Annotated in this window: 108 protein-coding genes (2 of these 108 cut by a window edge); 34 read left to right on the top strand and 74 right to left on the bottom strand. The window is 51.5% G+C overall.

The genetic code is table 11. The annotated features are described in order from the left end of the window. A protein-coding gene (locus tag JYB63_RS09965; protein ID WP_205657701.1) for a CoA transferase crosses the window boundary here: on the bottom strand, positions 1-1,695 show its 5' portion. It extends 837 nt beyond the left edge of the window; 1,695 of the gene's 2,532 nt are visible here — the first part of the coding sequence; it begins with the start codon at positions 1,693-1,695; the stop codon falls past the left edge of the window. Between the two features lie 198 nt (positions 1,696-1,893). On the opposite strand from JYB63_RS09965, the gene JYB63_RS09960 reads away from it, so the two are divergent. Next, a complete protein-coding gene (locus tag JYB63_RS09960; RefSeq protein WP_205657700.1) occupies positions 1,894-2,739 on the top strand; it encodes a LysR family transcriptional regulator in 846 nt (281 codons plus the stop codon). Here JYB63_RS09960 and JYB63_RS09955 read toward each other — a convergent pair whose 3' ends face one another. Continuing rightward, positions 2,740-3,225, bottom strand: a complete 486-nt coding sequence (locus JYB63_RS09955; RefSeq protein WP_205657699.1) for a TlpA family protein disulfide reductase — start codon at positions 3,223-3,225, stop codon at positions 2,740-2,742. A 180-nt stretch (positions 3,226-3,405) separates the two neighbouring features. Between JYB63_RS09955 and nadE the strand changes: the two genes are divergently transcribed. After that, entirely contained in the window at positions 3,406-4,236 is an 831-nt protein-coding gene (gene nadE, locus JYB63_RS09950) for an NAD(+) synthase (RefSeq protein ID WP_205657698.1), read from the top strand. Between the two features lie 64 nt (positions 4,237-4,300). On the opposite strand, the gene thiO is transcribed toward nadE, so the two are convergent. The 14 genes from thiO to JYB63_RS09880 all read right to left on the bottom strand — a co-directional run bounded on the left by thiO (position 4,301) and on the right by JYB63_RS09880 (position 21,251). Beyond that, positions 4,301-5,398: a glycine oxidase ThiO gene (gene thiO, locus JYB63_RS09945; RefSeq protein WP_205657697.1), complete on the bottom strand. Its 1,098-nt coding sequence runs from the start codon at positions 5,396-5,398 to the stop codon at positions 4,301-4,303. Between the two features lie 225 nt (positions 5,399-5,623). After that, complete coding sequence (locus tag JYB63_RS09940; RefSeq protein WP_205657696.1) at positions 5,624-6,061, bottom strand: type IV pilin protein; 438 nt, start codon at positions 6,059-6,061, stop codon at positions 5,624-5,626. Positions 6,062-6,081: 20 nt separating this feature from the next. Beyond that, positions 6,082-9,915: a pilus assembly protein gene (locus JYB63_RS09935; RefSeq protein WP_205657695.1), complete on the bottom strand. Its 3,834-nt coding sequence runs from the start codon at positions 9,913-9,915 to the stop codon at positions 6,082-6,084. 61 nt (positions 9,916-9,976) lie between these two features. Continuing rightward, positions 9,977-10,537 carry a pilus assembly PilX family protein gene (locus JYB63_RS09930; RefSeq protein ID WP_243431926.1) on the bottom strand — a complete coding sequence of 187 codons (561 nt, stop codon included), beginning with the start codon at positions 10,535-10,537 and terminating at the stop codon, positions 9,977-9,979. A gap of 5 nt (positions 10,538-10,542) precedes the next feature. Continuing rightward, positions 10,543-11,547: a PilW family protein gene (locus JYB63_RS09925; protein WP_272873559.1), complete on the bottom strand. Its 1,005-nt coding sequence runs from the start codon at positions 11,545-11,547 to the stop codon at positions 10,543-10,545. Then, positions 11,547-12,074 carry a type IV pilus modification protein PilV gene (pilV, locus tag JYB63_RS09920; RefSeq protein ID WP_205657693.1) on the bottom strand — a complete coding sequence of 176 codons (528 nt, stop codon included), beginning with the start codon at positions 12,072-12,074 and terminating at the stop codon, positions 11,547-11,549. Before pilV (JYB63_RS09920) ends, JYB63_RS09925 begins: the two co-directional genes overlap by 1 nt. Positions 12,075-12,093: 19 nt before the next feature. Next, positions 12,094-12,654 carry a GspH/FimT family pseudopilin gene (locus JYB63_RS09915; RefSeq protein WP_205657692.1) on the bottom strand — a complete coding sequence of 187 codons (561 nt, stop codon included), beginning with the start codon at positions 12,652-12,654 and terminating at the stop codon, positions 12,094-12,096. Positions 12,655-13,024: 370 nt separating this feature from the next. Then, a complete protein-coding gene (locus tag JYB63_RS09910) occupies positions 13,025-13,420 on the bottom strand; it encodes a type IV pilin protein (RefSeq protein ID WP_207758339.1) in 396 nt (131 codons plus the stop codon). Beyond that, positions 13,417-17,976 carry a pilus assembly protein gene (locus tag JYB63_RS09905; protein WP_205657691.1) on the bottom strand — a complete coding sequence of 1,520 codons (4,560 nt, stop codon included), beginning with the start codon at positions 17,974-17,976 and terminating at the stop codon, positions 13,417-13,419. Before JYB63_RS09905 ends, JYB63_RS09910 begins: the two co-directional genes overlap by 4 nt. 33 nt (positions 17,977-18,009) lie before the next feature. Then, positions 18,010-18,450: a pilus assembly PilX family protein gene (locus JYB63_RS09900; protein WP_205657690.1), complete on the bottom strand. Its 441-nt coding sequence runs from the start codon at positions 18,448-18,450 to the stop codon at positions 18,010-18,012. Continuing rightward, complete coding sequence (locus tag JYB63_RS09895; protein ID WP_272873558.1) at positions 18,447-19,424, bottom strand: PilW family protein; 978 nt, start codon at positions 19,422-19,424, stop codon at positions 18,447-18,449. Before JYB63_RS09895 ends, JYB63_RS09900 begins: the two co-directional genes overlap by 4 nt. Before the next feature lie 3 nt (positions 19,425-19,427). Continuing rightward, a complete protein-coding gene (gene pilV, locus JYB63_RS09890; RefSeq protein ID WP_243431924.1) occupies positions 19,428-19,859 on the bottom strand; it encodes a type IV pilus modification protein PilV in 432 nt (143 codons plus the stop codon). Next, positions 19,859-20,377 carry a GspH/FimT family pseudopilin gene (locus JYB63_RS09885; protein WP_205657688.1) on the bottom strand — a complete coding sequence of 173 codons (519 nt, stop codon included), beginning with the start codon at positions 20,375-20,377 and terminating at the stop codon, positions 19,859-19,861. The genes pilV (JYB63_RS09890) and JYB63_RS09885 overlap by 1 nt, the downstream gene beginning before the upstream one ends. 376 nt (positions 20,378-20,753) lie before the next feature. After that, on the bottom strand, positions 20,754-21,251 hold the full coding sequence (locus tag JYB63_RS09880; RefSeq protein WP_205657687.1) for a GspH/FimT family pseudopilin: 498 nt from the start codon (positions 21,249-21,251) through the stop codon (positions 20,754-20,756). Between the two features lie 253 nt (positions 21,252-21,504). Here JYB63_RS09880 and JYB63_RS09875 point away from each other — a divergent pair, with 253 nt between their 5' ends. The 4 genes from JYB63_RS09875 to JYB63_RS09860 are packed head-to-tail and all read left to right on the top strand — an operon-like array spanning position 21,505 to position 23,796. After that, on the top strand, positions 21,505-21,960 hold the full coding sequence (locus JYB63_RS09875) for a prepilin-type N-terminal cleavage/methylation domain-containing protein (protein ID WP_205657686.1): 456 nt from the start codon (positions 21,505-21,507) through the stop codon (positions 21,958-21,960). A gap of 1 nt (position 21,961) precedes the next feature. Then, positions 21,962-22,855, top strand: coding sequence for a PilW family protein (locus JYB63_RS09870; RefSeq protein ID WP_205657755.1), 894 nt, complete (start codon positions 21,962-21,964; stop codon positions 22,853-22,855). A 5-nt stretch (positions 22,856-22,860) separates the two neighbouring features. Next, positions 22,861-23,298 (top strand): type IV pilin protein, encoded by a 438-nt coding sequence (locus JYB63_RS09865; RefSeq protein WP_205657754.1) that lies wholly within the window; start codon positions 22,861-22,863, stop codon positions 23,296-23,298. Next, positions 23,299-23,796 (top strand): hypothetical protein, encoded by a 498-nt coding sequence (locus JYB63_RS09860; RefSeq protein WP_205657685.1) that lies wholly within the window; start codon positions 23,299-23,301, stop codon positions 23,794-23,796. Between the two features lie 11 nt (positions 23,797-23,807). Here the strand turns inward: JYB63_RS09860 and JYB63_RS09855 are convergent, their stop codons facing one another. From JYB63_RS09855 to murJ, 5 genes are all read right to left on the bottom strand, one after another. Continuing rightward, positions 23,808-24,248, bottom strand: a complete 441-nt coding sequence (locus tag JYB63_RS09855; RefSeq protein ID WP_205657684.1) for an FKBP-type peptidyl-prolyl cis-trans isomerase — start codon at positions 24,246-24,248, stop codon at positions 23,808-23,810. Positions 24,249-24,292: 44 nt separating this feature from the next. After that, positions 24,293-24,775: a signal peptidase II gene (gene lspA / locus JYB63_RS09850; RefSeq protein ID WP_205657683.1), complete on the bottom strand. Its 483-nt coding sequence runs from the start codon at positions 24,773-24,775 to the stop codon at positions 24,293-24,295. A gap of 27 nt (positions 24,776-24,802) precedes the next feature. After that, positions 24,803-27,619, bottom strand: coding sequence for an isoleucine--tRNA ligase (gene ileS / locus JYB63_RS09845; RefSeq protein ID WP_205657682.1), 2,817 nt, complete (start codon positions 27,617-27,619; stop codon positions 24,803-24,805). A 76-nt stretch (positions 27,620-27,695) separates the two neighbouring features. Next, positions 27,696-28,628, bottom strand: a complete 933-nt coding sequence (gene ribF, locus JYB63_RS09840) for a bifunctional riboflavin kinase/FAD synthetase (protein WP_205657681.1) — start codon at positions 28,626-28,628, stop codon at positions 27,696-27,698. A 101-nt stretch (positions 28,629-28,729) separates the two neighbouring features. Next, a complete protein-coding gene (murJ, locus tag JYB63_RS09835; protein ID WP_205657753.1) occupies positions 28,730-30,223 on the bottom strand; it encodes a murein biosynthesis integral membrane protein MurJ in 1,494 nt (497 codons plus the stop codon). 275 nt (positions 30,224-30,498) lie between these two features. On the opposite strand from murJ, the gene rpsT reads away from it, so the two are divergent. Next, positions 30,499-30,765, top strand: coding sequence for a 30S ribosomal protein S20 (gene rpsT, locus JYB63_RS09830; protein ID WP_205657680.1), 267 nt, complete (start codon positions 30,499-30,501; stop codon positions 30,763-30,765). A 73-nt stretch (positions 30,766-30,838) separates the two neighbouring features. Here rpsT and proB read toward each other — a convergent pair whose 3' ends face one another. From proB to rplU, 4 genes are all read right to left on the bottom strand, one after another. Then, complete coding sequence (gene proB / locus JYB63_RS09825; RefSeq protein WP_205657679.1) at positions 30,839-31,966, bottom strand: glutamate 5-kinase; 1,128 nt, start codon at positions 31,964-31,966, stop codon at positions 30,839-30,841. Next, positions 31,967-33,169 (bottom strand): Obg family GTPase CgtA, encoded by a 1,203-nt coding sequence (gene cgtA, locus JYB63_RS09820; RefSeq protein WP_205657678.1) that lies wholly within the window; start codon positions 33,167-33,169, stop codon positions 31,967-31,969. Positions 33,170-33,376: 207 nt separating this feature from the next. After that, complete coding sequence (gene rpmA / locus JYB63_RS09815) at positions 33,377-33,634, bottom strand: 50S ribosomal protein L27 (RefSeq protein WP_205657677.1); 258 nt, start codon at positions 33,632-33,634, stop codon at positions 33,377-33,379. Positions 33,635-33,657: 23 nt separating this feature from the next. After that, entirely contained in the window at positions 33,658-33,969 is a 312-nt protein-coding gene (gene rplU / locus JYB63_RS09810; protein WP_205657676.1) for a 50S ribosomal protein L21, read from the bottom strand. 228 nt (positions 33,970-34,197) lie between these two features. On the opposite strand from rplU, the gene ispB reads away from it, so the two are divergent. The 3 genes from ispB to fabB all read left to right on the top strand — a co-directional run bounded on the left by ispB (position 34,198) and on the right by fabB (position 37,186). Next, on the top strand, positions 34,198-35,166 hold the full coding sequence (ispB, locus tag JYB63_RS09805; RefSeq protein WP_205657675.1) for an octaprenyl diphosphate synthase: 969 nt from the start codon (positions 34,198-34,200) through the stop codon (positions 35,164-35,166). Between the two features lie 200 nt (positions 35,167-35,366). Continuing rightward, complete coding sequence (fabA, locus tag JYB63_RS09800; RefSeq protein WP_205657674.1) at positions 35,367-35,882, top strand: 3-hydroxyacyl-[acyl-carrier-protein] dehydratase FabA; 516 nt, start codon at positions 35,367-35,369, stop codon at positions 35,880-35,882. 86 nt (positions 35,883-35,968) lie between these two features. Beyond that, on the top strand, positions 35,969-37,186 hold the full coding sequence (gene fabB, locus JYB63_RS09795; protein ID WP_205657673.1) for a beta-ketoacyl-ACP synthase I: 1,218 nt from the start codon (positions 35,969-35,971) through the stop codon (positions 37,184-37,186). Positions 37,187-37,251: 65 nt separating this feature from the next. Here the strand turns inward: fabB and pspF are convergent, their stop codons facing one another. Beyond that, complete coding sequence (gene pspF, locus JYB63_RS09790) at positions 37,252-38,298, bottom strand: phage shock protein operon transcriptional activator (RefSeq protein WP_205657672.1); 1,047 nt, start codon at positions 38,296-38,298, stop codon at positions 37,252-37,254. A 198-nt stretch (positions 38,299-38,496) separates the two neighbouring features. Here pspF and pspA point away from each other — a divergent pair, with 198 nt between their 5' ends. The 3 genes from pspA to pspC are packed head-to-tail and all read left to right on the top strand — an operon-like array spanning position 38,497 to position 39,840. Then, a complete protein-coding gene (gene pspA, locus JYB63_RS09785; protein ID WP_205657671.1) occupies positions 38,497-39,171 on the top strand; it encodes a phage shock protein PspA in 675 nt (224 codons plus the stop codon). 11 nt (positions 39,172-39,182) lie between these two features. Next, positions 39,183-39,419 (top strand): envelope stress response membrane protein PspB, encoded by a 237-nt coding sequence (gene pspB, locus JYB63_RS09780; RefSeq protein ID WP_205657670.1) that lies wholly within the window; start codon positions 39,183-39,185, stop codon positions 39,417-39,419. 13 nt (positions 39,420-39,432) lie between these two features. Then, entirely contained in the window at positions 39,433-39,840 is a 408-nt protein-coding gene (gene pspC / locus JYB63_RS09775) for an envelope stress response membrane protein PspC (protein WP_205657669.1), read from the top strand. Between the two features lie 50 nt (positions 39,841-39,890). Here pspC and JYB63_RS09770 read toward each other — a convergent pair whose 3' ends face one another. From JYB63_RS09770 to JYB63_RS09755, 4 genes are all read right to left on the bottom strand, one after another. Then, entirely contained in the window at positions 39,891-40,652 is a 762-nt protein-coding gene (locus tag JYB63_RS09770) for a lysophospholipid acyltransferase family protein (RefSeq protein WP_315982247.1), read from the bottom strand. 23 nt (positions 40,653-40,675) lie between these two features. Continuing rightward, on the bottom strand, positions 40,676-41,155 hold the full coding sequence (gene moaC, locus JYB63_RS09765; protein ID WP_205657668.1) for a cyclic pyranopterin monophosphate synthase MoaC: 480 nt from the start codon (positions 41,153-41,155) through the stop codon (positions 40,676-40,678). Next, positions 41,152-42,279, bottom strand: a complete 1,128-nt coding sequence (locus tag JYB63_RS09760; protein ID WP_205657667.1) for a lysophospholipid acyltransferase family protein — start codon at positions 42,277-42,279, stop codon at positions 41,152-41,154. The genes moaC and JYB63_RS09760 overlap by 4 nt, the downstream gene beginning before the upstream one ends. Before the next feature lie 133 nt (positions 42,280-42,412). Beyond that, positions 42,413-43,300, bottom strand: coding sequence for a DMT family transporter (locus JYB63_RS09755; protein ID WP_205657666.1), 888 nt, complete (start codon positions 43,298-43,300; stop codon positions 42,413-42,415). Positions 43,301-43,423: 123 nt separating this feature from the next. Here JYB63_RS09755 and JYB63_RS09750 point away from each other — a divergent pair, with 123 nt between their 5' ends. Then, entirely contained in the window at positions 43,424-43,891 is a 468-nt protein-coding gene (locus JYB63_RS09750) for an Lrp/AsnC family transcriptional regulator (protein ID WP_205657665.1), read from the top strand. Between the two features lies 1 nt (position 43,892). On the opposite strand, the gene moaA is transcribed toward JYB63_RS09750, so the two are convergent. Next, a complete protein-coding gene (gene moaA / locus JYB63_RS09745; protein WP_205657664.1) occupies positions 43,893-44,897 on the bottom strand; it encodes a GTP 3',8-cyclase MoaA in 1,005 nt (334 codons plus the stop codon). A gap of 175 nt (positions 44,898-45,072) precedes the next feature. On the opposite strand from moaA, the gene JYB63_RS09740 reads away from it, so the two are divergent. After that, positions 45,073-45,441: a SirB2 family protein gene (locus tag JYB63_RS09740; protein WP_315982241.1), complete on the top strand. Its 369-nt coding sequence runs from the start codon at positions 45,073-45,075 to the stop codon at positions 45,439-45,441. 58 nt (positions 45,442-45,499) lie between these two features. Here the strand turns inward: JYB63_RS09740 and rfbD are convergent, their stop codons facing one another. Together rfbD and ssb are read right to left on the bottom strand one after the other, a co-directional pair. Further along, positions 45,500-46,432, bottom strand: a complete 933-nt coding sequence (gene rfbD / locus JYB63_RS09735; protein ID WP_205657662.1) for a dTDP-4-dehydrorhamnose reductase — start codon at positions 46,430-46,432, stop codon at positions 45,500-45,502. A 33-nt stretch (positions 46,433-46,465) separates the two neighbouring features. Beyond that, positions 46,466-47,041 carry a single-stranded DNA-binding protein gene (ssb, locus tag JYB63_RS09730; RefSeq protein ID WP_205657661.1) on the bottom strand — a complete coding sequence of 192 codons (576 nt, stop codon included), beginning with the start codon at positions 47,039-47,041 and terminating at the stop codon, positions 46,466-46,468. A gap of 224 nt (positions 47,042-47,265) precedes the next feature. On the opposite strand from ssb, the gene uvrA reads away from it, so the two are divergent. After that, complete coding sequence (gene uvrA, locus JYB63_RS09725) at positions 47,266-50,088, top strand: excinuclease ABC subunit UvrA (RefSeq protein WP_205657660.1); 2,823 nt, start codon at positions 47,266-47,268, stop codon at positions 50,086-50,088. Here the strand turns inward: uvrA and JYB63_RS09720 are convergent. Next, entirely contained in the window at positions 50,066-50,887 is an 822-nt protein-coding gene (locus JYB63_RS09720) for a substrate-binding domain-containing protein (RefSeq protein WP_205657659.1), read from the bottom strand. The genes uvrA and JYB63_RS09720 overlap by 23 nt on opposite strands. After that, entirely contained in the window at positions 50,884-51,822 is a 939-nt protein-coding gene (locus tag JYB63_RS09715) for a fatty acid desaturase (RefSeq protein WP_205657658.1), read from the bottom strand. Before JYB63_RS09715 ends, JYB63_RS09720 begins: the two co-directional genes overlap by 4 nt. A gap of 171 nt (positions 51,823-51,993) precedes the next feature. Here JYB63_RS09715 and JYB63_RS09710 point away from each other — a divergent pair, with 171 nt between their 5' ends. Continuing rightward, positions 51,994-52,827 carry a helix-turn-helix domain-containing protein gene (locus tag JYB63_RS09710; protein WP_205657657.1) on the top strand — a complete coding sequence of 278 codons (834 nt, stop codon included), beginning with the start codon at positions 51,994-51,996 and terminating at the stop codon, positions 52,825-52,827. On the opposite strand, the gene hutG is transcribed toward JYB63_RS09710, so the two are convergent. The 6 genes from hutG to hutC all read right to left on the bottom strand — a co-directional run bounded on the left by hutG (position 52,824) and on the right by hutC (position 60,581). Continuing rightward, positions 52,824-53,639, bottom strand: coding sequence for an N-formylglutamate deformylase (hutG, locus tag JYB63_RS09705; protein ID WP_336510872.1), 816 nt, complete (start codon positions 53,637-53,639; stop codon positions 52,824-52,826). The genes JYB63_RS09710 and hutG overlap by 4 nt on opposite strands. Continuing rightward, a complete protein-coding gene (gene hutI / locus JYB63_RS09700) occupies positions 53,629-54,843 on the bottom strand; it encodes an imidazolonepropionase (protein WP_205657656.1) in 1,215 nt (404 codons plus the stop codon). The genes hutG and hutI overlap by 11 nt, the downstream gene beginning before the upstream one ends. 14 nt (positions 54,844-54,857) lie before the next feature. Then, a complete protein-coding gene (gene hutH, locus JYB63_RS09695; RefSeq protein ID WP_205657655.1) occupies positions 54,858-56,405 on the bottom strand; it encodes a histidine ammonia-lyase in 1,548 nt (515 codons plus the stop codon). After that, complete coding sequence (locus JYB63_RS09690; RefSeq protein ID WP_205657654.1) at positions 56,398-57,948, bottom strand: HAL/PAL/TAL family ammonia-lyase; 1,551 nt, start codon at positions 57,946-57,948, stop codon at positions 56,398-56,400. The genes hutH and JYB63_RS09690 overlap by 8 nt, the downstream gene beginning before the upstream one ends. 87 nt (positions 57,949-58,035) lie before the next feature. Further along, complete coding sequence (gene hutU / locus JYB63_RS09685) at positions 58,036-59,706, bottom strand: urocanate hydratase (protein WP_205657653.1); 1,671 nt, start codon at positions 59,704-59,706, stop codon at positions 58,036-58,038. 113 nt (positions 59,707-59,819) lie between these two features. After that, positions 59,820-60,581 (bottom strand): histidine utilization transcriptional repressor HutC, encoded by a 762-nt coding sequence (gene hutC, locus JYB63_RS09680; RefSeq protein WP_205657652.1) that lies wholly within the window; start codon positions 60,579-60,581, stop codon positions 59,820-59,822. A 164-nt stretch (positions 60,582-60,745) separates the two neighbouring features. Between hutC and JYB63_RS09675 the strand changes: the two genes are divergently transcribed. Further along, positions 60,746-62,116: a formimidoylglutamate deiminase gene (locus tag JYB63_RS09675; RefSeq protein ID WP_205657651.1), complete on the top strand. Its 1,371-nt coding sequence runs from the start codon at positions 60,746-60,748 to the stop codon at positions 62,114-62,116. 232 nt (positions 62,117-62,348) lie between these two features. Further along, positions 62,349-65,063 (top strand): bifunctional diguanylate cyclase/phosphodiesterase, encoded by a 2,715-nt coding sequence (locus tag JYB63_RS09670; RefSeq protein WP_205657650.1) that lies wholly within the window; start codon positions 62,349-62,351, stop codon positions 65,061-65,063. A 62-nt stretch (positions 65,064-65,125) separates the two neighbouring features. On the opposite strand, the gene JYB63_RS09665 is transcribed toward JYB63_RS09670, so the two are convergent. From JYB63_RS09665 to yrfG, 4 genes are all read right to left on the bottom strand, one after another. After that, a complete protein-coding gene (locus JYB63_RS09665; RefSeq protein ID WP_205657649.1) occupies positions 65,126-66,673 on the bottom strand; it encodes a phosphoenolpyruvate carboxykinase in 1,548 nt (515 codons plus the stop codon). Between the two features lie 302 nt (positions 66,674-66,975). Next, on the bottom strand, positions 66,976-67,848 hold the full coding sequence (hslO, locus tag JYB63_RS09660; RefSeq protein ID WP_205657648.1) for an Hsp33 family molecular chaperone HslO: 873 nt from the start codon (positions 67,846-67,848) through the stop codon (positions 66,976-66,978). Between the two features lie 119 nt (positions 67,849-67,967). Beyond that, positions 67,968-68,393 carry a ribosome-associated heat shock protein Hsp15 gene (gene hslR, locus JYB63_RS09655; RefSeq protein ID WP_336510871.1) on the bottom strand — a complete coding sequence of 142 codons (426 nt, stop codon included), beginning with the start codon at positions 68,391-68,393 and terminating at the stop codon, positions 67,968-67,970. Further along, positions 68,386-69,036: a GMP/IMP nucleotidase gene (gene yrfG / locus JYB63_RS09650; RefSeq protein ID WP_205657646.1), complete on the bottom strand. Its 651-nt coding sequence runs from the start codon at positions 69,034-69,036 to the stop codon at positions 68,386-68,388. The genes hslR and yrfG overlap by 8 nt, the downstream gene beginning before the upstream one ends. A gap of 115 nt (positions 69,037-69,151) precedes the next feature. On the opposite strand from yrfG, the gene nudE reads away from it, so the two are divergent. Beyond that, on the top strand, positions 69,152-69,700 hold the full coding sequence (nudE, locus tag JYB63_RS09645; protein ID WP_205657645.1) for an ADP compounds hydrolase NudE: 549 nt from the start codon (positions 69,152-69,154) through the stop codon (positions 69,698-69,700). Between the two features lie 24 nt (positions 69,701-69,724). Here nudE and JYB63_RS09640 read toward each other — a convergent pair whose 3' ends face one another. The 9 genes from JYB63_RS09640 to lptM form a co-directional block, all read right to left on the bottom strand. Further along, positions 69,725-70,006, bottom strand: coding sequence for a hypothetical protein (locus JYB63_RS09640; RefSeq protein ID WP_205657644.1), 282 nt, complete (start codon positions 70,004-70,006; stop codon positions 69,725-69,727). 104 nt (positions 70,007-70,110) lie between these two features. Then, complete coding sequence (locus JYB63_RS09635) at positions 70,111-70,971, bottom strand: VOC family protein (RefSeq protein ID WP_205657643.1); 861 nt, start codon at positions 70,969-70,971, stop codon at positions 70,111-70,113. A gap of 68 nt (positions 70,972-71,039) precedes the next feature. Next, entirely contained in the window at positions 71,040-71,552 is a 513-nt protein-coding gene (locus JYB63_RS09630; RefSeq protein WP_205657642.1) for a hypothetical protein, read from the bottom strand. A 34-nt stretch (positions 71,553-71,586) separates the two neighbouring features. Then, a complete protein-coding gene (locus JYB63_RS09625; RefSeq protein ID WP_205657641.1) occupies positions 71,587-72,294 on the bottom strand; it encodes an HAD family hydrolase in 708 nt (235 codons plus the stop codon). Next, the gene (xerC, locus tag JYB63_RS09620; RefSeq protein WP_205657640.1) at positions 72,287-73,243 is read right to left on the bottom strand and encodes a tyrosine recombinase XerC; all 957 of its coding nucleotides are present in this window, start codon (positions 73,241-73,243) and stop codon (positions 72,287-72,289) included. The genes JYB63_RS09625 and xerC overlap by 8 nt, the downstream gene beginning before the upstream one ends. A 2-nt stretch (positions 73,244-73,245) precedes the next feature. Next, positions 73,246-73,941, bottom strand: a complete 696-nt coding sequence (locus tag JYB63_RS09615) for a DUF484 family protein (protein WP_205657639.1) — start codon at positions 73,939-73,941, stop codon at positions 73,246-73,248. Further along, positions 73,938-74,768, bottom strand: a complete 831-nt coding sequence (gene dapF, locus JYB63_RS09610; RefSeq protein WP_205657638.1) for a diaminopimelate epimerase — start codon at positions 74,766-74,768, stop codon at positions 73,938-73,940. Before dapF ends, JYB63_RS09615 begins: the two co-directional genes overlap by 4 nt. Before the next feature lie 68 nt (positions 74,769-74,836). After that, complete coding sequence (lysA, locus tag JYB63_RS09605) at positions 74,837-76,084, bottom strand: diaminopimelate decarboxylase (RefSeq protein ID WP_205657637.1); 1,248 nt, start codon at positions 76,082-76,084, stop codon at positions 74,837-74,839. A gap of 46 nt (positions 76,085-76,130) precedes the next feature. Continuing rightward, complete coding sequence (lptM, locus tag JYB63_RS09600; protein ID WP_205657636.1) at positions 76,131-76,241, bottom strand: LPS translocon maturation chaperone LptM; 111 nt, start codon at positions 76,239-76,241, stop codon at positions 76,131-76,133. Positions 76,242-76,498: 257 nt separating this feature from the next. Here lptM and JYB63_RS09595 point away from each other — a divergent pair, with 257 nt between their 5' ends. From JYB63_RS09595 to JYB63_RS09585, 3 genes are all read left to right on the top strand, one after another. Next, on the top strand, positions 76,499-78,019 hold the full coding sequence (locus tag JYB63_RS09595) for a diguanylate cyclase (RefSeq protein WP_205657635.1): 1,521 nt from the start codon (positions 76,499-76,501) through the stop codon (positions 78,017-78,019). Between the two features lie 93 nt (positions 78,020-78,112). Next, positions 78,113-78,436 carry an iron donor protein CyaY gene (cyaY, locus tag JYB63_RS09590; RefSeq protein WP_205657634.1) on the top strand — a complete coding sequence of 108 codons (324 nt, stop codon included), beginning with the start codon at positions 78,113-78,115 and terminating at the stop codon, positions 78,434-78,436. 12 nt (positions 78,437-78,448) lie between these two features. Then, positions 78,449-79,012, top strand: a complete 564-nt coding sequence (locus tag JYB63_RS09585; protein ID WP_205657633.1) for a D-sedoheptulose-7-phosphate isomerase — start codon at positions 78,449-78,451, stop codon at positions 79,010-79,012. 18 nt (positions 79,013-79,030) lie between these two features. On the opposite strand, the gene waaA is transcribed toward JYB63_RS09585, so the two are convergent. Next, positions 79,031-80,296 carry a lipid IV(A) 3-deoxy-D-manno-octulosonic acid transferase gene (gene waaA, locus JYB63_RS09580; protein ID WP_205657632.1) on the bottom strand — a complete coding sequence of 422 codons (1,266 nt, stop codon included), beginning with the start codon at positions 80,294-80,296 and terminating at the stop codon, positions 79,031-79,033. Positions 80,297-80,459: 163 nt separating this feature from the next. Here waaA and JYB63_RS09575 point away from each other — a divergent pair, with 163 nt between their 5' ends. From JYB63_RS09575 to JYB63_RS09565, 3 genes are read left to right on the top strand one after another with little or no spacing between them, the layout of a single operon-like run. Beyond that, positions 80,460-81,638, top strand: a complete 1,179-nt coding sequence (locus tag JYB63_RS09575) for an FAD-dependent oxidoreductase (RefSeq protein WP_205657631.1) — start codon at positions 80,460-80,462, stop codon at positions 81,636-81,638. Next, positions 81,620-82,435 (top strand): aldo/keto reductase, encoded by an 816-nt coding sequence (locus JYB63_RS09570; RefSeq protein WP_205657630.1) that lies wholly within the window; start codon positions 81,620-81,622, stop codon positions 82,433-82,435. The genes JYB63_RS09575 and JYB63_RS09570 overlap by 19 nt, the downstream gene beginning before the upstream one ends. A gap of 43 nt (positions 82,436-82,478) precedes the next feature. Then, entirely contained in the window at positions 82,479-83,300 is an 822-nt protein-coding gene (locus tag JYB63_RS09565; RefSeq protein ID WP_205657629.1) for a hypothetical protein, read from the top strand. Here the strand turns inward: JYB63_RS09565 and hldE are convergent. Beyond that, positions 83,282-84,712 (bottom strand): bifunctional D-glycero-beta-D-manno-heptose-7-phosphate kinase/D-glycero-beta-D-manno-heptose 1-phosphate adenylyltransferase HldE, encoded by a 1,431-nt coding sequence (hldE, locus tag JYB63_RS09560; protein ID WP_205657628.1) that lies wholly within the window; start codon positions 84,710-84,712, stop codon positions 83,282-83,284. The genes JYB63_RS09565 and hldE overlap by 19 nt on opposite strands. After that, positions 84,709-86,508 (bottom strand): lipid A export permease/ATP-binding protein MsbA, encoded by a 1,800-nt coding sequence (gene msbA / locus JYB63_RS09555; protein ID WP_207758338.1) that lies wholly within the window; start codon positions 86,506-86,508, stop codon positions 84,709-84,711. Before msbA ends, hldE begins: the two co-directional genes overlap by 4 nt. 129 nt (positions 86,509-86,637) lie before the next feature. Between msbA and JYB63_RS09550 the strand changes: the two genes are divergently transcribed. The 3 genes from JYB63_RS09550 to JYB63_RS09540 are packed head-to-tail and all read left to right on the top strand — an operon-like array spanning position 86,638 to position 90,310. Continuing rightward, positions 86,638-87,555, top strand: a complete 918-nt coding sequence (locus JYB63_RS09550) for an LpxL/LpxP family acyltransferase (protein WP_336510870.1) — start codon at positions 86,638-86,640, stop codon at positions 87,553-87,555. Positions 87,556-87,557: 2 nt separating this feature from the next. Then, entirely contained in the window at positions 87,558-89,474 is a 1,917-nt protein-coding gene (locus JYB63_RS09545) for an LTA synthase family protein (RefSeq protein ID WP_205657627.1), read from the top strand. Beyond that, entirely contained in the window at positions 89,471-90,310 is an 840-nt protein-coding gene (locus JYB63_RS09540) for a lipopolysaccharide kinase InaA family protein (RefSeq protein WP_205657626.1), read from the top strand. The genes JYB63_RS09545 and JYB63_RS09540 overlap by 4 nt, the downstream gene beginning before the upstream one ends. Here the strand turns inward: JYB63_RS09540 and JYB63_RS09535 are convergent. Then, entirely contained in the window at positions 90,307-91,335 is a 1,029-nt protein-coding gene (locus tag JYB63_RS09535; protein WP_336510869.1) for a glycosyltransferase family 4 protein, read from the bottom strand. The genes JYB63_RS09540 and JYB63_RS09535 overlap by 4 nt on opposite strands. A 1-nt stretch (position 91,336) precedes the next feature. Beyond that, a complete protein-coding gene (locus JYB63_RS09530; RefSeq protein WP_336510868.1) occupies positions 91,337-92,104 on the bottom strand; it encodes a glycosyltransferase family 2 protein in 768 nt (255 codons plus the stop codon). 6 nt (positions 92,105-92,110) lie between these two features. Between JYB63_RS09530 and JYB63_RS09525 the strand changes: the two genes are divergently transcribed. From JYB63_RS09525 to JYB63_RS09515, 3 genes are all read left to right on the top strand, one after another. Continuing rightward, positions 92,111-92,782 (top strand): YrbL family protein, encoded by a 672-nt coding sequence (locus tag JYB63_RS09525; RefSeq protein WP_336510867.1) that lies wholly within the window; start codon positions 92,111-92,113, stop codon positions 92,780-92,782. A gap of 100 nt (positions 92,783-92,882) precedes the next feature. After that, positions 92,883-94,880: an LTA synthase family protein gene (locus JYB63_RS09520; RefSeq protein WP_205657623.1), complete on the top strand. Its 1,998-nt coding sequence runs from the start codon at positions 92,883-92,885 to the stop codon at positions 94,878-94,880. Then, positions 94,880-96,133: an O-antigen ligase family protein gene (locus JYB63_RS09515; protein WP_205657622.1), complete on the top strand. Its 1,254-nt coding sequence runs from the start codon at positions 94,880-94,882 to the stop codon at positions 96,131-96,133. Before JYB63_RS09520 ends, JYB63_RS09515 begins: the two co-directional genes overlap by 1 nt. Here the strand turns inward: JYB63_RS09515 and JYB63_RS09510 are convergent. The 5 genes from JYB63_RS09510 to JYB63_RS09490 are packed head-to-tail and all read right to left on the bottom strand — an operon-like array spanning position 96,130 to position 101,962. Continuing rightward, complete coding sequence (locus JYB63_RS09510; RefSeq protein ID WP_205657621.1) at positions 96,130-97,395, bottom strand: hypothetical protein; 1,266 nt, start codon at positions 97,393-97,395, stop codon at positions 96,130-96,132. The genes JYB63_RS09515 and JYB63_RS09510 overlap by 4 nt on opposite strands. A gap of 17 nt (positions 97,396-97,412) precedes the next feature. Further along, positions 97,413-98,156, bottom strand: a complete 744-nt coding sequence (locus JYB63_RS09505; RefSeq protein WP_205657620.1) for a lipopolysaccharide kinase InaA family protein — start codon at positions 98,154-98,156, stop codon at positions 97,413-97,415. Continuing rightward, the gene (gene rfaC, locus JYB63_RS09500) at positions 98,156-99,175 is read right to left on the bottom strand and encodes a lipopolysaccharide heptosyltransferase RfaC (protein WP_205657619.1); all 1,020 of its coding nucleotides are present in this window, start codon (positions 99,173-99,175) and stop codon (positions 98,156-98,158) included. The genes JYB63_RS09505 and rfaC overlap by 1 nt, the downstream gene beginning before the upstream one ends. After that, positions 99,172-100,194: a lipopolysaccharide heptosyltransferase II gene (waaF, locus tag JYB63_RS09495; RefSeq protein WP_205657747.1), complete on the bottom strand. Its 1,023-nt coding sequence runs from the start codon at positions 100,192-100,194 to the stop codon at positions 99,172-99,174. The genes rfaC and waaF overlap by 4 nt, the downstream gene beginning before the upstream one ends. Further along, a complete protein-coding gene (locus tag JYB63_RS09490; protein ID WP_205657618.1) occupies positions 100,187-101,962 on the bottom strand; it encodes a phosphoethanolamine transferase in 1,776 nt (591 codons plus the stop codon). The genes waaF and JYB63_RS09490 overlap by 8 nt, the downstream gene beginning before the upstream one ends. Positions 101,963-102,423: 461 nt before the next feature. Between JYB63_RS09490 and JYB63_RS09485 the strand changes: the two genes are divergently transcribed. Then, entirely contained in the window at positions 102,424-103,419 is a 996-nt protein-coding gene (locus tag JYB63_RS09485) for a branched-chain amino acid aminotransferase (RefSeq protein ID WP_205657617.1), read from the top strand. A gap of 66 nt (positions 103,420-103,485) precedes the next feature. Here the strand turns inward: JYB63_RS09485 and JYB63_RS09480 are convergent, their stop codons facing one another. The 10 genes from JYB63_RS09480 to JYB63_RS09435 form a co-directional block, all read right to left on the bottom strand. Further along, positions 103,486-104,514, bottom strand: coding sequence for a GlxA family transcriptional regulator (locus tag JYB63_RS09480; RefSeq protein WP_205657616.1), 1,029 nt, complete (start codon positions 104,512-104,514; stop codon positions 103,486-103,488). A gap of 34 nt (positions 104,515-104,548) precedes the next feature. Continuing rightward, a complete protein-coding gene (locus JYB63_RS09475) occupies positions 104,549-105,334 on the bottom strand; it encodes a carnitinyl-CoA dehydratase (RefSeq protein ID WP_205657615.1) in 786 nt (261 codons plus the stop codon). 5 nt (positions 105,335-105,339) lie between these two features. Next, complete coding sequence (locus tag JYB63_RS09470) at positions 105,340-107,412, bottom strand: acetate--CoA ligase family protein (protein WP_205657614.1); 2,073 nt, start codon at positions 107,410-107,412, stop codon at positions 105,340-105,342. A 26-nt stretch (positions 107,413-107,438) separates the two neighbouring features. Next, the gene (locus JYB63_RS09465) at positions 107,439-108,599 is read right to left on the bottom strand and encodes an acyl-CoA dehydrogenase family protein (RefSeq protein ID WP_205657613.1); all 1,161 of its coding nucleotides are present in this window, start codon (positions 108,597-108,599) and stop codon (positions 107,439-107,441) included. A 140-nt stretch (positions 108,600-108,739) separates the two neighbouring features. Continuing rightward, positions 108,740-109,273: a thioesterase family protein gene (locus JYB63_RS09460; RefSeq protein ID WP_205657612.1), complete on the bottom strand. Its 534-nt coding sequence runs from the start codon at positions 109,271-109,273 to the stop codon at positions 108,740-108,742. Positions 109,274-109,469: 196 nt separating this feature from the next. Continuing rightward, positions 109,470-110,492, bottom strand: coding sequence for a GlxA family transcriptional regulator (locus tag JYB63_RS09455; RefSeq protein ID WP_205657611.1), 1,023 nt, complete (start codon positions 110,490-110,492; stop codon positions 109,470-109,472). Beyond that, entirely contained in the window at positions 110,492-111,706 is a 1,215-nt protein-coding gene (locus JYB63_RS09450; protein WP_205657610.1) for an MFS transporter, read from the bottom strand. The genes JYB63_RS09455 and JYB63_RS09450 overlap by 1 nt, the downstream gene beginning before the upstream one ends. Positions 111,707-111,709: 3 nt before the next feature. Continuing rightward, on the bottom strand, positions 111,710-112,468 hold the full coding sequence (locus tag JYB63_RS09445; RefSeq protein WP_205657609.1) for an enoyl-CoA hydratase/isomerase family protein: 759 nt from the start codon (positions 112,466-112,468) through the stop codon (positions 111,710-111,712). A 13-nt stretch (positions 112,469-112,481) separates the two neighbouring features. After that, a complete protein-coding gene (locus JYB63_RS09440; RefSeq protein ID WP_205657608.1) occupies positions 112,482-113,801 on the bottom strand; it encodes a phenylacetate--CoA ligase family protein in 1,320 nt (439 codons plus the stop codon). Positions 113,802-113,894: 93 nt separating this feature from the next. Continuing rightward, the gene (locus JYB63_RS09435) at positions 113,895-115,229 is read right to left on the bottom strand and encodes an aminotransferase-like domain-containing protein (RefSeq protein ID WP_205657607.1); all 1,335 of its coding nucleotides are present in this window, start codon (positions 115,227-115,229) and stop codon (positions 113,895-113,897) included. A 92-nt stretch (positions 115,230-115,321) separates the two neighbouring features. Between JYB63_RS09435 and JYB63_RS09430 the strand changes: the two genes are divergently transcribed. Further along, on the top strand, positions 115,322-115,343 hold the start of the coding sequence (locus JYB63_RS09430) for an MFS transporter (protein WP_205657606.1). 1,193 nt of this gene lie beyond the right edge of the window; 22 of the gene's 1,215 nt are visible here — the first part of the coding sequence; its start codon is at positions 115,322-115,324; its stop codon lies off the right edge, out of view.

The following is a 115,343-nucleotide window of genomic DNA, read 5'->3' as shown; positions in this document are numbered from 1 at the left end:
GCGTGGGCCCCGAAGTGGCCCGCCATAAGCATCAAACTGACAAAGTATCAGTTGCGGATTGATTGCCTGTAATTCCTCCATGGATAGCCCTAAACGATCTAACTGAGCATCACTGGCGTTAATCGTAATCACATCGATATCCGGCAGTAACCGGGCCAGTGCCTGCCTGCCCGGCTCACTCTTCAGGTCCAGCAGCAGGCTTTGTTTCCCCTGATTCGCCTGCATACCAAACACTGTGCTGTTCCAGGGGTCCAGTGCGGGTTCAGGAGGATCGATGCTGATCACTTCCGCCCCAAAGCGGGATAGAGTGCCAGCAATCGTCGGGCCAGCAATCACATTTGTCAGATCCAGTATTTTTATACCGTCCAGCCAACCGGTCACTGCACTCTGTGAGCCAACGCCGATTCGTGGATTACATTGCCAACTATCAATCACCTCAGATATTGTCCCATTATCCTGCCCCGGTAAACGGGCTGGCTGCTTATCCACAATCGCAGAGTCACCGCCTAACCAGCAGATATTGCCCAGTTGACGCATATTTCCGTAACGGGGATCTCTGACTTCAAGGATACTTCCGCAGGCCAGGGCATGTTCTGAATTCAGCCACTCCCGGGTTAACTGATGGGCACATCCCGGGACACCGGCATCACCGAAAATCTGCTGCCACTCATAGGCCGGTTTAGTCGCAAATACCTGTTTCATCCGGGTTGATACAAACTCTGCCCAGTATTTACTGAGCGGATAAGAAACAAGCGTACAGTCGGCCCCCTCAGGCCATTCATCCTGATCCAGATAGGCGCTGTGGGTCGGAATACCTGCTGCTTTAATCTCATCCCACAACCCCAGAACTTCAAGACATGCTCTGGGATGTCGGGTGTGGGAAGAACAAACCGCATAAAACGGACGGCCATCAGCGCAAACATAGGTCCGGTAAAACGGGTCCAGAAATTCCTGCAAGTCTGTGTATTCAAGATTCAGCGGTTCTCCCGTGCGCTGCCGCCGCTCAATCTCCAGCTCCCGGGGTGACTTGTAACGATCCGGCAGACCGTGAATATACATTGAGTTATAGGCAAGCCCTTCCATCAGGGCTGCTGATACAGGTACCTCTATACGGTCACCGTTACCGTGACTATAACGGGCAAACAACGCCAGCGTTATAGCAGTAGCTCCCAATACAGCCGCATAAGCTGATGCCAGTGGCAATGGAGAAAACGACGGATTAATGCCCATCAAAATGCGGTTCAGCCCCATATCTGTATATTGCCCAACCGCCGCAGCAATCACTCCTTCCCAGGCAGGCGTATCCGCCAACTCCTGATCTTGTTCAGAAAATCCCGGTAAAGACAAATACACCAGTGCCGAATTCTGCTGTCGCATCTCCTCAGCCCCCAGCCCCAGGCGTGACATCACACCTGGCCGGAAATTCTCAATCAATACATCAGCATTTTCTACCAGCTGCTGAGCGACAGACAAACCTTCCGGCGTCTTCAGATCCAGCGTAATCCGCTGCTTGCCACGGTTCAGAATTGCATCAGCCGGATTATCCCAGCGAGGGCCTTCAGGGGGATCAATATGAATAACTTCTGCGCCCTGATCTGCCAGCATCATCGCCACAGCCGGGCCCGCTATATACTGACCAAAATCCACAACGCGATATCCCGCCAATGGCCGCTGAGTTGAAATACTCTGTGTCATACCCGTCTCCGGTATCTCTGATTATTTTCACTGATACTAGAAAAAACCGGGAACGTCAGATAGCGGATAATTCAACACCATCTGTACAACTTTTTTTAACACTCAAGTAGTACTATATTTCTGGACATTTTCTGAATTTGATCTGTTAATAAGAGTAATAAGAGCACTCACCTTGCACCACCCTGCCCGGAGCAACACATGGACACCTGGTCTATTAAAACTTTTTTAACACTGGCTGAAGTGAAACGCCTGAGCATATGTGCTGAACGGTTATGCATCACAAAATCGGCGGTAAGCTCACGGATAAAGCAGCTTGAAAACCAGTTAGATCAGTCCCTTTTTGAACGCAGCACTCAGGGTATGACCCTGACACTGGCCGGCGAGCGTTTTTATCAGCACGCCCAGATCATGCAACAGCGCTGGGAGCATGCCAAAGCAGATGTAAAACGCAGTGAACAAAGTGCCGGCACGCTGCGAATTGCCACCCACAACACCCTGGCAAGTGACTTTCTGCCCCGCTGGGGAAGCGAACTACGCAAACATGACCCACAACTGACGCTGCATATGAGTGCGTTTTACTCCAGTGAAATTGTCGCACAGGTAGCTGCCGGCACACTGGATATTGGACTAATCTTTGTTGCGGATGCAACGGCCGGACTGATCGTCGAACAAGCCTTTGCTGACGATCTGATCATGGTCGCCAGCAAACCCTTACTGACTCACCAGATTACCGCTGAAGATTATCTCTATATCGACTGGGGCTGGGGTTACAATGCCGCCCACTCTGAGCGGCTGCCGCATTTACAGAGCAGCCTGCAAACCTGCGGTCTGGGAGAAGCAGGGCTGCCCTGGCTGCTCGCTAATGGCGGATGTGCTTATCTGCCAAAGCGAACGGTGCAGTCTTACCTGCAAAGCCGCCGGCTGTATCAGGTAACCGATGCACCGGTTTTTGAACGGCCAGTTTTTGCCACTTATGCCCGCGAGCCCCATAACCCGCAACTGGTCCGTCAGGCATCGGATGCTCTGAAAATATTTAGCCGCTAATCATGAACGCTGAGCAATAAACGCTTCGATTGCAGCAGGATCAAGCAGACCGGGCTGAATCGCGACCAGCTGCCCCTGTGGATTAAAAAGCATATACGTAGGTGTCCCCCGCAGACCTTCTTCAGTCAGCTGCTGAAAGCTTCGCGCAACAGTCTGAATCTCGCCGATCAGCGATGGAAATGCTGGCTGATTTTCAGCAACAAACTCCTCAGCCAGTGCTTTATTCCCATATCCATCAATACTGACACCAATCACCTCTGCCTGAGTATCTTTATTTCGCTCATGAAAAGCTGAAAGCCCCGGTACTTCACGTTTGCAAAACTCACAGTCATGACGCCAGAAAATCACCACTGCCCATTTCCCCTTACCCACCTGTTGTTGCAATGAAGTATCGTCACCCTCCCAGCTTTTCAGCGCCATTGCCTGCGCGCTCAAAGAAAACAGCATCATTAACCAGACTGACACCAGCAACCGGCATTTACGCATCTTTATCACTCCTGTTTATTACTCCACCAGACTCTGTGATAAACCTCTCCGGGTGAAGTTCAGGCACCGGTTAGATGGATTTCCTATATATAAAGAACCCACCGCAACGCTTCCGCCGTCCCCGGAGATAACATAGAATTGACCTGACTAACCCTGCCCGCCAGAAACCAGAGGATCCCCATGGACAGATCTGCCATTGTTGCCGCCATGCACGTTCAACCTGAAATTGATGTCGCTGCTGAAATTCAGCGCCGTACCGACTTTATCGTGCAGCGGCTGCAGGCATCCGGCTGTAAGCACCTGGTACTGGGCATCAGTGGCGGGGTGGACTCCAGCACCTGTGGCCGGCTGGCTCAGCTGGCAGTTAACCAGTTAAATGAAGGCGGTGATCAGGGCTACCGTTTTATCGCTGTCCGCTTGCCTTATGGTACTCAGAAAGATGAGGAAGACGCCCAGGCTTCTCTGGATTTCATCCAGCCAAGCGAAAGGCTAACCGTTAATGTTCAGCCCGGCGCCGACGGCATCCACAGCGCGACGGCAAAAGCACTGACTGCCATTGGCAATATGCCGGCCGACGCCGGCCGGGTGGACTTTGCCAAGGGTAACGTAAAAGCACGTACCCGCATGGTCATTCAGTATGAAGTGGCCGGACTGCTCAACGGTCTGGTGCTGGGAACAGATCATTCTGCTGAAAACATTACCGGTTTTTATACCAAGTGGGGCGACGGTGCCTGCGACCTGGCTCCGCTGTTCGGTTTAAGTAAACGTCAGGTACGGGCACTGGCGAAACATTTAGGTGCGCCTGCCCTGCTTGTGGATAAAACCCCAACCGCTGATCTGGAGTGTGAAGCCCCACAGAAAGCAGACGAAGCTGCACTGGGCCTGACTTACGATGAGATCGATGATTTTCTGGAAGGGCGTCCGGTATCCGCAGAAGTTGAATCCCGTCTGATCGGTATTTACCAGCGCACAGAGCACAAGCGCCAGCCCATTCCTACGATCTACGACTAGATAACCAAACGAAAAAAGGGTAGCCAGTTAGCTACCCTTTTTTTTGTAATCGTTCTCTGCTTCATCAGCCCACCAGCCGACCTGAAAGCGTGTATAGCTGTGGATCAATGATTGGCCGCCGCTGCAGCACAATATCAGCCATTAAACGGGTCGAAGCAGGCGCTAATACCAAGCCGTTACGGTGCTGACCGGCATTCACAAACAGGTTTTCGTAACCCGGAGCTGGCCCGATAAACGGTACGCCTTCAGGGGATCCCGGGCGTAAACCTGCCCAATGGTACTCCACCGGATAATCTTTCAGCTTAGGGCAGATAGACATTGCCGTGGCATACAAAGAGTCATGAGCTTCATCGGTCGTCTGCTTATCAAATCCTACCCGCTCCAGCGTACTGCCCACCAAAATCCGGCCGTCATTCCGGGGAATCAGATAACGTCCGCCCATCAGCACAACCCGGTTAATCAGGCCTGGTTCTGCTTTAAATACCATCATCTGCCCTTTAACCGGCTCCACCGGCAGGTTCAGATTCAGCTGCCGCAGTAACTCGCCACTCCAGGCACCAGCACAGATAATAACCTGATCCGCATAATAATCCCCTTTATGGGTGCGCACACCAACAACGCTTTCTCCCTCTAAGAGAAGCTCACTCACCCGATGCTCTTCAAGCAAGGTAATATTTTCATCCATTTCAATGGAACGGCGTAATGAACGCCCTAAACGGGGATTACGGATACTGCAAACTTCAGGCATCCACAGCGCCTGCTCTACGCCGGGCGCTAAATTCGGCTCTTTCTCATACAAGAAACGGGCACCCACCTGCTCCATTGGCCGGTGAAACTCCGCCGCCCAGTTAAGCGCTTCTTCTGCATCATCCACAGCGGCCATAAACATGCCTTTCTGGCGCAGTTCAGGGTCGAAACCGGTTTCTTCCAACAGCTGTTGTGCCAGATGTACGTATGAACTCTGCGACCAGGTAGCCAGACGGGTAACCGGCTCAGAATAACGCCACGGATAAAGCGGCGAAACAATGCCGCCCCCAGCCCATGAAGACTCTTTTGCACAGGCATTCATATCCAGTAACTGAACACTCATACCTGCGTGTGACAGCTCCCGGGCTGTCATCATACCGATAACACCGCCGCCAACAATTAATACATCAGACATGCCAGAATTCCTAAACCGGTCGATAAGAAGCAGCCATCATGCTGCCATTCCCAAAATAAACGCGAGTGTAGCAGGAAGCCCAACACAGTGTATTGAGCTATGCCAATTCAGAGTGTACGGAGAGAAGCGCTACACAGAGATCAGTGTAACGCCCGATAAGAAGACAACAATGGCCAAATCCGGAGGATTGAGGGAGCCATCTCATGCCCCCTTTCCTGATGGCTTTTACCAGCAATCCCCGGCGGTCATTCCAGCAGACTGGTTGATAATGTCTTTAATTCCAGCCTGGGTAAACTGAAAGTCACCACAATTATCTCCGGCCTGTACGCCGGTACGCTGTGCAAGGATGGTATAGCTATCGGACCCTATATTGGTTATTAACAACCGATATTCCGCATCAGCCGCGACAGCGTCCACCGGGCTGTATTTAGGATTAAACGGCGGGGAGACAGGCACGGCAGCAATCCCCTGATCATACGCATTATTTTCGGTATAGTGACGCTCCATCTGAGCAGCCAGGCTCATCAGCGCCATCGTCGCATTTGCCCGGCGGGTCTCCCTTATATATTCAAGATATGAAGGATAAGCAATCATGCCGATGATCGCGACAATGGCAACGGCAATCATTAACTCAACTAACGTAAATCCTTTTTGATGTCTCATACTTATAATCCGTTAAAGTATTAAGGCTTAAGCTCCTGCCAGGATAGGCGACCTGTGGGTAAGATATCGGACGGTCTTGCCTCATAATCCTCATAGGATCTTCCGCCTAGATCAGTCGCTACTCCAACAACAGTTCCGCCATCCACTTCTTCGCCTTCTCCAGCGCTTTCCTCTTCTGTTCCTCCTTCTTCAGTACCCCCTCCTTCTGCAGTCCCGGACGAGCCTCCATTTGTTCCTGTTACATAAATTTTATTTCCAAAGAAGGTCGGACTGGACGGCAACCCTTTCAAAAACGTCTCACCGGCAGGGTTTTGGCCGCTGATACGGTCTTCATCATCAATATCTCCATCATCATCCGTATCAAATACCGGCTTGCTAGGCTCTCCTCCTGTCATGATATCGGCAATCATCACATACCCATAACCTCCGGCAGAGCATCCGTCAGCAGTCGGTACTGATGTATTAAAATGCACAAATTCCCCTCTTGGCGCCGGATCTACAATGATCCGCTCTCCCGAAACAGGTAAATCGATAAACCAGCCTTTTTGATTATTATAATCCACCGGATTACTGGACAGTGTTCGATAAACTTCACCGCTGAGCGGCTCTGTCAGGGTACCAATCGTTTGTTGCACCAACTCTCCCCTTTCCAGATTCCCTTCACCGTTGTCCCAAACACCATAGAAGGTTTGCTGAGCGGTATCACTGTTATCCGACGCTTCAAGATATTTTCCGGTACCAAACATCACCATTAAATTAGGTGCGTTAGAGACACCGGAAGAAAACCTTCGGTGACGTACTACCCTGGGCATAACAGTTATTGGTTGCGCAGCGCCTCCAGACACGGCATCTCTAGCTGTGAATAAAGGGCTGGGGCTCCCTGAACGGTCCCTATAAGCAACTTTCCAGTCAGGTTTTCTCTGCGGCTGACTTTGGGTTGATGCGTCAGTCAGATCGAACGCCCACATGTTGCCCTCTAAATCCCCCGCATACACCCGGTCAATAGCATCATTACCATCCAGATCAAGCGTTATAGGGGTAGCAAGACCATTAGGGCTCGCCACCGAGCCTACACCTGTTTTGAGAATAATATAGTCCCGTGCAGACCCGGCAGAACCGTCTGTCCAGACACCGTCCAGACCGCCGTCAAGATAAACAATAAACAAAGCGGCTTTACCATCACCGGTAGCGTTGTAGCCATTCCCAAATATGGCCGCCCAGCGACCGTTTTCCATCATCGCGATGGTTGGTTTGCTATACGTATACCCTAAATCAGGATGGCTAAACTCCCACAGTGCCAATTTCTGCGCATTGTCATCCGACTGGGCAAACTGTGCCGGATCAGTAATATTCAGCAAAAATAAGCTTCTGCCACCGGCTTTCAGGCCTCCCAGCAAAACAGTCTGCCAAGTGGGGTTATTCCCTGAAGAGGATGTTACATCGAGATAAACCGAGGCCACTGTTGGCGTTTGATCTACGTAATATCGGTGGGTATATAAAGGATCAGCCAGATAACCAAGCCCTTCTTCAGGCTCAGTGGAATACACTGCGGACGGTATATAAGCAACCAACTCCTGACCATTTTCAGCATTAAAGCCATGTAACATACCGTCATTGGCACCGGCATATATCACAGGGGTACGGTTTACCTGAGAGGTTTTAAAATCACTGAATGTTTGCCCTGCTCCAGTAGGAAACGGAGACCTGGCCGGCCATTTATCCTTAGGCGCGCCAACATAGATAGGTTTACTGGAAACTACATCACCCAGAATACTTGAGCGCATTCTTAGTTTATCAACTGCCTCATTACTTCTGTCGCCGCGCAGGTAGTCCAGCACATTCTGTTCCGTCACAGAACCTCTGGCCATCCTGCGTAAATCACTTTGTTGCGCTGCTGTCAGCTTACTCCATTCAAAGGGCACCCCCTGAGAACCGTTGTAAGTAAAAATATTCCTTAGAGCATGCCCAGGCCTGCCACTAGTCAGTAACGTTGCAGCTGACCAGATACTGCTACCGGTAAGCTCGCCTGAGCTGTCCAAAGCATACGCCTGGACATCGCCACTCCAGTTAGACGAATTAAATAAAGAAATATAAGCGGTACTGCCTTCCTCTAATCTGGACGAATTAAACGACAGAGCAGCCGAAGAACCTGACTGCGCCTGAACTTTTATAAATGCACGTTTTAGCTGAGCCTGCAATTCTTCCGGCGAATTTGCACTGTAAGCTTCCCCCCTGCCATTTACTGCTGCATGGTATAAATCATCAACCTGACGAGAATCTGCCATGCTGCTTATCGGTGTCGTAGATGGCCATACAGGATGATTTAAATAAGCATCAGCAACATTAAAATGAGTTCTGCCAAAAACAGAGCCAGTTACCCCAAACCCAACCGTATAGGTATTCATATGCAAATTGGTATTACAGTCTAACTGGGGGGAAGGATTCTCAGAATCACAATCACGGCTTACCGGGACTGCTCCCAAAGGTGTAAGGTCCGGGCGTAAATTGGTTTTATAATAATGCATGGCAATATCACCCAGCGTACGACTGCTGTCCGGATCACCGTATGGCGCTTCCTCATTATCATCTCCCTCCCAACTAAACTCGCTGGGTAACAAGGGCTGATTCGTAAAACCATCTGTAAATAATAATCCAAAATTCTGCTGGCACGCTTCAGTAATCGGCGCACCTTCGCCCGTTCTCATATACTGCCGCCCAACAGCATTCAGCCCCACTCTGTTCGGCGTCGCCCCATTTATCCCCACAAAGTCATATAGTTCATCATACAAAGCCGAACGCTCACTGGTTACCGACAAATCACGCATGGCAGTTTCACCAGCGTCAGGAAAGTTGATCGTCAGCGTATCAACCCGCAATGAAGAAATACCATCAAGGGCGTGGCCTAAAGAAGCACGTAATGTCAGATCACGCTTGCGATAGTAGCTATACCAGTTTGCAAAATTCTGAATTTCCTCGGCATAAGTACAGGCAGAACTGCTTTCACAATCGGTCCGCCCGCCATCATGAGCATAATCAGATCCGGGCCTGATCTGGACTTCGGTCAGACAACGTCCATCAGGCCCTAAAGAATCAACCCCTGTTAAAATTGAAGGATCTTGCTCATATGCAGCATAATCATCACTTGTCTGATTACCTCCATTGCAAGTTCTGGCTGTTGAGTTTAACTGATAGCGCGCCCCTTCTGCGGCAGCAATATAGTAGGTAGCTGGGAAGTACCTAACCCCCATATTCTGAGTGTCGCGCGTCGACCAGGTAGTTGTATTAAACGAGACCCATCGCCTATTTATATGGTGTCTTACCCCTGCGGGTATAGCCATGCCAATAAATGCTCTGAACCGATGGTTTGCTCCACTGTGCATTTTGTCTTGTGTTAAATTTAATGCGGTTGCTCCCCGTATCACCGCTTTAGGATCACTGGGTGCAGCGGTAATATCTATATCAGAATATGTGTCTGAACCGTTACTGACCCAGGGTTTATAGGTTACATTCGGGTTATAGTAAATTTTGTTATATAAGTGGCTACGGGCGAATCCATATTGCTCAAATGGAGGTATAGCATGCGAAAGAGAGAGTGTACGTGTTGAGCCGTTAGGAAATAAATAGGCAAAACTACCACCACTTTGCAGCTCGCCATCTCTTGCTAAAACACTCTCGTCAGGACCAAACCAGCCAAGCGTCCCCCCTTCAGTCTCAAGAAACAGCATTTCAGAGTCCATGCTTCCGGAGTCATCCAGTGCAATAATCAGATTAGGCTTCACTGAATTCGCAGTAAACAGTGGCTTTTGTTCAATATCCAGAGTCGAAGCAGCAGTCAAGAAACTACTGGCCATCATAAGCAGCCCGCAGGCTTGCACGAAAACACACCTTAACTGTCTCATAGAGCTTAGCCTCCTGCTAAAAACGCTTTCCGTAGTTGCTCTTTAAAATAACCTGCGTCGTGGCGTTCCCCCCGACTCCGCGGCTGACTATTTTGAAAATAGCGACACGATCCCCTCCAGAGGGAGTCCCATCATTAATAATCTCTATCCCATCTTGACCATCCGTGTTGTTATCCGTGACATATTTAATAATGTACCGGGGGTTTTCCTTTAAACTGTGCAAATTGACGGCATTCGGGCTGACTAAAACAGAAGCAGCTGTACCATCCACCCAGGTAACCCCAGAAAAATAATTCGGCTCATTGTCATTAATAGCCAATAATCCTGGTACAGAGCCAAAACCGCCTGTATCAGTCAAACTATCTATAAATCGTTCAGCCTCCCGCAAACCCGCTTCTGCTGACTGGAATGCCAGATTCCTCTGACGTGCATTGTTCGCCATGCGCTCTTCCATCGCTGTTGTCTGTATACCACCCATGGATACAGTGACAATAATCAGCAAAAAAATAAGCGTCACAATCAGGGTCGCTCCGCGCTCTTTACGAACCTGTCTTTCTGATAACCGAACAGATTTCATAGCCACTACCCTCCCCGGTTCCGCACAGACACTGTTGTCGTAAATACATTACGCAGCCGCTTATCACCGTAATCAGCAGCGGTCCGGCTCTGGCCATTAAAATTAAATGTTTGCGCACTGGCAGTTAAATTATCTTCCCTTGAACGTATAAGGAAACTAACGCGAACACTGACAACCTTATCCCAGTCCGTGCTGGCAACATTGCTGGCTGCCACATAATAATTGGCACTGAAATCACCATTAGTATCGACTCCAAACAACAGCTGCATATCTTCAACGTTCGGTACCAGGTCAACATCATTACGCCGTAATGTAGGCTGACCTTCCGATATATCGATCGTGTAGCTGATATTTTGCAAAGCAAATACTTCTGCGCTGCTGTCATATGCCTTGGATAAACTAGGCTGTGCATTGCCCGGACCGGCAGCATTAACAGCCACACCGGAGCCATGGCTTAGATCAACTGCACCTCTGGTGGCATTCCTGGTCTGAAAAATATCACCACTCAGGCAATCACTGACCAGGACAACCTGATACGGTGACAAGTCGATATCATCATTGATAACCACACGGGATGATGGGTTAGCCATCCCTGCTGCTACCAGATTACTCCCATTATTCGTCGCTCCCCTGAGTGTCAGGCTGTCACTGCCGCTTGCACCGGAACTATCAACACCAAAGACTGCAGGATTTCCAATAAAGTCATGGATTGCTGTCTGATAATAGTGAGTATTACCGGCATCCAATTGACTGGTGAGCATTGACTTATCCTGTGTACACCCCCAAAAGTCAGCTCCACGTATATCCTGCGAGATAAAATGAATGGCCGCCCGTCCATCCTCCTGAATGCGCGACTGCGCTTCCTGTATCCGGTAAGACTGGTTGGAACTCAGAAATACCTGCAGCACCGCTCCCATGATGATCAGACCGATGAGCATAGAAACCATCAGCTCAATCATACTCAAGCCACGCTGCGAAAAGCTTCTGTATGAATATTCTGGTATCTGCATCAGAAACTTACCGTGGTAACAAATTGCTTAGTTCGTGCAGCAACATTTTCCTCGCTCCTGTCGTCTGTCCACCACACCTTGATGGCATAGACACGCCCAACATTATCGCAGCCATTATCCTGATAACTGTCGCCATCTCCCGGTGTACTGTCTATACAAACAACACCGCTGCCTGAAGGTAAAAGCTGACTGATTGAATTAGATGCTGCGCCATCACCGGCCCATTCATAGAAGTCCTGATCAGCGAGCTCTGACGGGGTACAGCCTGCGGTGGTCAGACAACCTGAATGCCGGGTTGTCCGGGAGGGAACGTGATAATCACCGTTTGCCAGGGCAACCGGGTTCGCCCGCATACGGTCAGCCATATCATAAGCAATGATGGTTGCCTGAGAACGAAGATATGAACTTTGGGTCTGCTGAACCCCTTTCAACTGGATGCCGGCGGCTCCCAGCAGACCTGCTGATAAAATGAAAAGGGAAATGAAAACTTCTATCAGTGAAAATCCCTTAGCTTTCCTTGCTAACATTTTTCGTACCTTTATTCCGTTAAGGGCACACAATCCCACCCGGAGCCATGCGGCTACGGCCATTTGAACTGATCTGAATTCCTCTTGCTTCAGGCGCTCCCCTGTCGTCACATAACATGAAAGTACCCGCAAGATCCCGATTATCCTGCCTCTGTTGTAAAAACCCCTGACTATCGAAGCCTACATAGCTAAGAACATTGCTATAAATGAGCCTGTTAGGCTCAATCCCTTCCCAGACCCTTAATCGGCTATCACCAGCATCCAGTACTCCGTTTTCATCCGGATCAGTAAATACAAGCCAGCCGTTATGCCAGCTTCCATCACAGCCAGCCTGATTAGGAGTACTTCCACACACCGAAACAGAAACACCTCTGCGCACCGCTTCATCCCGCGCAAACGCGATGGCTGTGTGCAACGACTGTATCTGGGTACGAAGAAGATTATCCTGAAAGAACCCGGAAAACCCCGGAACAGCAACAGTAAGCAGAATAGAAGCAACTGCCAGTGTGATCAGCAGTTCAATAAGCGTAAAGCCACTATAAAGCTTACGCGCCTGAATATTTTGAGAAGAGTAATCCATTACATCTCAGCGTTTAAAAACAATCCATTGTTTCATTAATAAACATTAAACAGCCACAAATAGCGGTTCTTATTCATTAACATCAGTGCTGAATTTTAATCAGTTGATCTGAATATAAGCAAAACAGGGAAGGAAATGTGTAACTGAAATGACACGGGGATAACGTATGCGATCCACAATGCCCTCTTCCCTGAACGGCACAAACAATCTACATATAAAATTCTGTGTTACATATTATGCTAAAGCGGAAAGAGGGACAATATTAAAAAAAATGCACCTATACCGGAAAAAAACATTTCCTGTAATTAGTGCCCGGATAAACAATCCGGGCTCCATATAATAAATAAACTGAATACACTTGCTGTAACAATTACCAACAATCAGCTTCAGCAGCTGCTTTCTGTCCGATATTCGTCAGTGTCATATCCCCACAACGGTCGCCTGCCATCCCATTCACCCGGCTAACCTGAAGGGTATAACTGGTAGCTGTAGACGCAGCAAAGACTATATTGTAGAACACATCATTGCCATCTCTTGGCGACTGGGTATAAGGCAAAACAGCACCTGCATACGTTCCATTCTCCGTGAAATGCTGTTCCATATGATGCGACAAAGCGAGTAAGTTAGCCTGTGCATCCGCTCTTCTTCCCGAGGCGACACTCTCCAGATAGCTAGGGTAAGCAACCGCTGCAAGAATTCCGACAATAGCTACCGCAATCATTAACTCCAGTAACGTAAATCCGCCATTACGGTGCAGTTTCTTCATCGAACCTCTCTCCAACCTTTACGCCCTTCATCCGAACTCGCATTAAACTGAGGGCATATAATGCTATCAGTGGAACTATTACTCAAACAGGCAAAAAGAGCGGTATCATTACCGCCTCCACCGCCTCCACCGCCTCCACCGTCACCGCCACTGGGCTGTTCTCCATTGAAAATAGAGCCCTGTCCCAAATTCGTAAAACCCTGACCATAGCCAATACCTGAACCAACTATTTTCTCCGTTATCGGGTTTCCATTGGCATCAGTCTTGGGCACATCAGCCAGATCATCTTCTGTGAATTTTCCATCGCCATTAAAATCAAATACTCCTCCGGCAAGCCTGGCACCTGACTCATAATTCAGCGAAAGAACGAAGCTTGTTCCACCGGCACTGCATGGGTCAGCGGAAGGTATTTTAGTTGCAATAAACATCTGGCCTATTTTTAAAACCGGACCACTGTCTACCAGCTCACCTCTGGGCCCTGTTCCACCCCTGGCTGTTGACCACTGGAGATCCAGATACCAGCCCTTATCCGACGGCTGCAAACTGTTATCCGTTGTCACCCTTATACGGTTATCACCAATCAATCCTTCATAGATTATTTCTTGCTTTAATAATTGCGTGCGACCACTAACCACTACGCCGCTATCTAATACGCCATACAACGACTGAACCTGGGGGTTAGATCCTACCTGATTATCCCCTGCCAAATGATAGCTACCCGTACCAAACAGAACAATAATACGCCCTTTGGAATCATAAGCCGTTCTGATTTCTCCTGTTATTGGCTGCCGATTCCCGGCGGCATCCATAGCAACAAAGAAAGGAACCGGGGTTGTTCCCCCTGAAAGTAGATTCGTCGGCGCTGTCCAGAAGCTTGGATTAGCATTATCAATATCGAATCGCCATACATTTCCAAGTGTGTCACCAACAATGATACGGTCTACCAAGTTGTCACGGTTTAGATCAATCACTGTAGGTTGTCCGAGTCCACCCAAAGTCGGCACGACGATATCTTTAATAATTGCACCGTTTGCAACATTCAAAATCCAGATATGCCCCTGAGTTGCGCCATGAACAAAACCACTGGAAACAACTACACCAAACTTCCCATTCTGTAACGGCACTATATATGGCTGCTGTATCAGGGACCCCATATCCTTATGGCGAAATTCCCACAATACATCTTCTTTTGTCATATTCGCAGGATCAGAGATATCCAGCAACGAAACTCCAGCGCCCCCGGCCCCAAGCGTGACAGCTGCAACAGTTTTCCACCCAGAAGTAACACCAGAAGGCACATCTGCCGGTGCAAACCAGGCATCCATTGCCCGGGGTACACCATCAACATAATAACGGTGACTGTAATCCGGATAGGTCAGCTCGAACAGATTATTAAACGCCCCTGAAGGGGCATATGCGAACAATTCTTTACCGCCGTTGCTGTCTGTACGCGCATCAAAAGCATGCAGCATGCCATCGTTCGATCCTACCAGCAGAATCGGTGGCTTAGCCTGGTAGTCAGCCGAAGCCCGATACGTTTTATACCCAGCGCCAACAGTTGAAGAGAAGGCCGGGGCTTTTAAACTACTGAAGCCGTAATCAGTCTTATTCACGTATTGAGGGGATGAGTTAACAATGTCACCTAAACGGCTAGCTCTGCGACGGAACGGATTTGCAGTATTCGTTTCCGTTTGCTCCAGCGTGCGGCTACCCCGTAAAAAGTCCAACCGTTGTTGAGCAAAAGCATCAGTGGTCAGCGGCCCTCCAGCCGGAGTCTGCTTCAACATTTCTTTCTGTTCGGCTGACAATGATGCCCACTTAAATTCCACCCCACTGGAATTCAAAGTAATACCGCTCGTTACATCTTCATTCGCGAACGTACTGGTAAATATTTTCCGGTTGGATAAAGAAGACTCTGCAAGCGCATCCATAATGGTAGCAGCACTCCAGAGGTTTGCTGATGACTGCACACCTGTTGAGCTAATCCCACGAGCCACAAGGTCACCTGACCAGAAGGTAGTATCCATCAAAGCATTAAACAGCGCAGAGCCTGTCTGTAAACGTGAAGTGTTGGCTGTCAGCGCTGAAGCAGCCCCTCTTACAGAAGCGGCAATCGAAGCAAAAGCATCGGTTAAACCATCCACCATTTTGCGGGCTTCACCTGCAGTATAAAAATTATCCGCACGTTTATAATCGCTACCGGAGTTAGGATCCAGGATATCGGTATTGGTATACCACCACCATTCAGGCAAAGCCGCTATGCGGGAATAAGGATCACCCAAACTCTGGTTATCAGCACATTCACTTCCGCTAGGGGTATAATTAGGATCTGCACAACTTGGATGCTTACGGGGCACAAAGCCTCCATATTTTGCGGTCAACCAAAACTGATTATTACGCTTATCCCGTAATACCTCATTTTCCAACACATCTACCCAGTAAGTCTGAACAGTCTGCGTCCCCGCTAAATCTGACGGCCGTATATCTTTCGTGTTTGCATCGTAAGCCAGACCCGCCATAAAAGCAGAGTTATTACGTCCTGAATAACTGGCAGCTCCGGTGCTAATGCTGATGCCTTCAAGCTCTGCCACCTTATCAGTCGCTATCCTCACGTCGACAGTATTATCAGATGTCACTTCTGACGGTTTAGTTGGCTCATCAGTCCCACTGGTATTTCCCGGTAAGTTTTTGTCCCTGTGAGTATTTACATCCCCGATACCCAGAACAACATTTTTCTGGCACGCATACTCAATTGGATCCGACCAATTACGAATCACAGGAAAGCCATCCACCCACTTAGCTCTTTCAGAACTTCCTGGCGATGAATTATGAGCTGGCGTTTTGGTGTAGTACTCATCAATGCTCGATTGGTTTTTAAAGTATCTTAGTGAGGCATAATACAGCTCACTTACAGGGTCATAACTTTTAAAATTATTGGTATTCAGCTGACCAAATTTGTTCAGATAATTAAGTACCCCACTATCGGATACTGTAGTTCCGTAATACGAAGCCGTATCTGTAGCATCAGCTGAGTCCGGATTCTGAACAAGAATACCGGTTACCGGATCCCACTCCATATTTGGATTGGTTACTACGCCTGAAACAGGATCCAGTTTGGTCGGCCCTACAAATTTCTGACTCGCCCTAAGTACTCCACCGTCACGGCGGAAGTTTGAATCGTTAAGATAACCAAAAATACTGTATCTGATTTCATCAGAATAGCGCTGAATCAAACCTTCCGGCTTCCAGTTAGCCCCGTATTGTTTGCAGTGATCTTCTACACCGATATTGGCATCACATACCTTTACCCGCACAGAGGTTCCGTACTGGTTAGTAGCAATACTTTCATAAGCCGCCGTACCTGCTCCAGAGACAGAAGATACGGTTAATTTATCAACATAATATTCATGACCACCATGAACATATACACGGCTAAAATTACTGAAGCTAGTATCTGCGTTACTGGTTACTGTCGCCAGCTGTGAACCTGAACTGTTATAAACCGTCAACTTAAACTTATTACCTGACTCGGTCTGAAAAACAAATCGATACCAACCATCAGTTGGACGTGTCCAGGAAGCGTTCCCACTAATTGAAGATGCTGAACCATTGGTACGCTTTTCGATATTAATAGCGCCAGAGGAAATATTTAAACCATATCCATTTGCGCTGGTATCAGACAAAGCAAGGCGGTCATTCTGTCCAGCCTGAGTACCGACAGTCGGCCGATAAATCCATCCTTCGAAAACAAACGAATCATAATCAACAGTGGAGCCTATATCTCTGTAACCACCATTAGGATCATTATTATTAATTTTTTTAAGTGAAAAACCACCAGACTCATAAGACTGAGCTGAACTTCGCTGAACAGCCCCGCTATTGTAATCTGTCCACCCTGCCGAAAAATCAGTTTCATTCAGAACAATATTGCTAACTGCCGGCGTCAGGTTTGTAAAACCGTGTCCGGCTGGCAGGGTAAAATACATCTTATTACCCAGCCCACCGACTTTTGTCTGAAAAGTTGAAGTACTGAACGGCGTGGCATTATTAACCACAGAACTGCCGCTTATATTGCGAACATCAAAGTAATTGTTCTGACCACTGTGCCGCGCCTTTTCAACCCAGGTCTCAGACACGGTATCTTTAACGCGATAACCTCCGGTCAGAGCCCAGCGGAACGGATCAATCGTTTGAGTCGTCGCCCAGTTAAGAAAGTTGCCGCTCCAAACATCACCGGGACACAGATAATTAGAAGTGGTGCTTACCGGATAAAAATGCCGTTCTGTTTCAGTCACGTCATATTGAAACCGATAACATTTTCCTGAATCAAAATAACCTATGCTTTCTTTCGTCTCATCATAATTGCCAATATTTGCCGCACTTAACACCGTGGGCCACTCAACAGACGGCACCAGTGCCAAGTTACCAGGTACATTACCTTCACCTAAAAACAACGGAACTTGAGCCACGGTCGACGCCTGCACAGGGGTAATAACAATTCCCGAGATGCATACTGATGCTAACCAGATACGGTTAAAAAATTGACCTTGTCTCATAAGAGAGCCTCCCGTGGCATTACAGTATACTGACTATTGCACGACATAGATTGATTCAAGTTGCACATCCGACTGACCAGAAACACCTGCAGAAGATGCTGTCACACTGATGACAGCACCGTCCGGCGGAGAACCGAAGTCAGGGCTCACATATATATAAGAGATCACCCGCGCATTCCAGGACGGAATAGAAGGGCCTGCAAACGACGCTGCATGTACACCACTAATGGGTGCCCCAAAAACGAATGTCCCGTTATCAAAACCCTGACTTGCATTCAACTCCCCTTCTCTCAAGGCAGCTTCTGCTGCGTTGAATGCAGAAATTTGGTCACGAAGATTACCGGCCATTTTCTCCTGTATAGTCGTCCCCTGCATCGCACTTACACCAATCAGAGACAACATCAGCAAAAAGATTAAAGCGATAATCAACACAACGCCCTGCTCACGTGCTCTATGCACCCCGTTGCGAATCATCTCAATCTATTCCTCAAAGCAACCGTGGTTGAAAACTGATGTGAAATATTCTGTTCGCCCTGTACATTTACAACGACCCTGACCGCAACGACATTATCCCAATTATTCGCCGCTGTAATCTGGGCCGCCGTATTAGCATAGTTAAGAGCAGGTCCCGCCCCCGATACTGTCGCATAGGAAACAGTCAGATTATCCACGCCTTCAACCAACTCCTGATCAACCGGCGCACCATTGTCATAACTGAGGCGTCGTAATGCGGTAGTGTTAGCCCCACCTAAATCAGACGACCCAACATAAAACAACGTGCTGGAAAACAAGGTAATAATGGTTGAACCGTCGGACTTAAACCGGCGGGTTAACGGTTGCGCGGCTACAGTCTGGTTATTGATCGTTTGCCCTGCAGTTCCGCGCTGTAAACTGCCGGCATTTAACGCTGCAGTATTCTGAAAGAAATTGCATCCACCCGCATCAGAAATAACCATGATCGTACCCGGCGCAGCACCACCGTTAACAGGAAAAGCAGCTGCGGTAACATCAAGATCAGCCGATAAAGTAGCCGCTGAAGGATTGGCTGCATGTTTAACAAGCAACAGATCAGTATTAGCCTGGTAATTCACCAGGCTTCCCGCAAAGAATTCTCCGGCCGCGGCATCCCATCCTCTGACTGAATCATTTAAATCATAAGCCGCTTGTGCTGCTACATACTGAGGATCAGCAACATCGATAATGTATTGAGCATCAGTAAAGCAGCTACCTTTAAAGCCTGCATTACGCAACTCCTGAGCGACGATCTCTAATGCAAAACGTCCGTTTTCCTGAACCCGTGACAAGGCTTCGTTATGGCCAAAACTCTGGGAACTGCCAATAAATACAACAATGACCCCACCCATCAGGAATAAGCCCAACACCATTGCAATCATCAGCTCAACCAGGCTGAATCCCCGCTGACCTTTTTTCCACAACTGATCAGACATCCGCTAAAACTCCACCTGATAGGTAAAACTGTCAAATGTTGCCTGATTCACATCATTCGCAGCACGAATTCTGTCACGACTGTTGTTCCAGCGAACGGTAATCGTAACCTGGCGATTATTTCTGGCGACCGAGCCAGTTGCTCCAGGCCCTAATAGATTAAGCACCTGAGCATCCCACTGGGCCCGGTCTCCGCCCTGCGCATCATCATAATCACCATTAACCGCTGAGTCCGGTGCGGCCCGCATCCGGTCAGCCAAATCGTAAGCTAAAAATGTTGCCTGAGATCTTAAATACGAACCATTATTACTTTTCAGGGCAACCGCCTGCAGTCCCGCCACGGCAAGCAGACCTATTGAAATAATAACGACCGCAATCAGGACTTCTATGAGTGAAGATCCTTTCTCAGAAGACCAGTAACCTCCCGAATCAAACATCACGGACAATCAGCTCCTGCAACACGTCCACTTCCATTGACAAACAGACAGCGGCTATCGGTATCGTTCTGAACCCTCAGTTGCCCGGTTGTTGTCGCGCGGCCTGAACGGTTGAATACAAATCCGTTTACCGCACCTGAAACAACAATATCGACAGCGTCCCATGTTCTGATAACATCTACATCTGCGGCCACTTGCAAGTTCGCCCCGGTTTGCTCCACAACTACCCAGCCATTACTCCAGTCGTTCGCGAAGCTACAAGCCGTAAAACCTACATTTGCCCGACAAACAGCTGTAGTGTCACGCCGATTGATAGCCTCTGAACGCGCCAGTTGCGCCGCCGTAGTCAGATTATGGGTCACGGATCTGAGTCTGGTGGATTCTGTCATCGCGTTATAACTGGGGATCCCAATACCCAGAAGAATACCGAGAATTGCGATAGCCACCATCAGTTCCAGCAGTGTAAATCCTGTGGAACATCTAATTACACTGTTACTGGTAGAACTCAACCTAGCCATTCAGGCTTTCTCCGGTATTAATAAACAATTTATCTCTCAGTCAGAGCCTCTTTATCTGTCCGGTAACCGATGATGACCGACAGAAGACTCAAAAAACTCGCATCTATTACGTGCTACATCATAGGTCAATAGGCCCTAGCACACAACAAGACCACTTTCCATCCCTTATGCCAGCACAACCCTTATATCAGTTAAAAAATTAAAACAGCCGTAACTTAAGATGGCATATAAAAATCAGAAATTAATCGCCGCAAACCGACAGAAATCAAACTAAAAAGCTCAGACACTTTACACCCAATTTCTTATCGAAAGCTGATCAGAGGCTGACTTTATATTCCTCTAAATGGGCAGTAATCATACAACTGTCATCAATCATTCAGGGGATCTCTGTGATTTCCCCATACCTAACCCGCCCCAGAATATTCACCACCAGTTCTTGCTTCAGGTTGCTGCAAATAACAGTGAAAGTACCATTCCCACCACCCCGGAGTATGCCCTCAGGGGAGAAACTCAGGAAATCCCCGCGGCCACTGACTTCACAGCCGGACGCAGCATTCAAACCTTCTTTCAGTAACCGGTCAGTCCCGTCAAACCATTGGTTATCATCAGTATCTGCAAACAATAGCCAACCAATACTCCAATTACCGGCACTGTTAATCTGACTACCGGCACATTGCGACTGTTCATGACTCGCCCGTCGGCACATAACAACAGACTGCCCCAGCCTAATAGCATTTGCTCTGGCCGCAGATACAAGCGCCACCAGCTGCCGGCTACTTCCCTGAATATCAAAATATGCCTTGATGCTCTGATAATTCGGAACAGCAACAGTTACCAGCAATGTAATGACACTCAAAATTATTAACAGCTCCATCAGGGTGAATCCCCTGACAAGCCTGTCTTTTTGAAATCTGCGATCCGAATACATACTCTCAATCCCTGAGATATTCTTCACCAAAACAATCAAACAAGCGTATTAAATCATCATCTTACAGAGCAGAACAGTTTTTAAACAGATATTCCTTTATCGTCCGAACAGGAAAAATCAAAGCACCTGCTCTATATTTACATATCTGAGCTGAACATCAGAAAAACGTAATCATGGATGAATACACAAGGATAGTGTTATGAAACCAAAGGGATTTACGCTCATTGAAGTACTGGTCGCACTGAGTCTGGCCAGCGTTACGTTAATTGCCATCGGCGCCTCACAGGTTCACTCGAACCGACTTGCACGATTTTCCTTACAGGAAGCACAGGCATATAGCCTGGTACAGTTTATAGCCAGCCATATACAGTCAAACCCGACTGCCGCTGCCAGCGGAGCATTTCAGCAACCGGCCAGCCAACATTCAGCGTGCTATCAGTTGATCGGCTGTTCAGCTGAAGATATGGCACAGCATGCTTTATATGACTGGCAACAGCGAATAGAACAGAAGCTGCCCGCCGGAACAGGCATAATATGCTCCAGCCCTCCACCACCAGACTTCAGCTGCAATCTGCGCAACAGACTGCTGGTGATAAGCATCCGGTGGCAAGCCCCTTCCGGAGAACATAGCGTTCATCAGCCTGTTAGCTTCTGACATGTCCGCTAACACACAACAGGGATTCAGCCTGGTAGAGCTGATGATTGCCACAGCGCTCAGCTTATCAGTGATACTGCTGACCACTCAGTTTGCCCTGGTCAGCCACCGGAACTTTCAGGTAAACAGCGCGCATCAGGAAGTTATGGAAAGCGGTTGGACTGCTCTGCATTTCTTACGGCAGGACATTCAGTTAGCAGACTACTGGAGCTGTATTGAGAACCCAGGCGGCATCTATAACGGCTCCAATAACAACGCTTACTCTCCGGCACTTTCCATAACAGGGGAAGATGATTCAGGCATTAATCAGAGTGACACTATCCAGATCCTCAGAGTGACAGAACCTCCTGAGCTGACTGATCAGCGCATGCTATACACCAATAGCCCGATAGAAGTCAGGCGCTCAGATTTTCAACGCAACCAGACTGCAATCATCACAAATTGCGTAAACAGTGACATATTTACAATCACTGACGCATCAGACAACCAGCTTCATCATGAGCAAATCCAAAATGCCAGCAGCAACATTTCTGCTCATCTGCTGCATGCCTATCCCATGCACACCCGAATATACCGGGTTGTACAGATCACATACGAACTCCGACTCAGTAACGGCATACCCACACTCTATCGTCGGTACGATACAGCTCGCGCCCAGGCTTTACTGGAAAATATTGAACAACTGCAATTTCTCTATGGAGAAAATACAAACAACACACCGGGACCGGAACGCTATCTCCCGATAGATCAGATTACCGATCCGACACGCATTCATAGCATACAAGTCACAGTAACCACCCGTTCAAACAGCCGGATTCTGCACAACAACACAGAACCTTACCGGCAAACCTTCAGTGCAGTCATTCCGATCTTTAACCGCTTACAGAATGAGTAATCCATATGAAAAACAGACTTACCGGCTTTAGCTTCATTGAACTCATCATTGCACTGGCCATCATCAGCATCCTTACGTTGCTGGCCTATCCCTCTTACGTTCAGCACCGGATAACGGCAAACAGAGAACAGGCAAAACAGCTACTCCAGGCCTGTGCAGCAGAGCTCAGCCTCTACCACAAGACATTACAAAGCTATGAAGATATAGCCCTCAGGCCATTCCCGTCCCAGCTGCAAAATGTCTGCAATACACCCCATATCCAAACATTGAAACATGAAAGCTACCAGCTAAAGGCCCTCTCCGTTAACCAACACAGTTACGAGCTGGTTGCGCAGCGACAGGGGACACAAATCAAGGATTCCTGTGGTGATCTGGTCATCAGCCAGCACGGTAAAAAAACATTACTGAACAGCCAAAACACATCGCTTGAGGATTGCTGGTAAATGAATATCCGAACAACTCAACAGGGTGCCGTACTGTTCACATTACTACTGTTTCTACCTGTTATTGGCTGGTTAAGCAGTATCAGCTGGCAAAGTATTCAGCTTCATCTGGATGCCAATGACCGGCACAGTGAGCAGCAGCGTCTGATTACCCAGGCTCAGCAAGCGTTATTCCGTGTTGAAGACATTCTAAAAACAGAGTATCTCCGGCCATTTGACCGGCACTGCAACGCGGGTCGCTGCAGCGCAATGCTAACACCCGATGAAAGCAGCTTTCTGATACTGAGAAACGGACAAAATCCAGTCACAACACAGCGTTATTTGCTGGAAAAAAACCAACAACGGAACCTTATTAACAACGAGACAAGCACCCGCTATAAGATCCACATACTGATCACACACGCAGATACGCAACAGAAAATTCACTTATCAGCGATGTATAAGATCAGTCAGGGAGCAGCCATCAGACAATCATGGCTGCTGGAGAAAGGAATTTAGAAAAGAAACGATTACTCTGCAGATTCCACTGCAACAATTTTCACATCAAACAACAGCGTCTGCCCTGCCAGCGGGTGATTAAAGTCTACTGTTACCTGAGCATCATTAAACTCACTGACGACCCCCGGTAACTCACCATTACCGGCATCACTGAACGAGATCACCAGACCCGGTTCAAGTTCCATATCTTTAAACTGGCTGCGGGGGAATGTCTGCATATTATTCGGATTGGTCATACCGAACCCTTGCTCAGGCAGAATTTCAAACTGTTTTTCATCGCCACTGCTCAGCCCCAGAAGCACACGCTCAAAGCCTTCCAGCATTTGTCCATCGCCCATAGAGAAACTCGCCGGCTCAGAATCAAAATTGGAATCTACCACCTGGCCGTTCATCAGTTTAATTGCGAAATGCAACGTAACCCGGCTATTTTCAGCAATTGAACAAGAAGACATATACCACTCCAGTTGTTACCGGACTCGGTTAAACCCAGCCCGGACTATTTTGATTCTTGACGAAACATATCCACAATCAGCATGAAGGCACCGCAGGATATCGCCACATCGGCAAAGTTAAATGCCGGGAAATACTTATTCTGATAATGGAAAGACAGGAAGTCGATCACATACCCATAAACAACCCGGTCAAACAGATTACCCAGGGCTCCGGCCATCACCAGTGCCAAAGCACAGCCTAACCACACCTGATTTCGGGGTGTACGGTACATCCACACCAGCAAGACACCACTCATCCCAACGGCAACAGCAGTAAAGAACCAGCGCTGCCAGCCACCGGCATCCGCCAGAAAGCTGAACGCAGCACCCTTGTTATATAACAGAGTAAGATCAAAAACCGGCAGCTGCGGATGAGGTACACCATAAGGCAGCAGATCATCTGCCAGGGTTTTCGTCACCAGATCCAGACCCAGCACCAGTGCCACCAACCATAGCCACACCAGTGCTGTAGAGCGAAACATTGTCATCCTGTGTTCCTGTTATCCGCGGCCTGATTAAGCAAAACTACGCTGTTCGCCAGCACCGCTGACATTCTCAACACAACGGCCACACAGGGTTTCATGCTCGGCATTCTGACCCACATCTTCACGATGGTGCCAGCAACGGTCACACTTAGCCTGTTCTGATTTAACAACCTGTACGCTCAGACCTTCAAGCTCAGTCGCGACAGCATCACCGGCTTCAGCCAGCGGACGTACAGTCGCCTGTGAGGTAATCAGAACAAAACGCAGTTCATCCTGCAGTTTATCCAACTGAGCCTGCAATTCAGGCGCGCAAAACAGAGTAACTTCCGCTTCCAGACTGCCGCCCACATTGCCAGCATTACGCTGATTTTCCAGCTCTTTATTCACAGCCGTTTTCACTGCCAGCACCTGCTGCCAGAAGTCGCGCCCCAGCTCAGCATCAGCATTCAGATCAGTCAATCCTTCATACCAGGTCGTCAGCTGAACAGACTCAGCACGCTCACCCGGCATCTGCTGCCAGATTTCGTCAGCGGTAAAGCTCAGAATCGGTGCAACCCAGCGCACCAGTGCTTCCATAATATGGAACAGTGCAGTCTGGCAGGAACGACGGGCAACCGAATCGGTCTTGGCGGTGTACTGACGGTCCTTAATGATATCCAGATAGAAACCACCCAGATCCAGTGAACAGAAATGAGACACTTTCTGATACACCTGCAGCATCTGGTACTGATCATAATGACCAACCAGCTCTTCCTGCAGCTGAGCTGTACGGTCTACAGCCCAGCGATCCAGCGCTACCATATCTTCCGGCGCAACCAGATCGGTCTTAGGATCAAAACCGCTCAGGTTAGACAGCAGGAAGCGGGCAGTATTACGGATACGGCGGTAAGCATCGGCGGTACGCTTCAGGATCTCGTCAGACACAGTCATTTCAGAGCTGAAGTCCGTAGATGCAACCCACAGACGCAGAATATCTGCGCCATACTTATTCATCACTTCCTGCGGAGAAACTACGTTACCCACAGACTTGGACATCTTACGGCCATCACCGTCAACGGTGAAACCGTGAGTCAGCACCTGCTTATAAGGCGCTGTACCTTTAATAGCAATCGCGGTTTTCAGGGAAGACTGGAACCAGCCACGGTGCTGATCAGACCCTTCCAGATACATGTTAGCCGGGTATTCCAGGCCTTCAGTACGGTCAAGAACAGAGTAGTGAGTTACACCTGAATCGAACCATACATCCAGTGTATCCAGCACTTTTTCATACTGATCCGCTTCAGCACCCAGCAAAGATTCGGCTTCCAGATCGAACCAGGCATCGATACCGGTCTTTTCAACTTCCAGTGCCACCGCTTCGATCAGCCGCGGCGTTTCCGGGTGCAGTTCACCGGTGTTTTTATTTACAAACAGGGCAATTGGTACACCCCAGGTACGCTGACGGGACACACACCAGTCAGGGCTCTGTTCAACCATCGCTTCAATACGGTTCTGCCCCCAGCCCGGGAACCACTCAACCTGCTTGATAGCATCCAGCGCTTTAGTCTTCAGGCCTTCTTTTTCCATGCTGATAAACCACTGCGGCGTTGCACGGTAAATCAGCGGAGTCTTGGTCCGCCAGCAATGTGGATAACTGTGATTAAACTTCTTCTGGATAACCAGACGATTATTCGCTTCCAGGGCCGCTACGATCTTGTCTTCTACTTTGTAAACGTGCTCACCGGCAAACTCCCCGGCCGCTTCTACAAATACACCGTTACCGGCAACAAGATTCAGGGTACCGATATCGTAGGCACGGCCTACGTTAAAATCTTCCACACCGTGGTCAGGCGCAGTATGTACCGCACCGGTACCGGCATCAGTGGTGACGTGATCACCCAGAATTACAGGTACCTGACGATCGTAAAACGGATGCGCCAGCATCTGACCTTCCAGCGCCTGGCCTTTACAGCGGCCAACCACCTGATAATCTTCGATGCCGTACCGACCCATGGTCTCTTCAACCAGGGCTTCAGCCAGCAACAGACGTTCAGCGCCGGCGCCAGCATCACACTGCACCAGCACATAATCCAGCTCAGCGTTCAGGGAAACCGCCTGGTTAGCCGGCAGTGTCCATGGCGTTGTCGTCCAGATAACGACTGACGCTTCACCTTCACCACCCTGCTGTTCAAAGCAGCCCAGGAATGCCTCTGCATCTACCGGTGCAAAACGCACATCGATCGCCAGAGACGTTTTATCCTGATATTCCACTTCGGCTTCAGCCAGTGCAGAACCACCCACCACACTCCAGTAAACCGGCTTATAGCCTTTAACCAGATGGCCGTTTTCAGCAATCTTACCCAGCGCACGGATGATGTTCGCTTCGGTACCGAAATTCATGGTCAGGTACGGATTTTCCCAGTCACCCAAAACACCCAGACGGATAAAATCTTTCTTCTGGCCGTCTACCTGACGGGCTGCATATTCACGGCACTTCTTACGAAAATCAGAAAAAGAAAGTTTTACACCGGCTTTACCGTGTTTCTTCTCAACGTTGTGCTCGATCGGCAGACCGTGACAGTCCCAGCCCGGTACGTAAGGCACATCATAACCGTCCAGTGTACGGGACTTAACAATGATATCTTTCAGAATTTTGTTAACCGCGTGGCCGATGTGAATATCACCGTTCGCATACGGAGGGCCGTCATGCAGAATGAATTTATCGCGACCTGCGCTGACCTGACGAATCTTTTGATACAGATCCATCTTCTGCCATTGTTTCAGCATCTGCGGCTCTTTCTGAGCCAGATTGCCACGCATAGGAAAGGCCGTTTCCGGCAAGTTCAAAGTCGCTTTGTAATCGGTCATCGTGGTATCGCTTCTGGATCTCTGTTTATTCTCTTCAGAACCTTATGGCCTGATTAAGATATCTGTTAATTCGGTTTTAATGACTGCCGGCAAAAAAAGCATGGGCAGCATCTATATCTGCAAAAATCTGTGCTTTCAGTTCATCCAGGCCGTTGAATTTTTGCTCGCCACGGATGAAATGTTTAAATTCTACGCTTAGCAGGCGGCCATACAGATCGCCTGAAAAATCAAAAAGGTGTGCTTCCAGCACAGGCTTAGTGCCGTTTACTGTTGGCCGCATGCCTACGTTACACACGCCCTGCAACACCTGGCCATCACCGAGATGAGCATTCACGGCATATACACCGCGCAGCGGGCATGGGAAACGGTGCATCCGCACATTGGCTGTCGGTACACCCAACTGACGCCCCAGTGCCTGGCCGTGCATCACCCGTCCAGTTACCCGGTAATTACGCCCCAGTAAACGGCTGCTCAGCGCCAGCTGATTTTCAGCCAGTGCTTTACGGATTCGGGTACTGCTGACCCGCTCGCCATCGACATCGAAGGTAGCTGTATTTTCAACACTGAAACCATGTGTTCTGCCACTTTCACAGAGCATCTGGTAATCCCCGGCACGGTCACAGCCAAACCTAAAATCATCGCCCACGACCAGATGCTTAATCGCCAGACCATTAAGCAACAACTGCTGCACAAAAGCCTCAGCCGTCATAGCACGCAAGCGCTCATTAAAAGTCAGGCACACAACCCGATCGACGCCCTGCTGTTCCAGCAGACGTACTTTTTCTCCAAAGCGCGTTACCCGGGGCAGCGCCTTATCACCACAGAAAAACTCCTGAGGCTGAGGCTCAAAGATAATAACCACTGATGGCAGCTGCAGCTCAGCAGCTTTACGCTGTAACTGAGCCAGCACCTGGCGGTGTCCCAGATGTACACCGTCAAAATTACCAATCGTCGCGACGCAGTCACGGTGCGTATCACGGAGATTGTGCAGGCCTCGAATCAGTTCCATAAACAGCGATCAACTCATCAGTAGCAAAAAAATCAGCGCGGAATTATACCCCAGATAGCCGTCCCGGAGTACTCTGCGGACTGACTATTTTTTCGGCATTTTCAGGGCCGTAAATGACGCATTCTTAGCCCAGTGACTAACAAAGTGACCAGATAGATCAAAACACCCAGCCCGACCAGCATAGCCATCTGACCTACCCGCTGCCACAAAGTGAACTCCAGCCACAAAGCAGCATCAGCGACCAACCAGTACAACAACCCGACCATCAGACCATTTGCCAGCAAAATTCGAACCGCCATCAGCCCCCAGCCGTCCTGCCAGACAAACACACCATCCCGGCGCAGCCCTCTTAACAACAACCCGGCATTCAGGAAAGCCGACAACGTCGTCGCCAGCGCCAGCCCCACATGAGCAAGCGGGCCGATAAGCGCCAGATTCAGCGCCATATTCACGACCATTGCTACGATCCCGATCCTTACCGGTGTTTTAGTATCCTGCCGGGAGAAGTACCCTGGCGCCAACACCTTAATCAGCATGAATGCGATCAGGCCACAGGCATAAGCCCGCAGACTCATCGCCGCCATCATCACATCCCGGTCCTGCATTTCGCCGTAATGGAACAACGTCGCGATCAGCGGTTCAGCCAGCACCAGCAACGCCAGCGCCGCTGGCACACCAATCAGCAGCACCATCCGCACCGCCCAATCCAGGGTTTTGGCAAAGTGCTCAGTAGACTTCTCTGCATGCTTACGTGACAGGCTCGGCAAAATTACCGTGGCGATAGCGATACCAAAAACACCCAAAGGCAACTCTGCCAGACGGTCGGAATAATACAGCCAGGACACACTACCGGTTTGCAGGAACGACGCCAGCAGAGTATCCAGCAACAGGTTAATCTGACTGACCGACACACCAAACAACGCCGGGATCATCAGCACCATTATCCGCTTTACCCCTTCATGATGCCGGTCCACCCGGGGACGGGGCAGCAACTGAAGGCGCCACAGAAACGGCATCTGGAACAACAACTGCACACAACCGGCAATCAACACCCCAAGCGCCAGCGCCATGACCGGCTGATCAAACACAGGCTGAAGCCAGATGGCCGCACCTATAAGGGATAAATTCAGTAAAACCGGCGTGAACGCAGGTACAGCAAAACGCTCATAACTATTAAGCACACTGCCTGCCAGCGCAGTTAAAGAAATCAGCAACAAATAAGGGAAGGTCAGACGTAGCATATCGACTACCAGGTCGTAACGCTCGCCACCCTGCAGGTAAAACCCCGGTGCAAAAATCATCGCCAGCACCGGCGCACCCAATACACCCAACGCCGTTACCAGCATTAACACCAGCCCAAGCGTGCCGGTTACCCGGTCAACTAGCGCCTTAACTGCCGCTTTATCCTGCTGTGAACGGTATTCCGACAGCACAGGCACAAACGCCTGAGAAAAAGCCCCCTCAGCAAACAAGCGACGTAAAAAATTCGGAATTTTAAAAGCTACAAAAAACGCATCAGCACCACTGCCGGCACCAAAAAAATTTGCCACCACCACATCACGTACTAACCCCAATACCCGTGATAGCATGGTCATCACCCCCACTACCGCACTGGAGCGCAATAAACCTGGCGAAGCGCTTTTTTGCGCCGCTGAATCCTGCTTTTCCTTGCTGTTACTCAAGTTATAGCCCTGTTGAGTCAAAAATTTCCGTCCGATGATAACGTCTCAATAATTAAATTGCTGCATTTATTGACAGACGACCCACAAACAGGAATAATTTCGCGTCTCAAAAAACGATGCCGGCACCTCCCCTTTTAGCAGGGTCATTTGCCGGGTAATTTGAATTTATATATTAAAGGAGTCGGATCGTGGCAAATTCCGCAGGATCCCGCAAACGCGCTCGTCAAGCTGAGAAGCGCCGTCAACATAACGCTAGCCTGCGTTCCATGGTTCGCACCTACGTTAAGAAAGTAACTGCAGCTATCGAATCTGGCGACCACGCTGCTGCAACTGCTGCTTTCGTTACTGCTCAGCCAATCATGGACAGCGCAGTAAACAAAGGCCTGTTCAACAAGAACCAGGTTGCACGTAACAAGAGCCGCCTGAACGCCCGCATCAAGCAGCTGGCTTCATAAGCGCTTTTGACGCATTAAAAAAAACCGGCATATGCCGGTTTTTTTATATCTGCTATTTACAGCAGAAAACGGATCAGGCCAGCACCAGGTTATCCCGGTGAACCAACTCTTCTTCACCCATAAACCCAAGTACTTCTACAATCTCACCACTCGGCTTACCGATAATTCTCACCGCATCTTCAATGCCGTAATTCACCAGACCGCGAGCCATCACCATACCCGACTCATCTACCAGAACAACCATCTCTCCACGGGAAAACTCACCTTCGACCGCTTTTACACCAGCCGGCAGCAAACTCTTACCACCTGACACCAGCGCTTTAACCGCGCCAGCATCCAGCGTCAGAATACCGCGAGCCTGCAGATGCCCGGCAATCCACTGCTTACGCGCTGCCATGGGAGTTTGCTCAGGCACCAGCAAAGTTCCGAGATCCTCAGCCGCTTTCAGTCGCAGCAGTACATCATCTTCACGACCACTGGCAATCACCGTCAACGCACCGGAACGGGCCGCCAGCTTCGCTGCCCGCACCTTGGTCGCCATACCACCACGACCTAACTTACCACCGTCACCGGCCATCGCCTCAAGAGACTGATCACCTGAACGGGCTTCAGAAATCAAAGTAGCGTCCGGATCATGACGGGGATCAGCAGTAAACAATCCTTTCTGATCGGTCAGCAGAATCAGTGCATCCGCCTCAACCAGGTTTGCAACCAGCGCCCCTAATGTATCGTTATCACCGAAACGAATCTCTTTAGTTACAACCGTATCGTTTTCATTCACGACCGGTACAACCCCCATTGAGATCAGGGTTCGCAGGGTCGCCTGCGCATTCAAATAACGCTTGCGATTAGAGTGATCTTCATGGGTCAGCAACACCTGTGCCGCATGGGTATCATGACGCTGAAAGTTCGACTCGTATGCCTGAACCAGGCCCATCTGCCCTACAGCCGCAGCCGCCTGAAGCTTATACACCTCATGGGGTCGCTCAGACCAACCCAACCGGGTCATGCCCTCAGCAATAGAACCGGATGAAACCAGCACAATTTCCACACCATCGCGCTTCAACTGCGCCAACTGATCAACCCAGCGTGAAATCGCCGCCTGATCAAGCCCCTCACCGTCGTTGGTCAGCAGCGCACTGCCGATCTTCACTACCCAGCGACGTGTTTTACCAAGCTTACTGCGCGCTTCGCTCACCATTTACTCCCGCACGTATTCCACTTCAACATCGTAATCGTCGTCATCAAAGTCATCGTCATCCAGACCATCATCATTACGGCGTCTGGCGCGCGCTTCTTCACGCATCTGCTCAATGCGCTCACGACCTTCCCTATCAATCATCCGGCGAACAGTCGCCTCTTCTTCAGCCAGTTCAGGATCTTCAAGCAATGCCTCAGCCCGAGCATCCAGATAACGCTGAATATCCTGCACCAGCGCCTGCGTACCCTCTTTATTCAGCGCGGAAATCCGATACACCGGCCCTTCCCAGCCCAGCGCATCAACCACCGCCTGACAACGCTCTTCACGCTCATCTTCCGGTACCATATCCAGCTTATTCAGCACCAGCCAGCGCTCCTGATCAGCCAGAGTCGGACTGAACTTCTCCAGCTCATTGGCAATTACCTGCGCAGCTTCCGGCGGTGTCAACTCATCCCAGGGCGCCATATCAACCAACTGTAAAAGAATACGGTTACGGGCCAGATGCTTCAGGAAACGAATACCAAGACCGGCACCTTCAGCTGCACCTTCAATAATTCCAGGAATATCCGCAATCACAAAGCTGCGATGCTTTTCTGTACGCACCACACCCAGGTTCGGCACAAGAGTAGTAAACGGATAATTTGCCACCTTAGGCTTCGCCGCCGATACCGAACGGATGAAAGTAGACTTACCGGCATTCGGCAAGCCCAACAGACCAACATCCGCCAACACTTTCAGCTCAAGCTTGACGTTACGGGTTTCACCCATGCTGCCATTCGTCGTTTGACGGGGTGCGCGGTTCACACTGCTTTTATAACGGGTGTTACCCAAGCCATGGAAACCACCCTGAGCCACTTTCTCAACCTGACCGATTTTAGTCAGGTCCGCCAGCACCTCATCAGTATCCACATCAACAATTGTGGTCCCTACCGGCACTTTGAGAATCAGGTCTTCACCTTTCGCACCAGTACAGTTACGGCTCATACCATTCTGGCCGTTTTCAGCCTTATAGCGAGGCTGAAAGCGGTAATCGATCAGCGTATTCAGCGAATCATCCGCCTCGGCATACACCGATCCGCCGTCACCACCGTCACCGCCGTCAGGACCACCTTTAGCTACAAACTTCTCACGGCGAAAACTCATGCAACCATTGCCGCCCTTTCCTGCTTCAATGGTTATACTGGCTTCATCTACAAACTTCATTCTTCACCCCTCCGTTCAGGACCGGATGTCTCTTAACTCACTGTTGAAAACACTTCCACAGAAACCCTTTCAACAGCACGCCATCAGACATCATCATTACAATATACTGCCGCCCTTCCAATTAAGCAGCTAATTCGCTATCCATACACACAAGACATAAAAAAAGCCCCGCCGCGGCGGAGCTTTTTAAATACGTTTAAAGCTCGATTAAGCGGTTTCGATCGTGATGTACTTACGCTTTTGCGGGCCTTTAACAACAAATTTCACAACACCGTCTGCTTTTGCAAACAGAGTGTGGTCTTTGCCGATACCTACGTTTTCACCAGCGTGGAACTTAGTACCGCGCTGACGAACCAGGATGTTACCAGCCGCAACAACCTGACCACCGTAACGCTTAACACCTAAGCGTTTCGACTCGGAATCGCGACCGTTACGCGTACTACCTGCTGCCTTCTTATGAGCCATCTGTCAGTCTCCTATCCAGGTTATTAGGCGTTGATGCCAGTAATTTTAACTTCGGTGAAGTGCTGACGGTGACCCATCTGCTTCATGTGATGCTTACGACGCTTGAACTTCATGATATGAACTTTCTTAGCGCGGCCGTGATCAACGATCTCACCAACAACTTTAGCACCAGCTACAACTGGAGCGCCGATTTTAACGTCGTCGCCATCTGCTACCAGTAAAACGCGATCGAATTCAACGTTTGCACCTGCTTCAGCGTGCAACTTTTCAACTTTCAGCGTCTGACCTTCTTGAACACGGTATTGCTTACCGCCGCTCACGATTACTGCGTACATTTCTTTCTCCGGTTTAAAACCCGCCCTGCTACTGTTTGTAAGAAGCCTATTTCTAATGGCAGCGCCATATAATAGGGAGCGAATTTGGATGGGTTAGGGCGCGAGATTATATACAAGTCAATCTACAACCACAAGCCCATTACTGCTTACCCGGAGGCTTTTCTTGACACTGCTATTCAACCCCCCTAGCATGCTGGCCTAACTTCCGTATCAATAATACTATGCGACATGCAGCCACATCAGCTAAACCCTCTTATCGAACCGCAGTTTGAAGCGGTAAATGACTACATAATCAACCACTTGCACTCAGGTGTTCCGCTAGTCGAAAAGATTGGTCACTACATTGTAGAAAGCGGTGGCAAGCGGATTCGTCCGCTGCTGGTATTACTGGCAGCTAATGCCGCCAACTATAAAGGCGAGCAACACATTTCACTGGCTGCCGTCATTGAATTCATTCATACCGCAACCCTGCTGCACGATGACGTAGTCGACAACTCAGATTTACGTCGCGGCAACTCAACAGCCAATGCAAAATGGGGTAACGCTCCCAGCGTACTGGTTGGTGACTTCCTGTATTCTCGCGCATTCCAGATAATGGTTGAGCTGAACAACATGGAAATAATGAAAGTTATTTCCGACGCCACCAACATCATTGCAGAAGGCGAAGTGCTGCAGCTGCTGAACGCGAAGAATCCGGATACCACAGAAGAAGCCTACATGCAGGTTATTCTGGGCAAAACCGCCATGCTGTTTGAAGCTGCCACAGAATCCGGCGCCATCCTGGCCGGTGCGGATAAAGAACAACAGGAAGCTCTGCGACTGTTTGGTCGCCATATCGGTATCGCTTTCCAGATCATCGATGACGTAATGGACTACCTGAGCACCGCTGAAGAAATGGGTAAAAACGTCGGCGACGACCTGGCCGAAGGCAAAGCCACACTGCCACTAATTCACGCCATGCGAGAAGGCACCGACGAACAGCGCAAGCTGATCCGCAAAGCCATCCGCAAAGGCGGTCTCGACGACTTACAGCCGGTACTGGACATCGTTCACGACACCGGTGCCATTGAATATGCCCGCAGCCAGGCATACCAGCAGGCAGATCAGGCCATTGCAGCACTGGACGCCCTGCCTGACACCTCCTTCAAGGCAACCATGATTCAACTGGCAGATCTTGCCGTCAAACGGAAAAGCTGATCAGCTTCAGGCCTCCTCACGCAGGAGGCCTGACTAAACTGACAGGCAACTCCGGCAAGCACTTAATTGCAATAATAATTCTCATTTATGCTGCACAACAGCAATAATACGGTTTTTAGCAATTCAACCCGTGATACTGGCGAGTTTAGCCGGTATAATCAGCCGATATTTTAGCTTCAATTTACGGATCTACAGTTCAAATGACTAAACCTTCTTCTTTTAACCGTGACGAACTGCTGTCATGTGGTCACGGTGAGATGTTCGGCCCAGGTAACGCCCGACTCCCGATTGACAACATGCTGATGATGGACCGCATCATCAATATCAGCTCCGAAGGCGGCAAATACGGCAAAGGCCAGATCATTGCTGAACTCGATATCCACCCGGATCTGTGGTTCTTCCAGTGCCACTTCCCAACTGACCCTGTTATGCCTGGCTGCTTAGGCCTGGATGCAATGTGGCAGCTGGTAGGCTTCTACCTGGGCTGGCGCGGTAACCTGGGTCGCGGTCGCGCATTGGGATCAGGCGAAGTGAAATTCACCGGTCAGATCCTGCCGACAGCTAAAAAAGTTACTTACACCATCGACCTGAAGCGCGTTATCGAGCGCAAACTGGTTATGGGTATTGCTGACGGAACCGTTTCGGTTGACGGACGCGACATCTACAGCGCCACCGACCTGCGTGTAGGCCTGTTCACGTCTACCGACAATTTCTGATTGCGGATCACCAGCAACTCTTCACAGCCTGCCTTTAACTGAAGGCAGGCTAAACACAATTTACGAGTAATACAGAGAGGCATCCTATGAGACGCGTCGTAGTTACCGGAATGGGTATCGTTTCTTGTCTGGGAACAGATAAAGAAACCGTCTTAGATTCACTGCAACAGGGCCGTTCAGGTATCAAGTTCCAGGAAGAATATAAGGAGATGGGCTTCCGCAGCCATGTCGCCGGTAGCATTGATCTGGATTATAGCGACCTGATCGACCGCAAACTGGTTCGCTTCATGGGTGATGCTGCTGCATACGCCTACCTTTCTATGGATCAGGCTATCAAAGATGCCGGCCTGACCGAAGAACAGGTATCCAACGTCCGCACAGGTCTGATCGCAGGCTCCGGCGGCGCATCTTCAGCCGACATCGTTGAAACTGCCGACGTTCTGCGCAGCAAAGGTGTTCGCCGTGTAGGCCCTTACCGCGTAACCCGCACCATGGGCAGCACGGTTTCCGCATGTCTGGCAACGCCATTCAAGATCAAGGGCGTAAACTACTCAATCACTTCTGCCTGCGCCACCAGTGCACACTGTATCGGCAACGCAATGGAACAGATCCAGCTGGGTAAGCAGGACATCGTATTTGCCGGTGGCGGTGAAGAACTTCACTGGTCTTTGAGCGTCATGTTTGATGCGATGGGCGCACTGTCCAGCAAATACAACGACACGCCGGAAAAAGCATCCCGCGCATACGACGCCAACCGTGACGGCTTCGTAATCGCCGGCGGTGGCGGCATGCTGGTACTGGAAGACTACGAACACGCTAAAGCCCGTGGCGCGAAAATCTACGCAGAACTGGTAGGCTACGGCGCAACCTCCGACGGTTACGACATGGTTGCCCCTTCCGGCGAAGGCGCACAGCGCTGCATGGAACAGGCAATGAGCACCGTTGAAGGTAACATTGACTACATCAACTCTCACGGTACATCCACACCTGCCGGTGACATCCAGGAACTGAAAGCCATGAAGTCCACCTTTGGTGACGACATGCCTCCAGTCAGCTCCACTAAGTCACTGACAGGCCACTCTCTGGGCGCTACCGGTGTTCAGGAAGCAATCTACAGCCTGCTGATGATGGAGAACAACTTCATCTGCGCATCTGCTAACGTAGAAGAACTGGATCCAGCTGCCGAAGGCATGCCAGTTGTTACCGAACGCAAAGACAACGTTGATCTGCAGCGTGTTATGTCTAACAGCTTCGGTTTTGGCGGAACCAACTCCACTCTGGTATTCCAGAAGATGGACGGCTAAATCCGCACACGTATATATAAAACGGGGCAACAGCCCCGTTTTTTTTCGCCCGAAACACCCCAAACTCACCGATCAGATAACAACTGTGGATACTTCCGCAAATACGCCCGCAACTGATGATACGTCAAACCCAGACTTTCAGCGGTATGTTTTTGCTGAAAGTGATTAAACCTTAACGCCCTGCTAATTAAGCGCTGCTCAAACTCTGCCACCTGCGCCTTAATATCCCCCACAGCCTCTTCAGGCTCACTAGCACCAGCCAAGCCAGAACCCGCAGACCCGACCGAATCACTGACCGGAATACTCACCGGTTCGCTTTTAGCCTCCGACTCAAACTCACTCCAGGGCGAAGAAAACGGATCCGTGACAATTTCAGGCAAAGGCTGCTCATAATCCTGATGCCGGTATACACTGCGCTCAACAGCATTCTTCAGCTCCCGGATATTTCCAGGCCATTTATACCCCTGCAACTGCTTCTTTGCTGCAACAGAAAAGCCAGCAAACACTGGACGGTCCAGCTCCCGGCACATAGCCATCGCAAAACTTTCCGCCAGCAACAGCGCATCACCTTCCCGTAATCTGAGCGGCGGCAAATGCAACACATCAAAAGCCAGTCGATCCAGCAAGTCAGCACGAAACTCACCCTTATCAGCCAGCGCAGGTAAATCAGCATTCGTCGCAGCTACTACCCGCACATTCACCTGCAAAGTTTCCTGCCCGCCTAACCGTTCAATCTCGCCGTATTCGATCGCCCGCAGCAGCTTTTCCTGCACCCGCAACGAAGCCGTTGCCAGCTCATCCAGAAACAAGGTTCCCTCATGAGCCCGCTCAAAACAGCCTTTAACCTGCTTATTGGCGCCGGTAAACGCCCCCACTTCATGACCAAATAATGCCGACTCCAGCAATGACTCACTCAGCGCCGCACAATTTAGTTTAATAAAGGCCTGATCCCAACGTTCTGACAAGTAATGCAGACGCTGCGCCATTAACTCCTTCCCCGTTCCACGTTCACCGATAATCAGCACCGGCTTATGCAGCGGTGCCACGAGACTTAACCGCTCCAGCGCCAGATCCAAAAGTGTCGATTCACCAATAATTGCAGGAATATCCATAGCCAAATAAACCACATGATTAGCTTAATAAACTCAATACTAGCCAATTAAGCAAAATAATAACAACCATATAATTTTACCCACAAAGTAAATCTATTAATTATCAGATAGTTAAGAGAGTTTTCGAATAATTGGCACGCAACTCGCTATAGACAGAGTAGAACTCATATTTCAGGCAAGACAATTAAGGAGATAACCATGGGCATTTTTTCCCGCTTTCAGGACATCGTAAACGCCAACCTGACATCGTTACTGGACCGCGCTGAAGATCCTAAAAAAATGATCCGCCAGATGATTCAGGAAATGGAAGACACCCTGATCGAAGTACGCAGCACATCCGCAAAAATTATCGCCGATAAAAAAGAACTGGAGCGCCGTATTCAGATGCTCCGTGAAGAAGCCAGCGACTGGCTAAGCAAAACTGAGCTGGCCATCAGCAAAGGCCGGGAAGATCTGGCAAAAGGCGCACTGATCGAAAAGCGCCGCGCTGAAGAAGCAGTCGAAGCCGGTAATGATGAACTAAGCTTCCTGAGCGAACAGCTTGATGTACTCAATGACGAAATCAGCCAGCTTCAGGAAAAACTCGCCAGCGCCAAAGCCAAGCAGAAAGAACTGCTGGTACGGGAGCAAACCGGCAAGTCCCGTCTGGAAATCCGCAAGAAAACCAACCGGGAAACCCTTAACCGTGCATTTGAGAAGTTTGAACAGTACGAACGTCGGCTGGACGACCTGGAAGGCCAGGTAGAATCATACGACCTGGGGAAAACCCAGAAAGCCAGCCTGGCGGACGAAATTAACGATCTGGCGGCGGCAGATGACATTGAACGCGAGCTGGACGCAATTAAGAACAAAATCAAAAACAAAGCTGAATAGGCGAACAGACGATGACAGCAATGGCGTTTTTCTTTGTGCCCTCCGTCATATTCCTCAGTATCGTCGCCCCCCTGTGGCTGATACTGCATTACTGGAGCAAGCACAAATCCAACCGGGGGCTTTCAGAGGATGACCAGCATCTGATGGCAAGCCTCACTCATACAATAGAAGGGCTGGAGCAGCGAATAGACAGCCTGGAACGCATTCTCGACGACCAGCATCAGGGCTGGCGACGGGAAAAGCACTGATCAGGAGATCATTATGCAGGACAATACAGCCAACAAAGCTAACGGTTACAACCGTAACCTCTACCGCAACCCTAAACGCGGCCCGCTGGCCGGGGTCTGCACAGGACTGGCGGAATACTTTGAAATTCCGGTCTGGGTAGCCCGACTGATTGCAATCAGCCTGTTTATCTTTGTCTCTCAGCTGTTTGTAATCGCCTACATTGCAGGCATTTTCTTACTGGCTAAACGCCCTGCAAGCCAATCAAGCACTCGCCGGCAACCACACCATGATAACGGACTGTTCCATTATCAAAAGCCCGCCAGCGAGCGCCTCAGGGACATTCATGAACGCTTACAGGCACTGGATAAGAAACTAAGAGGTATGGAAGGATACGTCACCTCGAAAAAGTATCAGTTCAACAGAGAAATAAACGACCTGTAACGTTTTGCAGGACATAAAAAACCCCGCCAGTGCGGGGTTTATTTTTATCTTCAGTCGACGACCTTCAGCGCTCTCAGCTGCGCCTCCATCCATTCCACAGAGGGATCATGCAGCGCATCAACAGTCGGCTCTTCAAGCTCAACCGGCTTACCGATTATCACCTTCACCGTGCCCGGCCGTTTCACAAAGCTTTTACCCGGCCAGTACAAACCTGCATCATGGACCAGCGGCACCAGCGGCACATTATTCGCCGCCGCCAGCATGGCACCACCCTTGTTGAATTTCCCTAACTGACCTACCGGCAAACGGGTTCCCTGCGGAAAGATGACAATATTAATACCTTCCTGTAACCGCTCTTTACCCTGGGTAATCAGCTGCTTCAGCGCGCCGCGACGCTTGCTGCGATCCAGCGCAATTGGCTTTAACATGCCCAAAGCCCAGCCAAATCCCGGGATACGCAACAGCTCCTGTTTCAGTACCGTACACTGCGGACGAACCAGGGTCTGTAAGAAGAAGGTTTCCCACTCACTGGAGTGGTTAGCCACGACCACATAAGCACCGTCTCTTGGCAGGTTCTCACGCCCCTCAATTTCGACCTTAACGCCACAGGTGACCCGCAACCAAAACATACAGAAGTAATTAATCACTGTAATAAGCCGGAATCTTGCCCGAAATGGCAACGCCCAGCCCACACACACGCAAAACAGCGAATAGATAAACATTACCGGGTAAAACACAGCATAAAACAAGCCGGCACGAATATAGGATAAAACCGATGCCGACTCGGTATGAGACATTTGCTCAGCGGTCACGATAGTGAATTCCTTGAAAGATATTAAACGTCAGCCTGCCAGTGTCCGCTTTTGCCGCCTTTCTTTTCCAGCAACATTACGTCAGACATTACCATGCCTTTATCCACAGCTTTACACATGTCATAGATAGTCAGGCCTGCAACTGACGCTGCGGTCAGCGCTTCCATTTCGACACCGGTCTGGCCAGCAAGTTTACAGGTCGCATGAATGACAATGCAGCTGTCTTCCGGACGGGGTGTCAGCTCCACTTTAACCTTACTCAGCATCAGCGGGTGACACAGAGGAATCAGATCAGCACAACGCTTGGCTGCCTGAATACCGGCAATGCGGGCAACAGCAATTACGTCACCTTTCTTATGCTCACCGGCAGTGATCATATGCAGGGTTTCCGGCAACATCTTCACCACCGCCTGAGCAGTCGCTTCGCGGCTGGTTACTGCCTTTTCAGACACATCCACCATGTTGGCGTGCCCGTTCTCATCAAGATGAGTCAAACCTGTCATACACCCTCCTGCAGGGTATGTTTATTCTTAACCGGGTTGGCATACATCTGACGCAGAATCTCCGCGGCAGTCGGCTCCAATCCCTGCAAACGCTCTTCAAACTGATTACGGTCCTGCGATGACGCTTCTGCGCTGTCTTCACCGGCAGCAATCAGATTGGAAGGGTGCAAATAATAGTTTTCAATAATCTGGCGATCAATCTCTGCAGCCAGTTCTTCCGGCGTTTCAATGTCCCGGATCACATTTCCGAAAGCTACATGGACATGCCCTTTATTCCCGGTAATGCCCTGCACAATGCTTTCAATATCTTCGTACTGGCCTTTCTCGTAATTGCCGTCCTGCTGTTTAGCAGACAACTCATTCGCTTTGGCAGAATCGCAGGGATCGTACTCGTAGGAAATAGAAACCGGCACAATGTTGATCCGGTCCAGAAACTCTTTAAACGAACGCTCTTTACGGTGCGACATATAGAACATTTTCAGGATAGCCGGATCAGTCGCATCATTGCCGTCTTTGGCCCGGCCTTCACGCTGCGCAATCCACACACTGTGCTCATCCTGCACCAGTGAATGATCAATATAGGCAGACAGCTGACCCAGCGCCGTTAACACTTCACGGCCTTTTGCCGAACGGTTCACAATAAAGCTTTTGTTCAGACGCATCAGGTCAGACACATAAGGCTTACGCAACAGGTTGTCGCCAATCGCAATACGCACAGTATCCAGGTTATTCTGATGCAGCACCCAGTTCACAAATGCCGGGTCCATCGCGATATCACGGTGATTGGAGATAAACAGATAAGCTTCATCGCTGTCGAGGTTTTCAAATCCGGAACAGCTCAGGCGGGTGGTGGTCCGGCTGATCATTTTTTCCATATAACCGGCAACCAGGCCCTGAAAATCCGCGATGGTTTTGATTTCATCCGTTTTCTGAGCCAGAAAAATACGGATAGCCGGCTTCAGCACAAAACCCAGCCAGGATGCCAGCTTCGGAAACTGGTAACGGGTAATTGCCGAAATAAACTCATCGTTACGGATCAGCTTATTCAGAACAAGATTTACTTCCCTGTCATGATACGGACGAATATTCTGATACGGATCATTCGGGGTGTTAGACTCGGCCATTAAGGCTCCTCAGCGAACTACAAACTTAAACAGCCTATTTTACCGCGAGACGCCAGAAATTTCAGTCCATTTCTTTGTTCTTTTGCCAACCTTTCGTCATAAAATGCCCCGAACTCCCCGAAAAATTCGCAACTCAGGCCTGCCGCCACTTTAAGGGCGACCAGTTCGCATTCATCGCCGCTGCCGACAGTAAAATTGCAGCAACACCCAACCACTGAGAAACGCTTAACAACTGATCATAAACCAGATAATCCACCATGATGGCAATCGCCGGATACAGAAAGGCAAGAATGGCAATCAGCGCTACAGGTAACTTCTGGTAAGCGGAATACAGAAAGATATACATCATGCAGGTATGCACCAGCCCCAGCACCGCCAGATAGCCCCACTGCTCAGCCAGCACCGGTAAGTCAGCCGTATCCAGTACCGGCCACAGCAGCAACGCACCGATAAACACATGTAACAGTGCAATTACTTCCGGCCGGACATCTGAAACCCTCCGGGTAAGTAGCGTCGTGAGGGCATACAGAACTGCCGCCCCCAGCGCCATCAGAAAGCCAAGAAACTGTTCTGAATCAGCCAATCCACTCCAGCGAAACTCGATAATCAGTAGCAATCCGGTGAACGCAAACAGATACCAGGGGAGTTTTTTAAGATCAAAGGTTTCCGCAAATAAAACCCGCGCTAACAACAATAAGAAAAATGGCTGAGTATGATAAACCGCCGTAGAAAGTGAGATCGACGCATACTGATAAGAGCCGAACAGCAGCAGCCAGTTAGCCACCAGCGCCACACCTGCCAGTGACGCAAACAACAGATTACGACCCCGCAACGGCCACGGGCTGAGAAATCCCCGCCACCAGCAGTAAAGCCCCAGCCCGAAAAGCGCAAAGACGCAGCGGAAAAACACAATGTTCCAGACGGGTAAATCAGCCTCTACCACGAAGAATCCCAGCGTACCGGAAAGCCCCATCGCCAGAACCATTTCTATAACACCGGTTTGCCTGCGGTTTAAATTCATCTCTCACACCCGATCAAACTGCTTGAACACAAGAAACAGTTTACGCCTGCCAAAAAAATCATCTATAAATAAACACAGGCAAATTCAGCTTATAACTTTATCTTTCACGGAAAAAATTACGATATGCCTTCATCATCAAAGACATTTACTCCTGACGGCATCGATATTGAAATCATCAACCTACTTGCCGAAAATGCACGCCAGCCAGTCAGCACATTAGCCAGCCAGATAGGCATGTCTGCGCCAAGTATCACTGAACGTATAAAAAGACTGGAAGAACACGGCGTGATAAGCCGTTACACCATCGAGGTAAATCTTGAAAAACTCGGGTTTACGCTGACATCACTGGTCAGGGTAAAGCCCCTGCCCGGGCAGTTACATCAGTTAGAAAAGCGCCTGACAGCCATGCCTGCGTGTATCGAATGCGACAAAGTAACGGGGGAAGACTGTTTTATAATACGTCTGGTATTACGCTCAATCGGCGATCTGGACGAACAGCTGAATCACATTGTGGAACTGGCCGAAACCAGCAGTGCTATCGTAAAGAAAAGCCCGGTGCCGCGACGTCTCCCGGCACTGGTGCGCGGCTGAATCAGCCGCCAGTCATGTTCATGAAGCGGACAATCTGCGGCTCAGCTTCCAGATCAAAGTAATGCCGTTCCGGCTTCAGATCCATCGACTCTATCAGTTTCTGTTTAAGAAGCTCATTATCGCCCGGATGGCTGCGCATCACTTCGCGCAGATCCATAGAGTGCTCATTCCCCAGGCAAAGCAGCAGGCGCCCCTCAACGGTCACCCGCACCCGGTTACATTCACCACAGAAATTGTGGCTGTGCGGTGAAATAAAGCCAACCTTACTGCGGCTGTCACTCATCCGGTAATACTTGGAAGGTCCGCCGGTTTTTTCAGTGCTGGAAAGCAGATCATATTCTTTGTTCAGCATTTCCAGAATTTCATCACTGGAACAATATGACTCAGCACGGTCGTGCTCAGTGATTGCCCCCAGAGGCATTTCTTCGATGAAGGTAATGTCGATCTCCCGGTCACGGGCAAACTCCACCAGATCGACCACTTCATCATCGTTACGGCCTTTCAGTACCACAGCATTGAGCTTAATGCCGTTAAACCCGGCCTCACAGGCAGCATCGATACCCGCCAGCACCTGATGCAAGCGGTCACTGCGGGTTAAACGCTGGAATTTATCTCTCTGCAGGCTGTCCAGACTGATGTTAAGGCGGTCAACGCCAAAACGTTTCAGGTCTTTCGCCATTTTTGGCAGCTGCGATCCGTTGGTGGTGATCAGCAACTCAGCCGGCAACTGACCCATTTTTTCAATCAGCCCGAGTACACCTTTACGCACCAGCGGCTCACCACCGGTCAGGCGCAGTTTATTTACCCCCAGATCCGTAAAGCTTTTCGCCAGATTATAGATTTCCTCCAGAGACAGCACCTGCTCACGGGGTAAGAATTCCATATCTTCAGACATGCAGTAAACACAGCGAAAATCACAGCGGTCAGTCACCGACAGACGTACATATTCGACCCGGCGGCCGAACTTATCGATTAAAACTGGCTGAGAAGATGTCGATTCTGTCATAACTGCAATCCGCCGCACTGGCTTCTGGTGAGTAAATCAGTGAGAATGAGCCGCCTTCGTCACAGAAGCGGAGCAATACTCACAAACCCAATTATACCTGTATATTGCGATTTAACTTACGTTAGTGCGCCATATATAGAAACGCTTATTTTAAGAGCCAAACTGACCTATGTACATGCTATTTAAACACCTGCACATGACCTGCGCCATGTTAACCCTGATTTCGTTTGCGATTCGCGGCTTCTGGATGCTGACCGATAACAGCCTGTTACAGCGCCGCTGGGTGAAAATAGCGCCGCATATTATCGACACTTTACTGCTGCTTACAGCAGTTGGCCTGATGATCACACTCAGTCAGTACCCGTTTACCGACGCCTGGCTAACAGCCAAACTGAGTGCGCTGATTGCTTATATCGTACTGGGAACCGTTGCATTGAAACGCGGTAAAACCAAAGCGATCCGCACGGTAGCACTGATTCTGGCACTGGCCTGCTGGGGATATATTTTTGCCGTAGCACGCAGCCACATGCCTTTTCCGTGGTAAGCGGCCCGTCGTACTGACAAACCAGATGAGCAGCTCCGGCCGGAGCTGCTGATAACCTTTAAGGCTGGATATCCTGTTCAGCCACCGGCTGATACAGAGTTTTCACCACATTGATCAGCTCATGCCGCCACGGAATCTGTCGAATGCCAAATGCGTTCAGCAACTTCTTGCATACCAGTACAGAAGATGCAGGACGTTCAGTATCCGTACCGTAATCTTTTGAAAGCACAGCCCGGATCTCCTGAGCACGAAACTCTTCATACTGACCCGCAGCTGCCAATACCGCTTCACTGAAACCGTAGCGAGAAGTCACTTCAGCGCCACAGTAATGATAAGTACCCCAGGCATCTGCACCGTTATGTACCTGCTTAAGCATGGCTACAATCACTCTGGCAATATCTGCAGCAGAGGTAGGGCAGCCACGGCGGTCATCCGCAGCATCAATCACATCCTGCTGCCGCGCCTGACGAAGCGCCCGCTGCATATAGTTATCGCCAACCGGGCTGAATACCCAGCTTACCCGCAGAATCAGGTGCCGCTCCAGCGTTAAACGCAAAGCTTCTTCACCAAGCCATTTGCTGTCGCCATAGACTCCAAGTGGCTTGGCTTCATCAGACTCCGCATAACCGCTGGCATAATGGCCATCAAACACGTAATCCGATGACAAATGCAGCACGGCGATATCACGGGCAGCGCAACTTGCTGCCAGGGTTTCAACCGCCTGGGTATTGCGCCGGTAACACTCATCAGGATCACGCTCGGCCTGATCCACATCGTTATAACCGGATGTATTGATCACATAGTCAGGCTGAACCTCATCAAGCCGCTGCTCCAGCGCCTGACAGTCATTAATATCCAGCTCAGCGTCACTAAAAGGTACCGGAATATAAAAGGCATCGGCCTGGGCAGCCAGATTCAGGAAGTGTCCGATCTGGCTGTCAGCACCAATAATGAGCAATTTAGCTGGCTGGGATATAAACGCCTTCAGCATAACTGACTATTACCTCACAACAGGAACAATGAATCAGAACGGGATATCGTCGTCGAAATCATCCATGCCCGGTGCAGGCTGTGGTGCCGGCGCCTGCTGCTGAGGCGGTTTCTGATACTGCTGCTGAGGCGCCTGTTGCTGAGGGGGTTGCTGATACTGCTGTTGCGGTGCCTGCTGCTGAGGCGGCTGCTGATACTGCTGTTGTGGTGCCTGTTGCTGCGGAGCTTGCTGCTGATAGCCACCCTGCTGCTGATAACCGCCATTATTATCGCCACGGCCGTCCAGCATCTGCATTTCACTGGCAACGATTTCTGTAGTGTAACGGTCCTGACCGCTCTGATCCTGCCATTTACGGGTACGCAGTGAACCTTCCAGATACACCTTGGAACCTTTACGCAGGTACTCACCGGCAATTTCCGCCAGACGGTTAAAGAACACCACACGGTGCCATTCGGTACGCTCCTGCTGCTGGCCTGTCTGCTTATCTTTCCAGCTTTCAGACGTCGCTACAGTAATGTTGGTAACCGCATTGCCGCTGGGCATGTATTTAGTATCCGGGTCATTACCCAGGTTACCAATCAGAATGACTTTGTTAATACCGCGTGCCATTGAATTCTCCACTCCCCCCAAGCATCCTGCGGGGCTATATTGCATCTGTTGATCTTGGTTCGGCCCCGGACGGTGACCGATTCATTTTCCTGGCGCCAAGCATAGCATATTTACCCCTTCGAACACCCGTCAATTATCTGTATAAATAAACAGCTTTTTAGGGTGCTTTTATATATCATCTGCCTCTATAATTGACTCCTTTTGCGCACAAGTCGGACATACTGATGGAACAAATCCTGGTTCGCGGGGCCCGTACCCACAATCTTAAGAATATCGATCTGGAAATTCCCCGCGATAAGCTGGTTGTTATCACCGGGCTTTCCGGGTCAGGCAAGTCATCGTTGGCATTTGATACCCTCTATGCTGAAGGCCAGCGCCGCTATGTAGAATCGCTGTCTACCTACGCCCGGCAATTCCTGTCGGTCATGGAAAAGCCCGATGTCGATCACATCGAAGGCCTGTCACCGGCAATTTCCATCGAGCAGAAGTCCACCTCGCATAACCCTCGTTCTACCGTGGGCACCATTACTGAAATATATGATTACCTGCGTTTGCTGTTTGCCCGGGCCGGTGAACCCCGCTGTCCTGATCACGACCTGCCGCTTGCAGCTCAGACTGTCAGCCAGATGGTCGATCAGGTATTAGCCCTGCCGGAAGGCAGCAAACTGATGCTGCTCGCGCCCATTGTTCAGGGCCGAAAAGGTGAGCACTTACACACCATCAGCGAACTGAAAACTCAGGGTTTTGTCCGGGCCCGTATCGATGGCATTGTGGTAGATATTGACAGTGCACCGGAACTGGATAAGAACAAAAAGCACGACATTGAAGCCGTGGTTGACCGTTTTAAAGTTCGTCCTGACCTGCAGGCCCGACTGGCAGAATCGTTTGAAACTGCGCTGAACCTGACTGACGGCATTGCCACCGTTTGCTACATGGACGGTGACGGCGAAGACATGGTGTTCTCAGCCCGCTTTGCCTGTCCGAAGTGTGGCCACAGCATTCAGGAACTGGAACCGCGAATGTTCTCGTTCAACAACCCTCACGGGGCCTGCTCCTCCTGTGACGGCTTGGGTGTAAAGCAATTCTTTGATCCGAAAAAAGTAGTCAGCGACCCAAGCCTGACCCTTTCTGAAGGTGCTATCCGGGGCTGGGACCGTCGCGCGCTGTATTACTTCCAGCAGTTAAAAGCGGTTGCCGCCCATTACGATTTTGATATCAACACCCCGTTTGGTGAACTCACTGCCAAGCAGCAAAAAGTCATTCTGCAGGGCAGCGGTAAAGAAAACATTGCATTCAAATACCTGAACGACCGGGGTGACTCCATCAGCAAGTCCCACCCGTTCGAAGGGGTACTGAATAATCTGGAACGCCGCTACCGGGAAACCGAGTCGGAAATGGTCCGTGAAGACCTGTCCAAATACATCAATATGCAGTCCTGTCCGTCCTGTGACGGCAGCCGTCTGCGCCGCGATGCTCGTCACGTATTCATCGCCACCGAGACTCTGCCACAAATTGTTGAGATGGCCATCGGTGACTGCTATGACTATTTCGAAACCCTGAAACTTACTGGCAAGCGTGGCGAAATCGCCGACAAGATCGTTAAGGAAATCCGTCTGCGGCTGGCTTTCCTGGTCAATGTAGGTCTGGATTACCTGTCGCTGGAACGCAGCGCTGAAACCCTCTCGGGCGGTGAAGCTCAGCGTATCCGTCTGGCCAGCCAGATCGGTGCCGGTCTGGTTGGCGTGATGTACATTCTGGATGAACCGTCAATCGGCTTACATCAGCGAGATAACGACCGCCTGCTGAAAACCCTGATTCACCTGCGGGACCTGGGCAACACAGTAATCGTGGTAGAACACGACGAAGACGCCATCCGTCTTGCCGATCATGTTATCGACGTAGGCCCGGGCGCCGGGGTTCACGGTGGTGAAATCATCGCCCAGGGCACGCCACAACAGGTGATGGACAACGAAAAATCCATTACCGGCGATTACATCTCCGGCCGCCGTAAAATCGAAGTGCCCAGCAAGCGTAACGCACCGGATGGCCGCTGGCTGAAATTGCTGGGCGCCACCGGCAACAACCTGAACAAGGTTAACCTGGAGATTCCGCTGGGTCTGCTGACCTGTGTAACGGGGGTATCCGGTTCCGGTAAATCCACCCTGATTAACGGTACGCTTTATCCGCTGGCAGCCACTGAACTGAACAAAGCCACAACCCTTGATGCCGCGCCGCACCTGGAGATTGACGGCCTGAAACAGATGGACAAGGTCATCGACATTGACCAGAGTCCGATTGGCCGTACACCACGTTCAAACCCGGCAACCTATACCGGTATTTTCACCCCGATCCGTGAACTGTTTGCCGGCACACAGGAAGCCCGTGCCCGGGGTTATAAGCCTGGACGTTTCAGCTTCAACGTTAAAGGCGGACGTTGTGAAGCCTGTCAGGGTGACGGTGTGATCAAGGTAGAAATGCACTTCCTGCCGGATGTGTATGTGCCTTGTGATGTCTGTAAGGGCAAGCGCTATAACCGCGAAACTCTGGAAGTAAAATACAAAGGTAAGAGCATCGACGAAGTTCTGGAAATGACCGTTGAAGATGGCCGTGAATTCTTCGATGCAATTCCGGCTCTGGCCCGCCGCCTGCAGACCCTGATTGACGTAGGTCTGAGCTACATCCGTCTTGGCCAGGCTGCCACAACCCTCTCCGGTGGCGAAGCCCAACGAGTGAAACTGGCCAAAGAGCTGAGCAAACGGGACACCGGTAAAACCCTGTATATTCTGGATGAACCAACCACCGGCCTGCACTTCTATGATATCCAGCAGCTGCTGAACGTGCTCTACCGCTTACGGGATCACGGCAACACCATTGTTGTTATCGAACATAACCTGGACGTCATTAAAACCGCGGACTGGATTGTCGATCTGGGACCGGAAGGCGGTACCAAAGGCGGCCACATCATCGCCACCGGCACACCGGAAGATGTTGCAGCCACTGAGCACTCCTACACCGGTCAGTTCCTTAAACCGTTGCTGGAACGCTAACCTCTGTCAGAGCATGTTTCTGCATCGCCCCGGTCAGCCGGGGCGACAGAAACAGATAGTCCGAAACATTACGCTCCACCAGCCCTTCTAAAAGCAAATCGGCTTTCAGTGATTCATCAAGTGTCGCTAGTCCCCGCATAAGGCTCTGACTGATCTGGCCGGCATACCTGCTGACCCCACTGATCATCGGCAAACAGGGGGTCGGTTCACTGAAACCTATCACCTGCAATGTCTCCGCCGCCGGCTCATAGCGTTGTGCCAGCACCCAGCTCACCGCGTCTATCGTCGCAATATCCGCCACACCTTCTGCCAGCATCTGCACTGAACGCCGATGACTGCCGGAAACACTGATACTCCCCAAAGACCCAGCCCCCAGGCTGTATAACAAGGCAGAAAACCCCGACTGGGAATCCGTTGCATTCACCGCAGCCCGAAGTGGCAAGGAAGGCTCTGTGACTGCACTGCCACTGAGACACACAGCATCGGCCTTAACCCCCGGTGCTGCCACAATCACACTGTTGTATTCCCCCACATTACAGCCTGCCAGCCGGTAAGCGGGACTGCCCAGTAAAGAAGTATGTTTATGCAGCCCCTGCGCAAAGGGTAATCCACAGGTTTGCCCCACCAGCAAAGACGACGAACACCATTGCTGCACAATATCGCCATCCTCAGTCAACAGCTCAGGTACGGTAATATCAGCAGGAAGATCTTCCCGTAGTACAGCAGCCAGATGCTGCCACATTGCAGCATGCTGCTCTTTCAGCTCTGGCCAGTCATACATGGGCAACCGGGCAATCATCCGGCCACCTCGCCGGAATTCTCCTGAATCGAGGTATCTGTTGTTACCGGCATCTGCGGATGGGGTACCGGCTCTTTAGCCTGCAGAAAATATGCTTTAAACACCTGCCGGTAATTGTCATACAGGTATTGCTGATTATCCGCCAGAAACTGCTCACGCTGCTCCCGGTACAACGCCGGCAATCGGTACCAGGCCACCCCGGGATACTGATGATGTACCGCATGGAAGTTATTATTCAGAAACAGAAATGCCAACAGCCCCCGGTCTTCGACCACCACGGTACGGGCCGCCACTGCAAAGTGCGCCCTGTGTTCCAGAAAAGTGCGGATCTTAAGAATCGATAGCCCTGCGTAAGCACACAGCAAATACAACCAGAGATTAACCTGCACCACCTCAACCAGCCACCACAGCATTGGAATCAGCCCCAGCAGATGCAGCAGATACGCCCGGATCACCGGCCAGTCACCAGCCATCACCGCCCGCAGATCGCTCCGGTAGAACAGCCACAGAGACAACGCCGGACCGATCAGCATTCGCCCGAGCAAACTGTTATTGAAGTTATAAATGTCCCTTACCGCTGTTGGCAGCGTTTGCCACCGCTGCGGATCGACATAATGCGATTCCGGATCATCGTAAGGATCCGTCAGGTTCTCATCCTGATGATGAATAAGATGGCTGTCCCGGAAACGCTCATAGGGCAGAAAAACACCGATTGGCAGGAACACCAGCAACTCATTCAGCCAGCGCCAGCCGGTAGGATGATTATGTAACACCTCATGCTGTAACGAAGACTGCAATGCAAGAATTACCGGTAAACTCAGCCATACTAAAACACTCCAGTCTGCTGCTGACATTGCCAGCCACCAACTGCCATAACAGGCAATTATCAGCAGTAAAGTTGGCCACTCAATCCGGATTCCGCGTCTGGCAGGCATATATATCTCCTTAAGTATCAATAAGAAAAGCATATGCCCTGACATTCGGTGAGGCTATTTGTGAATTTGTAATTTATGTATAAAATTTACAGCAATAAAACCATATTGTTGCATAAATACATAAATTGTTATTTTTACAAAACAGCAGCTAATAGGTAGCAGATAACAGCTATGGATAAACGGGAAATTGCTCCGGTGTTTCGTGAGCGTCTGAAAGATTTGCTGGCGCAGTCCGGCCTGAATCCCAGTGAGTTCGCCCGGCAGTGCCAGCTGGACCGGTCGGCCATGAGCCAGTTTCTTGATCCGGCTAACCTGCGCCTGCCCCGTGCTGAAGCGCTGATGCGTATTGCTGCTGCACAGGGTGTGTCCATCGACTGGCTGTTAGGTGTGACCGGCGCCAGCGATGCCAGTCTGCAGGTATCCAGCAGTGCCGAAATTGAACTGATACCGGATCAGGCCCAACACTCTCCTCTCACCCAGTGGCGGGCCGAAATTAATGGCGGCAAAACCCGCTATGTACCGGCTTATCTTCCAGACATGCTCAGCCTGCCTGAACTGGTCAATCATGAACTTGAGCCTCACAGAGCCTCACCCCGGTACAACTTTGGGGAGGATTTACTGAAAACCGTACAGGAACGGGGAAACGATCTGGAAATATGCATGCCGGTTCAGGCCCTTCATGAACTGGCACAGGGGCAGGGCATCTGGCAGAACATTCCGCGCCCGTTACGGCTGGCTCAGTTTGACTATATGGCCCGACTCATTGATGAGCACTATCCAACCCTGCGGGTACATTTTTACGATCGCCTTAAACACTATTCCGCACCATTAACGGTATTCGGCAACCAGCGGGCAGCGATTTATCTGGGCGGTACTTACCTGATGGTCACCGGCAGCGAGCAAATCAGCGGGCTGTCCAAACACTTCGATCATCTGGTAAGAGTTGCCGACGTATTGCCCCATCAGGCCAGCCAGCTATGTCTGGACATTAAACAAACGGTCTAATGCTGCAGGGCATCCAGTAAATGTTGGGTAATCTGCCGCAGCAGCGGCTGCACATGAGACAATTTTTTCGGATCAATCTGATAGGCATCAAAACGCTTGGCAGTGAAGGCTTCATCGGCCAGATAAGTCCCCTGAGATAACTCCAGCTGCAGGCTCTCAATGCCTTCAGCGGGCTGGCCAAAGTGCCGGGTGATAAAGCCCCCTTTAAAGCGACCGTCAGTCACACAGGTAAAGCGCCCATCGGCACAGGCCAGCGCCTCAAGTTGCGAGGTTAAGCCAAACCGACAACTGGCGCCGCTGTTGGTGCCAAAATTAAAGTCCGGTAAACGGCCGTCAAACAGCATAGGTACCCTGGGTGCAATACTGTGGGCATCGAATAACATCGCATTGCCGTGCACGGCTTTCAGCCGGTCCAGTTCATTACGGATCTGCTGATGGTAAGGTCGCCAGATTTGCTGTTTATAGCGCTCCCGCTCCTCTTCATCCGGTTCCTGACCGGGTAAAAACAGACTGTCATCAGTAAAGCTGATATCCGGAAAAAGTCCCGTCACCTTGCCCGTATACAAGGGTTTGTCATCCAGTGACCGGTTCAGATCAAGCACATAGCGGGAGTAATTAGCGCGGATCACGCCCACACCTAACTCATTCAGAAAACTGTACAGTTCAGGAATAAACCAGTCGGTATCGGCCAGTTGCAGGGCTGACGCGGTCAGTCCGCTGGCAACGGCATCGGTCAGCTGTAATCCGGAATGTGGCATGCTGACCAACAGCGGCGTTGTTCCCGGCATAAACTCAAACGGATCAGATATCACGGCGTACACCTCGCTTCACTCTGGCATTGTTCAGGCGTCCCCCTAACCAATAGCTTAGCTCAGCAGGTGATTCTATGTTCCAGCAAACGAAATCCGCCTGCTTACCCGGTCTCAGCGTACCGTGGGTTTTATCCAGCCCCAGCGCCCGGGCGGCATGGCATGTAACCCCTGCCAGCGCTTCTTCCGGTGTAAAGCCAAATAAGGTGCAGGCCATATTCATCATCAGCCGTAACGAGCGTACCGGTGAAGATCCCGGATTACTGTCGCTGGCCAGGGCCATCGGCACATTATGATCCCGTAACAGCTGTACCGGCGGTTGCTGAGTTTCCTTCAGCACATAAAATGCGCCGGGCAGAATCACGGCTACCGTGCCATGTTCAGCCATGGCACTGACATCCTCCGCGGTGGCATATTCAAGATGATCCGCTGACAGCGCACCCAGTTCTGCAGCCATTTTGCTGCCCCCCAGTGCCGACAACTGCTCCGCATGCAGCTTCAGGGGCAGCCCCAGCTTTACAGCGGTTTGCAGATAACGCTGTATCTGTGCCGGCGAAAAGGCAATTTTTTCACAAAAGCCATCCACCGCATCCGCCAGCTGCTGCTCCGCTATGGCCGGTAACAAAGTCTCACAGAGATATTCAATGTAGGCATCCGCATCGCTGAATTCCGGCGGCATGGCGTGAGCTGCCAGACAGGTCGTCAGAATCTCCACCGGCCACTGTTCACCCAAGCCTCTGGCCACCCGCAGCATTTTGGCTTCGTTTTCCAGGTCCAGACCATAACCGGATTTTATTTCCAGGGTCGTCACGCCATCTGCCATCAGATCCAGCACCAGGCTTTCAGCACGCCGCTGCAATTCTGCTTCACTGGCCTGCCGGGTAGATTGAACCGTATTGGCTATACCGCCGCCAGCCCGGGCAATTTCTTCATAACTGGCCCCCTGTAACCGCAACTCAAATTCCCGGCTGCGGTTAGCACCAAATACAATATGGCTGTGGCAATCAATCAGCCCCGGCGTCACCCAGCCGCCTTCAAGATCAGTTTTATGGACCGCCTCTCCGGTAAAATCTGCATAAGGCCCCACCCAACTGATCACACCGTCATCCACGGCAATTGCCGCATCCTCAATGGTGTTATAGCGGCCATCAGCCATAGTGACCGCATGGAAACCATGCCACAAATGCTGACACGTCTGGCTATACATCCTGATACTCCCGTTTAGCCCTGCCCCGCGATCAGCGAAGGCAACAGTTCTGCCGGCATGGACTCGTTATGCGGCGCTTCAGCAAGCAGGGCATTAGCCTGGGCGATATCCTCCGCAAAATAGCGATCCTGATCATAAAAAGGCACTCTGGCACGTAGCGCTGATTTAGCCTGTTCCAGCCGCTCAGAGGTTTTTACCGGCGCCCGGAAGTCCAGGCCCTGGGCTGCACTGAGCAACTCAACCGCAAGAATACCCCGGGTATTTTCAGCCATATCCCGTAAACGGCGACCGGCAAAGGTGGCCATGGATACATGGTCTTCCTGATTGGCGGACGTCGGCAAACTATCTACCGATGCGGGATGCGCCAGCGTCTTGTTCTCACTGGCCAACGCCGCAGCAGTTACCTGCGCGATCATAAAACCGGAGTTCACCCCGCCGTTATCCACCAGGAATGGAGGCAGGCCAGACAGACCGCTATCAATCAGCAGGGCAATCCGCCGCTCCGCCAGCGAACCTATTTCAGCAATGGCCAGCGCCAGATTATCCGCCACCATCGCCACCGGCTCAGCGTGGAAATTACCGCCGGAAATAATGTCATTTTCAGCCGCACAAACTAACGGGTTATCGGATACGCCGTTTGATTCAATGACCAGCACCTGAGCTGCATGTCGGATCTGATCCAGACAGGCACCCATCACCTGTGGCTGACAGCGCAGGGAATACGGGTCCTGTACTTTTTCACAGCCCACATGGGAATCCCCCAGCTCACTGTTATCACTCAACAGGCTGCGATACGCCGCTGCCGTATCAATCTGGCCTATCTGACCGCGTGCGGCATGAATTCGCGGATCAAACGGCCGCCGGCTGCCCAGCGCGGCTTCCACCGACAACGCACCACAAACAACTCCTGAAGCAAACAGATCTTCTGCATGGAACAGACCTTCCAGCGCAAAAGCAGTGGATGCCTGAGTACCATTGAGTAATGCCAGACCTTCTTTTGGCGCCAGCGTCAGCGGTTCGATACCGGCAATCGCCAGTGCCGCCTGACCGGAAATCTCTTCACCCTTATAACGTGCCCGACCTTCCCCCAGCAGAACTGCACTCATGTGTGCCAGCGGCGCGAGGTCTCCTGAAGCCCCTACCGAGCCCTTACTGGGAATACAGGGAAATACTTCTGCATTCAGCAGGCTGATAAGTGCTTCAATCACGGTTAAACGCACGCCGGAATAGCCCCGAGCCAGACTGTTAATCTTCAGCACCATCATCAGCCGGACGGTAGCATCGTCCATCAGCTCACCGATACCGGCAGCATGGGACAGCACAATACTGCGCTGCAGGGTTTGCAGATCCTCACTGGCAATCCGGGTATTTGCCAACAAGCCAAAACCAGTATTAATGCCGTACACAGTACGGTCTTCTTCGATGACCCGATTCACCACTTCAGTACTGGCATCAATCGCAGCCACTGCAGCAGGATTCAGCCCCATCCGCAAACGCCGGCGGCTGATCTGTCGCAGATCCGTAAGCGTCAGGCTGCCGGGAATCAGTTGTAACTCAAACATGTTCAGTGTCTCCTATACCTGTCTGTTGCTCCAGCGCCTGAAGAACCGCCGGGTCAGCCAGTAACGCATCTAATTGCTGAATATCTTTTGCCACCCAGCGCTCCCGGGTGTAATGGGGTATATGCTGACGGATAAGCTGCCAGAGTCCCCAGCCTCCCCGACTGAAGAGACCACTCTCCCGAGGGTCGTCTGCGGCAATAAAATCACAGGCCTGTGCACCACACATCAGCTCAATGGCCAGTACTTTTTGTAAATTTGACTGCTGCTTAAATAACCTTAAAACCGCACTGGTGCCGAAACTGAGATGGTCTTCCTGCAGCCCGGAAGTCACATAGTTATCCACGGATACTGGCTGCGCATGACGGCGGTTCTCCGCACTCAGTGAGGCACTGACATACTGCACGATCATCAAACCGGAGCTGATCCCGCCTTCGTCGGTCAGATAACCCGGCAGCCCACTGACTTCGGGATTGAGTAAACGGTAAGTACGCCGTTCAGCCGCTGAAGTCAGCTCTGCCAGTGCCGGTGCCAGTCCGTCGCTGGCCAGCGCCAGACTTTCACCGTGAGGGTTCGCCTGAGAAACCACCCTGTAGCCTCCGTCTTCTTCGAGAATCAGGGGATTATCCGTAGCGGCGTTCAGCTCCCGGTTAACCAGTTCACAAAAATGCTGCCACTGCTGACGGCAGGCCCCGTGAATCTGCGGAATGGAACGCAGACTGAGGGCATCCTGAGTCCGCTGTCCCTGCCGGGACTCCAGCCAATGACTGTCTTTAAGAAAACCACGTAAACGACGACCGACAAGGCTCACCTGCGGCGAAACCTTTAACGCCAGATTAGCCTCATCAAACGCAGCCAACTGGCCGCCGCAGGCCTCAAAACTCAATGCGGCACTCAGATCAGACCAGCTCAGTAAATGCTCACAGTCGGCAGCCACCAGACAGGCCAGCCCGGTCATACAGGGGGTACCGTTCACCAGGCTCAGGCCGTCTTTCGGCCCGATTTCAGGTAGTTGAATCTCCGCCCGCTGAAACGCCTCGGTTGCAGGTTTCAGTTGCCCCTGATATTCCACCTCACCCACGCCAAGCAGGGGCAGGGCAATATGTGCCATATGGGTCAGATAGCCGACTGACCCCTGCTCCGGCACCTGTGGCGTAATGCCGTTATTCAGCATTGCTAGCAGTGCCGTCACAATGACCGGGGATATACCGGAATATCCATGACTGTAATTGGCAATGGCCGCCGCCATAATCGCCCGTACCTGACGCCCTTCCAGCGCCGGACCCACACCGCAGGCATGATTGAGAATCGTCCCCCGCGACATATCAGCCAGCTCGGCAGGAGCCAGCAAATGGTTACACAGATCACCCAGCCCGGTGGTAATGCCGTAAGCCCGTTCTCCCCGGTCAACCATATCCATGACGGCGCTGCGGGCACGCGCCATCCGCTGCCAGCGATCTTCACTGATTTCCAGCATTGCACCATCAGCCACGGCCAGCAGGTCCTGCCAGCACAGCCGCTGATCAAATATCACCTTTGCCTGCATACTCATTCCATTCTTATTGTTTTGTGCCTGCCTGCGTCAGACAGGCACTTTTTAATATAGATATCAGAAACAAACAGTTACAGGTATTTAATCCAGCATGGGTAATTTCAGCCCCTGCTCTTTCGCACAGGCAATCGCCTCAGGATACCCCGCGTCTGCATGACGCATCACACCGGTGCCCGGGTCATTGGTCAGCACACGGGCAATTCTTTCGTCCGCCTCTGCAGTACCGTCACAGACAATGACCATGCCCGAATGCTGTGAAAAGCCCATGCCAACGCCGCCACCGTGATGCAGAGACACCCAGGTTGCCCCTGAAGCGGTGTTCAGCAAAGCATTCAGTAATGGCCAGTCCGAGACGGCATCGGAACCGTCACGCATAGATTCAGTTTCCCGGTTCGGGCTGGCCACCGAACCGGAATCCAGATGATCACGGCCAATCACTACCGGCGCTGACAGTTCACCGCTGCGTACCATTTCATTGAAGGCCAAACCCAGTTTTGCCCGCTGCCCCAGGCCTACCCAGCAAATCCGGGCCGGCAGCCCCTGGAACTGAATCCGTTCACGGGCCATATCCAGCCAGTTATGCAGATGCTTATCATCAGCGATCAGCTGTTTTACTTTCGCGTCGGTTTTATAAATATCTTCCGGATCACCGGACAGCGCCGCCCAGCGGAACGGGCCTATGCCGCGGCAAAACAACGGACGGATATAAGCAGGCACAAAACCCGGGAAATTAAAGGCTTTCTCCACCCCTTCCTCAAGAGCCATCTGGCGGATGTTATTGCCATAATCAAAGGTAGGAATGCCCTGTTGCTGGAACGCCAGCATGGCACTGACCTGCACCGCCATAGACTGCTTAGCCAGCCGGGTAATTTCAGCCGGTTCAGTTTCTGCCCGGCGGCGATATTCTTCCCAGCTCATTCCCTGTGGCAGATAGCCGTTTAGCGGATCATGGGCTGAGGTCTGATCGGTCACCATATCCGGGCGTACACCCCGTTTAACCATTTCCGGCAGGATATCCGCCGCATTGCCGCACAGGCCGACAGACACCGCACGTCCCGCAGCACAATGTGCTTTAATCCGGGCCAGTGCATCATCCAGATCCGTTGCCTGCTCATCCAGATAGCGGGTCCGCAGGCGGAAATCGATGCGGCTTTGCTGACACTCAATCGTCAGCGAACAGGCACCGGCCAGAGACGCAGCCAGCGGCTGAGCCCCGCCCATGCCGCCAAGCCCGGCGGTCAGAATCCAGCGGCCGCGTAAGTCACCGTCATAATGCTGGCGCCCGGCTTCCACAAAGGTTTCGTAAGTTCCCTGTACGATGCCCTGACTGCCGATATAGATCCAGGAACCGGCGGTCATCTGGCCATACATCGCCAGCCCGCGGGCATCAAGTTCATTAAAGTGTTCCCAGTTAGCCCAGTGGGGCACCAGATTTGAATTGGCAATCAGCACCCGGGGGGCATTTTCATGGGTTTTAAATACCCCGACCGGCTTGCCTGACTGCACCAGCAGGGTTTCATCCGCTTCCAGTTCTTTCAGCGTTGCCACCAACTTGTCATAGCTTTCCCAGTCCCGGGCAGCACGGCCAATGCCTCCGTACACCACCAGCTCATGGGGATTTTCCGCCACATCCGGATGCAAATTATTCATCAGCATCCGTAACGGCGCTTCTGTTAGCCAGCTCTTGGCATTCAGCCGGCTACCGGTCGGCGCAATAATATCCCCTTCACGAATTCGGTTAAGACTGCTCATGACATGCTCCTGCAACACGTAGACTGTTTAATTTCAAATCAGCATACATGTATATACAACTTAAAATCAAACACAATGTATGTGCTGTTTAAGCATAGCGGATCAGAGAGATTTCAGGTGCTGCGCCCGAAATGGCCAAACAGCTGGAAGCGACTCCCCGGTGACAACAGGCGGGCGCTGGCCACCAGCTCTCCCCGGGACCAGGTACGGCGCTGAATCTGCAAACAGGGTTCGGCTGCATCCATTTGTAGCCAGTCCGCCTGTTCAGGGGTCGCCAGTACCGCTTCCACCAGATGCTCACCTTCCGTTAAAGGGGCAATCCGGCTCAGATACGCCGATGGCGTTATCGCAGTAAAATCCTGTTCAAGGTATTCCGGTGCCAGCTCGGCATTGATCACCCGGGACTCCAGCTGAATCGGTAACTGATTTTCAAAATGCAGTAACAGGGAACGGAATATCGGATGTCGGGTACGCACGCCTAAGCCAGTCGCTTCCTGCTGTGTAGCCTGCGCCCGTTCCAGACACAGCACTTCAGCCCGGTGCTGATTACCCCGGCTGGCAATTTCTTCAGCAATGTCATGAATTTCCGATAATGCAGACGGCAGCTTCTTTTCCGCCACAAAAGTCCCCACGCCCTGCTGCCGTTGCAGAATACCTTCAGCCGTCAGTTCTCTTAACGCCCGGTTGGCTGTCATTCTGCTGACCTCAAGCGCCTTCACCAGCTCAGCTTCAGAAGGCACCCGCTGTAACGCGGCCCAACTGCCGTCCCGTACCCGGCTGGCAATTGCCTGTTTCAGTTGTTCATAGAGAGGACCGTTCCCGTCAGACAGGCTGGTTTTCAGTTCATCGGCTAAATGTTGAGACTGCTGGCGCATCCGTTACTCCGCTGGCGTTTTAACAGCAGAGGATGAAAATCCATCACCCCTGCCGGTTTAAGCATCACTGAATTATACGGCAAAAGCTTGCAACACCAAGCCAAAAAGTTGTATATACAAGATAAACAATAAACAGACACGGATTTATCCGTCGCGGAGCCAGCATGTCTCACCAAGCGTTCTTTGCCCCTCTGGCCCTCCTGCCGGATGGCTGGCGGGAAAACGTTCTGATCGAAACCAGCCAGGGTCTGATTACCCGGGTAACAGATAATCAGCCTCAGCCAACTGACGCATCCCTGTTAAACGGCCCGGTATTACCCACCATGGCCAACCTCCACTCCCATGCGTTTCAGAGAATTATGGCCGGACTAAGTGAAGTCAGCCTGGACCCGAATGATAATTTCTGGAGCTGGCGGGACACCATGTACAAACTGGTTGCCCGGCTAACCCCGGATGATGTCGAGATCATTGCCACTGAGTTGTACATCGATATGCTCAAAGCAGGCTACGGTCAGGTCGTTGAGTTTAACTATCTGCACCATGCACCTGACGGCCAGCCTTATGCTGATTCCGCAGAAATGAACAACCGTCTGCTGCAAGCAGCAGAAGCCTCCGGGCTGGGTATTACGCTGGCACCTGTGCTTTACAGCTATGGTGGTTTTGGAGAACAACCCTGCAACACTGCCCAACAACGTTTTCGTCACTCAACCGATGAGTATCTGACGTTGCTGGAAAACCTTTCCCAACAGACCAGCGCAGCACCACTCACTCAGCAACTGGCAGTGTGCTTCCACTCTATCCGGGCGGTTACTGCAGAACAGATCAATCAGGTACTGGGAGCACAACAGCAACCTTTGCCGGTGCATATCCACATAGCCGAACAGCAAAAAGAAGTTCAGGACTGTCTGGATCATTATGGCCAGCGACCGGTGGAATGGCTGTTCAGCAATACTGAAGTCACACCGGACTGGTGCCTGATCCATGCGACACACCTGAACTCTGCCGAGATCAGCCAACTGGCCCGCTCCGAAGCCGTTGCAGGCCTGTGTCCGACAACGGAAGCCAATCTCGGTGACGGTATATTTCCCGCCCAGAGCTTTCTCGCTGAACAGGGGCGTATTGGCATCGGTTCAGACAGCCATGTTGGCTTATCGGTAGCCGAAGAATTGCGCCTGCTGGAATACGGGCAACGGCTTCAGGCGCAGCAGCGCAACCGCCTGTATGCACCAAACCAGCCGGCCGTTGGGGATTATCTCTTTAATGCCTGCCTGGCAGGGGGTGCGCAGGCAGCAGGTATTGAAAGTAGTCTGCGTCCCGGTGCCCGGGCGGACTTCATGACGCTTGATAACGGGTTGGCAGAAATCGCCGGCGCACAACCGGCGCAGTTACTGAACCGCTGGATTTTTGCCTGCCGGGAAAATCCGGTGAAAGATGTGTATATCGCCGGCCAGCAAAGAATCTTTGCCGGACAGCACCCCTTGCAGGACAGTAGCCGGGAAAACTACATCGCGTTGCAACGGCGCCTGCAACTCTGATGTCCTCCTTTCCGTCGCGCCCTGTAATATCACCATTCAGGGCGTTTTAACCTCATATAATGGGGACTTAACCGCTATTAAAACAAACGCTTGATGTGCTAAAACTTTGTCTGTGACAAGCAGCTGAACATCAGCTGCGACAGCCTGCTCAGGATGAGCCCAAAGGCTATCATGCCGGAAATACTGAAACTGAGTATCCGGCCGGATCAGATAATTACTAACGGACTGCATCATGACCTCAACACCGAAGGCCAATCATCTGCTTAGCATCCTGCTATACGCCTTCACTATCGCCCTGACACAGCCAGCCTACAGCCAGGCAGAAATGCCAACCTTTAACCAGGCATTCGACAAACATCCCGCCACTATGCTGTTAATTGATCCTGACAGTAAACGCATTGTGAATGCCAATGCCGCGGCAGCAAATTTCTACGGTCACTCCGAAACCAAGCTGGAATCAATGACGGTCGCGGATCTGAATATGCTGACACCTGAACAGGTTGCTGCTGAGGTTAAACTGGCCCGCCAGGAAGGCCGTCAGTTTTTTATATTCAGACACTTAATGGCAGATGGCAGCAACCGGAAAGTAGAAGTCCGTACCGTACCGCTGGAGGTTGACGGACAGGTCTTACTGTACTCAATCATCACCCCCGTCACAGCAAAGATGGACAAAGTTGTCAGCCATTATCAGGACCAGCTTGAAGCAATGGTTGATGTACAGACCGACCAGATTGCATCAAAAAGCCGACAGGTTATCTGGGCCATGGGCGGATCAATTGCCTTACTCCTGGTACTCATCTTTCTGCTATACAAATCCATGCGTCGCGGCCAGGAAGCCCGCCGAAAAGCTGAAGAAAATGAAGCAACGCTGTCATCCATATTTGATGGCATCTCTGACGCAATCATTTGTGCAGCACCCGACGGAAAGATCATCAACGCCAACCGGGGCAGTGAAGCACTGTTCGGTTACACTCTGGATGAACTGATATCCAGCGATGCTGACCGTCTTTATAAACAGGCTGCCGATGCATCCTCCTATCAGGATCTCCAGTACTCGGAAGACAGCCACAACGCTGCTATCTACGAAACCGATTACCGTCGGGCAAATGGCTCATCATTTCGCGGTGAAACTCTGGCAACCGTCATTGCCGACCCACAGGGGAAACCTCTGGGTTATATACGGGTTATCCGGGATATCACCGAACGAAAAAAATCCCACGAAAAACTGCGGCTGGCGGCCAGTGTGTTTAAGCACACCAGTGAAGGCATCATGATTATCAGCCCCCAAGGAACGCTGCTGGACACCAACGATGCCTATACTCTGATCACCGGTTACAGCCACAATGAAGCCATTGGCCAGAATATCCGCGACCTGTTCTGGGAGTTCCACGATACCGGTGATGCGCAGGCAATGTACCAGTCACTGCAGGAGCATGGCCACTGGGAGGGAGAACTGGAAACCACCCATGCAAACAGCTCTTCCCGCACCCTGAAGCTGACCATTAACGCTATCAGGGACTCGCAGAAAAGCCTGCGTCAGTATGTTGCGCTGTTTTACGACATCACCGATCAGAAACTCAAGGATGAGCAGCTGCGCAGCATCGCGCACTACGACTCTCTGACCAATTTACCTAACCGCCTGTTACTGGCCGACCGCCTTGAACATGGCATGTTGCAGATAAAACGCAGGGATCTCAGCCTGGCCATTGTCTACCTTGATCTGGATGGTTTTAAAGCCGTGAACGATACCTGGGGGCACGAAGTAGGTGATCTGTTACTGGTAGAAATAGCCCGGCGGATGAAGTTTGCACTGCGGGAAACCGATACTGTTGCCCGGCTTGGCGGCGATGAATTCGCCGCTATCTTTGTGGATTTACCCAAAGGATTACCTTACGAGGTTTATCTGTTACGGCTATTAAAAGCGACCAACGAGCCGGTCTACATAAACAACCTTGAACTGAAAGTATCCGCCAGCCTGGGGGTAACGTTTTATCCACAACAGGAAGAAATTACCGCTGAGCAGCTGCTGCGACAGGCGGATCAGGCCATGTATCAGGCCAAACTGGCCGGCAAAGGCCGCTACCACATTTTCGATTCAGATCTGGCGCGGAATATAAAGCATCAGCATGAAGAAATTGAGCGCCTGAAACAGGCTGTCAGTAACAATGAGTTCGTACTCCACTACCAGCCTAAAGTGAATATGCGCACCGCCCAGGTGTTCGGCGTCGAAGCCCTGATTCGCTGGCAGCATCCGAAAAAAGGCCTGCTATATCCGGCTGACTTCCTGCCCCTCACTGAAGAGCATGCACTGGCAGTCGATATTGGCGAATGGGTTATTGAAGCAGCACTGCGCCAGTTAGCACTCTGGCACAGCCAGGGGAATATGCTGTCTGTCAGCATTAATGTCGGCCCCCGCCAGCTGCAACAGGATAACTTTACCGAGCGGCTTGAAGAACTGCTAAACCGCTACCCGCAAATAGACCCGGGCTATATTGAACTGGAAGTGCTGGAAAGCAGCATTATCAGGGATCTGAACAAGGTATCCCAGACCATGCGCCAGTGTATTCAGTTAGGGGTTAATTTTGCACTTGATGACTTCGGTACCGGCTACTCATCCCTGCGTTATCTGAAAGAGCTGCCGGCCAGTACGGTAAAAATTGACCGCGGTTTTGTCTTCGACATGCTCAGTGATAAAGAAGACCTTACTGTCCTCAAAGGCATAATTCAGCTGGGTAAACTGTTCAATAAACAGCTGGTTGCAGAAGGGGTAGAGAGCGTACGTCATGGCGAAGTACTGCTGTCTCTGGACTGTGATCTGGCTCAGGGCTATGCCATCGCCCGGCCAATGCCGGCTGAAGAAATGTCCAGCTGGATTGCTCAGTGGCAGGCACCTGCTGAATGGCTGCCCGCACCGGAAAACAAACCGGAAAACTCTATGCTGAAGTAACTTTTAAGCAACTTACAGGCACAAAAAAAGGCGCTTAAAGCGCCTTTTTTATCAGCAGCGAATTAACGCTGAGGACCTGCCAGAATGATCGCTTCAGATACACCGTCAAACTTCTCGAAGTTTGCAGTGAACTGACCGATCAGATCATTGGCAGTTGCATCGTATGCACCCTTATCTTCCCAGGTCTCACGAGGATTCAGCAGAGCGTTATCAACGCCCGGTACATCCTTAGGAATTGTCAGGTTGATGCCTTCCAGGTGTTCAGTTTCTACGCCAGCCAGTTCGCCATTCTGGATGGCGCTGATAATGCCGCGGGTCGTCGGAATGCTGAAACGGCTACCAACGCCGTAAGCACCGCCGGTCCAGCCGGTGTTAACCAGGTATACCTGACTGTCGAACTCTTCGATACGCTTGATCAGCAGGTCTGCATATTCGCTGGCAGGACGTGGGAAGAACGGCGCACCGAAGCAGGTAGAGAAGGTAGACTTAATGCCACCGCCTGAACCCATTTCAGTAGAACCAACCAGTGCGGTATAACCGGACAGGAAGTGGTAAGCAGCTGCTTCTTTAGACAGGATAGACACCGGTGGCAGTACGCCAGTCAGGTCACAGGTCAGGAATACGATAGACTTCGGCTCGCCACCCATGTTGGTAGCAGAGCGCTTTTCAACGTGCTTCAGCGGGTAAGCGCAACGGCCGTTTTCAGTCAGGCTGGTATCTGCGTAATCAGCAACACGGGATTCATTCAGGGCAACATTTTCAACGATAGCGCCGAAACGGATTGCATCCCAGATGATTGGCTCGTTTTTCTGGCTCAGGTTGATGGTCTTCGCGTAGCAACCACCTTCCAGGTTGAATACCACACCTTTGCCCCAGCCGTGCTCATCATCACCGATCAGGTAACGGGACGGGTCAGCCGACAGGGTAGTTTTACCGGTACCGGACAGACCGAAGAACAGGGTAGTGCTGCCGTCGTCGCCGATGTTGGCAGAACAGTGCATTGGCAGCACGTCTTTTTCCGGCAGCAGGAAGTTCTGAACAGAGAACATTGCCTTCTTCATTTCACCGGCGTAACGCATACCGGCCAGCAGAACTTTACGCTTGGCAAAGTTGATGATCACACAGCCTTCGCTGTTAGTACCATCGCGCTCAGGCACACATTCAAAGCCTGCAGCGTTGAAGATTTGCCACTCTTCTTTCGCTTTCGGGTTGTACTCTTCCGGACGAATGAACAGGTTCTGGCCAAACAGGTTCTGCCAGGCAGTCTCGGTGCTCATTTTCACTGGCAGATAGTGATTAGGATCAGAACCTACGTGAACAGTAGAAACGAAGTGTTCGCGTTCGGCCAGATGCTCTTCCACACGGTTCCACAGTGCGTCGAACTTGTCGGCGTCGAACGGACGGTTAATCGGGCCCCACTGGATTGCATCAGAAGTGCTGGGTTCATCAACGATGAAACGATCCATCGGTGAGCGGCCTGTACGCTTGCCAGTCTTTACGACCAGAGCACCAGTATCAGCCAGGGTACCTTCTCCCCGCTGAATAGCTCGTTCTACTAACTGAGCCGGGCTCATATTGACGTGTACAGTGTTCACGGTGTCTTTGCTCATTATTGGATTCCCTTGGCCTTCAGCCAAAAAAAATAATTACCTGGAAAGTTATTCGTCTCCGTGCGCAATCAGTTGTTTTTACAACCAACTACCCCCATGCACAGAGGAGTAAAACGGTTTCGTCCACCTCGGACACTCTCGGGCGGATCTTATTTTTTATAGGACGCGTATTATGTCAAAAAAGACTCTGAAAAACTATGACTGAGAGCCATTCCTATTTGCTTATTAACAGGTCCATTAGTCGCTTTCTGTCAGCTTTTACGGGATGAGTTTTCACATCCCGGTATAAGCTGACTGAGCTGTCAGTGCACCTGATCAGAAGGCTTCACATTCGCTGTGGCAGAAAACATTTGCGTGATATCGGCCTGATCAAACTGATAGTTTTCGTTGCAGAACTGACAGTTAACTTCGATCTTGCCTTCTTCGCGGATGATATCTTCCAGCTCATCCTGGGTCAGATATTGCAGCGCATGGCCGGTTCGCTCACGGGAACAGTCACAGTTGAACTGTAACAGTTCCGGTTCATATAACCGGCATTCTTCTTCATGGAAAAGACGTCGTAAAATAGTCTCATTATCCAGATTCAGCAGCTCATCGTCGCTTAACGTCGCCGCCAGCTGACTGAAATGTTCCCACTGATCTTCCCGGTCGCCCTCAACCGGCATCACCTGAATCAGGAAACCGGCCGCTTTATCTTCACCGGTGGCCAGATGAATCTGGGTTGGCAGTTGCTCAGAACGGGAGAAGTACGTTTCCAGACACTGGCTCAGATGGTCACCTTCCAGCGGCACCACACCCTGATAGCGCTTGCCACCTTCCGGCTCAATCGTAATGACCAACTGACCGTCCTGAATCAGCTCTTTCAGATCAGCTTCTTCCGGCAGCTCACCTTCAAACCGGGCAATGGCACGCAGATCACGCTGGTGATTACACTCAGCCATCAGCGCTTTCACACTGTGGTTACCCTGAGCCTGCAGGGACAAACGTCCTTCAAACTTCAGGGTCGCACTCAGCAGGCTTACCGCCGCCATCATTTCACCCAGTACATTCCGGATAACCTGCGGATAGCCGTGCCGCTGCATCGCTTCCTGAAATGAAGCTTCAACACCGGCCACAACACAGCGGATATCGGCGTTATCAAAAAGAACCCGTTGGATCTGATCTGGATTGCTCATGTTACTCTCAAACAAACATACGATAGTAAAGCTGACGTCTTGCAATCACCGGACGGATTACTGGCAGCAGAAAAAATAAGAGCGGCATTCTAACACATAACTGTACGAAAAATGTCCGGCTACTGATCCTTAAACTGCATAATTCGCCGGCGGTCACGTTTATTCGGCCGGACGTCAGGGCCAAGATTGCCACGCATCGCTTTGCGCTGTTCTGCGGTCAGTTCCCGCTTTGCCACACTGTCCGGTGTTTCACTGTAAAGCTTCTGTGCTTCCGGCGCGCCACGGCGCTGTTCGGAGATATCCACAATGACAACGGTTTTCTCGTCAAAGCCCTGGCGAATCACCAGCTCAGCGCCCACTTCGACAATCCGGCTGCACTTAGCGCGCTGACCTTCATAATGAACTTTACCCCCTTCAACAGCCTGCTTGGCTATCGCCCGGGTTTTAAAGAAACGTGCTGCCCACAGCCATTTATCCAGACGAACTTTCGCCCCGGCACCTTTTTCAGACGCCCCTTTACTGTTTCCTGTTGTTTGCTTAGCCACGGATAATCTCGTCAAAATGATGGATAGCAGCGAAATCATCAATTTCGCGTTTCGGTTGCTGGCTGTCCGGCTGATAAATACTCAGCAGGTAACCAATGCCGTATTGGCGGGCAGACTCCAACACTGGCAGGCTATCATCCACCAGCAAAGTCGTGGCCGGATTAAAAGGTTCAACCTTTTGCATTTCATGCCAGAACTGCGGATCTTCTTTCGGCAGGCGGAAATCATGGGAAACGATAATATCGTCCACCAGCTTATCCAGACCGGTTTCCTGCAGCTTCAGATTCAGTCCGTCACGGTGGGCATTGGTCACAATCAGCGTACGCATCTGCCGGGCCCGCAAATGGGCCAGAAAGTCTTTCACATGGGGCCGGAAAGCGATTTTTTCCCGTACTTCCTGTTTAAGCTCTGCGATATTAATCTTCAGCTCACTGCTCCAGTAATCAAGACAGTACCAGTTTAACGTACCCCGCTCTTCGCGCAGGCGCTTCAGCAGCCATGCCCGGGTTTCTGCAGCATCAGCCTGATGCAGCTGGGCATAACGCATGGGTACATGTTCAAGCCAGAAATAGGTATCAAAGTGCAGATCCAGCAAGGTGCCGTCCATATCCAACAGCACGGTATCTATATTTTGCCAATCCATAGGAAAGTTACAGCCAGAGAGTTAATATTGTTGCCAGCAGCTATCAGTATAATCCACCATAGCTCACTCACGAAGTACCCGGGCAGCCCCGGTACCATTAAGGAAGCGCAAGAGTATGCCCGTAAAGCCTGAAATATTGAAGATCAGCCACCCCTCCCAGAGCCGGTTATTCAAAGTAGAAGCGGTTGATTTACGTTTTTCAAACGGCGTGGAACGCACCTATGAACGTCTGGCCGTCCGGGGCAATGGCGCGGTCATGATCGTTGCCCTTGATGATGAGGATAATATTATCCTGATCAAAGAGTACGCAGTGGGCGTTGAGGATTATCTGCTTACCCTGCCAAAAGGCCTGATTGATCCGGGTGAGGATGCCATTATTGCCGCCGACCGGGAGCTTAAGGAAGAAGCCGGCTTTGGTGCCCGTGACATTATCAGCATCAAAGAAATGACATCCGCCCCCAACTATATGGGCCACAAAATCACGACAGTACTGGCCCGGGATCTGTACCCGTGCAGGCTGGAAGGAGATGAGCCGGAAGAAATGGAAGTGGTCCGCTGGCCGCTGGCGCAGCTGGATGAACTGTTTGCCCGGGATGACTTTTCTGAAGCCCGCACAATCGCCGCACTCTACATGGTCCGTGACCGGCTTCAGCAAGGCTGCTAACAGCCAGGTATAAAGGCTCAGATATTAAGGATTAAGGCACTGCTTTGACCCGACCCGCACAATGCCTTCTATCTTCTGCTGCATGGCGGGATCAGTCACCGTCTGGTTCATTATCTGCTGTACTTCACGGTCACTGAAGTGCTTATGGACATAATCCGCCAGACAACTGCACTGGGCATCGGTAGCCCCCTCAGAAGTCATACAGGCATCTTTAAAAGGCTGCCAGGTAGTAGACGTCAGGTATTGGGTTTTCATGGTATAAACCACCAGAAGTACCGCGCTGATCCAGAGAAAAATCTTACCCACACAAGCCACCGTTATTATTATTTTCACATACTTTCAGGCGTTCTATTCTTTCAGAAGCACACCATTGCTGTGAGAAGACTTTAGTCTATAGCGGCCCTGATTTTTTACTCGACACAGATCTGCCGTACGTCTATCCGGTAGCCATCCGGATCGAAACACACCGGCGCTTCCGCCGCAGTCTGATCTGTCAGTGCCAGCAGTTCGGCCTCATTCGTAACCAGTTCAATCCCTACAAATCCGGTATCGGCAGAGACATCATAAGCAAATGCATCCTGCTGCTCCGTGCCCCAGTTATGCTGTAGTTCAATCATTGTATAAGGCCGTTGCCAGAGCCACTCACGGTTACCCACCGCGCAGATATCATCTTCAGGCAAAGCCTCATCACTGTAACCGAGGAAGTACAGGGTAAAACCGGCAAACTCGACATCCTGACGGGACAGCAAACGCATCCCCAGCTGCTCATAAAATGCCACACTGGCCTGAGGATTTTTCACCCGGTATGTAATCAGTGAGAACACCGCTTCGCCGCCCAGCGCATAGAGGTCATCTCTTTTGCAGGGTTGATGATTAGCTTCAAAGTCATGCTGAATCAGTTCAACGCAATGGCCGTCGGGATCATTCAGGTGACACAGATAAGCAACATCAGGCACCTGACGGGCCGGCGTTACTTCAATGCCTTTTTCAGTCAGGCATTCACGGGCAACATCCACATCGGCAACCGCCAGGGCAATTTTCCAGTAACCGGCCGGTAACGTGCCGGGCAAACGTTGAAAGCCCTCAGTTTCAATCAACTCAAGCAAAGTAGGCGGCGTACTTTCCAAATCCCTGACATACCCCAGCAGACAACAACGCTGCCCCTGTTGCTGATACTCACTCACGAGGGTCATGCCCAGACAGTTTTGATAAAACGCTGCACTGCGGGCGAGATCCGCCACCTGTAAACTGTGTTTATGAATATGACGCATAGCCGTACCTTGCTGAAACAGGAAGTATTTATCGGTTATACAGCAGAAAACCGAGACCGGTCTTTGTTTTAATGGGTAATGATATCAACCGGTTCCGTTGCCGGCAGCGTTGCCGCCAAATGCCAGTCCGCCGCCTGCATAACCTGATGCAACATATGTTCAAACGAATAACGCTGGCTGGGTGGCAGGGTCAGGGTCAACCCTTCGCCGTCCGCCGGTAACATCACCAGCTTCACCACCTTACCATCAATTTTCACATCGATACGCTGAATCAGAATACCGTCCTCACCCAGCGGATAATGATCAATGGCAGCCTCTTCAAAGGGCGTATCAAAGTCAGCACTCTGAATGGCGCCCTGTTTTTCCATATCACCCAGCACCTGACGCTGATCCGGTGCAAGATGACTGTCGCTGTTCTCGGTTGGGAATTCCTGTTCAACGAACAGATTACTCATGCGCAGCGCTAACCGGCGCGTCCACCAGGCACGGTACTCCCTGCCCTGATCGGTCGCCCTGATCAGGATCCGATCTTCCGCCGAATCGTAGGTCATGTTTATCTGGTTACGTAACTGGCCTGACATAAGTATCCCTTTTATTTCCGGCTACCCGCGTGCCTTACCCGCGGGCACGGATCGCGGCAACCGCATCAAACACCTCACTTAAACAGGTTACCACCTGATCAGCAGTTTCACCTGTTTTATGGGCCTGTTGCTGTAAATTTACCCAAATTGTCCGAATTCCAAGTTGCTGGGCTCCGGCCACATCATGATCAGGATTATCACCAATATGAATCACTTCAGCCGGTTTCAGCTGTTCACTGGCAAGCATTTTTTCAAACATCGCAGGGTGTGGTTTTTCATGACCAACCATATGCGCATTCAGCGCGAAATCAAACCATTCACCCAGCCCGACCCGGCCAACCTCGGCGTTACCGTTGCTCAGAGCACCGATCCGGTAATCTTCTTGTTTCAGCGCACTGAGCATATCCTTCACATGGGGAAAGAAAGTCACTTCATTTCGGGCTGCAAGAAATATATCAAACGCCCGGGGCACAAGCTTTTCTATTTCCGCCTCACCGTAACCGGCCTGCCGCAGACCAATTTCAAGCTGCCGTAAACGAATCAGGGTTACGCTGTGGGCGGTTTCAGGATAGGCTTCCAGCACTTGCTCGCGCAGGGCAGGAAAGTCACTGACGGTGTGCTGCCGGGTAAATTCGGGGGCGTGCTCATCCAGCCAGCCATACAGCGTGTTGTTAGCATGGGTGATGACCGGATCGACTGCCCAGAGGGTGTCATCCAGGTCGAAAGTAATACATTTAATCATTGCTGTCCTGTTTGTGTTTTTTTCGGGCTGACTGACGTTTTGCCCGTGGATGCGCCTGATCATAAACATCCAGCAGATGCTGAAAATCCAAATGGGTATATACCTGAGTGGTCGCAATATCAGAATGCCCCAGTAATTCCTGCACCGCCCTCAGATCACCACTGGAGGCCAGCATATCACTGGCAAACGAGTGCCGCAGACGGTGCGGGTATACCCGGCTATCACTGCCTTGGTAATCCCCCCAGCGTGCCAGCCGCAACTGCACGCTGCGAGCCGATATTCGCCGGCCCCGCTGACTGACAAAAACAGCCATTTCGTCCGGTCTGGCCAGCTTATCACGACATGCCAGCCAGCGCTCTAATGCATCCATCGCCTTACGGCCAATAGGCAACAACCGCTCTTTACGTCCCTTACCGGTGACCCGCAGACTGGCATCCTGAAAATCCAGATCATAAACATCCAGACTCACCAGCTCAGCTAATCGCATACCTGACGAATACAGCAGCTCCACCATAGCATGGTCCCTGCAGCTCAGGGGATCATTCCCTAACGGTTTATCAAGTAAGCCGGTAAGCTGGTCCGGATCCAGGGTTTTGGGTAAACGCTTCGGGCTTTTCGGGGCACGGATACCAGCAGCAGGATCAGCCGTTGCCAGCCCTTCCCGGTGCAGATATTTATAAAAAGTCCGGGTCGCTGACAGGGCGCGCTGGATGCTTTTTCCGCCCAGCCCCTGATGATGTGCGGTGGCAACAAAGCCCCGGATATGCTGAGGTAGCACTTCATGCCACGGGGATTCATTGAAGCTGAAAATCTGTTGCGACTGCAGGTATTCCCACAGCCTTTGCAGGTCACGCCGATAATTATTCAGCGTATGAGGCGACAGCTGCCGTTCAGCACTCAGATAAGCAAAAAAACCTGACCGTGCCTGATCCGGCAGCTCAGCCGTCAAACTCAGTCCTCGGACCGGCGTAAGATATGTGAAACAACCCGGCTCAGCACCTGACCGATATAATCCAGAAACAGGGTGCCCTGATTACTCTGGAAATATTCGCTGTCATAACTGCCAATCGCCAGCAGACCGATGGTCTCACCCTTCACCAGAGGCACCGCAGCCGCCGACTTCACTTTGAAGGCATGTTCCTTAAACAGCAGCTCATTCTGCAGTTCAGTCAGGTTACCGCAGCTGGTCTGAGAGCTGTTCGCCAGCGCCTCAACAACAGCAGCGTCTTCCCGGGGCATAATACGCAGGTTATTCACATCATCACGGGCAGGGCCGAACAGCAGTAACGCGGTAGTATCACTGTGGAACTCTTCACACAGACATTCTTCTACCGCTACAGCCACATCGTCCAGGGTTTCGGCTTCCAGCAAAGAAACCACCATTTTTTTGGTTTTCTTGAACTGAATTTCATTTTCCCGGGCAACGCCCACCAGATCACTCAGGTAGTCGTACAGTTCACGGTTTTTTTCCCGTAACAGTGACGTCTGCCGCTCAACCAGAGAAACCGTGTTACCGCGCTGATGAGGCACGTAAAGTTTCTCCAGCAAATTCTCATTGCCGGTAAAAAAATCCGGGTGCTGTTTCAGATAATCAATTACCTGCTGTTCAGAAACTTCGTTCTGAACCTCAACTGCATCAGCTGTCATAAATAAATCTGCCCTTCAAATACCGTTGTTGCCGGTCCGGTCATCATTACCGAAGAATTATTACCCTGCCAGGAAATACTCAGGCTGCCACCGGGTAAATGCACTTTAACTGTTTCATCCAGCAGGCCACGTAGCTGTCCTGCCACCACGGCTGCACAGGCACCGGTTCCGCAGGCAAGGGTTTCTCCTGCGCCCCGTTCGAAAACCCTTAAACGCACTTCATCACGGGCAACCACTTCCATAAAGCCAATGTTCGCTTTGGCCGGAAAATCAGCATGTGCCTCCAGAACAGGTCCCAGTGTTTCAACCGGTGCAGTATCAACCGAATCGACCACCAGCACACCGTGGGGATTTCCCATGGAAACGGCACTGATTTCATGCACAGCACCGGCAGCTTCTACTTGATACACAGCAGCCTGTTCATCAGACTGAAAGGGTACTTCCCGGGGAGCCAGAACCGGCGCGCCCATATCCACTTCAACGTCCTGATTTTCAGTGACCGTCAGGTAAATTTCACCTTTCTGGGTTTCCACTGCAATCCGGTCTTTAGCAGTTAAGCGCTTATCCCGTACAAATTTGGCGAAGCAGCGTGCACCATTGCCACAATGCTCTACTTCGCTGCCATCCGCATTATAGATGCGATAACGGAAGTCCATATCAGGATTGCTCGGCGGCTCAACAATCAGTAACTGATCGAAGCCCACACCGAAATTACGGTCAGCCAGCTTTGCTACCAGTGCAGAATTCAGCCTGATCTTCTGGGTTACCATATCCAGCACCAGAAAGTCATTTCCCAGGCCGTGCATTTTTGTAAATCGGACTAACATAGTGTTCTCTTACTTGGTGTAACTGCCCGGCTCTGGCCGGGCAACAGCAAACCGGTGACATACAGCCGTTAAGGCAGTAACTGTTCGCCCCGTAACTGATCGGCCAGAGTTTCACGCTGACGGATCACATGGCTGTGGTTATCATCAACCATCACTTCTACCGCACGGTTCCGGCTGTTGTAATTAGAGCTCATAGTAAAACCATATGCGCCTGCAGAACAAACCGCCAGCAAATCCCCCGGCTGAATATTCAGCGTCCGTTCTTTACCCAGGAAATCTCCGGTTTCACATACCGGGCCTACCAGATCATATACGCGGCTTTCACCCTCTTCACGTACCTGCGCAGGAATAATATCCATGTACGCACTGTACAGAGAAGGGCGGATCATATCGTTCATCGCTGCATCAATGATCGCAAAGTTCTTATGCTCTGCGCACTTCAGAAACTCGACCTTAGTGACCAGAATACCTGCATTAGCAGCAATGGAACGACCCGGCTCAAAAATCAGTTTCAGCGGACGGTCACCCAGTTTCGCCAGTACTTCTGCAATATATGATTGTGGCGTAGGCGGCACTTCATCGGTGTAACACACACCCAGACCACCACCCAGATCAAGGTGCTGAATCGTAATCCCCTGCTCCGCCAGTGCATCGATCAGCACCAGCAGACGGTCCAGCGCATCGATAAACGGCGCGGTTTCTGTCAGCTGTGATCCGATATGGCAATCCAGCCCCTGAATACTCAGGTGGCTCAGGCTGTTGGCATAGGCATAAATGCGGGCAGCATCTTCAATGGCAACACCAAACTTATTGTCTTTCAGGCCGGTGGAAATATACGGGTGGGTGCCCGCATCCACATCCGGATTAACCCGTAGAGAGATCGGTGCAACCTTGCCCATCTGTTCAGCAACGCTGTTCAGGCGATCCAGTTCAGCTTCCGACTCGATATTAAAACAATGAATACCGACTTCCAGTGCACGGCGCATCTCAGACTCACGCTTGGCAACACCGGAGAAAACAATCTTATCCGCCTGCCCGCCAGCCTGAAGCACCCGCTCCAGCTCACCTTCCGAAACAATATCAAAGCCAGCACCCAACCGGGCCAGTACGTTCAGCACGGCGATATTTGAGTTCGCTTTCACCGCATAACACACCAGCGCGTCACGGCCTTCAAGTGCCTCGGCATATGCCAGATAAGCACGTTCCAGCGCGTCACGGGAATAAATGTAGGCAGGGGTGCCGAACTCTTCAGCAATGGCACTGACTGCTACATCTTCTGCAAATAAGGCACCGTTTCGGTATTCGAAGTTATCCATCTTGTTTTTCTACTTCTGCTGCTTGCGTGTAGCCACGCAAAAAAATTTAGTTTTGCTCCGTCTGCGGAGCCTCATCCGGCAGATACAGCGGCCCTTTCTGACCACAGCCTGCCAGTAAAATACAACTGATAAACACAGCAACCCAGCAATGTTTCATCGTCAGATATCTCTCTGGTGATTAGTCTTCCTTCACGCCGCCCCGGAACCTGAAACAGATTTCACCTGTTATTCCGGCCTTGCGCACAAATAACGGACGATTATACCCACAGCTACACCAGAAAAGTACTGCATCCCCCCTCTGCAGGTGCAAATTTCCACTCTGCCACCCCAATTGCAGCACAGCAGCTTGCAGCCGGCATCCACTCCGCTCTAAGATGAAGCCGTATCATAGCTGTAGTCGCGAGACAGATTTTTATGAAAGACCCTGTACAAAATACCGTTTACGGTGATTTTAACTGTCCGTTTTGCTACGCACTCCACGAACACCTCGCCGCCCATGACTGGCTCACTGACGTACGCTGGAAGTTAATTGAACACGCACCTGATGCGCAGATCCGGGAATTCACGCTGGATGAACAAGTTGAACTGGCCAGCGAAGTTGCCACCGTCCGGCACCGGGCCCCTGAAATACACATAGCACTGCCACCGATACGCTCCAATACCCGGCGTGCTAACCAGCTTGCCGCCAGCCTTGAGTTGTTACACCCGGAAAAAGTACCTGCCTTCCGCCTCGCGGTTTACCGGGCACTGTGGCAACAGGGCCGGGATATTGCTCAGGAGCAGGTTTTACTGGCGCTGCTTAGCGAATGTGGCCTGACTGCCAGCGAGATACAGAACTATAACCTTGCGCAGCGCGAAGCATTGCTCCGGGAATGGCAGGCGGGCTGGGAAGACCCCGTCTTTCAGCGACGTATTCCGATTTTACAGCACCATAACAGCCGGGCCATGCTGGGCCTGTCCAGTGTCACTGAAATACTGGCTTACCTGAGTGGCAACGAGAAGATGCTCTCCTGCGAGGTTGCCAGTTGCAGCTTTAAACCCCGGCCGATCATCGCTCTGCTGGGATCATTATCTGAACATTGGCACTTTATCGAACCGCTGCGTAACGAATACGACATCCGGGTAATGGGCAGTTACCAGCAGCTTGCCGATCACCTAAACAGCCCGGAAAGCCTTGACCTGGTATTACTCACCGGTACGCCGGACAGTGAAGCCAACCTCGCCTGTATAGAACTGATTCAGCAGCGCAATCTGCAGCAACTGTCCGTGGTATTTCTGGACACAGGTTATATTTCCGCAACGGAAGCACTCAGTTACCGCCTGTGTTACAGCGACTACCTGCACCCGGAGTTACAGGCGGAAGTATTCTCAGCAAGAAGTCGTCGTCTTATTTCCCTGAAACAGCTTGCTGATCAGTATCAGCAACTGTCTAACCGGGATCATCTGACCCAGCTGTATAACCGCCGGGAATTTGAACACCTTCTGGAACTCGAATGGTTGCGGGTTACCCGGGCGAAAAGACCGCTGTCAGTTCTGATCATCGATATTGATCACTTTAAACGTTACAACGACAAACACGGCCATCTGGCCGGGGATAACTGTTTACGTGCCACTGCGAAACTGATCGCTAAATCGGTCAACCGCCCGGCAGACATGGCATTCCGCTATGGCGGGGAAGAATTTATCCTGCTGTTGCCGGAAACCCCCATGAACGGTGCCATCAGGGTTGCTGAAAATTTGCAGCAGCTACTGCGTGATGAAAACCCGCACAGGGATGACGACAAGATCTGTGACATCACGGTCAGTATCGGCATTGCTACTTCTGCTAAGGCGCATGACCCGTCGCCTTACGAACTGGTTCAGCTGGCAGATGAGCAGTTGCTGGCCGCCAAAGCCGCCGGACGAAACCGTTATCTGGCCACAGAGCAAAGCTGACCGAACCTGAGGGAACTCTTGGAATAATAATCGCTCTCAACAGAGCATCTGTATATAATCGGCCCACCTTACAATGCCAGGTAAATATCCATTATGAATGAGTCCGAATTTAATCAGCGCGTCGACGATACGTTTGTCGCCATAGAAGAAGCGCTGGATGAAGCCAGCACGGATCTGGATTATGAAAATAACGGCGGTGTGTTAACCGTTATCTGTGAAAACCAGACGCAGATTATTTTTACCCGCCAGACCCCGGTTACTCAGCTTTGGCTGGCAGCCCGCAGCGGCGGTTTTCATTTCGACTATGCTGAAGACAGGCAGACCTGGATACGCGACAGTGACGGTGAAACCCTGCAGGCAGTGCTGAACAGCGTGTTTGCCGAACAGGCCGGCGAAACTTTTGAATTTGATATCTGAACGGAATAACACATGTCTTTCAGCAATGCTCTGCAACGTCATCAGGAACTGTTTAACAAGCTGGATAGCATTCAGGCGGATACCGAACTGCTTGCGGAACATATCACCGCCACATTTGAAGCTGGCGGCAAACTGATTTTCATGGGCAACGGTGGCAGTGCGGCGGACAGCCAGCATCTGGCAGCAGAGTTTGTGGTTCGTTATAAAGCAGAGCGCCGGCCGTTGGCGGCCATTGCCCTGACAACCGACACCTCCATCCTGACCGCACACTCCAACGACTATGACTTCAGTACGGTATTTACCCGTCAGATGCAGGCCCTGTGTCAGCCAAAGGATCTGGTCATCGGAATTTCCACATCAGGCAACAGCGCTAACATCATTGACGCCATTAAAGCCGCACAGGGTATCGGAGCCACCTGCTGGGCCTGGACCGGCGCCACTGGCGGAGAATTAAAGGATATTGCTGACCACTGCCTGTGCGTTCCCTGCAATGAAACTGCACGGATTCAGGAAGCCCATATTTTTGTGGGCCACTGGCTGTGCGAAGAAATGGACCGGGTCAGCACAGAAATCTGACCCGTACAGCGCTGGAAACTACAATCCGGTAACCAGCGCTAATAATCTGTCGAGCGCGCCGCGGTTGGCATCCAGATACGCCTTTCCTTTTGCGCCCATATCACCGGCCTGAACCGTATCCTCCAATAACGCTTTGAGGCGTGATTCCAGTGCCTGTTCATCCGCCACCACATTCAGACCGCCGGCTTCAGCCAGCTGATCGGTAATCTGCAGGAAGTTAAAGTAATGCGGCCCGACCAGCACCGGCCGTGACAGCAGCGCCGGTTCCAGCGGGTTATGACCGCCACGTTCAATCAGACTGCCGCCGACAAAAACAATGTCCGACGCCGCACAGAAGCCCAGCATTTCACCTAATGTATCCCCCACAAACACCTGAGTGGTTGCATCAGGGATATCACCGCTGCTGCGCCGGCACACGTTCAGCCCGGCGGCTTCCGCCTGATCCCCGGCTACAGCAAACTGCTCCGGATGACGGGGTACCAGCACCAGCATTAACGTCGGAAACACTTTCAGCAAGGCCTGATGAACGGCGATTATCTGACGGTGTTCATCATCATGGGTACTGGCCGCCGCCCAGACCGGACGCTGCCCCCCCCAATGACTGCGTAACTGATTTCCCAGTTCGGTTTTGCTGTGATCAATTTCGATATCAAACTTAATACTGCCGGTCACCTGTAACTTTTCTTCCGCCAGCCCCAGCGACAAAAAGCGTTCACCATCCACGGCATTTTGTGCAGCAATTACCGTCAGCTTATCCAGCATTGTCCGGGTCAGACTGCTAAAGCGCTGATAACCTTTTGCTGAACGGGCCGACAAACGGGCATTTGCCACCAGCACCGGCACCTTATTCTGATAACAGCTATGAATCAGATTCGGCCACAGCTCTGTTTCTACAATCACACAGGCACGGGGATTAAAACGCCGGTGAAAACGGGCCAGCGCCCCTGGCAAATCATAAGGACAGTAAACATGGGTGACCCGGCCACCAAACATCGACGTGACCCGCTCACTGCCGGTCGGTGTCATCGTCGTCATCAGCACCGGCATCTGCGGATACTCCGCCAGAATACGCTCGACCATGGGGGCGATGGCGATGGTTTCCCCAACGGAAACACTGTGAATCCATAAAGGTGACTGCGGCACCTTTATATCAGCCGGGTAATAACCGAACCGCTCCCCCCAGCGTTGCCGGTATGCGGGAGATTTTCCTCCCCTGCGCCAGAGCTGTAACAGAATGACCGGTGTCAGCAGATAAAGCACCAAACTGTATAAAACACGTAGCATAAACTCAGTAATACCCCATCACATGCAACTGACAACAACCAAAGAGGTCAGATTCTATCAGCCCCGGCAGAATTAAACAGTGCACGGCCGCCGGGCAGAGCTACCTTCAGCTACAAAAAAGCAGATATAATCATCGCCATAACAGACTTCACTTAGCGACATCATGCAGACCATTCACACAGATCTGATCATACTGGGCGGCGGCATTGCCGGCCTCTGGTTATTAAACCGTCTCCGGACACAGGGCTATCAGGCAGTTTTACTGGAAACAGATGAGCTCGGCGGCGGGCAGAGCATCCGCTCCCAGGGCATTATCCACGGCGGCACTAAATATGCCCTCAACGGCGCCCTGACCCAGGCAGCTAATGCCATTGCAGATATGCCTGCCCGCTGGAAGCAATGTCTGCAGGGTAACGGTGAAGTCGACCTCAGCTCTGCCGAGGTGCTCTCCGAAGCACATTACCTCTGGTCCAAAGGCTCACTGGCCTCAAAGATGACGACCTTTTTTGCCAGTAAAGCTCTGAAGGGCCGGGTAGACGACATCAGCCCGCAAGAGAGGCCACAGGTATTTCAGCACAAACAATTCCGTGGCAGCCTCTACAAACTGAACGAACTGGTTCTGAATGTACCCAGTGTTATCCGGGCCCTCAGTACTCCCCATGCTGAACACATTTTCAAAGTTGACAAGAATGACCTGAATATCATCCGCGACAACGGCGAAATTGAAGCTCTTGAGCTATCTTCAAAACAGCTTCGCCTGACCGCACAGCGCTATATTCTGACTGCCGGTGAAGGCAGCGAAGACCTGCTGAATGAGTGGCAGGTCAGTCAGCCGGAAATGCAGCGCCGGCCATTGCACATGGTCATTGTACGACACAGTGCCAACCTGCCGGTCTTTGCCCACTGCATCGGCGCGGGCAGCAAACCGCTGGTGACCATTACCAGCCACCCCACCGACAATGGCGAACAGGCCTGGTACTTGGGAGGAGATCTGGCAGAAACCGGCGTGCAACGCTCCGAAGAAGCACAAATCAGCTATGCTAAAAAGCTGTTACAGGACTTACTGCCCTGGATTGAACTGCCAGACGCCCGCTGGGGCACTCTGCGCATTAACCGGGCCGAACCCAGACAGTCAGCCCTGACCCGTCCGGACAGCGCCTTTGCCCAGCCAGTTGCCAATGGCATCATCGGCTGGCCAACCAAGCTGGCACTGGCACCGGATATGAGTGATCAGGTACTTAACCTGCTTACCGAACAGGGTATTAAACCAGCAGCAGCAGAAACAGATATTCCGCTACCCGCTCCTCAGGTAGCCGCACCGGTATGGGAGACATTGTTTTGATCAAAACCAGACTGGCAGGTACCGATCTGGACATCAGCCCAGTGGGGCTGGGTACCGTTAAAATTGGCCGTGATCAGGGAGTTAAATACCCTAACGGATTCACCATACCCGATGACCGGCAAGTCACCGACCTGCTGGCCCTTTGCAGGGATCTCGGCATTAACCTGATTGATACCGCACCGGCTTATGGCACCAGTGAAACCCGGCTTGGCCCGCTGTTACGCGGCCAGCGGGACCATTGGGTTATCTGCAGTAAAGCCGGCGAAGAGTTTGATAATACTACCGGCGAGTCTGCCTATATTTTTACGCCGGAACATATCCGCAGCAGTGTGGAACGCAGTTTACGCCGGCTGGAAACGGATTATATCGATATCCTGCTGATCCACTCTGATGGCAATGATATGCAGATCATCAACGAGTTTGGGGCGCTGGATGTCCTGAATGATCTCAAGGCTGAAGGAAAAATTCGCGCGGGGGGAATGTCAGGAAAAACCGTGGAAGGGGGCATTGAAACCCTGAAACGCTCGGACTGTGCCATGGTAACCTACAACCTGAACCAGCCAGATGAAGCTCCCGTGCTTGATTATGCTCACCAGCATCACAAAGGCATTCTGATCAAAAAAGCCCTGGCGTCAGGCCACCTTTGCCTGAATGAAGGCGAAGACCCGGTACAGGCCAGTTTTAACTTTATTTTCCGTCATCCCGGGGTACACAGTGCCATAGTGGGTACAATCAACCCCGATCATCTGCAAAAAAACGTCGCTGCAGTCAAACGCGCCATAGAAACCATGGTATAAATAATCTGACCTGATACTTTTTTGCACAAAAGGAGCGCCGGCAATGATCATTACTCACAAAGATCCCCGGCAGTTCCATACCCGTTCAGTTGAACTGACGCCCTACCGCCACGGCATTAACATCACCCCTGTCGGCGAACGCATTAACTTCAAGGCCCTGCAAAAACTGCGTAAACCCTGTCAGAGCCATATTCCCGGAAGGTTCGCAAACCTGGGGGTGTCTGCACAAATCCACCTCCGAACAGATAACACCGACTATCTGGTTCTGGTTCGCCAATTCAAAGATGACCACTGGCAACTGAAACTGCCTTCCGGTTACATACCCGATGAGCAGCTGCACAATCCCTACCTGACGCTGGCACAGGAAATCGCCGAAGAGTGTTTACTGGAAAACGGCCCGGCCTTTGCCCGTTGTCGCCTGAATAATGATCTGCTGGCGACGCCCTATAAAGAGCTGAACTATTGCAGTGAAGTGCTACTGGAACTGCAGAGCAGCCCCTGGAATCCGCTACATTTACCTCAGACAGATATCTACATGAACGAACATTTGCTGCCCGGCAATCCAATGCTGTATATCCACAGCCAGACCTGCTCGGCACAACTGGTTTATCCGTTAGAAGTGAGCCGGCTACCGGATACCCAGCTATCTCTGCTCCACGCGGAAGAAGAATATAACTGGGAAACCGAACAGCTGGATGTGGTCCTGAATCAGGAGCTGTGGCTGGCAAAACTGCACAACCGGCAGATACATGAGTTGGGCAAGTTTATTGACGGGCGTTATCAGTCAGAAGCAACACCCGCCAACACCCGTCTCAGTGAAGTATTTGCCCATCAGGGCTTACAGAATCAGTCGTCGCTATTCTGAATTTTTTCAACAATGGCTGTTGTGGAACAGTTATCCAGAAATGACAGCACCTTCACTTCGCCACCATAACTGCGTACAAATTCACCGCCAACAACCCCTTCAATGCCGTAATCACCGCCTTTCACCAGCACATCCGGGCGCACCTGCTCCAGCAGACGTTCAGGGGTATCTTCATTAAAGCTGACCACCCAGTCGACCGCTTCCAGTCCGGCCAATACGGCCTTACGCCGCTCCACCGGATTAATCGGCCGGCCTTCACCTTTGAGACGCTTAACTGAATCATCATCGTTAATCGCCAGTACCAGCCGGTCACCCTGCGCCCGGGCCTGCTTCAGATAGCCCACATGTCCGGCATGCAAAATATCAAAACAACCATTGGTGAAAACAATCTTCTCGCCGCTGGCGCGGGCATCATCCAGCGCAACCAGTAACTGTTCATCACTGACCACACCCCGTTCCGCCCCCAGCTCACGGTTCACCGTCCGGCGCAGTTCCGGTGCACTGATTGCAGCCGTACCCAGCTTACCGACCACAATGCTGGCCGCCATATTTGCCAGCCCGGTTGCTACTTCCAGCGGCTCTCCCGCCGCCAGCGCACTGGCCAGCGTAGAGATAACCGTGTCACCGGCACCGGTCACATCAAAGACTTCTCTGGCACGGGCGGGAAAGTGTACTTCACCCTGCCCGGCACGGATCAGGGTCATCCCTTGTTCGCTCCGGGTAACCAGCAAGGCCTCGAGTTCCAGATGTTCAATCAGTTGCTGCGCCTTATTCACCAGCTCCTGTTCAGATGCACAGGCTCCCACAACCCCTTCGAATTCACTCAGGTTCGGCGTGAGCAGGGTGGCGCCGCGGTAACGGTCAAAGTTACTGCCTTTAGGGTCCACCAGCACCGGCACACCAGCCGCTTTGGCCTGCGCGATCAGTGCCTGAGGATCACTCAGGGTGCCCTTGTTGTAATCGGAAAGGATCATCACACCGACATTACTCAGCAACGTATCTGCCTGTTGCTGTAAAGCTTCGCTGTAATCCGCCGCAAACGGCTCTTCAAAATCCAGCCGGATCAGTTGCTGATGACGGCTCATTACCCTGAGTTTGGTAATGGTAGGTTCATTGCTGCTGACACAGAACTGACAGTTAACCCGCGCAGACGTCAGCTGAGTTTCCAACGCGCTGCCAGCCTCATCTTCACCCACCAGGCCAATCAGTGATACACCGGCGCCCAGTGCTGAGATATTCAGCGCCACGTTAGCCGCCCCTCCGGGACGGTCTTCATTCTGTTCAACTTTTACCACCGGTACCGGTGCTTCCGGAGAAATCCGTGACGTTGGGCCATGCCAGTAGCGGTCCAGCATGAGATCCCCTACTACCAACACCTGTGCCTTATCAAAACGAGGCATTACAAACTTCATGAATTTTCACCTTGTGTAAACTGATCTGAATGGCTGTCTTGCGCCACCGTTTGCTGTTGTTCGCTGAACTGCATACTGTGCAGCTTTGCATAGACCCCGGCCTGCGCCAGCAGTTCCCGGTGTGAGCCCTGCTCGATAACCTGGCCGGCATCCATCACCAAAATACGGTCCGCGGTTTCAATCGTCGATAAACGGTGTGCAATCACCAGCGTCGTGCGCCCTCGCATGACGTTTTCCAGCGCATCCTGAATATGCCTTTCCGACTGGGTATCCAAAGCTGATGTCGCCTCATCAAGAATCAGAATCGGTGCATCTTTCAGAATGGCCCGGGCAATCGCGATTCGCTGTCGCTGACCACCGGACAGCAGCATGCCGTTTTCGCCGATCATCGTATCCAGGCCATCCGGCAGATTCCGGGCAAACTCCAGTACATGGGCCGCTTCAGCTGCGGCCAGCACAGCCTCTTCCGAATGCTCGGCAAGGGAGCCATAAGCAATATTTTGTGCGATCGTCCCTTCAAACAACACAACCTGCTGGTTCACCAGGGCAATCTGACGCCGTAAATCCATGAGAGGAATGTCACCGATAGCAACATTATCAATCAGTAGCTCACCGCTGGTCTGATCATAAAAACGCGGTAACAGGTTAGCCAGTGTGGTTTTACCGCTGCCGGACTTACCGACCAGGGCAATGGTTTCACCCGGCTGAATATCCAGATTTATATTCTGCAGAATATCTCTGGCGCTTTCTTCGTATCTGAACCCCAGGCCCTTAAAAGTAATCCGGCCGTCGATACGCTCCACCGAATGCTGCCCGGTATCTTTTTCTGCATCGGTATCAATGACCTCAAACAGACTGTGCGCTGCCGCCAGACCTTTCTGTACCGTTGCATTAATCTCGGTTAACTGCCGGATCGGCTTCGCCATCAGAGAAGCGGCAGATATAAATGCAATAAACTGGCCGGTGCTCATTTGCTCCACCAGGCTCGGCTCCATCGCCAGAAAAGTAAGAATTGCAATAACACCGGCAACCAGCATCTGTACGATAGGCGTGGTTACCGACTGGGTCACAACCATCTTCATAAACTGCTGACGGTTACGCTGGCTGGCCTTTTCAAAGCGCTTCTTTTCCGACTCGGTGCCACCAAAAATACGCACCACCTGATAACCTTTAATGGCTTCCGCCGCAGAGGCAGTAATGTCACCCACACTGCCCTGAACATTCTTACTGATGCGGCGCATGCGCTTCGAAGCATACCCCACCACTGCGCCAACCACCGGGCCTATCACCACAAATAACAGCGTCAGTTTCCAGTTGAGATACAGCATATAGCCGAACAGGCCAACGACTGTCAGACCTTCCCGGATAGCAATCTTCAGGGCGTTAGTGGCTGCCCCGGTCACCTGCTCGACGTTATAGGTCAACCTGGCCAGTAAATCGCTGGAAGAGTTCTGGTGGTAAAAGCTGCTTGGCAATACCAGCAGGCGGTTAAACAGATCACGACGGAGAAAATGCACCACATAGCGCGCCACGTAGGTCAGACCGTAGTTACCCAGAAATGCCCCGATCCCCCGGACAAGAAATACCAGCAGAATCCCCCCAGCCAGATAGCCACGGTATTCGTACTGACCATTTTCGATGGCATCGACAAAGACTTCCAGCCACTTTGCTGCAGCGGTCTGGGTACCCGCATAAATCAGGAATCCAAAAACACTCAGTATAAAAGCCCAAAGGTAAGGCTTAATGTAGCTAAGCAAGCGCAGATAAATTCCAAGGCCACTCTGTTTATTCGCCAACGGGCTAATCCTTCACTCATAAAAACTGACGTATCGGCCAAAAAACCGGCACGTACTAGTGTTATTGACAGGCCAACTTTATAATAGTGGACCTTTTGATTTGCCAATTTTACAGTAACTGAGTGGTTTGTGGATAACAAAGAACTAACCTGGCGCAATTTTTTAGCCCCTAAGTACTGGCCAGTCTGGCTGATGATCGGCCTGCTGCGAATCACCGCTCTGTTACCGTTCTCTGCAGGTATTACCCTGGGACGCGGCATGGGTAACCTGCTGTACAGAATTCTGCCGAAAAGAAGGCACATCACGGAAGTTAATATCCGCCTGTGCTTTAAAGAGTTAGACGAACGCCAGCAACAGCAGATGGTCCGTGAAGTCTTTCAGAACAACGGCATCGGCCTGATCGAAATGGCCTGGGCTTACTGGGGTTCAGAGAAGTTTTTCCGCAGCATCACCACCCTGAAAGGCGCCGATATTCTGGATGAGGCACTGTCTCACAATAACGGCGTCATTCTGATGGGCGGACATTACTCACATATAGACCTGTGTGGCCTGTTATTTTCATTCTATGGCCGCCCGGTGAGTACCCTCTACCGGAAACACAACAACCCCTTACTGGAAATGTTTTTTTTCAATGGCCGGCAACGGTTCAGTGAGCCGCTGGAACGTTCTAAAACCCGGCTGATGTTACGCCATATGCGTAAAAACAACTGCATCTGGTACGCACCGGATCAGGACATCACCAGTAAAGATAAAGTCTTTGTCCCCTTTTTCGGGCAAACTGCGGCAACCATTACCGCAACAACCAAAATTGCCAGATTAAACAGCTCACCACTGTTACTGCTGAGCTGCCTGAGAAACCCTGATGATAAAGGCTACACCCTGGAAGTAAGCCGGGTTGAAAACTTTCCTTCAGGGGATGAAACAGAGGACGCCAGGCTGATCAATGAAGCGCTGGAGTCCAGTATCCGTAAGGCTCCCAGCCAGTACATGTGGGTCCATAAACGGTTTAAAACCCAGCCTGACGGCAAGTCAAAACTCTACAAGTAAACATGATGAAATTATTTACCGACAATACCTTCCGGGACACCGCACAGAACCATCCGTCCCTGCCCCGTATTTTTTTAATTTCAGTGTTTGGTCTGACACTGTTGTCCGGTTTTCTGCGGCTGTGCTTTTACCTGCTTAACCAGGACACATTTGCCCTGAGCAGTTTTGAAAATATCGCCCTGGCATTTGTTCACGGCATTCGCTTTGACCTTGTCAGCATCATGCTTCTGCTGAGCCCATGGCTGTTGGTTGCCATGCCCATGTATGTGTTCCGCTGGAACAAGCTATTGCTGTTCAGCAGCCGGGCTTACCTTCTGTTCGCCAGCTTGCTGGTCATCGCCCTGAACCTGATGGACAGTGTCTATTTTCCGTTTACCGGCCGCCGGTCTGGCATGGAAGTTCTGAGCTTTGCCAGCGATCTGCAGGATCAGACCGTCCAGCTAATGATGCAGTACTGGTACATGATCGTCATCGGGCTGGTAATCCTGATCGCCAGCCAGTATTTCCTGCAACCGGCCCTCGGCAGAACGAAAAGCAACAGTCGCTGGTATTTACGCTTTACTTACTGCCTGATTCTGGTGCTGGTTACAGCAGCACTTGGCCGCGGCAGCACCGGCCCTAAGCAACTCAAGCCCATTCACGCCTTTTCCTGGCCGGAAGCATCCGTCGGTAACCTGGTCCTGAACACACCCTTCATGCTGATGCGACAACGGCAGCGCAGCCTGGATAAAGTGGACTATTTCAGCGATGACCGGCAGGCCTACGAGGCATTGGGCCGGGCAGTGCCGACACAGTCTAAAGCACCGACTAAAGACAATGTGGTGCTGATCATTCTTGAAAGCTTTTCTATGGAATATCTGAACCTGAAAGATAACCCACAGAATTACGCACCGTTTTTACAGACTCTGATGGTAAAAGGGCTGGTCTTTGACCAGGCCTACGCCAATGGCCGCCGCTCAATTGATGCATTGCCATCAATCATTGCCGGCCTGCCCAACTTTACCAAAACCCCTTATGTCCGCTCGTCATATCAGAGCAGTAACCTGATCGGTATTGGCAATATTTTGCAGCAGGAAGGCTACGACAGCGCCTTCTTCCACGGCGCCAATAATGGCAGCATGTATGTAGACTCCATTACCAAACGCTTAGGCTTCGAACACTTCTACGGCCGCAGTGAATACCCTGATGAAGCAGATTTTGACGGCAGTTGGGGCATCTATGACGAACCCTTCCTAAGATTCTCCGCAGATAAAATCAACCAGTTACAGCCACCTTTTATCGCCGGTATCTTTACCCTGAGTTCGCATAATCCGTATAAGATGCCGCCGCAATATGAAGGGCAGTTCCAAAAGGGCGAACTGCCCATCCACGAGCTATTGGGGTACGTCGACTTTGCGCTGGAAAACTTTTTCAAAAAAGCATCCACCATGCCCTGGTATGACAATACACTGTTCGTGATTACCGCCGACCATACCGCCAAAGGCAGTAAACTGAAGTACAACACGGCACTGGGCCAGCATCAGGTGCCAATCATCCTGTACCATCCATCCGGCCACATTCAGCCAGAGCGCAGCCAGCGAATCGCCCAGCACACGGACATTCCTGCGACAATTCTCGACTACCTGGGGCTACAGCAAAAGTACTTCGACCAACTGCTGCCTTTCAGTACCAGCCTGATTTCACCGGTACAGAAACCCTTTGCGTTCTTCCAGGAAAACAATCAGTACTACCTGATCCGGGAGAATCAGGTACTGGTCAGCTCAAAAGATTTTGCACAGCAGGAATTACTGCCGTTCAATGGCACTGCGGCAGACGACCTTAAAAAAGCACCGTTGACCGACTACACCAAAGCGCTGATTCAGTACTACAACAACGGACTGATCAACAACACACTTTACGCGCCGCTGAAACAGCCATGAAACATTCTGACGCCCGCATACCTGACTTCCAGGCACCACAGCTCCGGTCACTTTATAGCAGCGAACGCCGGAGTGTGGATGCGGAACAACTGGCAAGCGCTGAACTGAAATTTGTTCAGAAAAATGTTTACCGGAGTGTCATTGAGGGCCACAGCTATTACATCAAACACTTCTGCGAACACCGTCGCCGTCATCAGTTACAATTAAAACAGGGCCTGAAACAGCATAAAGCTGAGCAGGAACTGGCTACTCTGAAACAATTAGAGAAACTGGGATTCAGTGCCATTCAGCCGGCCAGTGTATTGCTACGAACCTCGCCTGAAGGCATGCAGGAAAGCATTCTGATTACAGAGGATTACTTAGCCGCGAATCCTGATACACAGTTAATGAGCGATTACATCGCAGCACATGGCCCGCAAACCACACTCCTCCTTCTGGAAGACACTGTTAACCGCTTGCTGCAATGCGGCCTGATCCATCTGGACATTCATACGGACAATTTTTTTACCGACGGTAAGCAGGTAACGCTGCTGGATACCGAAGACTTAATCTTCAGCCGACAGCATAAATATCTGATCAAGATGTTCAGCATGCTGGCCAAGAACCTGAGCAGGGATCAGGATAAGCTAAAAATCACACCGGCTCAGATTCAGCAGTTTGTGGACGCACTGATCACCCGTGAATCACTCAATAAGAAGAGTATCTACCGGAATATCTACCGCCAGCATCTGGTGAAATCTGCCGACCTGATATTCCGGTTTATAAAAGGAAAATACGGTTTCAAAGAACTGAAACGCCGCCTGCAGCCACCGGCAGCCCTGCAGTTTTTTCGCTAGCAGCGGGCGTACAGGGCCTCATAGGAATCCGCCATCGCGGTGACGGAAAATAACGGTAACTGCTTGTGAGCCTGCTCAGCCAGTAAACCGGACAACGCTTCATCTCCCTGAAGGCGCTGGATTGCCTGATTCAGCCCCCGGGAATCCCCCGGCGGCACCAGTAACCCGGTCTTTTCATGTGTAACCAGATCAGGAATACCCCCGACATCCGAAGCAATGACGGGCACTTTTTGTTCCATCACATCCAGCAATACAGACCCCAGGCCTTCATTCTGCGAAGGAAATACAAACAGATCCATGCAGGCTATATAGTCACCGACATTATTCACATAGCCTTCAAAAATAATGTTTTCCATTCCTTCCGCCTGCTGCCGGTAAGCCTCTTCATCCTTCCCTTTTCCCAGCAAAATCAGGCTGTAAGGCACGTCTTTTGGCAGTTCCTTAAAGGCTTCTATAAGATACTTCTGACCTTTATGAGTATTATCAAGTTCACCGATATTACCTATCAGGTAACGACCGGCAAAGCGTTCACGCAGAACAGCCACCTGATCCGGATTAAGAGAAAAGTGAGTTGCCGCACTGGGAATAACATCCACCTGTGCATCTGGAGAACGCTCCAGAATCATATCCCGGATGATCGAAGACAGCGCCACGCTTCTGCTGGCCCGGGCGTACATCATCCGGGTAAAGAAGTTATCTTTAATCGTGTTATCTACCCGACGGGTGACAATGTATTTCACCCCGAACAGACAATTCATCAGACAGGCAACCTGAGCGCCCTTGGTTTCATGGGCATGCAGCAAATCGGTATCCCGTAACGCCCGCCAGCCGGCAATATATGGCTTACTCAAAGCAATTATGGTCAGCCCCGGTACCGAACGGCACCGTTCTGCCAGCTCAGAACCGTGCCGGACAAACAGCTTCTGTGAATAACCCCGTGCAGCCAGTGTCTCAACCAGCAGCATGGTCTGACGTTCGCCGCCGCGAAAACCCTTGGCGAAATTAAGATGAGCAATCCGTTTCACGCTACACCTCAGGCTTACGGAGCGCTGTACGGTCTTTATTGGCTTCGTACAGTTTCAGATATTTATAAAAATTGGTCACCATATGTGACACAGAAATAACCAGACCGGGATAGCCATCAAGGAATCCCAGCTTAAACAGGTATTTTTTCAGAAAAGAAAACCAGGCACTCATCACCGCCTTAGCAGGCGAAGACTGTTTTTTCCCACACCGCTCCTGGGCAAAAAGCGTTGAATAACGATCTGCTTTTTGCAGAAAATCGCTCAGGTTTGAATAAGGATAGTGCTTCAGAATGCCATCCAGAACCACAACATCAAAACCATCATCCAGTACGAACTCATGGACTTTAAAGTCGTTAAAGCTAGTCTCACCCCGGTGGTAAAGACGTGTCAGATGTTCCTGCTTCCAGCAATAACGGATTTCGTGATCACGGTAATAATTTACCCGCACAAGACGGTAAACTTTTCCAGGCTGTAATTCGGCAGACGCAATAGCATCCAGTAATTCAGGCGTGATAACTTCATCCGCATCCAGAGATAATATCCAGTCATGGCTGGCAAAAGAGGCTGCATGATTTTTAGTTTCGCCAAAGCCGAAGAATTCACCGCATACCAGCTTTACATTGGCATATTGCCGGGCGATCTCTTTCGTGGCATCAGTTGAACCGTTATCGTATACTACGACCTCGCTGAAATCCGCCAACGAATCCAATGTTTTCGGCAGTGAGCCGGCGGCATTTTTAGCGATAATGACACAGGAAATGTTATTCACAGAGGGTTGCAACCAGGAAGGGATGTAGTCCGCACAATACTAACCAATGACCCCTGGCATGACAACACCGGGGCGACCAGAGTCCCAACATTGATACATCTCAGACACTCACCTGTTCTTGGCCAGGGATCCGAGCGCCGCTGCTACCTGCATCCGAATGACGACAGCAAAGTTATTAAAGTCGCTTTCAAAGGTGGAAAAAACAGAAACCAAAACAATATTGAAAGTGTCTACTATCAGCACCTGCTAACAGCCAAAGCAGATCTGAGTATGCTGGCAGGTTACTTTGGACAAACTGAAACCGACCTGGGACCAGGCCTCATTTTTGAGCGGGTCTGTAACCATGACGGAACTGATGCGGTCAGCCTGCTGGAAGCGCTTGAACAGAATCTGCTTAGCGAAACGCTTATCCATACTCTGATTGACCGTCTTGCCGGTTACCTGCATAAAAACTCAATCCTGTTTGTCGACGTTGGCTTTGCCAATATTTTACTGCCCCGGCAGGAAGACGGCAGCTACCGGATCAGTGTTATAGACGGGATTGGTTCACGGCACCCGGGCTTTAAATTTTTTATTTACCGCCACTGCCGGCCCCTGCGCACCTACAAAATCAGGAAGCAGTTAAACGTCATCCAAACCAGGTTACAGCAACACCTGGAAAAGTCCCCGGCCAACTGAACCGGAATCATAACTTAACGACACTGCCTGATATCTGAAAGTAAACGCTTCATGATATTATGTGGCCAATTTTTAACCGTCAGAATATTTTTAAAAATATATGTATCAGTTACGTTACCGAGAGCTCAGCCGAACTATTTTTGAAACGGTTCTGGCGGCGGTCATTATCTTACTGCTGGCCCGCCTGGCCATGTTTATTGCCTTCGTGGACACCGACAAACTGGCAGGCAAAGAAGCCGACCTGATAAAACTCTTTACCACCGGTTTATTATTTGACCTCAAGGCCAGTACTATTTTTATGGTCCCGGTGTTTTTAGCAGGCCTGGCGTTTGCTGCTTTCGAAAGAGCCTGGAAGGGATTCAGCGCTTTCGTCCGCGGTTACAGCCTGCTGGTTATCTTTGGCTTCACACTGATTTCTATCAGTAATTTTTATTACTACGAAACCTACCATAACCATTTTGATATTTTCATATTTGGCCTGGCGGAAGACGATACTGTCGCCGTACTGGCAAATATCTGGCAGGACTATCCGGTTATCAGGGCGCTGATCGCAGCGATTATTGCCGGCGCCCTGTTCCACCTCCTATCTTCCAAAAAGCCGGTCACAACAGTCTGGTCAAAAACAGCAGCAATCAGCTACGGTCTGATCTTCTTCAGCCTGTTTGCCGTGGCCTCCCGCGGGTCCGTAGATACATTCCCGCTGCGCCGGAGTAACGCACAGATTTCTGACCTGAATATCCTGAATAAGCTGACCCCCAATGGTTTAATCGCCATCAGCTGGGCCAACAAAGATAAACGCAAAGATGCCAAGTTCGATGAAGTAGAAGTCGCTGAAGTTGAACAGCTGAATATGAAGCTCTTCGGTAACAAAGCCCTGCAACAAACTTCAGCCGTCAATCCTTATCTTGAAGCACAGGCACCACACGTAGTTCTGGCACTGATGGAGAGCATGGGGTCTAACATTCTTGAACTGGACAACCCCCAAAGCAATGATCTTCTGGGGGCACTGCGGCCACACTTCGAATCCGACTTTTTATATAAACGTTTCGTCTCCGCAGGGGACGGCACAGCACCGTCTCTGGCAGCCATTCTGTTTAACAGCCCGGTTCGAAGTATCAGCCATTCATCGGCTCAGAAAACCCCACTGGCGGGCAGTATTTTCCGCCCCTACAAAGAGGCCGGTTATAAAACCGTATTTATCTCCCCCGGTAATATGATGTGGCGTAATTTGGTGAACTACCTGCCTTTACAAGGGGTTGATGTCGTGTATGACCAGAACTTCCTGATGAAAGAATATCCGGAAGCTAAAAGTCAGCTGACCGCCTGGGGAGTCCCGGACGAATACGCGTTTAAACTGGCTAAAAAACTGCTCGATGAGTCAGACCAGCCGTTATTCATTAACATCCTGACCGTCAGCAATCATCCGCCTTATTTCACCCCGGACAGCTATACACCTGGACCGGTAGATGTATCGGCTGAATATCAGGCACGGGCCGGCGGCGGTGAAATCGAACTGGATAACATTCTGAAAACATTCCAGTACGCGGCTGACAGCCTCGGGCGCTTTATTGGTGACGTAAAAGCCAGCGATAAGCTGGCCGATAACACCGTCATCGCGGCTACCGGTGACCATCAGATGCGCCGTTTTGAAGCCAGGTTGCCTGAAGAATCCATGCTCGACAGTGCCGTACCTTTTTACCTGCGGGTACCAGACAGTATTCTCAACAGCCGGGAGTTCCGCTATGACAGCCAACGGATCGGCTCCCATAAAGACATTATGCCGACACTGTACAACCTGAGCCTGAGCGGCAAGCCGTATTTCAATATCGGTGGCCGGGATCTGTTGATGACCCGGGACGACCCACAACGCAACTTTGGGTTTAACGAATCTGTCTGGATAAACAGTAAAGGCACTGTAAACCTGGATGACACCAGTAAAATTTACCCATGGCACGGCGACAGCCTGACCTTGGATGCGGCGGTGGATAACCCTGCTCTGTCTCAGGAGAAAATCTCAATGTTCATCGACTTACAGCGCACATTTATCAACTGGGAAGTGACACAGGCGAACGCCTTAACATCGGGACACACTAAATAATGAGCAATCTGAATTTTGTTACGGCAGGGCGGTATTACCTTAGCTTTGCCCTTAGTTTTTTTGTTCTGGTAAGTGTGACATTCGAAGGTAGCTATAACCTGGCCAGCCTGTTAATTCTTGCCAGTTATGTATTTTTCTTCAGCAAACAAGTCCGCCAGCAGATTACCCTGAGCCGTCCGGAAAAATTGCTCATCATCATTGCTGCACTCTACGTACTGAGTTTTATCATGGAAGTCCTCCTCCATGACGTTAAACCAAGAATTCTGGACGCACCGGCAAAAGTACTCCTCTTAATGCCGGCTCTGCTGCTGTGCAATGCCCTGCGTCCGGGACGGCAACAACTGATATACAGCTTTATGTTCAGCGCAGTATTGCTGCTGATGCAGTCTGTTTACGAGAAATACTACCTTGGTGTTGCCCGCGTGAATGGCGACGTCAACGCGATTCAGTATGGTGCTATTGCAATTGCGATCGGCGCTGCAGGTATTGCTCTTTGTGCTACTCGCAACACAAGCTCCCAGCGCAACTTCTTGCTTTATGTGCTGTGCTGTCTACTCTGTTGCGGCGCACTTTATGCGGGAATTTTATCGCGGAGCCGTGGCAGCATAATTACACTTCCCCTGCTGGCACTTTGCCTGATCGCTCTGCAAGCGTATAAGTTTAAAATCAGCCTAAAAAAAACTGTTCTGGTACTCATCGGATCCAGTCTGCTGGCAGGTACTATATTAGCGTTGAATATATCTAAAACAGGCCGTTTAGCGCAGGCTGTAGCAGAAATTTCAAACTACAATTCCCAAGCAGCCACTTCAACCAGTATCCGCTTTAATCTCTGGCAGGTTGCAGGTGAAGTGGCTGCAACCTCTCCGATCACAGGTGTGGGTAAAAACCGCTTAGTCGAGTATAAAACCCAGCAGGTTGATCAGGGGCGTTTTCCTGAAAAACTGAAACGGTTTGACAGCTCACATAACGCTTACATGAACACAGTCGCTCGCCGCGGGCTAATTGGTCTGGCGATTTTATGCACCTTCCTGTGGGTGCCGGTTTATATAGCAGTATCGGCTATCCGCCGGGGCAGCTCTGAAGAGCAGCCTTACGCCTATGCCCTGCTCTGCTTCGGGCTGGTATTTGCCATTGCCAATCTGACGCAGGACATGATCTTCCTGAACAACGGCATCATCATGTATACAGGTCTGCTGATTATACTCAGCCAGATGCTGTTTCAGGTTCAAAGCCGGCCATCGGCCAGCGACTAAACTGGCCGGATTAAATAGACGGGATCAGTGCCGACCTGCAGATCAGCATCTGCAGGTTCGCCGCACAGATCAAATGCAGCCTCGTCAGGCTTAGTCAGACTTGCAACTGATTTCTGCCCTTGCTCACTCCAGAGTACACGGCCTTTGTGCCCCTGCTGAATAAACTCAAGACAATGCCAACCATCAGTTTCAGAATAGCGAAGCTGTTCAGCACCGCCTAAATGCTTCAGCATCGCCCGGTATACCTTAAACGCAGTGCGGTAACGAATACCTTCCCGGGTATCGATCAAACCATAACCCGGCGCAATTAACTGGTGCCAGTAAACCGTCTCCACTTTACCGCTGGCCAGCGCCAGCAGGTGGTAACGTAATAAAAAGCGGGCGTAATCATCTTCACTGACACACTCTGTTTCGCTGGTCGGCGCCCAGGGCGCAGTACCGGATAACGGCCAGTTAACTTCTGTGAGTAATATCCGGTCTGAACTTTTCGGGCTTAACCGGCAGATACTGTGCAACAGGTTAATCTTATTAACCGTATCAAAAATCCCCAGCTGAGTATTTTCCGGCGCTCCCCGCCGGTCGACGTAAAGCAGTGAAGAAACCTTATCAAAATGCACATTCGCAAGGCTGAACATCGCCCGAATAAGATAGTGATACTCAAAATCAATAACAGAAGGGCCAACTAAAGTCAGTTCCGGGTACTTCTCATCTTTAAGTTGCTGAGCGACCTGATAAAAATCCAGATACTGCCTGACGGAGAAGAATCCCCATTTAGTCCGGTTAATGGTATTACCCACCTGATACTCACTGCACAAGCCATTGAAGGTCGCAAACACATCCTCCAGAACCGACCGCAGCCCACTGTGATCATCAATACAGTCAGAATCCTGTACCAGGGTAATCAGCAGATGCCGCCCCTGACAGCGTTTCACAAACGCCAGATACTCGTCCTTACGCTGGGTAAAATCACGCAGAAAGACCCTGAACTGCACCGTCTGGCAGTCAAGCTCATCAAGCAGCCGGAACTGCTCTTCCCCCTTATCCAGATTAATACACAAGCCAAAAAAAGACGCATCTGCACGTTGCATGCCGGTGTTACGGTTAAAGAGAAAATGCAGCAAGGCAATGGGGAAGACCATTAAACTCGTGAGAACCAGTTTAAGCAGATCTTTTCTGTGACGGCGTTTCATCCGCTTTTTATACGCCCGGTCCCGTATCGGATAGGGCTGATCGGAATGGTGATCCCAGGGATGCTTATCCATATGACAGCAATCAGTCTCTAGTCAGTTACCGGCTTGCCCTTAAGCCGCTTCTTAAAGTTTTTAAAGGTTTTATTCTTCTCGGAAAACTTTACAACATCATCCGCAAAACGTTTACCTACCTTTGTATGCAGGGCATATTCTTCCGCAATGACAGCCAGATCTTCCGGCTTGGCCCACAATTTGGAAAAACTCCGGGCACGGTCAGTATCCGACAGCGCTGAGATACTCAGACGGTTTACATCCACCACTTTGAACACGAAATCATCACCGTCCCGCTTCAGCAGAATATTTCCCGGCGAATAATCCCGGTGAAAAAAACCGTCGTTATGCAATTTCAGGGAAAACCGCGCAAAGGCTCTGAGTATCGCTTCCCGGTCCGGGAAGTCCGCATCCAGTAAAGGTTCACGGATAGTAAAATCGTAATCAAAGGCTTCGCTCAGGTAATAACTTTGCTGAAGCAAAAAGCCCTGCCGCTGCTCCATATATGCCACCGGGCAGGGTGCGTAATCTTTGAGAAGTATGGAGTTATGATAAGACTTATAAGCTTTGGATGCCCGCAGCAGCCCGTAAATAGCATTGGCAGGAAAGCCCGGCACTTTAAAGGCTTTCAGCACATAGCGCTTACCTTTCAGGGTGACTATGCGTAATTCATTACGTGCTTTGTGAATCGACTCTGCAGAGCCTGAGAACAAGCCCTCAAGGTTCTCTATCTCTTCTTTGAGATCACTAAACTGCCGATTAATCTGTAATTTAATCCCCATTACGCTTCCCCGGCCTGACATTCACTCCGGCGGAGTGTTTCCTGTAAATATTGCCACACAATATCCGCCGTCAACGGAGCAAACACCTGAGGCTCAATCTGAACATCCACTGCCGGCTGCATTTTGGCCTCCAGCGATAACTGATTTTTTCCGTAACCGCCCACCAGCCCGGGGTCTGTCGGTCCGAATAAAGTGATGTTTGGCCGGTCAAGTGCCGCCGCCATGTGCGATAAGCCGGTATCAACAGATACACAGGCGGTTGCACCGGCAATCACCGCAGACACATCGTGTAAATTCAGCTTGGGCAAGATATCCACAAATGGATTATCAGCCGCCAGGCGCTCTGCTCTGGCCAGCTCTTCAGCAGTCACCCAGGGCAGTTTCACTCTGAACTCTTCACCGGCAGCCCGTTCAATTAGCTGCTGCCAGTATGCTTCCGGCCAGTGCTTGTCTGCGCGGGTGGTGCTGTGCAAAAAGACCAGATATGGCTGTTCATCCTGCGCCTTCTGCAAAAAATGCTGACGGATGGCGAAATCACCTTTCTCCCCGGGAAGCGCATATCCCAGAGATAATGCAAACAACTGCCGGATTCGCTCAACCGCATGCTGCTGACGGTCCACCGTATAGGTATTGCGGTAACAGCTGGTTGCCAGTGACTCAGTCACCGAGGCTTTGTCATAACCGCAGGTCACACCTTTTGCTAAACGAGTTACCAGAAAGGCACTTTTGATTAACCCCTGAGCGTCAATCACAAAATCATAGTCCCGCGCCTGCAACGCCTGCTTATAGGCCTGCCACTCCCCGCTTTTCCAGGTCTTCAGTGGCTGCTTACGCCACCGCCGGATTGCCACGGGAATTACCTTATCCACTGCTGCATGCCAGCGGGGGATCTCAGCAAAACCTTCCTCAACCACCCAGTCAAAACGGATACCGGGAATCGCCTGCACAGCGTCTGTCAGGGCCGGCAAGGTATGGATGATATCGCCCATAGAAGAGGTCTTTACAACTAACACTCTCATGATAATTGCTGCTCAACCGCTTTGAATACCGATGCCGGACTGATATCAATCATGCTCTGGTGATATCCCTGATCAGCATCCCCTTTACGGATTTTGATATAGCCATCAATCAGACGGATAACTTCAACTTTATCCGTTAACGGCGGGGTAAAATCGGGGCTGGTCGGGCCGTAGAGCGCTACCAGAGGGGTTCCCAGCGCAGCCGCCATATGCATCAGGCCGGAATCATTGCTGACCACTGCCCGGGCACCTGCCAGCAGATCAATCGCTGCTTGCAGGGACGTTTTACCGCATAAATCCACGCAAGCCTGTTTTTCTGCATCACTCAGCTGAGCGAGAATCTGTTCACTGACCGCCTGATCATTAGCAGAGCCGAAAATACACACCTGAAAGCCCGCGCTGATCAGCTGTTTCGCCAGGTCAGCATAGTGATAATCCGGCCAGCGCTTGGCCGGGCCGAACTCAGCGCCGGGGCATAAGCCAATGTAGTTATCCGTCAGGCCATGGGCGGCCTTCAGTTCAGCCTGAGCATCAGCATCAACCTGTAATTCAGGCCGCAAAATTTCCGGCAGGTCATCACCGGATGCACAGGGCGCCTGAGCCAGCGCAATATACCGCTGCACCATCAGCGGAAAAGCCTTCTTATCCAGCGCTCTGAGATCCGTCAGCAGACCGTAACGCAACTCACCTTTCCAGCCGGTGCGCACCGGAATCCCTGCCATCCAGGGAATCAGCGCAGATTTCAGAGAGTTCGGCAGGACCAGTGCCCGGTCATAACGGCCCTTAAGCCCTTCAGCAACCTGCTTACGTACCTTCCACTGTAAACGCCCGTGTCCCACCGGCATGGCCACCGTGTTATCCACCTCAGGCATCCGCTCCAGCACCGCCCGGCACCAGTCCGGTGCCAGTACATCAATCTGACAGTCCGGCTGCTGAGCCTTCAGTAAACGATACAGAGACTGACTCATCAGCATATCGCCTACCCAGGAGGGTCCTACTATCAGGATTTTTTCAGCCATCATTTGCGCCTTCTTGCTGCGGATTGAGGTAACGGTCAAATAAACGCCGGTAATTGTCCGGTAACTTGGTATACGGCACCACTTTGCCGTCTTCAGGTAAGATTGCGCTCTTACGCTCAAAGTCGATATGCAGGTAACTGAGATCAGGAAAAACCAGCACAGCATTAGGATCGTTATGCAGGGTTTTCATATACGCTGAAATCACTCTGAGCCTTTCAGGATCAATCGGTTCCCGTAAGTTCTCGCCATCGATATCACTCACCGGACGGGTATCCATCAGCCCCAGAATGGTGGCAAAAATATCCGCACTGCTGACCGGCCGGTCTGTATTTACCTGCATTGCAGCGGCTTCGCTGGCAGGCGGCACGGCAAACATTGCGTTATGTGTAGTACCCAGGCCATAACCATAGTTGTAAGGCGAATTCTTGGAATCAATATTCTGGCCATGATCCGTTGAAAAGAAGATCCAGGCATCCGGATCATCCGCACGAATAGCGTTAATCAACTCATTGAAGTAATGGTCACTGTAAGCCACGGAATTATCATAGGCATTCACTCCGTTCTCATCTTCTTCCGGCAGGAATTTCTTAAACTCATCCGGCGAATGTTTTGAATACGGATAATGGTTCCCGTTCATCTGAACAACCAGCATATAGGGCGCATCAGACTGTTTAGCCTGCTTCAGATAAGGCATCACGCCCTTCTCTAACACCGTCATATCATCGGCGCCGATCGACACCGAAATATTACTGCTGAAGTCAGTGCCTTCCTGAAAATAATCCAGATCGCCGTCCAGGAACATCTGATCCACATTGCGCCATTTAAAATCCTGCGCGGTGATCAGTGCCGTCTGATAGCCCGCCGCCTTGGCGTAATTGAAAATCGTCGGGACTGAATACACTCTGCCGTGAGGGTCGATCCCCTGCAGGCCCGTTAACATATAAGGCACAGAGCTGAGAGTCTTAGTACCGATACTCACCGCATTGTCATAAAGGACTAGCTCTCCGACATCCAGTAGTCGCTGCAGATTCGGCGTGGTATCCCGGTCGTAACCGTACACGCCCATCTGACTCTTGGTGAGGGACTCACCCACCACAAAAACAATATTAGGTGCATCTTTTGCCGCTACCTGCTTTTCAAGCACCGGTTTCTCAACCAGTTTTGCGGCAAACACCTGCTGTTCGATCAGTCCCGGAAACGTACCGATATACGCCAGACTGCTGAACTGAAATTTCGTCACGCCGTACCAGTTAAAGGCCAGCAACAGAAACAGCAGGCTGCCAAACACCCCGGAGATGCCCCTGGCCCACCAGCGGGGTCGCAACGGCAGGCGCGTCAGCAACAGTAATAACGGCAGTTCCAGCGCAATCAGCAGCAACGGTTTAAAGATGGCCGCATTATCCAGCCACAGGATCAGCGTCAGCAGAGGATCTTCCGCAACAAACCGTAAATCAAAAACAGATACAAAATTCCGGTAGATCGCGAAAAACGACAGCTGCACCAGCTGCGGGATCAGAATCAGCGCAATCACAACGGTACGGCCAACATAGGTCCGTAACGGCAGTAGCAGAATCGTCAGTAACACCAGCGCCAGACTGCTCAGCCCATAATTCACCAGGAAGCGTTTCCCCTGGAAATTTTCCAGCACCCAGCCAAAATCACGTACCAACACTAAATCAAAAGCCAGAACCAAAAGTACAATGGCGCAAAACGCACGTTTAGGGGCAGCCATTGCCACATCGGAAAGTCTGGAAAAGATATTTTGCATAACGTCTGAAAAAACCTGTGATGACCGGTTTTACACACCGGAAATCTGTTCTGTAACACTCAAAAAAAACACCGCCTGATACTAACATCAGAGCCGAGCCGCAAATAATACTCGCTGACCGGCCAAGTTAACACCGATCTGCTGCGAAAACCCCGGTTTCAGGGGGTTTTTAGGGTATTTTTCTGTTTCCTGACGAAACCGGCCCCTGCAACAACTGGTTTCATGCATTTTTGTAAGCTGGCCAATTCCCTTTTTCAGCGCCGGTGTTACAATCAGGCTCTTTGTATTTAATCGAGGTTTTGCACGACGCCCTCGCCGGCAGCCGGCTAAATAGCAACGCCCATTCCCCGCACAGATGTAGCAGTTTTTGTGCAGGCATCCAGTATCCACTGAGGGCTTTACTCTCATACCGCGTGCATTCGCCTTAGCTTGTTTGACGTTTTAATTTTCCGAGGTAGTCAATGGCCGCGTTTGGTACTGTTTTTATGCCTGAAATGGCAATTTCACAATTCGATGGAACCCGCTGGAGCGATGCTGAAGTGGTCAGCAGCGACAGCATCCAGATGCACCCTGGCTCGCACGTATTACACTACTCAAGCACCTGCTTTGAAGGTCTGAAAGCGTTCCGTCACGCTGACGGTTCTATCCAGATTTTCCGTATGGATCAGAACATCGCCCGCTTTGCACAAAGCAGCCGCCTGCTGGCGATGCCTGAGATTGATGAAGCTGCCACTGAAAAAATGATTCTGGATATCGTTGGCCGCTTTGCCAGCGACGTACCTGAACCACCGGGCTCCATGTATATCCGTCCTACTCACGTAGGTACTGAACCGGCCATCGGTAAGGCTGCTGCGCCAACAGCAACTTCTTTACAGTACATCCTGCTGTCTCCTGTAGGTGATTACTTCTCCGGTGGCGATACGACTCTGCGTCTGCTGCTGGAAGAAAACGGTGCCCGCTGCGCAGCCCACATGGGTATGATCAAGAGCGGCGGTAACTACGCCAGCGCTCTGAACCCGATTATGCGTGCCAAGCAGGACGTTAAGGCCGATCAGGTGCTGTTCTGCCCGAATGGCGATGTTCAGGAAACCGGTGCGGCAAACTTCCTGCTGATCGACGGTGACGAAGTGATCACCAAAGCACTGGATGAAAGCTTCCTGCACGGTGTGACCCGCGACTCCATTCTGACCCTGGCCCGCGATATGGGCATGAAGGTATCTGAGCGTGAACTAACCGTTGAGGAGCTGCTGGAACGTGCTGCGAAACCAGGCTGCGAAGCGGCTCTGTCCGGTACCGCAGCCGTTCTGACACCGGTTGGCACCCTGATCCACAACGGCCAGGACTACAAAGTTGGCAACGGCGGTGTCGGTGCTACCACAGTGAAACTGCGTCAGGCACTGAATGCCATTCAGTGGGGCCAGGCTGAAGATAAGCACGGCTGGCTGACTAAGGTGTAATACCTGCCTCCGCATACAAAAAAGCGAAGCTAGCAGCTTCGCTTTTTTTTTTTGCGCTGAAGATAATTACAGCGGATGTTGCAATGAACCGTTTTCCAGCCCGGCAGATATATCCTGCCCCAGCGCCATCCGGGACAGTTCAGGCGCCATTTTACGGTCTTCGCGGGGCGCCATACCGAATACAGCCCGGTAACGGCGGGAGAAATATTCCGGCGACCGAAAACCGCAGGCAACCGCGACATCCACCACTGTCATCTGGGTTTGCTTCAGTAACTGCCTGGCACGCTCCAGCCGTAAACGTAAATAGAAACGGGTTGGCGTGTCATGACAATGCTTACGGAACAGCCGCTCCAGCTGGCGTAGCTGTACACCGCTGAATGATGCCAGCTCGGAAGCGGTCAGGGGCTCTTCCAGATTCTGCTCCATCAGTTCAATCACTTCCGCCACATCCGCATGCCGGACACCAAAACGCTCCACCGTCTGCATCCGCTGCAGCTGGCCAGGCTGGCGCATACCGTCATGCATAAAGGCATCACATACCTGGCCTGTCAGAGCATCCCCGTGACGGTTCTGAATCAGATGCAGCATCATATCCATCGCTGAAATACCGCCGGCGCAGGTCAGCCGTTTGTCGTCCGCCTGATACAGCTGTTCCGAGGTTTTCAGCCGGGGAAAACTTTCTTCAAACGCCGGCCGCGCTTCCCAGTGCAACGCCACCCGGTGCTCATCCAGCAAGCCCGCATGGGCCAGGGCATAACAGCCGGTTTCAATTCCCCCCAGCACGGTTCCCTGACGGTCCAGCCGCCGCAGCCAGTTCAGCAAGGCTTTATCCAGACCGGCTTCCGGCTCGAAGCTGGCACAGACAAACATAGTCGGAAATTCGTTTACCTGCTCAATGCTGTTTTCGACCGCAACCGGTATACCGCTGCTGGAGGTAACTGACTCACCGTTCTGCGAAAAGAAGTGCCAGCTGAACAGCTCCCCGCCGAAGCGGTTCGCCACCCGCAGTGGCTCCAGCGCACTGAATAACGACAACATCGAAAATCGCGGTTGTAACAGAAAACCGATTTTTTCAGGTACAGCATCTGCCGTCATCTCAGCACCTCTTTACACAGTCTCATTACAGATCTTACTTGCCCTGCCAGACCGGATCACGCTTTTCAGCAAACGCCCGGGGGCCTTCCTGAGCGTCTTCCGAGTGCAGCACATCCGGATAATGCTTCAGCACCCCACTGCGAATGTGTCCATAACCTTCTTCAACCGTCATTTCAGCGGTGGTCCGGGTTATTTCCTTAATCGCCGCAATGGCCAGCGGTGCACTGGCAGCGACCTGCTCCGCCAGTTCACGGGCACTGTCCATCAGCTGCTCGCTGCTGACAACCTTATTCACCAGCCCCCAGCGGGCGGCTTCTGGAGCATCCATCGCACGACCAGTCATCAGCATTTCATTAACAATTGCCGCCGGCAAACGTTTTGGCAAACGTAATACCCCGCCACTGTCAGCAATGATCCCCAGCCCGGCTTCCGGTAGTGAAAACATGGCATGTTCCGCACACACGATCATATCTGCAGCCAGTGCCAGTTCAAAACCACCGCCGGCAGCATAGCCGTTTACCGCCGCAATCACCGGCTTATCAAGGTCAAAAATTTCTGTCAGGCCGGCAAAGCCGCCTTTACCAAAATCCGCGTCGGCCGCCTCACCTTCTGCTGCCGCTTTCAGATCCCAGCCAGCGGAAAAGAACCGCTCGCCAGCACCGGTAATAATGGCTACCCGTAGTTCCGGATCATCCCGGAATGCCAAAAAGGCTTCCCCCATTGCTGCGCTGGTTTTGGCATCAATGGCGTTAGCCTTTGGCCGGTTAAGGGTAATTTCCAAAATGGCGCCGTTACGCACCAGTTGTAATGCTTCACTCATCGCCTTTATTCCTTACCAATACGGATGTAGGCATCCGCCGCATACGCCCCTGAACCCTCAGGTGCCACCAGCAACGGATTAATATCCAGTTCCAATAAAGTATCCCGCCGCTGACTTGCGTATTCAGCCACCGCCATAACAGCATTCACACAGGCATCAATGTCACCGGCCTGCTTGCCACGAAATCCTGATAGCAGAGGGAACATTTTCAGCCCTGTAATTGCTTCCCGGACATCGGTTTCAGTAACAGGTAACAACAGGGTCGCGCTGTCTTTCAGCAACTCCACCATAATGCCGCCGGAGCCAATCACCAGCGACGGACCAAACTGCTGATCCCGGGTCACCCCTATCAGCAACTCACCGACGGTTTCCGTCAGCATCTGCTCCACCAGAAACGCATCACTCAGATGGGCCATCCGCGATACTGCGTCACGGACATCTTCCGCGGACTGCAAAAACAGCTGCACAGCCCCCTGTTCCGTTTTATGCACGATGGTATCACTGACCGCCTTGATCACCACCGGATACCCGATGCGTTCGGCACAGCTGACGGCTTCATCAGCATTGCTGACCAGTTCACCTGCCGGGATCTGCAGGCCATAACCAGCCAGCGCCTGCTTCCCCTGGTACTCATCAATATTGCGGCCTGCCTGTTCATCATCGAACATGGCACTGTGCAACAGAGGTAAAGGTGCTGGCTGCTGGTGCTTCAGTCCAATCTGATACGCAGCAGATAAAGCCCGTAAACAGGTGTCCAGCCCGATCATCGGCACCACCCCGGCCTGCACGCAGGTATCGATCGCCGCCTGGGGCAGACATTCCGGCAAAGACGCCAGCAGGATTCCCTGATGACCGGTCGCCTGGCTGGCATTGATCAGTCCGTGCATGGCCGCATTCCACGGCGCAGGATCGGCATCCGCAAAACTGGGCCAGTCCAGCAATAACATAGTGGCATCGTAACCGGCGCTCATCATGGCACTGAAAGTTGCTGTCTTACGTGCTTCATCACCCCAGATAAAGGTGTGATAGTCCAGTGGATTCTCCACCACCACATATTCACTGAGAGTCTCCCGAACCTGCGCCTGATGCTCAGAGGTCATCGCCGGGAACGTCAGATCATGACGCTCGATCAGATCAGCCATAACCCCGGCTTCACCGCCGGAGCAACTCATGGAAGCGACCCGGTTACCCTTTAACGGCCCGGCAATGGCCACCAGTTTCAGGGTTTCAATCAGTTCTTCCAGCGTATCCACCCGGGCAATCCCCAGACGCTTGAACAGTGCATCAAAAAGCTTGTCAGAACCGGTCAGCGAGCTGGTATGGCTCATGGCAATCTTGGCCGCCGCTTCACTGCGGCCGTTTTTGGCTGCCACTACCGGAATCCGTTTTTCCAGCGCCCGCCGGCACACCGCATCAAAATGATGGATATCAGACAGACCTTCGATATGCAGGCCGATCGCGGTAATACGCGGATCATCCAGCAGCGCGTCCATGACATCCGCCACGCCAACGTTCGCCTGATTCCCCATGGTAAACATAAAGGCCAGCGGCAAACCACGACGCTGCATGGTGATATTCAGACCGATGTTGCCGCTCTGGGTAATCACCGCAACGCCTTTATCCACCGCTTTGCTGCCATGCTGATCCGGCCAGAGCACCGCCTTATCCAGACAGTTAAGTACCCCGTAACAGTTTGGCCCGATCATCGGCATACTGCCGGCCCGTTCCACCAGCAACCGCTGGCGTTCGGCACCTTCTTCACCCACTTCAGCAAAGCCGGAGGCATATAGCACCGCTCCGCCACAGCCGATTTCACTCAGCTGCCCGACAATTTCCATGGCAGCTTCAGCATTCACCGCCACATAAGCGGCATCGGGCACTCCCGGCAAGTCAGCAATGCTGGGATAACACTTCACACCGGCCATCTCACTGTGAGAGGGATGCACTGCCCAGATTTCGCCGTCAAATCCCAACTTCTGGCTTTCAACAATTGCATAACGGGCCCCCGCGCCGCCAAACACAACGATCGAGCGGGGCTTGAGCAAGCGGGCAAAACGGCTCTTATCAATTTCAGACACAGACACCTTCCTTCTGCCAGGCAGTATTAAGCTTCCAGAGGACGCAGCAGCGCACGGGAAATAATGTGGCGCTGAATTTCACTGGTACCGTCCCAGATCCGCTCAACCCGGTGATCCCGCCAGATACGCTCCAGTGGCAGTTCGTCCATCAGGCCCATCCCGCCGAGGATCTGAATCGCCTCATCGGATACCATCCCCAGCATTTCCGTAGACTTCAGTTTCGCCATCGCCGCATCGGTATCGGTCATATTGCCCTGATCCAGCTTCCAAGCCGCATGCATGGTCAGCAGTTCTGCGGCTTTCAGTTCCAGCGACATATCCGCCAGTTTGAACGAGACCCCCTGAAACTTACCAATTGTCTGGCCAAACTGCTTTCGTTCCGCCGCCCAGTCAGCGGCGATTTCCAGCGCCCGCTCGGCACGGCCCAGACACATTGCAGCCACCGATAAACGGGTACCGCCTAACCACTCATTGGCCACATCAAAACCGTGATCTTCCACACCCAGAATCTGAGATTCATGAATCCGGCAGTTATCAAAGTTCAGAATACAGTTCTGGTAACCCCGGTGAGAGACACTGTTGTAACCCGGCTCAACGGTGAAGCCCGGTGTACCCATATCCACCAGGAAGCTGGTAATTTTCTTCTTCGGCCCCCGTGGCGTATCTTCCACACCGGTAGAGGCAAACAGAATGACGAAGTCAGAGACATCCGCATGACTGATGAAATGCTTGCTGCCATTAATGATGAAATGATCACCGTCCCGCTCTGCGCGGCACTTCATAGAACGCACATCGGAACCGGCATCCGGCTCGGTCAGCGCCAGACAATCCACCTTTTCCCCGCGAATCGCCGGTAACAGGTATTTCTCCCGCTGTTCGCCTTCACAGGCCAGCAAAATGTTACTCGGGCGGGCAACGATGTACTGCAGGGCAAAGCTGGCACGGCCAAGCTCTTTTTCCAGCAATGTCAGCGTCACCGCATCCAGGCCACCACCACCCAGCTCTTCCGGCATATTGGCGGCATACAGACCGCAGTCCAGGGCAGCCTGCTTAATCTTTTCATGAATCTCATCGCTGACCACACCGGTCCGTTCCACTTCCGCTTCATGGGGATACAGTTCCTGTTCCACAAATGCTTTAACAGTGTCGATGATCATCTGCTGTTCGCTGCTGACGGAGAATTCCATAAGGGCACCTATTAATATTTTTCGGTTAAGCGAACAGCAGCATCCCTCCGACCAGGCGGATCAGACAATCATTCTATTCGCTGAAAACAGTCTGCTGTTTCACACAGCAGAGGATTAAGGTTTTAAAGCAAGCTTGTTTGTCAGGACTTTGCCTTCACGGCCATCACCCGGCCGACCTGCGCCGGTTTAGGCATATCAGTGTGACGCTGCATAATTTTTTCCAGCACCCCATGCACTTCTGCACGGATCGGTGCGGTTTTGCCTGCTTCCATATCCACATGCAGTAACATCTGCTCAGTGGTTGCCAGCAGAGCATCGGTCTCACCGTGATACATGCTGTGGAAAAAGTGCAGGCGCTTTTCATCCAGCCCCAGTAACTGGGTGGTGAAATACAGCGGCTCACCTTCTGAAGCTTCCAGAAAGTAATTGATATGGGTTTCAACGGTATAAAAAGAATTGCCTGACGCCCGGTAAGCTTCATCGATCCCCACATAGCGGAACAGGGCATCGGACGCATCACCAAAGGCAAACAGGAAAAAGGACTCACTCATATGGCCGTTGTAGTCCACCCAGTCAGGGGATACTTCGCAACGGTACAGCTGCAGCGGTGCACCGATTTCGGTACCTTCGGCATAGCGCTGATATTCGCGGGTCAGATAAATTTCGTTATCCATGAGCGTCTCCGGAAGGGATATTCAGTGCACTAGCAATATCGGTAATACTGAATATCCGGTTTATTTTTGTTATCGGATATACGCCATTCTGGCTTCTGACAGCTTAGCCAACATGACTTAAATGTCACATTTACCTGAACTCAAACGACAGAAGAAACATGTCAAAAATCCATAAAAAAACCGCCGGATGGCGGTTTCATTGCAAAACAGGTGTGGTGGCAGACCGTCTGGCAGCAGCCCCCTGGACATTGCGGCGCTCTTCCCCGGGCGGGGTGCCAAAAAAATCCCGGTAACATTTACAGAAATAGTTTTTATTGGCGAACCCACACGCCAGCCCGATCTCAAGCAATGCCATATTTGTCTGCCGTAATAACTGCTGGGCCCGCTGTAAACGTAATTGCAGATAAAATCGGGTCGGTGTGGTCTGCAAATATTTCTGAAACTGACGCTCCAGATGCCGACGGGAAACCCCCACCAGTAACGCCAGCTCTGCAGTAGAAATGGGTTCCTCCAGATTGGCTTCCATCAGCGCCATTGCTTCAATCAGTTGTGGCTGCCCCACCCCCAGATAGTTCTGCAGCGGTGCCCGCTGGCTTTCCTGTTCATCACGGATACGTTCACAGTTCAGCTGTTCCGAGATAGCGGCACACAGCTCGCCCCCCTGATGGTAACAAATCAGATACAGCATCATATCCAGCGTGGCGGTGGCCCCGGCACAGGTAAAACGGTTCCGGTCGAACACGAACAGCTTGTTGGTCACTTCCACCTGAGGAAAGCTTTCGCGCATGACCGTCAGATAATCCCAGTGCACGGTACAGCTGTAACCATCCAGTAAACGCATCTGCGCCAGCACATAACTGCCGGCATCCAGTGCCCCCAGCTCCAGGGGATAACTGCGCCGCTGTTTGAGCCGTGCCAGCAGCCAGGGACGTAACAGTTCCATACAACTCAGTTGCGGATTCTCTCCTGCGCAGATAATCACTGCATCAAAATCAGCAGCGGTTGCCAGTGGCGTATCTACGGGATACGGCATGCCATCCGCCGAGATGACCTTTTCATCCGCCAGACTCAGGGTTGTCCAGTGATACAGTTGACGGCCACTGATGCGGTTAGCACTGTTCAGCGGTGTGATCACCGAGGCCAGCGACATGATCGAAAACCCCGGCAGCAGTACTAACCCTACCCGGTAACAACTGCCCTGACTGAGCGCACGTAACATCAGCCTGACTCCTTCTGCAAACGCAGAGTTAGCACAATAAGTACCATGGCGATGACTGCTGCACTGATGTACGCCGCGCTGAAGTTACCCAGCAGAGTTTTACTCCAGCCGCCCAGAAAATTCCCCAGCATCGCACCACCGGCCATGGCAAAGTTTGCCCCGCCAAACAAACTGGTCGCCAGTGCTGCCGGGTATCTTTTGCCAATATACGCCGGAACCATGGCGAAATATCCGACATAAGCGCTGCCGAATAATCCCGCAGCGACATACAGCCCAGGAATATCTGCATCCACACTTACCAGGGCAGCCGCAATCAGAAAAGCCAGACACATCAGGGCGATCACCGGACGGATACCCAGCCTGTCAGCCAGAATGCCGCAGATAACACCGGCAAACATCCCGACCGCACCGATAATCATCAGCAGTTCACCACAAACCTCTACACTCAGTTGCCGGTCATCCCGGGCATACATGGCCAGATAATTCATAAATGCAATGAAACTGATCCCCGCCAGAAATACTCCCGCCAGCAGTCCCCAGGGCCGGGCCTCCCGTAGCAGAGGTAACTGGCTGAGAATCCCCGGCTCTTCATCAGAAATTACCGTTTTCTGCTGACGCAGCATCACTGCAGCAGCCAGCACAGTGATCAGCAGGGTTAAACCCCCCAGCACAAACCACACCGAACGCCAGCCATAATCCGGCAGTAACCACGGCAACACTAACCCGTTGATGAAGATCCCATAGCTGGTACCGCTGCCGATCAGCCCCATGGCTTTAGCCCGGTGCTGATAGTCAATATAACGGGCAATCAGCCCGACCATGGGCGTCCAGGCAGCTGCGGCACAGGCCGCCAGAACCACCAGCAACAACCCTATTAACCAGACATCACTGGCAGCCCCGAGCAAGAGTAAACTCAGGCCACAGAGTGCTGCGGCACTGAGCACGACCCGGATCTCTCCCCAGCGTGGTACCAGTGCACTGCTGCCCAGCGACGCCCCCAGAAATCCCAGTTGTGCCAGTGCAATCATGCTGCCAACAGCGGTATAACTGAAACCCAGTTCCTGACGCATATCCGTCGCCAGCGCTGAGAACAGATATAACCCGAAACCAAATGTCGCAATGATGATGGCGGTGCACAGCAGTACCAACGCCAACCGAAAGCCGACGCTGAAACTATTCTCAGAGGATATTGCAGAAACAGAAGAAACCGGCACGTATTACTTCTTTTTGCGGGATTCAACAAAATCCGCCAGTGCCTGACGGGTTTCGGCAGACTGGAAGCATTCCAGATCAAACCGGGCTTCCAGCGCGAGGGTATCTTCAAAACTGGCTTCACTGGCGCCATAGAATGCCGCTTTTGTGCGGGCCATGCCTCCCCGGGACCAACTGGCTACTTTGGCCGCAAAAGCATGGGTGTCTGCCAGAAAATCTTCATCAGCCGTCACCCGGGTCACCAGACCGATACGCTCTGCCTCTGCTGCACTGACCGGTTCAGCATCCAGCGCCATATGCAGGCTGCGGCCAAAGCCGATGATTCGCTGTAACAGGAAGGTAAGACCACCGGTAGGGCTGAACCCCAGTGGTGCATCCGGCAAGCCAAGCTTTGCAGAAGCTGCAGCAACCCGCACATCACACATACAGGCGACTTCCAGACCACCACCCAGTGTCAGGCCGTTCAGAGCGGCTATGACCGGTTTATCCAATGCGCGCAATTCCTGAGTCAGGCGCTGATAATAATTGGCAGTCACATGGAACTGCTCATCCGTACTGCCGTGCATTTCCTTGATATCACCGCCAACACTGAAAGCCCGACCCGTGCCAGAGATCACCAGCACGTGGACACCGGCATCGTTGCGGACCTTATCCACTACCTCCAGCAACCCCGTCAGGTGTTCATCGTTCAGGGCATTCAGCGCTTCAGGCCGGTTCAGTGTTGCCCAGGCCACCTTGTCCTGAACTTTGTATTCAATCGTCATGATGCTCTCCTGTTCAGTAATTACGGATAACCCGTTTGGTTTTATGCTCCGACGCAATTTCACCGGCTTTGACAAATTCAATGTTGGCGCTGAACCCTAACTGCTTATAGAGCTGCAGAGCCACATCTTCTGTCAGCTGCGGTAACGCTGCGGCAGGCTGGCCAGAGGCCACTTCTACTTTCAGTATTGGCAGGTAATCAATCGGCGGGGCTTTATCCAGCACCATCTGGAACTCACCGGTCAGGCGGGGCTGCATTGCCAGCAGGGTCTTCTGAATGGCCATCGGGAAAATGTTCACCCCCTTAATGACCACCATATCGTCGGTACGGCCACGGGTATGGAACCGGAAACCGGTACGGCCACAGGGGCACGGATCGGTATAAACCTCGACATAGTCATGGGTACGCATACGGACCAGCGGACTGGCTTCACGGTTGATATTGGTGAACACTAACTCACCGATCTGCCCATGTTCCATGGGAATCACTTCTTCAGTGTCCGGGTTGATCAGCTCGGCAATAACCTCGCCCGCACCGCTGAAATGCAGCCCGGTATTATGCTCACATTCAGCACTCTGTACGCCCAGCTCCGCCATCCCGTAAAGGTCATGGGCTTCCATCCCCCAGAGGTTCTCAATCCGCTCCCGGTAACCCGGTACCTGCATGCCGGCTTCACCGGAAAAGAAACCTTTTTTAACATTCAGATCCCGCAGGTTGATGCCCATTTCCTCAGCAACCGATGCAAGACGTATCGCGTAAGACGGCGTTGAATAAAGCGCTTTTTCAACTTTCATATCCGCTTTCATATCCAGCAGCCGGCGGGAGTTACCCACCCCATAAGGCAACACAGTCGCCCCCAGGGTTTCAAAAGCCATATGGTCCGTAACACCGCCGGCATAGATGCTGTAGTTAAAGCAGTTCACGACAAAGTCTGAGGGCCGGCAACCCATTGCCCACAGTGCCCGGGCGCCCATTTCGTTGTATCCGCGGACATCATTCTGCGTCCAAGCAAGACGCATTGGCTGGCCACTGGTACCGCCGGTACCCACGATCCGGATAATGTCTTCCATAGAGGCGCACTGGTTCGGCCCTATCAGCTCGCCTTCACGCTGGGTTTGCGCCAGCTCGGTTTTCTCCGTGAATGGCAACTTAGCCAGATCTTCCTGACACTGAATATCCGCAGGTTTGAGGCCCACGCTGTCAAATTTTTTCCGGTAATAAGGACTGGTGGCATAAACATATGCCATCTGTTTCTGCAGCGCAGCCGACTCAAGCTTACGCAGCTGCCCAGCGGGCAGCGTTTCCAGAGTTTCATTCCAGTAAGGGCGGGACATGGCGGTCTCCTTATTATTTTTCTGCAAAGTACCACCGTGAGTCGTACCCGCAGATCAATAAAAGCGACGGCCTGTTATAAAATTACGCCAGCGTCAGACAGCCTGTTTTTGTACAAAGCCGGCCAGTAAGTTCAGCCCCTGCTCATAGGTTTCGTCATCCACACCGTTAACACTGAGCCGGCAGTGGCTCAGAGGATCATCCAAAGGATTCACCGCAAAATGCCTGGCTTCGGCAACATCAACCCCGACGGCCTTCAGCCCCCGGATATCCAGCACACCGCTGGCTATCCAGTGATGCGGTGAGGTCAGCGGTAACTGCAGCCCCAACCGTTTATTCAGCAACGCATTGCGCCGTTTCATTTCCGCCAGACAATGCTGAATTGCTTTATCGATCAGGCCATGCTCAATGGCGGTAATGATATGGCTGGCAGCACTGGCAGACACCAGCCAGGCGGTTTCAACAATATTCTCCCGTAACTTATGCAATACCGGATTGGCGGAAGCGATAAACGAGGCCCGGTGTCCGCCACTCAGGCACTTACTGAAACCGGACACCAGCAGGCTGTGTTCCGGAATGTAACCACTGACCGGTGCCGGCGTGTCGAACATGCCATAGATATCTTCTTCCACCAGTAACAGATCCAGCCGGCGAACCTCATCCGCCAGCGCCCGGCGACGGGCTTCAGACTGGGAAAAGCCTAACGGTGAATGATGGGAAGGAATCGTCACCAGCATGCGGGCACCGGTTTGCTTTGCGGCAGAAGCCAAACCTTCCGGGGTGATTCCCTGCTCATCTCCTTTGCAGGTGAACAAGCGCAGGCCCCGCTGCTTGGCGGCAGTGATAATACCAGGGGCGGTAAACTCATCCACCAGAATGGCATCACCGGCATTCAGCAACCGGGTAAAGATCATCTGCAGTCCATACTGACAGCTGGGCAGGGCGAGAATCTGATTTTCATTAAACGAAACCTGCCGGCAGGTATCCAGCCACTGGCTTACTGCACGCTGGAAACGTAACACCAGATCGTTGCTGATATATTCGTAATACTGCGGAGTATTGGCCAGGGTATTGGCCGCCTCAATCTGCTTGTTGAGCTTCAGGATAACCTCGTCACAACGCAACTTATTGATCGACAGATTGATCTTCAGAGCATCACTGACGCCGATGGCCTGCGCAAACATTGCCGCATTACTGTTACCCAGCACATAGGTGCCACGGCCAATCTGCCCACCAACAAGGCCTTTCTGTGCCGCCCGCTGATAAGCACGGGACACGGTCGTGGGATTCACCCCCAGTTTATATGCGAGGATGCGCTGGGGCGGCAGACGGTCCCCCACTTTCAGTTCATGCCGGGTAATGGCCTCTTCGATGGCGAATACCAGTTCGTTCACGCCCATCCGGGCGCCGGTGTTATCGGGATACCACATATTGTATGTCATGCAATAAAAAAATTGTGTCATGCAATATAGCATGCCAGAATTTCTTAACACCACAGGACAATCAATACACGGAGCACATTATGTCACCGCGACAGATCAAAA

It is taken from the genome of Aliamphritea spongicola (genome assembly GCF_017051665.1).
Classification (GTDB): domain Bacteria; phylum Pseudomonadota; class Gammaproteobacteria; order Pseudomonadales; family Balneatricaceae; genus Amphritea; species Amphritea spongicola.
The sequence above is the reverse complement of the archived record's forward strand: the minus strand, read 5'-3'. Positions and strand labels throughout refer to the sequence as shown.

Coding starts and splice junctions, on each gene's coding strand:
- JYB63_RS09960 (WP_205657700.1), top strand. CDS start 1,894: ATGGACACCTGGTCTATTAAAACTTTTTTAACACTGGCTGAAGTGAAA.
- JYB63_RS09955 (WP_205657699.1), bottom strand. CDS start 3,225: ATGCGTAAATGCCGGTTGCTGGTGTCAGTCTGGTTAATGATGCTGTTT.
- nadE (WP_205657698.1), top strand. CDS start 3,406: ATGGACAGATCTGCCATTGTTGCCGCCATGCACGTTCAACCTGAAATT.
- thiO (WP_205657697.1), bottom strand. CDS start 5,398: ATGTCTGATGTATTAATTGTTGGCGGCGGTGTTATCGGTATGATGACA.
- JYB63_RS09940 (WP_205657696.1), bottom strand. CDS start 6,061: ATGAGACATCAAAAAGGATTTACGTTAGTTGAGTTAATGATTGCCGTT.
- JYB63_RS09935 (WP_205657695.1), bottom strand. CDS start 9,915: ATGATGGCCAGTAGTTTCTTGACTGCTGCTTCGACTCTGGATATTGAA.
- JYB63_RS09930 (WP_243431926.1), bottom strand. CDS start 10,537: ATGAAATCTGTTCGGTTATCAGAAAGACAGGTTCGTAAAGAGCGCGGA.
- JYB63_RS09925 (WP_272873559.1), bottom strand. CDS start 11,547: ATGCAGATACCAGAATATTCATACAGAAGCTTTTCGCAGCGTGGCTTG.
- pilV (WP_205657693.1), bottom strand. CDS start 12,074: ATGTTAGCAAGGAAAGCTAAGGGATTTTCACTGATAGAAGTTTTCATT.
- JYB63_RS09915 (WP_205657692.1), bottom strand. CDS start 12,654: ATGGATTACTCTTCTCAAAATATTCAGGCGCGTAAGCTTTATAGTGGC.
- JYB63_RS09910 (WP_207758339.1), bottom strand. CDS start 13,420: ATGAAGAAACTGCACCGTAATGGCGGATTTACGTTACTGGAGTTAATG.
- JYB63_RS09905 (WP_205657691.1), bottom strand. CDS start 17,976: ATGAGACAAGGTCAATTTTTTAACCGTATCTGGTTAGCATCAGTATGC.
- JYB63_RS09900 (WP_205657690.1), bottom strand. CDS start 18,450: ATGATTCGCAACGGGGTGCATAGAGCACGTGAGCAGGGCGTTGTGTTG.
- JYB63_RS09895 (WP_272873558.1), bottom strand. CDS start 19,424: ATGTCTGATCAGTTGTGGAAAAAAGGTCAGCGGGGATTCAGCCTGGTT.
- pilV (WP_243431924.1), bottom strand. CDS start 19,859: ATGTTTGATTCGGGAGGTTACTGGTCTTCTGAGAAAGGATCTTCACTC.
- JYB63_RS09885 (WP_205657688.1), bottom strand. CDS start 20,377: ATGGCTAGGTTGAGTTCTACCAGTAACAGTGTAATTAGATGTTCCACA.
- JYB63_RS09880 (WP_205657687.1), bottom strand. CDS start 21,251: ATGGAGCTGTTAATAATTTTGAGTGTCATTACATTGCTGGTAACTGTT.
- JYB63_RS09875 (WP_205657686.1), top strand. CDS start 21,505: ATGAAACCAAAGGGATTTACGCTCATTGAAGTACTGGTCGCACTGAGT.
- JYB63_RS09870 (WP_205657755.1), top strand. CDS start 21,962: ATGTCCGCTAACACACAACAGGGATTCAGCCTGGTAGAGCTGATGATT.
- JYB63_RS09865 (WP_205657754.1), top strand. CDS start 22,861: ATGAAAAACAGACTTACCGGCTTTAGCTTCATTGAACTCATCATTGCA.
- JYB63_RS09860 (WP_205657685.1), top strand. CDS start 23,299: ATGAATATCCGAACAACTCAACAGGGTGCCGTACTGTTCACATTACTA.
- JYB63_RS09855 (WP_205657684.1), bottom strand. CDS start 24,248: ATGTCTTCTTGTTCAATTGCTGAAAATAGCCGGGTTACGTTGCATTTC.
- lspA (WP_205657683.1), bottom strand. CDS start 24,775: ATGACAATGTTTCGCTCTACAGCACTGGTGTGGCTATGGTTGGTGGCA.
- ileS (WP_205657682.1), bottom strand. CDS start 27,619: ATGACCGATTACAAAGCGACTTTGAACTTGCCGGAAACGGCCTTTCCT.
- ribF (WP_205657681.1), bottom strand. CDS start 28,628: ATGGAACTGATTCGAGGCCTGCACAATCTCCGTGATACGCACCGTGAC.
- murJ (WP_205657753.1), bottom strand. CDS start 30,223: ATGACCATGCTATCACGGGTATTGGGGTTAGTACGTGATGTGGTGGTG.
- proB (WP_205657679.1), bottom strand. CDS start 31,966: ATGGTGAGCGAAGCGCGCAGTAAGCTTGGTAAAACACGTCGCTGGGTA.
- cgtA (WP_205657678.1), bottom strand. CDS start 33,169: ATGAAGTTTGTAGATGAAGCCAGTATAACCATTGAAGCAGGAAAGGGC.
- rpmA (WP_205657677.1), bottom strand. CDS start 33,634: ATGGCTCATAAGAAGGCAGCAGGTAGTACGCGTAACGGTCGCGATTCC.
- rplU (WP_205657676.1), bottom strand. CDS start 33,969: ATGTACGCAGTAATCGTGAGCGGCGGTAAGCAATACCGTGTTCAAGAA.
- ispB (WP_205657675.1), top strand. CDS start 34,198: ATGCAGCCACATCAGCTAAACCCTCTTATCGAACCGCAGTTTGAAGCG.
- fabA (WP_205657674.1), top strand. CDS start 35,367: ATGACTAAACCTTCTTCTTTTAACCGTGACGAACTGCTGTCATGTGGT.
- fabB (WP_205657673.1), top strand. CDS start 35,969: ATGAGACGCGTCGTAGTTACCGGAATGGGTATCGTTTCTTGTCTGGGA.
- pspF (WP_205657672.1), bottom strand. CDS start 38,298: ATGGATATTCCTGCAATTATTGGTGAATCGACACTTTTGGATCTGGCG.
- pspA (WP_205657671.1), top strand. CDS start 38,497: ATGGGCATTTTTTCCCGCTTTCAGGACATCGTAAACGCCAACCTGACA.
- pspB (WP_205657670.1), top strand. CDS start 39,183: ATGACAGCAATGGCGTTTTTCTTTGTGCCCTCCGTCATATTCCTCAGT.
- pspC (WP_205657669.1), top strand. CDS start 39,433: ATGCAGGACAATACAGCCAACAAAGCTAACGGTTACAACCGTAACCTC.
- moaC (WP_205657668.1), bottom strand. CDS start 41,155: ATGACAGGTTTGACTCATCTTGATGAGAACGGGCACGCCAACATGGTG.
- JYB63_RS09760 (WP_205657667.1), bottom strand. CDS start 42,279: ATGGCCGAGTCTAACACCCCGAATGATCCGTATCAGAATATTCGTCCG.
- JYB63_RS09755 (WP_205657666.1), bottom strand. CDS start 43,300: ATGAATTTAAACCGCAGGCAAACCGGTGTTATAGAAATGGTTCTGGCG.
- JYB63_RS09750 (WP_205657665.1), top strand. CDS start 43,424: ATGCCTTCATCATCAAAGACATTTACTCCTGACGGCATCGATATTGAA.
- moaA (WP_205657664.1), bottom strand. CDS start 44,897: ATGACAGAATCGACATCTTCTCAGCCAGTTTTAATCGATAAGTTCGGC.
- JYB63_RS09740 (WP_315982241.1), top strand. CDS start 45,073: ATGCTATTTAAACACCTGCACATGACCTGCGCCATGTTAACCCTGATT.
- rfbD (WP_205657662.1), bottom strand. CDS start 46,432: ATGCTGAAGGCGTTTATATCCCAGCCAGCTAAATTGCTCATTATTGGT.
- ssb (WP_205657661.1), bottom strand. CDS start 47,041: ATGGCACGCGGTATTAACAAAGTCATTCTGATTGGTAACCTGGGTAAT.
- uvrA (WP_205657660.1), top strand. CDS start 47,266: ATGGAACAAATCCTGGTTCGCGGGGCCCGTACCCACAATCTTAAGAAT.
- JYB63_RS09720 (WP_205657659.1), bottom strand. CDS start 50,887: ATGATTGCCCGGTTGCCCATGTATGACTGGCCAGAGCTGAAAGAGCAG.
- JYB63_RS09715 (WP_205657658.1), bottom strand. CDS start 51,822: ATGCCTGCCAGACGCGGAATCCGGATTGAGTGGCCAACTTTACTGCTG.
- JYB63_RS09710 (WP_205657657.1), top strand. CDS start 51,994: ATGGATAAACGGGAAATTGCTCCGGTGTTTCGTGAGCGTCTGAAAGAT.
- hutI (WP_205657656.1), bottom strand. CDS start 54,843: ATGTATAGCCAGACGTGTCAGCATTTGTGGCATGGTTTCCATGCGGTC.
- hutH (WP_205657655.1), bottom strand. CDS start 56,405: ATGTTTGAGTTACAACTGATTCCCGGCAGCCTGACGCTTACGGATCTG.
- JYB63_RS09690 (WP_205657654.1), bottom strand. CDS start 57,948: ATGCAGGCAAAGGTGATATTTGATCAGCGGCTGTGCTGGCAGGACCTG.
- hutU (WP_205657653.1), bottom strand. CDS start 59,706: ATGAGCAGTCTTAACCGAATTCGTGAAGGGGATATTATTGCGCCGACC.
- hutC (WP_205657652.1), bottom strand. CDS start 60,581: ATGCGCCAGCAGTCTCAACATTTAGCCGATGAACTGAAAACCAGCCTG.
- JYB63_RS09675 (WP_205657651.1), top strand. CDS start 60,746: ATGTCTCACCAAGCGTTCTTTGCCCCTCTGGCCCTCCTGCCGGATGGC.
- JYB63_RS09670 (WP_205657650.1), top strand. CDS start 62,349: ATGACCTCAACACCGAAGGCCAATCATCTGCTTAGCATCCTGCTATAC.
- JYB63_RS09665 (WP_205657649.1), bottom strand. CDS start 66,673: ATGAGCAAAGACACCGTGAACACTGTACACGTCAATATGAGCCCGGCT.
- hslO (WP_205657648.1), bottom strand. CDS start 67,848: ATGAGCAATCCAGATCAGATCCAACGGGTTCTTTTTGATAACGCCGAT.
- yrfG (WP_205657646.1), bottom strand. CDS start 69,036: ATGGATTGGCAAAATATAGATACCGTGCTGTTGGATATGGACGGCACC.
- nudE (WP_205657645.1), top strand. CDS start 69,152: ATGCCCGTAAAGCCTGAAATATTGAAGATCAGCCACCCCTCCCAGAGC.
- JYB63_RS09635 (WP_205657643.1), bottom strand. CDS start 70,971: ATGCGTCATATTCATAAACACAGTTTACAGGTGGCGGATCTCGCCCGC.
- JYB63_RS09630 (WP_205657642.1), bottom strand. CDS start 71,552: ATGTCAGGCCAGTTACGTAACCAGATAAACATGACCTACGATTCGGCG.
- JYB63_RS09625 (WP_205657641.1), bottom strand. CDS start 72,294: ATGATTAAATGTATTACTTTCGACCTGGATGACACCCTCTGGGCAGTC.
- JYB63_RS09615 (WP_205657639.1), bottom strand. CDS start 73,941: ATGACAGCTGATGCAGTTGAGGTTCAGAACGAAGTTTCTGAACAGCAG.
- dapF (WP_205657638.1), bottom strand. CDS start 74,768: ATGTTAGTCCGATTTACAAAAATGCACGGCCTGGGAAATGACTTTCTG.
- lysA (WP_205657637.1), bottom strand. CDS start 76,084: ATGGATAACTTCGAATACCGAAACGGTGCCTTATTTGCAGAAGATGTA.
- lptM (WP_205657636.1), bottom strand. CDS start 76,241: ATGAAACATTGCTGGGTTGCTGTGTTTATCAGTTGTATTTTACTGGCA.
- JYB63_RS09595 (WP_205657635.1), top strand. CDS start 76,499: ATGAAAGACCCTGTACAAAATACCGTTTACGGTGATTTTAACTGTCCG.
- cyaY (WP_205657634.1), top strand. CDS start 78,113: ATGAATGAGTCCGAATTTAATCAGCGCGTCGACGATACGTTTGTCGCC.
- JYB63_RS09585 (WP_205657633.1), top strand. CDS start 78,449: ATGTCTTTCAGCAATGCTCTGCAACGTCATCAGGAACTGTTTAACAAG.
- waaA (WP_205657632.1), bottom strand. CDS start 80,296: ATGCTACGTGTTTTATACAGTTTGGTGCTTTATCTGCTGACACCGGTC.
- JYB63_RS09575 (WP_205657631.1), top strand. CDS start 80,460: ATGCAGACCATTCACACAGATCTGATCATACTGGGCGGCGGCATTGCC.
- JYB63_RS09570 (WP_205657630.1), top strand. CDS start 81,620: ATGGGAGACATTGTTTTGATCAAAACCAGACTGGCAGGTACCGATCTG.
- JYB63_RS09565 (WP_205657629.1), top strand. CDS start 82,479: ATGATCATTACTCACAAAGATCCCCGGCAGTTCCATACCCGTTCAGTT.
- hldE (WP_205657628.1), bottom strand. CDS start 84,712: ATGAAGTTTGTAATGCCTCGTTTTGATAAGGCACAGGTGTTGGTAGTA.
- JYB63_RS09545 (WP_205657627.1), top strand. CDS start 87,558: ATGATGAAATTATTTACCGACAATACCTTCCGGGACACCGCACAGAAC.
- JYB63_RS09540 (WP_205657626.1), top strand. CDS start 89,471: ATGAAACATTCTGACGCCCGCATACCTGACTTCCAGGCACCACAGCTC.
- JYB63_RS09520 (WP_205657623.1), top strand. CDS start 92,883: ATGTATCAGTTACGTTACCGAGAGCTCAGCCGAACTATTTTTGAAACG.
- JYB63_RS09515 (WP_205657622.1), top strand. CDS start 94,880: ATGAGCAATCTGAATTTTGTTACGGCAGGGCGGTATTACCTTAGCTTT.
- JYB63_RS09510 (WP_205657621.1), bottom strand. CDS start 97,395: ATGGATAAGCATCCCTGGGATCACCATTCCGATCAGCCCTATCCGATA.
- JYB63_RS09505 (WP_205657620.1), bottom strand. CDS start 98,156: ATGGGGATTAAATTACAGATTAATCGGCAGTTTAGTGATCTCAAAGAA.
- rfaC (WP_205657619.1), bottom strand. CDS start 99,175: ATGAGAGTGTTAGTTGTAAAGACCTCTTCTATGGGCGATATCATCCAT.
- waaF (WP_205657747.1), bottom strand. CDS start 100,194: ATGGCTGAAAAAATCCTGATAGTAGGACCCTCCTGGGTAGGCGATATG.
- JYB63_RS09490 (WP_205657618.1), bottom strand. CDS start 101,962: ATGCAAAATATCTTTTCCAGACTTTCCGATGTGGCAATGGCTGCCCCT.
- JYB63_RS09485 (WP_205657617.1), top strand. CDS start 102,424: ATGGCCGCGTTTGGTACTGTTTTTATGCCTGAAATGGCAATTTCACAA.
- JYB63_RS09480 (WP_205657616.1), bottom strand. CDS start 104,514: ATGACGGCAGATGCTGTACCTGAAAAAATCGGTTTTCTGTTACAACCG.
- JYB63_RS09475 (WP_205657615.1), bottom strand. CDS start 105,334: ATGAGTGAAGCATTACAACTGGTGCGTAACGGCGCCATTTTGGAAATT.
- JYB63_RS09465 (WP_205657613.1), bottom strand. CDS start 108,599: ATGGAATTCTCCGTCAGCAGCGAACAGCAGATGATCATCGACACTGTT.
- JYB63_RS09460 (WP_205657612.1), bottom strand. CDS start 109,273: ATGGATAACGAAATTTATCTGACCCGCGAATATCAGCGCTATGCCGAA.
- JYB63_RS09455 (WP_205657611.1), bottom strand. CDS start 110,492: ATGTTACGTGCGCTCAGTCAGGGCAGTTGTTACCGGGTAGGGTTAGTA.
- JYB63_RS09445 (WP_205657609.1), bottom strand. CDS start 112,468: ATGACGATTGAATACAAAGTTCAGGACAAGGTGGCCTGGGCAACACTG.
- JYB63_RS09440 (WP_205657608.1), bottom strand. CDS start 113,801: ATGTCCCGCCCTTACTGGAATGAAACTCTGGAAACGCTGCCCGCTGGG.
- JYB63_RS09435 (WP_205657607.1), bottom strand. CDS start 115,229: ATGTGGTATCCCGATAACACCGGCGCCCGGATGGGCGTGAACGAACTG.